This is a genomic window from Klebsiella sp. 18074, from assembly GCF_902705905.1.
GTDB classification, from domain to species: domain Bacteria; phylum Pseudomonadota; class Gammaproteobacteria; order Enterobacterales; family Enterobacteriaceae; genus Klebsiella; species Klebsiella terrigena.
This window is the reverse complement of sequence record NZ_CACSIS010000019.1, coordinates 1-111,864: the sequence shown is the minus strand read 5'-3', so window position 1 is coordinate 111,864 and position 111,864 is coordinate 1. Positions and strand designations below refer to the sequence as shown.

Annotated in this window: 103 protein-coding genes and 1 other annotated feature; of the genes, 38 read left to right on the top strand and 65 right to left on the bottom strand. The window is 55.9% G+C overall.

Annotation, left to right across the window (positions count from 1 at the left end; translation table 11 throughout):
- On the top strand, nt 1–280 hold a 280-nt coding region (locus GVK32_RS18900; RefSeq protein WP_200842906.1), incomplete at its 5' end, for a carbohydrate porin.
- A gap of 64 nt (nt 281–344) precedes the next feature.
- On the opposite strand, the gene phnV is transcribed toward GVK32_RS18900, so the two are convergent.
- The 5 genes from phnV to phnR all read right to left on the bottom strand — a co-directional run bounded on the left by phnV (nt 345) and on the right by phnR (nt 5,085).
- Nucleotides 345–1,142 carry a 2-aminoethylphosphonate ABC transport system, membrane component PhnV gene (gene phnV, locus GVK32_RS18895; RefSeq protein ID WP_159871699.1) on the bottom strand — a complete coding sequence of 266 codons (798 nt, stop codon included), beginning with the start codon at nt 1,140–1,142 and terminating at the stop codon, nt 345–347.
- Between the two features lie 3 nt (nt 1,143–1,145).
- Nucleotides 1,146–2,006, bottom strand: a complete 861-nt coding sequence (gene phnU, locus GVK32_RS18890) for a 2-aminoethylphosphonate ABC transporter permease subunit (protein ID WP_159871696.1) — start codon at nt 2,004–2,006, stop codon at nt 1,146–1,148.
- A gap of 2 nt (nt 2,007–2,008) precedes the next feature.
- Complete coding sequence (phnT, locus tag GVK32_RS18885; RefSeq protein WP_159871693.1) at nt 2,009–3,115, bottom strand: 2-aminoethylphosphonate ABC transport system ATP-binding subunit PhnT; 1,107 nt, start codon at nt 3,113–3,115, stop codon at nt 2,009–2,011.
- A 5-nt stretch (nt 3,116–3,120) separates the two neighbouring features.
- A complete protein-coding gene (phnS, locus tag GVK32_RS18880) occupies nt 3,121–4,134 on the bottom strand; it encodes a 2-aminoethylphosphonate ABC transporter substrate-binding protein (RefSeq protein ID WP_159871690.1) in 1,014 nt (337 codons plus the stop codon).
- 231 nt (nt 4,135–4,365) lie between these two features.
- Nucleotides 4,366–5,085 (bottom strand): phosphonate utilization transcriptional regulator PhnR, encoded by a 720-nt coding sequence (gene phnR / locus GVK32_RS18875; RefSeq protein ID WP_132512492.1) that lies wholly within the window; start codon nt 5,083–5,085, stop codon nt 4,366–4,368.
- 139 nt (nt 5,086–5,224) lie between these two features.
- Between phnR and phnW the strand changes: the two genes are divergently transcribed.
- From phnW to GVK32_RS18850, 5 genes are all read left to right on the top strand, one after another.
- A complete protein-coding gene (phnW, locus tag GVK32_RS18870) occupies nt 5,225–6,328 on the top strand; it encodes a 2-aminoethylphosphonate--pyruvate transaminase (RefSeq protein ID WP_159871687.1) in 1,104 nt (367 codons plus the stop codon).
- A gap of 9 nt (nt 6,329–6,337) precedes the next feature.
- Entirely contained in the window at nt 6,338–7,147 is an 810-nt protein-coding gene (phnX, locus tag GVK32_RS18865; protein WP_159871684.1) for a phosphonoacetaldehyde hydrolase, read from the top strand.
- Nucleotides 7,148–7,391: 244 nt separating this feature from the next.
- Nucleotides 7,392–9,431 (top strand): beta-galactosidase, encoded by a 2,040-nt coding sequence (locus tag GVK32_RS18860; RefSeq protein ID WP_159871681.1) that lies wholly within the window; start codon nt 7,392–7,394, stop codon nt 9,429–9,431.
- Between the two features lie 17 nt (nt 9,432–9,448).
- A complete protein-coding gene (araC, locus tag GVK32_RS18855; RefSeq protein WP_159871678.1) occupies nt 9,449–10,306 on the top strand; it encodes an arabinose operon transcriptional regulator AraC in 858 nt (285 codons plus the stop codon).
- 42 nt (nt 10,307–10,348) lie between these two features.
- On the top strand, nt 10,349–11,665 hold the full coding sequence (locus GVK32_RS18850; protein ID WP_159871675.1) for an MFS transporter: 1,317 nt from the start codon (nt 10,349–10,351) through the stop codon (nt 11,663–11,665).
- A 40-nt stretch (nt 11,666–11,705) separates the two neighbouring features.
- On the opposite strand, the gene nepI is transcribed toward GVK32_RS18850, so the two are convergent.
- Entirely contained in the window at nt 11,706–12,899 is a 1,194-nt protein-coding gene (gene nepI / locus GVK32_RS18845) for a purine ribonucleoside efflux pump NepI (protein ID WP_159871672.1), read from the bottom strand.
- 176 nt (nt 12,900–13,075) lie between these two features.
- Nucleotides 13,076–13,528, bottom strand: a complete 453-nt coding sequence (locus GVK32_RS18840; RefSeq protein ID WP_159871669.1) for a DUF1198 family protein — start codon at nt 13,526–13,528, stop codon at nt 13,076–13,078.
- Nucleotides 13,529–14,163: 635 nt separating this feature from the next.
- On the opposite strand from GVK32_RS18840, the gene GVK32_RS18835 reads away from it, so the two are divergent.
- The 3 genes from GVK32_RS18835 (at nt 14,164) to tssD (ending at nt 15,545) form a co-directional block, all read left to right on the top strand.
- Nucleotides 14,164–14,724 carry a type IV secretion protein Rhs gene (locus GVK32_RS18835; protein WP_159871666.1) on the top strand — a complete coding sequence of 187 codons (561 nt, stop codon included), beginning with the start codon at nt 14,164–14,166 and terminating at the stop codon, nt 14,722–14,724.
- The gene (locus GVK32_RS18830; RefSeq protein ID WP_159871663.1) at nt 14,721–15,050 is read left to right on the top strand and encodes a putative T6SS immunity periplasmic lipoprotein; all 330 of its coding nucleotides are present in this window, start codon (nt 14,721–14,723) and stop codon (nt 15,048–15,050) included. Before GVK32_RS18835 ends, GVK32_RS18830 begins: the two co-directional genes overlap by 4 nt.
- Nucleotides 15,051–15,200: 150 nt before the next feature.
- Nucleotides 15,201–15,545, top strand: a complete 345-nt coding sequence (tssD, locus tag GVK32_RS18825) for a type VI secretion system tube protein TssD (protein ID WP_227697875.1) — start codon at nt 15,201–15,203, stop codon at nt 15,543–15,545.
- Nucleotides 15,546–15,634: 89 nt separating this feature from the next.
- Here the strand turns inward: tssD and uhpT are convergent, their stop codons facing one another.
- The 7 genes from uhpT to rbsK (GVK32_RS18790) all read right to left on the bottom strand — a co-directional run bounded on the left by uhpT (nt 15,635) and on the right by rbsK (GVK32_RS18790) (nt 24,044).
- Nucleotides 15,635–17,026: a hexose-6-phosphate:phosphate antiporter gene (uhpT, locus tag GVK32_RS18820; RefSeq protein ID WP_123709507.1), complete on the bottom strand. Its 1,392-nt coding sequence runs from the start codon at nt 17,024–17,026 to the stop codon at nt 15,635–15,637.
- A 213-nt stretch (nt 17,027–17,239) separates the two neighbouring features.
- Nucleotides 17,240–18,568, bottom strand: a complete 1,329-nt coding sequence (locus GVK32_RS18815; RefSeq protein ID WP_159871660.1) for an MFS transporter — start codon at nt 18,566–18,568, stop codon at nt 17,240–17,242.
- A gap of 9 nt (nt 18,569–18,577) precedes the next feature.
- Nucleotides 18,578–20,059, bottom strand: a complete 1,482-nt coding sequence (uhpB, locus tag GVK32_RS18810) for a signal transduction histidine-protein kinase/phosphatase UhpB (RefSeq protein ID WP_200842909.1) — start codon at nt 20,057–20,059, stop codon at nt 18,578–18,580.
- Between the two features lie 17 nt (nt 20,060–20,076).
- Nucleotides 20,077–20,670 (bottom strand): transcriptional regulator UhpA, encoded by a 594-nt coding sequence (uhpA, locus tag GVK32_RS18805; RefSeq protein WP_123709504.1) that lies wholly within the window; start codon nt 20,668–20,670, stop codon nt 20,077–20,079.
- Nucleotides 20,671–20,752: 82 nt separating this feature from the next.
- Nucleotides 20,753–21,769 carry an aldose 1-epimerase family protein gene (locus tag GVK32_RS18800; protein WP_159871654.1) on the bottom strand — a complete coding sequence of 339 codons (1,017 nt, stop codon included), beginning with the start codon at nt 21,767–21,769 and terminating at the stop codon, nt 20,753–20,755.
- Between the two features lie 11 nt (nt 21,770–21,780).
- On the bottom strand, nt 21,781–23,097 hold the full coding sequence (gene fucP / locus GVK32_RS18795; protein WP_159871651.1) for an L-fucose:H+ symporter permease: 1,317 nt from the start codon (nt 23,095–23,097) through the stop codon (nt 21,781–21,783).
- 26 nt (nt 23,098–23,123) lie between these two features.
- Nucleotides 23,124–24,044 carry a ribokinase gene (gene rbsK / locus GVK32_RS18790; protein ID WP_041143306.1) on the bottom strand — a complete coding sequence of 307 codons (921 nt, stop codon included), beginning with the start codon at nt 24,042–24,044 and terminating at the stop codon, nt 23,124–23,126.
- Nucleotides 24,045–24,379: 335 nt separating this feature from the next.
- On the opposite strand from rbsK (GVK32_RS18790), the gene GVK32_RS18785 reads away from it, so the two are divergent.
- A complete protein-coding gene (locus GVK32_RS18785; protein WP_159871648.1) occupies nt 24,380–25,171 on the top strand; it encodes a DeoR family transcriptional regulator in 792 nt (263 codons plus the stop codon).
- Nucleotide 25,172: 1 nt separating this feature from the next.
- On the opposite strand, the gene ilvN is transcribed toward GVK32_RS18785, so the two are convergent.
- The 3 genes from ilvN to ivbL all read right to left on the bottom strand — a co-directional run bounded on the left by ilvN (nt 25,173) and on the right by ivbL (nt 27,352).
- Nucleotides 25,173–25,463 (bottom strand): acetolactate synthase small subunit, encoded by a 291-nt coding sequence (gene ilvN, locus GVK32_RS18780; RefSeq protein WP_041143308.1) that lies wholly within the window; start codon nt 25,461–25,463, stop codon nt 25,173–25,175.
- A 3-nt stretch (nt 25,464–25,466) separates the two neighbouring features.
- The gene (gene ilvB, locus GVK32_RS18775) at nt 25,467–27,155 is read right to left on the bottom strand and encodes an acetolactate synthase large subunit (RefSeq protein ID WP_159871645.1); all 1,689 of its coding nucleotides are present in this window, start codon (nt 27,153–27,155) and stop codon (nt 25,467–25,469) included.
- A 101-nt stretch (nt 27,156–27,256) separates the two neighbouring features.
- On the bottom strand, nt 27,257–27,352 hold the full coding sequence (gene ivbL, locus GVK32_RS18770) for an ilvB operon leader peptide IvbL (protein WP_159871642.1): 96 nt from the start codon (nt 27,350–27,352) through the stop codon (nt 27,257–27,259).
- 576 nt (nt 27,353–27,928) lie between these two features.
- Here ivbL and tisB point away from each other — a divergent pair.
- From tisB to emrD, 4 genes are all read left to right on the top strand, one after another.
- Nucleotides 27,929–28,018, top strand: a complete 90-nt coding sequence (gene tisB / locus GVK32_RS18765) for a type I toxin-antitoxin system toxin TisB (RefSeq protein WP_071844867.1) — start codon at nt 27,929–27,931, stop codon at nt 28,016–28,018.
- Nucleotides 28,019–28,106: 88 nt separating this feature from the next.
- Nucleotides 28,107–28,553 (top strand): GNAT family N-acetyltransferase, encoded by a 447-nt coding sequence (locus GVK32_RS18760; RefSeq protein WP_159871639.1) that lies wholly within the window; start codon nt 28,107–28,109, stop codon nt 28,551–28,553.
- 70 nt (nt 28,554–28,623) lie between these two features.
- Nucleotides 28,624–29,457, top strand: coding sequence for a DMT family transporter (locus GVK32_RS18755; RefSeq protein ID WP_159871636.1), 834 nt, complete (start codon nt 28,624–28,626; stop codon nt 29,455–29,457).
- 175 nt (nt 29,458–29,632) lie between these two features.
- On the top strand, nt 29,633–30,817 hold the full coding sequence (emrD, locus tag GVK32_RS18750; RefSeq protein ID WP_159871633.1) for a multidrug efflux MFS transporter EmrD: 1,185 nt from the start codon (nt 29,633–29,635) through the stop codon (nt 30,815–30,817).
- Between the two features lie 69 nt (nt 30,818–30,886).
- On the opposite strand, the gene dsdC is transcribed toward emrD, so the two are convergent.
- Nucleotides 30,887–31,816: a DNA-binding transcriptional regulator DsdC gene (gene dsdC / locus GVK32_RS18745; protein ID WP_159871630.1), complete on the bottom strand. Its 930-nt coding sequence runs from the start codon at nt 31,814–31,816 to the stop codon at nt 30,887–30,889.
- A 236-nt stretch (nt 31,817–32,052) separates the two neighbouring features.
- On the opposite strand from dsdC, the gene dsdX reads away from it, so the two are divergent.
- Both dsdX and dsdA read left to right on the top strand, forming a co-directional pair.
- The gene (gene dsdX / locus GVK32_RS18740) at nt 32,053–33,390 is read left to right on the top strand and encodes a D-serine transporter DsdX (protein ID WP_159871627.1); all 1,338 of its coding nucleotides are present in this window, start codon (nt 32,053–32,055) and stop codon (nt 33,388–33,390) included.
- 17 nt (nt 33,391–33,407) lie between these two features.
- Nucleotides 33,408–34,736, top strand: coding sequence for a D-serine ammonia-lyase (gene dsdA, locus GVK32_RS18735; protein WP_159871624.1), 1,329 nt, complete (start codon nt 33,408–33,410; stop codon nt 34,734–34,736).
- An 11-nt stretch (nt 34,737–34,747) separates the two neighbouring features.
- On the opposite strand, the gene GVK32_RS18730 is transcribed toward dsdA, so the two are convergent.
- The 5 genes from GVK32_RS18730 to GVK32_RS18710 form a co-directional block, all read right to left on the bottom strand.
- The gene (locus GVK32_RS18730; RefSeq protein WP_159871621.1) at nt 34,748–35,863 is read right to left on the bottom strand and encodes an anaerobic sulfatase maturase; all 1,116 of its coding nucleotides are present in this window, start codon (nt 35,861–35,863) and stop codon (nt 34,748–34,750) included.
- Nucleotides 35,860–36,222 (bottom strand): DUF202 domain-containing protein, encoded by a 363-nt coding sequence (locus GVK32_RS18725; RefSeq protein ID WP_123709492.1) that lies wholly within the window; start codon nt 36,220–36,222, stop codon nt 35,860–35,862. The genes GVK32_RS18730 and GVK32_RS18725 overlap by 4 nt, the downstream gene beginning before the upstream one ends.
- On the bottom strand, nt 36,212–36,559 hold the full coding sequence (locus tag GVK32_RS18720) for a YidH family protein (RefSeq protein ID WP_159871619.1): 348 nt from the start codon (nt 36,557–36,559) through the stop codon (nt 36,212–36,214). The genes GVK32_RS18725 and GVK32_RS18720 overlap by 11 nt, the downstream gene beginning before the upstream one ends.
- Nucleotides 36,560–36,749: 190 nt before the next feature.
- Entirely contained in the window at nt 36,750–38,243 is a 1,494-nt protein-coding gene (locus tag GVK32_RS18715; RefSeq protein WP_159871617.1) for a sulfatase-like hydrolase/transferase, read from the bottom strand.
- A complete protein-coding gene (locus GVK32_RS18710) occupies nt 38,240–39,955 on the bottom strand; it encodes a solute:sodium symporter family transporter (protein ID WP_159871615.1) in 1,716 nt (571 codons plus the stop codon). Before GVK32_RS18710 ends, GVK32_RS18715 begins: the two co-directional genes overlap by 4 nt.
- A gap of 298 nt (nt 39,956–40,253) precedes the next feature.
- Between GVK32_RS18710 and GVK32_RS18705 the strand changes: the two genes are divergently transcribed.
- Nucleotides 40,254–41,138, top strand: a complete 885-nt coding sequence (locus tag GVK32_RS18705; RefSeq protein WP_159871613.1) for a helix-turn-helix transcriptional regulator — start codon at nt 40,254–40,256, stop codon at nt 41,136–41,138.
- Nucleotides 41,139–41,147: 9 nt separating this feature from the next.
- Here the strand turns inward: GVK32_RS18705 and GVK32_RS18700 are convergent, their stop codons facing one another.
- Together GVK32_RS18700 and GVK32_RS18695 are read right to left on the bottom strand one after the other, a co-directional pair.
- The gene (locus tag GVK32_RS18700; protein ID WP_123709488.1) at nt 41,148–42,470 is read right to left on the bottom strand and encodes a 6-phospho-alpha-glucosidase; all 1,323 of its coding nucleotides are present in this window, start codon (nt 42,468–42,470) and stop codon (nt 41,148–41,150) included.
- Nucleotides 42,467–44,089: an alpha-glucoside-specific PTS transporter subunit IIBC gene (locus tag GVK32_RS18695; protein ID WP_159871611.1), complete on the bottom strand. Its 1,623-nt coding sequence runs from the start codon at nt 44,087–44,089 to the stop codon at nt 42,467–42,469. The genes GVK32_RS18700 and GVK32_RS18695 overlap by 4 nt, the downstream gene beginning before the upstream one ends.
- A 298-nt stretch (nt 44,090–44,387) precedes the next feature.
- Here GVK32_RS18695 and GVK32_RS18690 point away from each other — a divergent pair, with 298 nt between their 5' ends.
- Nucleotides 44,388–45,155, top strand: coding sequence for a GntR family transcriptional regulator (locus GVK32_RS18690; protein WP_159871609.1), 768 nt, complete (start codon nt 44,388–44,390; stop codon nt 45,153–45,155).
- On the opposite strand, the gene GVK32_RS18685 is transcribed toward GVK32_RS18690, so the two are convergent.
- From GVK32_RS18685 to ibpA, 3 genes are all read right to left on the bottom strand, one after another.
- Nucleotides 45,102–46,763 carry a putative transporter gene (locus GVK32_RS18685; protein WP_159871607.1) on the bottom strand — a complete coding sequence of 554 codons (1,662 nt, stop codon included), beginning with the start codon at nt 46,761–46,763 and terminating at the stop codon, nt 45,102–45,104. The two genes, GVK32_RS18690 and GVK32_RS18685, sit on opposite strands and share 54 nt — an antisense overlap.
- A 190-nt stretch (nt 46,764–46,953) precedes the next feature.
- The gene (ibpB, locus tag GVK32_RS18680) at nt 46,954–47,382 is read right to left on the bottom strand and encodes a small heat shock chaperone IbpB (protein ID WP_095102428.1); all 429 of its coding nucleotides are present in this window, start codon (nt 47,380–47,382) and stop codon (nt 46,954–46,956) included.
- A gap of 112 nt (nt 47,383–47,494) precedes the next feature.
- Entirely contained in the window at nt 47,495–47,908 is a 414-nt protein-coding gene (gene ibpA / locus GVK32_RS18675; protein WP_041143322.1) for a small heat shock chaperone IbpA, read from the bottom strand.
- Nucleotides 47,902–47,976: a sequence feature (ROSE (Repression Of Heat Shock gene Expression) occurs in the 5'-region of heat shock genes and acts as an RNA thermometer to modulate expression.), on the bottom strand. (Overlaps the previous gene by 7 nt.)
- Nucleotides 47,977–48,215: 239 nt before the next feature.
- On the opposite strand from ibpA, the gene GVK32_RS18670 reads away from it, so the two are divergent.
- On the top strand, nt 48,216–48,548 hold the full coding sequence (locus tag GVK32_RS18670) for a YceK/YidQ family lipoprotein (protein WP_159871605.1): 333 nt from the start codon (nt 48,216–48,218) through the stop codon (nt 48,546–48,548).
- A 1-nt stretch (nt 48,549) separates the two neighbouring features.
- On the opposite strand, the gene GVK32_RS18665 is transcribed toward GVK32_RS18670, so the two are convergent.
- From GVK32_RS18665 to dnaA, 12 genes are all read right to left on the bottom strand, one after another.
- Entirely contained in the window at nt 48,550–49,776 is a 1,227-nt protein-coding gene (locus GVK32_RS18665; protein WP_159871603.1) for a DUF3748 domain-containing protein, read from the bottom strand.
- 51 nt (nt 49,777–49,827) lie between these two features.
- Entirely contained in the window at nt 49,828–51,165 is a 1,338-nt protein-coding gene (locus tag GVK32_RS18660; RefSeq protein WP_200842905.1) for an MFS transporter, read from the bottom strand.
- 178 nt (nt 51,166–51,343) lie between these two features.
- Nucleotides 51,344–52,492 (bottom strand): galactonate dehydratase, encoded by a 1,149-nt coding sequence (gene dgoD / locus GVK32_RS18655; protein WP_041143326.1) that lies wholly within the window; start codon nt 52,490–52,492, stop codon nt 51,344–51,346.
- On the bottom strand, nt 52,489–53,106 hold the full coding sequence (locus GVK32_RS18650; RefSeq protein ID WP_159871591.1) for a 2-dehydro-3-deoxy-6-phosphogalactonate aldolase: 618 nt from the start codon (nt 53,104–53,106) through the stop codon (nt 52,489–52,491). The genes dgoD and GVK32_RS18650 overlap by 4 nt, the downstream gene beginning before the upstream one ends.
- Entirely contained in the window at nt 53,090–53,965 is an 876-nt protein-coding gene (locus GVK32_RS18645; protein WP_159871588.1) for a 2-dehydro-3-deoxygalactonokinase, read from the bottom strand. The genes GVK32_RS18650 and GVK32_RS18645 overlap by 17 nt, the downstream gene beginning before the upstream one ends.
- Nucleotides 53,962–54,651 carry a D-galactonate utilization transcriptional regulator DgoR gene (gene dgoR, locus GVK32_RS18640; protein ID WP_041143329.1) on the bottom strand — a complete coding sequence of 230 codons (690 nt, stop codon included), beginning with the start codon at nt 54,649–54,651 and terminating at the stop codon, nt 53,962–53,964. Before dgoR ends, GVK32_RS18645 begins: the two co-directional genes overlap by 4 nt.
- A gap of 240 nt (nt 54,652–54,891) precedes the next feature.
- The gene (locus GVK32_RS18635) at nt 54,892–56,031 is read right to left on the bottom strand and encodes a BamA/TamA family outer membrane protein (RefSeq protein WP_227697874.1); all 1,140 of its coding nucleotides are present in this window, start codon (nt 56,029–56,031) and stop codon (nt 54,892–54,894) included.
- A 228-nt stretch (nt 56,032–56,259) separates the two neighbouring features.
- Nucleotides 56,260–57,072 carry a sugar-phosphatase gene (gene yidA, locus GVK32_RS18630; protein ID WP_159871582.1) on the bottom strand — a complete coding sequence of 271 codons (813 nt, stop codon included), beginning with the start codon at nt 57,070–57,072 and terminating at the stop codon, nt 56,260–56,262.
- 211 nt (nt 57,073–57,283) lie between these two features.
- Nucleotides 57,284–59,698, bottom strand: a complete 2,415-nt coding sequence (gyrB, locus tag GVK32_RS18625) for a DNA topoisomerase (ATP-hydrolyzing) subunit B (RefSeq protein ID WP_159871579.1) — start codon at nt 59,696–59,698, stop codon at nt 57,284–57,286.
- 28 nt (nt 59,699–59,726) lie between these two features.
- Nucleotides 59,727–60,800: a DNA replication/repair protein RecF gene (gene recF, locus GVK32_RS18620; RefSeq protein ID WP_159871576.1), complete on the bottom strand. Its 1,074-nt coding sequence runs from the start codon at nt 60,798–60,800 to the stop codon at nt 59,727–59,729.
- Between the two features lie 139 nt (nt 60,801–60,939).
- Complete coding sequence (gene dnaN / locus GVK32_RS18615; protein WP_159871573.1) at nt 60,940–62,040, bottom strand: DNA polymerase III subunit beta; 1,101 nt, start codon at nt 62,038–62,040, stop codon at nt 60,940–60,942.
- A gap of 4 nt (nt 62,041–62,044) precedes the next feature.
- Nucleotides 62,045–63,448 carry a chromosomal replication initiator protein DnaA gene (gene dnaA / locus GVK32_RS18610; RefSeq protein ID WP_123709478.1) on the bottom strand — a complete coding sequence of 468 codons (1,404 nt, stop codon included), beginning with the start codon at nt 63,446–63,448 and terminating at the stop codon, nt 62,045–62,047.
- A 621-nt stretch (nt 63,449–64,069) separates the two neighbouring features.
- Between dnaA and rpmH the strand changes: the two genes are divergently transcribed.
- The 9 genes from rpmH to GVK32_RS18565 all read left to right on the top strand — a co-directional run bounded on the left by rpmH (nt 64,070) and on the right by GVK32_RS18565 (nt 71,806).
- A complete protein-coding gene (gene rpmH, locus GVK32_RS18605) occupies nt 64,070–64,210 on the top strand; it encodes a 50S ribosomal protein L34 (RefSeq protein ID WP_002220736.1) in 141 nt (46 codons plus the stop codon).
- A gap of 15 nt (nt 64,211–64,225) precedes the next feature.
- Nucleotides 64,226–64,585 carry a ribonuclease P protein component gene (rnpA, locus tag GVK32_RS18600; RefSeq protein WP_071844868.1) on the top strand — a complete coding sequence of 120 codons (360 nt, stop codon included), beginning with the start codon at nt 64,226–64,228 and terminating at the stop codon, nt 64,583–64,585.
- Entirely contained in the window at nt 64,549–64,806 is a 258-nt protein-coding gene (gene yidD, locus GVK32_RS18595; RefSeq protein WP_071844869.1) for a membrane protein insertion efficiency factor YidD, read from the top strand. The genes rnpA and yidD overlap by 37 nt, the downstream gene beginning before the upstream one ends.
- Nucleotides 64,807–64,808: 2 nt before the next feature.
- Complete coding sequence (yidC, locus tag GVK32_RS18590) at nt 64,809–66,455, top strand: membrane protein insertase YidC (RefSeq protein ID WP_159871570.1); 1,647 nt, start codon at nt 64,809–64,811, stop codon at nt 66,453–66,455.
- Between the two features lie 194 nt (nt 66,456–66,649).
- On the top strand, nt 66,650–68,014 hold the full coding sequence (gene mnmE, locus GVK32_RS18585) for a tRNA uridine-5-carboxymethylaminomethyl(34) synthesis GTPase MnmE (RefSeq protein ID WP_041143338.1): 1,365 nt from the start codon (nt 66,650–66,652) through the stop codon (nt 68,012–68,014).
- A 179-nt stretch (nt 68,015–68,193) separates the two neighbouring features.
- The gene (locus GVK32_RS18580) at nt 68,194–69,378 is read left to right on the top strand and encodes an MFS transporter (RefSeq protein WP_159871567.1); all 1,185 of its coding nucleotides are present in this window, start codon (nt 68,194–68,196) and stop codon (nt 69,376–69,378) included.
- Nucleotides 69,347–70,306, top strand: a complete 960-nt coding sequence (gene yidZ, locus GVK32_RS18575; protein WP_159871564.1) for an HTH-type transcriptional regulator YidZ — start codon at nt 69,347–69,349, stop codon at nt 70,304–70,306. Before GVK32_RS18580 ends, yidZ begins: the two co-directional genes overlap by 32 nt.
- Nucleotides 70,307–70,464: 158 nt before the next feature.
- Nucleotides 70,465–71,202: a 4'-phosphopantetheinyl transferase superfamily protein gene (locus GVK32_RS18570; RefSeq protein ID WP_159871561.1), complete on the top strand. Its 738-nt coding sequence runs from the start codon at nt 70,465–70,467 to the stop codon at nt 71,200–71,202.
- 37 nt (nt 71,203–71,239) lie between these two features.
- On the top strand, nt 71,240–71,806 hold the full coding sequence (locus GVK32_RS18565) for an NADPH-dependent FMN reductase (protein ID WP_041143341.1): 567 nt from the start codon (nt 71,240–71,242) through the stop codon (nt 71,804–71,806).
- A 44-nt stretch (nt 71,807–71,850) separates the two neighbouring features.
- Here GVK32_RS18565 and adeP read toward each other — a convergent pair whose 3' ends face one another.
- Nucleotides 71,851–73,188: an adenine permease AdeP gene (gene adeP, locus GVK32_RS18560; RefSeq protein WP_159871558.1), complete on the bottom strand. Its 1,338-nt coding sequence runs from the start codon at nt 73,186–73,188 to the stop codon at nt 71,851–71,853.
- Between the two features lie 169 nt (nt 73,189–73,357).
- Between adeP and yieH the strand changes: the two genes are divergently transcribed.
- Nucleotides 73,358–74,023 (top strand): 6-phosphogluconate phosphatase, encoded by a 666-nt coding sequence (gene yieH / locus GVK32_RS18555; protein ID WP_123709474.1) that lies wholly within the window; start codon nt 73,358–73,360, stop codon nt 74,021–74,023.
- Between the two features lie 86 nt (nt 74,024–74,109).
- On the opposite strand, the gene phoU is transcribed toward yieH, so the two are convergent.
- The 7 genes from phoU to glmU form a co-directional block, all read right to left on the bottom strand.
- A complete protein-coding gene (gene phoU / locus GVK32_RS18550) occupies nt 74,110–74,835 on the bottom strand; it encodes a phosphate signaling complex protein PhoU (protein WP_004107251.1) in 726 nt (241 codons plus the stop codon).
- A 137-nt stretch (nt 74,836–74,972) separates the two neighbouring features.
- Entirely contained in the window at nt 74,973–75,746 is a 774-nt protein-coding gene (gene pstB, locus GVK32_RS18545) for a phosphate ABC transporter ATP-binding protein PstB (RefSeq protein WP_041143344.1), read from the bottom strand.
- A 46-nt stretch (nt 75,747–75,792) separates the two neighbouring features.
- Nucleotides 75,793–76,683, bottom strand: a complete 891-nt coding sequence (gene pstA / locus GVK32_RS18540; RefSeq protein WP_045853737.1) for a phosphate ABC transporter permease PstA — start codon at nt 76,681–76,683, stop codon at nt 75,793–75,795.
- Entirely contained in the window at nt 76,683–77,642 is a 960-nt protein-coding gene (gene pstC / locus GVK32_RS18535; RefSeq protein WP_159871555.1) for a phosphate ABC transporter permease PstC, read from the bottom strand. Before pstC ends, pstA begins: the two co-directional genes overlap by 1 nt.
- A gap of 125 nt (nt 77,643–77,767) precedes the next feature.
- Nucleotides 77,768–78,808 (bottom strand): phosphate ABC transporter substrate-binding protein PstS, encoded by a 1,041-nt coding sequence (pstS, locus tag GVK32_RS18530; RefSeq protein ID WP_159871552.1) that lies wholly within the window; start codon nt 78,806–78,808, stop codon nt 77,768–77,770.
- A gap of 339 nt (nt 78,809–79,147) precedes the next feature.
- Nucleotides 79,148–80,977, bottom strand: coding sequence for a glutamine--fructose-6-phosphate transaminase (isomerizing) (gene glmS, locus GVK32_RS18525; RefSeq protein WP_159871549.1), 1,830 nt, complete (start codon nt 80,975–80,977; stop codon nt 79,148–79,150).
- A 205-nt stretch (nt 80,978–81,182) separates the two neighbouring features.
- On the bottom strand, nt 81,183–82,553 hold the full coding sequence (gene glmU / locus GVK32_RS18520) for a bifunctional UDP-N-acetylglucosamine diphosphorylase/glucosamine-1-phosphate N-acetyltransferase GlmU (RefSeq protein ID WP_133600267.1): 1,371 nt from the start codon (nt 82,551–82,553) through the stop codon (nt 81,183–81,185).
- A gap of 346 nt (nt 82,554–82,899) precedes the next feature.
- Here glmU and GVK32_RS18515 point away from each other — a divergent pair, with 346 nt between their 5' ends.
- On the top strand, nt 82,900–85,083 hold the full coding sequence (locus GVK32_RS18515) for a right-handed parallel beta-helix repeat-containing protein (RefSeq protein ID WP_159871546.1): 2,184 nt from the start codon (nt 82,900–82,902) through the stop codon (nt 85,081–85,083).
- Between the two features lie 409 nt (nt 85,084–85,492).
- Here GVK32_RS18515 and GVK32_RS18510 read toward each other — a convergent pair whose 3' ends face one another.
- From GVK32_RS18510 to asnC, 13 genes are all read right to left on the bottom strand, one after another.
- Nucleotides 85,493–85,912 carry a F0F1 ATP synthase subunit epsilon gene (locus GVK32_RS18510; RefSeq protein ID WP_159871542.1) on the bottom strand — a complete coding sequence of 140 codons (420 nt, stop codon included), beginning with the start codon at nt 85,910–85,912 and terminating at the stop codon, nt 85,493–85,495.
- 20 nt (nt 85,913–85,932) lie between these two features.
- Nucleotides 85,933–87,315, bottom strand: coding sequence for a F0F1 ATP synthase subunit beta (atpD, locus tag GVK32_RS18505; RefSeq protein WP_159871539.1), 1,383 nt, complete (start codon nt 87,313–87,315; stop codon nt 85,933–85,935).
- A gap of 26 nt (nt 87,316–87,341) precedes the next feature.
- Entirely contained in the window at nt 87,342–88,205 is an 864-nt protein-coding gene (atpG, locus tag GVK32_RS18500; RefSeq protein WP_159756809.1) for a F0F1 ATP synthase subunit gamma, read from the bottom strand.
- Between the two features lie 50 nt (nt 88,206–88,255).
- The gene (gene atpA, locus GVK32_RS18495; RefSeq protein WP_159871536.1) at nt 88,256–89,797 is read right to left on the bottom strand and encodes a F0F1 ATP synthase subunit alpha; all 1,542 of its coding nucleotides are present in this window, start codon (nt 89,795–89,797) and stop codon (nt 88,256–88,258) included.
- A gap of 12 nt (nt 89,798–89,809) precedes the next feature.
- Entirely contained in the window at nt 89,810–90,343 is a 534-nt protein-coding gene (gene atpH, locus GVK32_RS18490) for a F0F1 ATP synthase subunit delta (RefSeq protein WP_159871533.1), read from the bottom strand.
- Nucleotides 90,344–90,357: 14 nt separating this feature from the next.
- On the bottom strand, nt 90,358–90,828 hold the full coding sequence (gene atpF, locus GVK32_RS18485) for a F0F1 ATP synthase subunit B (protein ID WP_159871530.1): 471 nt from the start codon (nt 90,826–90,828) through the stop codon (nt 90,358–90,360).
- Nucleotides 90,829–90,882: 54 nt separating this feature from the next.
- Nucleotides 90,883–91,122, bottom strand: coding sequence for a F0F1 ATP synthase subunit C (gene atpE, locus GVK32_RS18480; protein ID WP_000429386.1), 240 nt, complete (start codon nt 91,120–91,122; stop codon nt 90,883–90,885).
- Between the two features lie 47 nt (nt 91,123–91,169).
- On the bottom strand, nt 91,170–91,985 hold the full coding sequence (atpB, locus tag GVK32_RS18475; protein WP_041143359.1) for a F0F1 ATP synthase subunit A: 816 nt from the start codon (nt 91,983–91,985) through the stop codon (nt 91,170–91,172).
- An 8-nt stretch (nt 91,986–91,993) separates the two neighbouring features.
- The gene (gene atpI, locus GVK32_RS18470) at nt 91,994–92,374 is read right to left on the bottom strand and encodes a F0F1 ATP synthase subunit I (RefSeq protein WP_041143360.1); all 381 of its coding nucleotides are present in this window, start codon (nt 92,372–92,374) and stop codon (nt 91,994–91,996) included.
- 616 nt (nt 92,375–92,990) lie between these two features.
- Nucleotides 92,991–93,614: a 16S rRNA (guanine(527)-N(7))-methyltransferase RsmG gene (rsmG, locus tag GVK32_RS18465; RefSeq protein WP_159871527.1), complete on the bottom strand. Its 624-nt coding sequence runs from the start codon at nt 93,612–93,614 to the stop codon at nt 92,991–92,993.
- Between the two features lie 109 nt (nt 93,615–93,723).
- Nucleotides 93,724–95,613 (bottom strand): tRNA uridine-5-carboxymethylaminomethyl(34) synthesis enzyme MnmG, encoded by a 1,890-nt coding sequence (mnmG, locus tag GVK32_RS18460; protein ID WP_159871524.1) that lies wholly within the window; start codon nt 95,611–95,613, stop codon nt 93,724–93,726.
- 381 nt (nt 95,614–95,994) lie between these two features.
- Nucleotides 95,995–96,435, bottom strand: coding sequence for an FMN-binding protein MioC (gene mioC / locus GVK32_RS18455; RefSeq protein WP_159871521.1), 441 nt, complete (start codon nt 96,433–96,435; stop codon nt 95,995–95,997).
- 91 nt (nt 96,436–96,526) lie between these two features.
- The gene (gene asnC / locus GVK32_RS18450; RefSeq protein ID WP_045853727.1) at nt 96,527–96,985 is read right to left on the bottom strand and encodes a transcriptional regulator AsnC; all 459 of its coding nucleotides are present in this window, start codon (nt 96,983–96,985) and stop codon (nt 96,527–96,529) included.
- A 151-nt stretch (nt 96,986–97,136) separates the two neighbouring features.
- Here asnC and asnA point away from each other — a divergent pair, with 151 nt between their 5' ends.
- Nucleotides 97,137–98,129: an aspartate--ammonia ligase gene (asnA, locus tag GVK32_RS18445; protein WP_159871519.1), complete on the top strand. Its 993-nt coding sequence runs from the start codon at nt 97,137–97,139 to the stop codon at nt 98,127–98,129.
- Between the two features lie 8 nt (nt 98,130–98,137).
- Here asnA and viaA read toward each other — a convergent pair whose 3' ends face one another.
- Nucleotides 98,138–99,586 (bottom strand): ATPase RavA stimulator ViaA, encoded by a 1,449-nt coding sequence (viaA, locus tag GVK32_RS18440; RefSeq protein WP_159871517.1) that lies wholly within the window; start codon nt 99,584–99,586, stop codon nt 98,138–98,140.
- A complete protein-coding gene (ravA, locus tag GVK32_RS18435; protein WP_159871515.1) occupies nt 99,583–101,082 on the bottom strand; it encodes an ATPase RavA in 1,500 nt (499 codons plus the stop codon). Before ravA ends, viaA begins: the two co-directional genes overlap by 4 nt.
- Before the next feature lie 338 nt (nt 101,083–101,420).
- On the opposite strand from ravA, the gene kup reads away from it, so the two are divergent.
- From kup to rbsR, 7 genes are all read left to right on the top strand, one after another.
- Nucleotides 101,421–103,289, top strand: a complete 1,869-nt coding sequence (kup, locus tag GVK32_RS18430; protein ID WP_159871513.1) for a low affinity potassium transporter Kup — start codon at nt 101,421–101,423, stop codon at nt 103,287–103,289.
- A gap of 185 nt (nt 103,290–103,474) precedes the next feature.
- A complete protein-coding gene (rbsD, locus tag GVK32_RS18425; RefSeq protein ID WP_159871511.1) occupies nt 103,475–103,894 on the top strand; it encodes a D-ribose pyranase in 420 nt (139 codons plus the stop codon).
- A gap of 10 nt (nt 103,895–103,904) precedes the next feature.
- Nucleotides 103,905–105,410: a ribose ABC transporter ATP-binding protein RbsA gene (rbsA, locus tag GVK32_RS18420; protein WP_159871509.1), complete on the top strand. Its 1,506-nt coding sequence runs from the start codon at nt 103,905–103,907 to the stop codon at nt 105,408–105,410.
- Between the two features lie 5 nt (nt 105,411–105,415).
- Nucleotides 105,416–106,381 (top strand): ribose ABC transporter permease, encoded by a 966-nt coding sequence (gene rbsC / locus GVK32_RS18415; protein WP_159871507.1) that lies wholly within the window; start codon nt 105,416–105,418, stop codon nt 106,379–106,381.
- Nucleotides 106,382–106,408: 27 nt separating this feature from the next.
- Complete coding sequence (rbsB, locus tag GVK32_RS18410) at nt 106,409–107,299, top strand: ribose ABC transporter substrate-binding protein RbsB (RefSeq protein ID WP_159871505.1); 891 nt, start codon at nt 106,409–106,411, stop codon at nt 107,297–107,299.
- 99 nt (nt 107,300–107,398) lie between these two features.
- Nucleotides 107,399–108,331, top strand: a complete 933-nt coding sequence (gene rbsK / locus GVK32_RS18405) for a ribokinase (protein WP_200842904.1) — start codon at nt 107,399–107,401, stop codon at nt 108,329–108,331.
- A 12-nt stretch (nt 108,332–108,343) separates the two neighbouring features.
- Nucleotides 108,344–109,327: a ribose operon transcriptional repressor RbsR gene (gene rbsR / locus GVK32_RS18400; RefSeq protein WP_200842907.1), complete on the top strand. Its 984-nt coding sequence runs from the start codon at nt 108,344–108,346 to the stop codon at nt 109,325–109,327.
- Here the strand turns inward: rbsR and mdtD are convergent.
- A complete protein-coding gene (mdtD, locus tag GVK32_RS18395) occupies nt 109,324–110,721 on the bottom strand; it encodes a multidrug transporter subunit MdtD (RefSeq protein WP_159871499.1) in 1,398 nt (465 codons plus the stop codon). The genes rbsR and mdtD overlap by 4 nt on opposite strands.
- A 10-nt stretch (nt 110,722–110,731) precedes the next feature.
- Entirely contained in the window at nt 110,732–111,433 is a 702-nt protein-coding gene (locus GVK32_RS18390; protein ID WP_132512435.1) for a FadR/GntR family transcriptional regulator, read from the bottom strand.
- Nucleotides 111,434–111,864: the final 431 nt, after the last annotated feature.

The window sequence follows — 111,864 nt, the reverse complement described above, 5'->3', positions numbered from 1 at the left end:
GATTATCCGTCCGATGTATTTCTGGAACGACGTGCATTCAACCTGGCTGGAAGCCGGCTATCAGCGCGTTGACTACGATCAGGGTGGCGACAACAAGGGCTGGAAGCTGACGCTGTCGCAGAACATCTCTATCGGGATGGGGCCTGAGTTCCGGCCGATGCTGCGCTTCTACGTCACCGGCGGCCAGGTGGATAATAAACATACCGCTAAGGTCAACGGCACCAGCAGCGACCAGCTGGATTCGCTGAACGTCGGCGGCATGTTCGAGGCCTGGTTCTAAGTCAGAAAGCAGTCCCGGGCCGCGGCGTGAATGCCGCCCCGGGACGCTTTAAGGCCCGAATATATTACCGCTGGCTCATCCGGCGGGCGATTCGCTCAAGCTTGATCATCAGCAGTAGCGTCACACCAACCAGCACAATGGTCAGCGCCGAGCCGTCGGCAATATTACCGCGATCGGTCAGGCTAAAAATGGCGACCGGCAGGGTCGTCCAACCCGGGGGGTAGATCATGACCGTCGCCCCAAGCTCACCCATCGATAAAGACAGGCTCAGCGCCAGCGCGGAGATCATCCACGGCGCCATGAGCGGCAGGGTCACGTAGCGCAGGCGATACCACGGCGACGCGCCCAGGCTGGAGGCCACGTTTTCTATATCCGCAGAAATACGTGCCAGGCCGGTGGCGACATTGCTGAAAGTGAAGGCTGAAATCAGTACGAAGTGCGCCGCCAGCACAATCCAGAAGGTACCGTTCATCTGCAGGGGCCCCTGACTGAAAGCAACCAGAATCCCCAGCCCGACAGAAACCGAGGGGATCGCACTCGGCAAATAAAACGCCAGGCCGAGATATTTTTGCAGCGTTACCCCGTACTGACGCAGGGCCAGCGCCGCCCACATCCCGCAAAGTAGCGCCAGCAGGCTGGCGCAAAAGCCGACCGTCAGGCTGGAGAACAACGCATCCCACGCCGCCCCTCGGAACGCATTGACGAAGTGTTCCAGGGTAAAGCCGGACGGCAGCAGGCCGTTCCACTGCTTGCTGAGGCTGGACATCAGGATCACCGCCAGCGGCAGAAAGAAAAACCCGGCGAACAGCACGACCGCCAGCGCTCCCGCCGCGGTACGGCCTTTACGCGACCAAATTAACATTCGTTATCTCCTTACCCCGGTACGCGCCGCGGCCAGTCGATAAAGCATAAACAGCCCCAGCGACAGCAGAATATTGATCAGCGCAATCATGCAGGCCACGCCGTAATCAGACTCCAGAATGGCTTTGCTGTAGACCATCATCGGCAGGGTATTTACCCCTTTCGCGCCAATAAACAGCACGATGCCGAACTCGTTGGTGGTGAGCAGCAGACACAGGCTACCCCCGGCCATCAGCGCCGGCAGCGCCGCCGGGAAAATCACCTGCGTAATCACCCGCAGCGGATGGGCGCCGAGAATGCTCGCCGCCTCCAGCTGGCTTCGATCGATCTGGCGCAGCCCCGCCATCAGCGGACGCATCACCAACGGGGTGAAAACGGTAATTTCCGCCAGAATGACCCCCTGAATCGAGTAGAGGAAATCGACCGGCGGAAGGGTAAAGGCGAACAGCGACATCAGAGTGCCGTTCAGCAGCCCCGCTGAGCCATAGATAAAGGTAAATGCCAGCGTAATCAGAAAGGTTGGCAAAGCAATAAAGGTATCGATAACCCGCCCTATTAGCTGACTCCCTGGAAACGGAATGAACACGAGGATCAGCGCCAACACGCTGCCAAGCACCAGGCAGCCAAAGGTAGCCAGCAGCGCAATTTGCAGCGTATTGAACAACGCACTGATAAACCGGCGAGAATTCATCACCTGCCGGAAGGTCTCCAGGCTCAGGTGGCCGCTGGCATCGCGCAGGGCCTGTTCGGCAATCAGCATCAGCGGATAGAAAAACAGGGTGACCAGCAGCAGCAGCGGCAGTAACAGCCACAGCAAAGGCCGAAGGCGATGTGCCGGGCGCGGGAGAGTTAATATCTGCGGCATCTTTACACCTCAATCAGCACAGCATCGCTCGGTTCAAAGTACAGCACCAGCTTGTCACCAGCACGGAGGAGTGGGTTCACGTGCGTCATCACGATCCGTACCGCTTCGCCCGCTACATCACACAGCAGATGAGTCAAATCACCCTGCCAGTGAACCGATGTCAGCGTCGCATTGAGCCGGTTGCTGGCCTCTGAACGCGGCGTCAGGCTCATGTGCTGCGGACGAATGCACAGCAGCTTGTTACTACCATGCTGTCCACCCTGGCTGAAGGCGCTGATCAGGCCGCCGCCGCAGCTGGCGTTGACCAGCCCCGGGCTGGCGCTATCTTTCAGCGCCGTCGCCTGCAGGATGTTGGCGCGACCGAGGAATTCAGCGCTAAAACGGTTGGGCGGATAGTGATAGAGCTGACGGGTTTCGCCATGAGCGATCAGCGATCCGTCCTTCATGATGCCAATCCTGTCGGCCAGGGTCAGCGCCTCCGTCTGATCGTGGGTAACGTAGAGAATAGTCAGCTCCGGCAGCTCGCGGTGCAGGCGGGCAATCTCTTCCACCATGTTGTGGCGAATTTGCGCATCCAACGCCGAGAGCGGCTCATCAAGCAGCAGCACCCGCGGGCGTACCGCAATGGCGCGAGCAATTGCGACGCGCTGCTGCTGGCCACCGGAGAGCTGGTGCGGGTAGCGGGTTGCATACTCCGCCATCCCAACAATTTTCAGCGCCTCTCTCACCCTGTCGGCAATCAGCGGTTTCGGCTGCCTCTGCGCCCGCAGGCCGAAGGCCACGTTATCCTCCACCTTCATATGTGGGAATAAAGCGTAGTTCTGCACCACCATCCCCAGGCCGCGCTTATAGGGCGGTACATGGGTCACATCGGTCTCACCAATGAGAATCCGCCCGCCCGCCGGCTGCACAAACCCGGCAATGGCTCGCAGAACCGTAGTTTTTCCGGAGCCGGAGGGGCCAATCAGCGCCAGGACTTCGCCCGGCTCAATGGTCAGTGACAGCGGCTTGAGCACCACGTTGCCGTGATACGACACGCGCAGAGAATCGAGCGTTATCCCGGAAGTCCCCGTCGCCGACGGGGAGGAGGCCGTTGATTTCATCAGCATCAGGCTTACTCGCTGTCGGTCACTTTATGCCAGCGGGCAATATCCGCCGAGAGCGATACCGCGACATCATCCCAGTTGGGTTCCCAGCTTTTCACGCCATCCAGCGCCGACTTCGCTACCTGATAGTTGCCGTCGGTCGGCGTGACGTCACTGCGCACCGGCAAACCCCAGGAGAGGGCGCTGACGCTCACTTGCGCCGGCTTATCGAGCAGGAAGTTAATCAGCTTTTTACCGTTCTCTGACTGCGGGCCGTTCTGGACCAGACCCACGGTATACGGCAGGGCCAGCGCGCTACGCTCCCCTTTATCATCCGCCGGCCAGAAGATTTTGACGTTCGGGTTCCGCGCCATCTGCGAGAGGTTCATCTGCAGGTCGCCGTTCGCCACAAACAGCTCCCCTTTATTCACCAGCGCGGTCAGTTTGCCGGTGGAGGCCGAAGGGCCGACGTTATTGGCCTGTAGCTTACCGAGATATGCAAAACCCGCGTCTTTACTGCCCAGACTGTGGAATGCCTGCAGCATCACCGCGGTTCCGTCACCGGCCTGGCCCGGCGTCGAATACTGCAATTTATTCTTAAAGCGCCCGTCCAGCAGTTCCTGCCAGCTTGCCGGTGCGGCCTGCAGAAGCTGGCGGTTATAGATAAAGGTCAGGTAGTTGTTCACCAGCGGCGAGTAATGACTGCTGGCGCCAGGAATCGACTCGCTACCCTGCGGCATAAATTCAGCTAACAGATGCTCTTTAGCCGCGCGTTGGATAAACGGCGGGACCGTCACCAGCACGTCAGCCTGCGGATTGGTTCGCTCTTTCGCCAGGCGTTCAACAATCGCCCCGGAACCGCCTTCAACATACTGTACTTTGATGCCCGTCGCTTTAGTGAAGGCGTCGAACTGGTTCTGATACCAGCTGTTATCGCCATCATGCAGGCCGTCAGCGGAATAGACAGTGACCACCCCATCGGCCCAAACCGGGGAGCTGGTCAGGACAAATACGGACAGCAGAGCAAGTCGGGAAAGTTTCATCGTGTAAGCCTCATCGAGTTAGTCATTAATCTGGTCTACACCAGATTTGTTTTAACGCTACCGAGGGTTTATGACAAAACGATGAATGAAGTGTGTCGAAAGGATTAAAACGGGGCGCGCGGTTGGTTTTCCCCGGAGGCGGCGCAGACGCGCCTTCTCCGGGCTACCTGCCCGCAGATGGCCGATCGGCGCAGCGCCAGCGGGGAGATAGCACACGCAGGGAGAGCGGAATCAGTGGGTATCAACCTCGATGCGCAGGCTATCGTGGCGCCAGTACTCAATATCATAATCGAGGATCCTCCCGTGCTGATCGTAGTTGAGTCGGCGCAGCAGCAGGGCCGGACGCCCTTCCATTACGCCTAGTGCCTGCGCAGCCTGCACTGGCATCGAGGTTGGGTAGAACGACAAATGCATGCTGGTATAGATCAGATCGTAATGGGCTTGATAGATTTCGGTCAGACTGCCGTTGAGATCGTAGCGCAGTAGCTCCGGCACGCGGGCGGGGAGGCAGTGGTTTTCGCTGTAGCAAATCGCCCGGCCGTCGGCATAGCGCAAGCGCGTCAGGAGATACACCTGATCGAATGCCTGTAGCGCCAGGGGCGTCATCACATCCAGCGGTACCGTCGTTAAGCGGCCGTCCAGCAGCACGGTTTTCGGCTCCCGCCCCTGCTCCAGACACAGCTTATGAAAATTGGTATTTTGCGTGGGATCCAGCCAGAGGCGCTCCGGCGTCACGAACCAGCCGCGGCGGTCGGCGCGATAGATAATGCCGCTAGCTTCCAGCTGCGCCAGGCTCTCACGTACCGTAATTCGCGTGGTATTAAAAATAGCGCACAGCTCGCGCTCCGACGGCAGCTTATCGCCGCTTTTCAACGCGCCATTTTGGATACGAGCCTGTAGCTGCGCCTTAATCAGCAGATACTGCGCCGTCTCGCCAGAAGGTGATTTCATGTTTACTCACAAGCAGATGTGTTATCGCCATTATACCTGGCCAGATGAATTTTTTGTTGCAACGTGACTTTTTCTTTGACCTTTTGCCGTAACCATCGCCATCATAAACGCAAATCTGGTATAGACCAATGGTGAAAAAATGACTTCGCGTAATTACCTGCTGCTGACCCCCGGCCCGCTTACAACTTCCCGTACGGTGAAAGAGGCCATGTTGTTCGATAGCTGTACCTGGGATGATGATTATAATCTCGGCGTGGTACAGACCATCCGCCAGCAGCTGGTTCAGCTGGCGACGCCGGCCGAGGGCTATACGTCGGTCCTGCTGCAGGGCAGCGGAAGCTACGCCGTCGAAGCGGTGCTCGGGAGCGCAATTGGCCCCGATGATAAGGTGCTGATCGTCAGCAACGGCGCCTACGGCGCGCGCATGATTGAGATGGCAGAACTGATGAGGATTGCCAGCCGCGCCTACGACTGCGGCGAGGTTACCCGCCCGGATAGCGCAGCGATCGAACAGATCCTCCAGGACGACCCGGCGATCACGCATATTGCGATGGTGCACAGCGAAACCACCACCGGCATGCTCAACCCGATCGAAGAGGTTGCGGCGCTGGCGCAGCGCTACGCGAAACGCTATATCGTCGATGCGATGAGCAGCTTTGGCGGCATCCCGCTGGACGCGTCGGCGCTCAATATCGATTACCTGATCAGCTCGGCGAACAAATGTATTCAGGGCGTCCCGGGCTTTGCCTTCGTCATTGCCCGCCGCACGGAACTGGAAAAGTGCAAAGGCCGCTCGCGCTCGCTATCGCTGGACCTGTACGCCCAGTGGCGCTGCATGGAGGATAACCACGGGAAATGGCGCTTCACATCCCCAACCCATACCGTACTGGCCTTCGCCCAGGCGCTGAAAGAGCTGGCGCAGGAAGGCGGTATTGCCGCACGCCATCGGCGCTATTGCGCCAGCCAGCGCCGCCTGGTTGCCGGTATGCGCGAGCTGGGCTTCCAGCCTCTGCTGGACGACGCGCTGCACTCACCGATTATCACCGCCTTTTACTCTCCGGACGCGCCGCAGTATCGGTTTGCTGATTTCTATCAGCAGCTGAAAGCGCAGGGTTTTGTCATTTATCCGGGCAAAGTCTCGCAGAGCGACTGCTTCCGTATCGGCAACATCGGCGAAGTGTACGATGCCGACATTACCGCCCTGCTGACGGCTATCGACAGCGCGATGTACTGGAAAAACTAAGGAACTGCCATGAACCGTATTACCGCACTGATTCTTGACTGGGCCGGCACCACCGTAGACTTTGGTTCCTTTGCGCCGACGCAGATTTTCGTTGAAGCCTTCCGCCAGGCGTTCGCTCTCGACATCACCCTCGAAGAAGCCCGCGTGCCGATGGGGCTCGGCAAGTGGCAGCATATTGAAGCGCTGGGGAAACTCCCCTCTGTCGACGCCCGCTGGCAGGCAAAGTTCGGCCGCGCAATGTCTGTCGCCGACATCGATGCTATCTATGCCGCCTTTATGCCGCTGCAAATTGCCAAAGTGGTTGATTTTGCTGCCCCGATCCACGGCGTTGTCGATACCATTGCCGCGCTTCGCGCCGACGGGCTGAAGATAGGCTCCTGTTCCGGCTATCCGCGTCCGGTGATGGAAAAGCTGGTACCCGCCGCCGCCGCCCAAGGCTACGCGCCGGACCACTGGGTCGCCACCGACGATCTCGCTGCCGGAGGGCGTCCGGGCCCGTGGATGGCATTACAGAACGTGATTGCTTTAGGGATCGATGCGGTTGCCCACTGCGTGAAGGTGGATGATGCCGTGCCGGGGATAAGCGAAGGGCTAAATGCCGGAATGTGGAGCGTCGGACTGGCGGTTTCCGGTAACGAGTTTGGCGCAACCTGGGAAGAGTATCAGGCAATGACGGCGCAAGAGATTGCCGGCCGCCGCGAACGCGCCGCGGCAAAACTTTACGCCGCCGGCGCACACTATGTGGTCGATACACTGGCCGATCTGCCGGCCGTGATTAGCGCGATTAACGCCCGCCTGGCAAAGGGCGAACGCCCGTAGAGTTTCACGGGCGGCGTAAACACGCCGCCCGGCTGTACTTATTCCCCGCTGCTCTCATCCCCAAATCTGGCTCTTTCTAGCAAATATGACCATCCTGTAATGCCGATCACACTTTACTGCTGGCAACGGATTTGTTCAGGAAAGACAGCCGGATCATTAAGCTTTTTTCTCCACGCCCGGAATATATTAACTCTATTCCAGTAACCAGGATTGGCGAATAACGAAACCACGGAGAAAGATAAATATGGCAGGTCTTTATTATGGTGTGGCCTATTACGATGAGTACATTCGTGAGGAGCGTCTGGAAAAAGATATCGAGATGATGGTTGCCGCTGGCATTAACGTTGTCAGAATTGCGGAATCCACCTGGAGCACGCTGGAGCCTGAAGAGAATACGTTTAATTTCTACCATATCGATCGCGTGCTCGACGCCATGCACCGCGCGGGCATCTCCGTTATTATCGGCACGCCAACCTACGCCATCCCAGGCTGGCTGGTGCGTAAGCACCCGGATGCGCTGGTCACCACGCCAGGCGGTCATGAAAAATATGGCCGTCGGCAGATTATGGATATCGTTAACCCGCATTTTCTTCAGCATGCCGAAAAAGTTATTCGCGCTCTACTTAATCATGTTCGCCATCATCCAGCTATTATTGGCTATCAGGTTGATAATGAAACAAAGCATTATGACAATACCGGTGAATATATTCAGGCTGCGTTTAAAGCATCGTTGAAAAAAAAGTTTCCGAATATCCGTCAGATGAACGATGCCTTTGGGCTTGAGTACTGGAGCAATCGCATTGATTGCTGGGAAGATTTTCCCCCTGTCGCCAGCACCATCAACGCCAGCCTCGGCTGCACTTTTGCCCGCTTTCGCCGGGAGAAGGTCGCGGAGTATCTGGCCTGGCAGGCCGATATCGTGCGGGAATACGCGCGTCCAGAGCAATTTGTTACGCAAAACTTCGATTTTGAATGGCGCGGCTATTCTTTTGGGCTTCAACCGCAGGTCGATCATTTCTCTGCCGCGCAGGCTATGAGCGTTGTCAGCGTTGACGTTTATCATCCCGGTCAGGACCATCTTAGCGGGCGGGAAATAGCCTTCAGCGGCGATGTGGCGAGAAACCTGAAAAATGGGCGCAACTATTATGTTATGGAGACGCAGGCCCAGGGCTTTGCCAAATGGACTCCGTGGCCCGGCCAATTACGCTTACAGGCATTCAGCCATATCGCCAGCGGTGCCAGCATGGTTTCTTACTGGCACTGGCATTCCATCCACAACTCCTATGAAACCTACTGGAAAGGGCTTATCAGCCATGATTTCGCCCCAGGCCCTACTTACCAGGAGGCAATGACTATTGGTCAGGAGATGGCTCAGTTGTCCGGCGTTCTTAACGAACTGCGCGTGGAAAACGATGTAGCGATTCTGATCAGCAATGATTCGATGGAAGCCATGAACTGGTTTAAACCCGATACTCCGCAGCCTGGGCTGAACAACCACGGTCATTACGTTTACAACGATATCCTGCGACGGTTCTGGGATGCGCTTTATAACAATAATGTCGCGGTGGATATCATCAACTCCCTTGACCCGCAGAACAGTCAATATAAGGTCGTGGTTATCCCGGCGCTCTACTGTGCAACTGATGAACAGCTTGAGCGTATCAATCAGTTTGTTGAAAACGGCGGTAAAGTGCTGATTGGCTTTAAGTCCGGATTTTGTGATGAGAATGTCAAGGTGCGCGCTGAAACCCAGCCTGCGATAGTGAATAAATGCTGCGGCGTCAGCTACAGCCAGTTCGTCATTCCAGAAAACGTGGGGCTGCGATCTGAAACTAAGGCGCTGGTTTGCGCCCCTGATGAACACCCGGAAATGTGGATGGAGTTGCTGACGCCGATTGCTGAAAAGACCGCCGTTCTGCTGCGTTATGACCACCCGGTCTGGGGAAAATATGCCGCCGCCACGCTGTCGAATTACGGTAAAGGGCAAGCGCTCTATGTTGGCTTCCTGCCCTCCAGCAAGGTGATATTTGACCTGTTTAGCGCGCTCTCATCAGATACGGTGCTGGTCTCCTCTACGCCAGAGTATCAGTGGCCGCGGGTTGTTCGCCGCGCCGTAAACAGCCGGGGCGAGGCGGTGCAATTTATTTTCAATTATTGCGCCACGCCTGCAACAATCAGTACTGAGGCTGAAGTGACGGAACCACTGAGCGGGAAGCGATATCATCAGGGAGAACGCGTTGAGATTGATGCCTGGGGCATGCGGTTGTTTGTGAAATCACGGTAATTTTCGCGAGGTGGTGTATGTGTTTTACCTTTGATGCGTATCTGGTGGCTGGATTCACACCGGTTATCCGTAGCGGTCCCCTCGATACCCCGATAGACCGTCCGGACGGAATGGAAGGGTATATTATTAATATTACCGTGAGGGGAAAAGCATGGGTAAAAACTAAAGAAGGCACATACATTACCTGCGAAAAAAATGACTTACTCATTTTTCCACCCGGCGTGCCGCATCATTATGGCCGAGATGAAAACAGTGATTGCTGGGATCACTTTTGGATTTACTTTATTCCCCGTCCTTATTGGCATAATTGGCTCACCTGGCAAGGTAGCGAAGGTGAACCTGGCAAGCTTACGTTAAAAAGTGAGCACGATGGTGAATTAATGAAGGCGCTGTTCAGCGAGGCGATTACCTTCTTTTCTGACGGCGACACGCTGTCGGAGGCGATATCGATGAACGTCCTTGAACGTATCATCCTGAATTGTTATCGACTACAGGAAGATACACAGAAGAAAACGCGCGATGCCAGAGTGGAGGAGGTATGTCTCTATCTGAACCGGCATATCACCGAGGATTTGAGCATCGCCGACCTTGCCGCGCAGGTCTGTTTGTCGCCGTCTCGTCTGTCTCATCTGTTCCGCGAAGAGACTGGGCAGACCATTAATGAATGGAAAGAAGAACAGCGGATATATCGCGCCAAAAATATGCTGCAAAATACCGCACTTTCTATCTCTGATATTGCACAATTAAGCGGATATAACGATGCATTTTATTTCTCAAGGATTTTTCGTCGCCACTGCGGAGTCTCCCCTCGGCGATACAGAAATAATTATATCAAGCTTATTCCGGATAAAAGAAGCAACTCCAGTGGCACTTGAATTTTAATAAACACTACCTTTAAAAATAAAAGGTTTACTCTAATGAATACGAATAGCACCGACAAAACCATTAATTTTGGCGGGTGGTCTGCGTCAGTCAGTAATGAAAAACAGCCGAAACCCCCAGTACTTTTAGGTCTTGCCGTCGGAATCGGCGCGCTGCTGTGGCTGGCCCCATTTATGGGACTCAATTCCGTTCTGAATCCGGCTAAGCTCAGTCGAATTATCGGCGGGGGTTCAGAGGTTAATAATTTTCTTGCTCTGCTTGGCACCCTCGGCGCGGTCACCTCAACGATTACCACCATTATTATCGGTGCGCTGTCTGACCTCACGCGCTCCCGCTGGGGCCGCCGGACGCCGTGGATTTTATCCGGTTCGGTACTGACCGCCCTGGTGATGGTGGGGCTGGGAATGATTGAAACCAAAGAGCTGCTGTGGATTTTTATCATTCTCTGGTGCTTATTACAGACCTTTATAAACTTTGTCGTTGCACCGCTGATCGCCGTCATTGCTGACCGCATCGCGCCAAAACACCGGGGGTTAATTTCCTCCATTTATGCGGCGGGTTTTATCATCGGTCAGTACGGTGGCCCGGTGGTTGGCGGGTTCTTTCTTAGCGATAGCAATCCAGAGCTGGTCAATACCGGTTATTACGTTCTGGCGGTGGCGATGCTGCTCTCCGGCCCGGTCGCGGCGATCATTATCAAAGAGCCATCCAGCCTCGGCATGCCGCGGCAAAAAATCGACCGCAGCAACTTTGCCCAGTACTTTATTTTTCCGGTACGCAATGCGCGCGACTTTTACCTGGCGCTGTTTGGCAAGATGCTGATTGCCATCACGATTACCGCTTTTAGCGTTTACCAGCTCTTTTTCCTGACCAGCGGAATGGGGCTCAATAGCGCCGATGCCGGGAAGTATATTTCTCTGGCGGGGGTCGCCACGATGATAACCGCGCTGATCTTTGCCCCTATTTCCGGGCCGATTTCCGACAAACTGCGCACCCGCAAAAAACCGGTGTTTCTCGCCGCCGTGTTGATTGCCGTCGGGACGGTGATTCCGTTTATTTACGCACAGCCCGCTGCAATGATCTGGTACGGAGTCGTCGCTGGTATTGGCTCAGGGATTTTCTTTTCGATCGATCAAGCATTGAATCTGGAGGTGCTGCCTAATCCCGAGAACTCAGCAAAAGACCTCGGCATTCTGAATTTTGCCAATACTGGTGCGCAAATTCTGGGGCCCGTATTAGGCGCGATTCTGTTTAGCGTGGTGGGTAACCAGTATCTGCCCATCTTGCCTATTCTGGCCGTTATCGCGCTGGCAGGTGGTGGACTGATTATGATGATAAAACAGGTAGATTGAACGCTATCCCCCGGCGAGCACTGCGCCGCCGGGGTTATTTTTATGATGAAATCCGCACCTTCGTTGCCACCAGCAGCCCGGTCAGCAGCATCAGGGCGCCCGAGATAATCAGCGGCGACAGCAGGCCCAGGTGGTCGAGCGCCACGCCGCCAACCGCGGCCCCGCAGGTATTCGCCAGCTGAATCACCGCAACCTGGATCGAACCGGCCTTTTCCGCCTGGTCCGACAGCGAACGGGTGATCCACGTTGACCAGCCCACCGGGATCAGGGCGAAAGCAAAGCCCCAGATAATCGCCACCGCGGAGGCCACGATCTGGCTTTCTCCCCACAGCACCAGCACCGCCGCACTGGCCGCCAGCACCAGAGGCGCCGTCGCTAAGGCGGTTTTCACCGAGCGCTTCAGGAGCATCGACGACAGCGAGGTCCCGACAAAGCTGGCAATTCCAAAGCTCAGCAGCACCAGCGTCAGGCCATCAACGTCAAAGCCCGCGAGGGTCATATAGACCGGGCGAATGTAGGTAAAGAAGGAAAATTGGCCGGCGAAGGCCATGAAAATAGCGCACATCCCGGCCATTACGCCGGGACGCTTCAGCAGGCTCAGCATGTTTTGCTGCTGATGCGGCGCTTCGCCAGGCAGCGAAGGCAGTACCTTCAGTACCCAAATCGTGCACAGCACGCCCATTACCGCCGCCGCGTTAAAGACGTTGCGCCAGCCAATAATGCCGCCGAGGAAACTGCCCAGCGGCGCGGCAATTACCAGCGCAATCGACACCGCCCCGAAGATAACCGACAGCGCTTTTGGCACCACCCGCATCGGAACCAGACGCATGGTCAGCGACGCCGACATCGCCCAAAATCCCCCTAGCGCCAGCCCCAGGCAGGCGCGCCCCACCAGCAACAGCCAAAAGCTGTTGGCAAACGAGACCAGCAGGCAGGAGAACGTCAGCAGCACGGAAAACAGGATCACCACATAGCGGCGATCGGTGGTGCGGATAAGGGTCGTAATAAACAGGCTGGCAAACATCGCCACAAACGCGGTCGTGGTGACCGACTGTCCGGCCATCCCCTCGGAAATGCCTAAATCCTGCGCCATCGGCGTCAGCAGGCTCACCGGTAGGAACTCAACGGTAATCAGGCAGGCGACGCAAAAGGCCACCGCAAAAACCGCCGACCAGTTTGGCCGTGAAACTTCATTGCTCTGCGATTTGCTCGTGGTGCGGATATGTTCTGTCATGGCGTAACCTGAAGCTAAAAACGTACGGAAAAGCAGCGCAGTCTATCATCAAAATTGTGACGAATTTAACATTTTGACAGCTTTTCTTTCATTATCACGCTCAGTCAGATAGCCACAGCGTAATTCATGGATAAATTCAACGACGAGACAAATGGGAAGCGCAATGACTCGTGATATTAATGCAGATAAAACACCCCCTCTTCCGGCAGGAAGAGCTGGTTATAGCGCAGCTGGAAAGCGTTGAGTTCCTGCGGATCGGGCTCTATTTCGCGCATAAAGCCAAGCGTCAGGCGGATTTGTGCATCGGTGATTGGCGCGGCAAGCCGGGCTTTACGCAGCAGACGGTACCAGCTTTTCAGATTCTCTTCGCTGCCATCAACAATACAGACCTGCCAGATTAGCAGCACCTGCGCGGCATTCTGCAGATGGGCCTCATCGGGGCGCTCAAGGTAGCGAATAAACTCGGTTCCAGCCGTTTTACCAAACTGGTCGATCATCGACTCAATCGCAACCGGCGTAATCCCCAGTCGTTCGTTTAAGCGTTTGATCGCCCGGCGGGAATCAGAGGTCAACACCCGAAATCCGACCACAAACACCACGCCAAGCGTTGCCAGTATTATCCAGACCATACGTTCTCCTTAAATCAGCCGCTCATCATAGCGGGAAACACCCGGTCTCGACAGCAGGCAGCGCCAGATTAGTGAACTGAAAAAAGGGAAAAAACGACATGCAGGCAGGCCTGCGGACGCCAGCTCTTAACCGGCTAAATTCAGGGATGACTAAGGGGGGTGGCTGCAAGAGACCCGTCAACGGCAGTTGGCAAAAACGGGAGAAACGGGAGAAACGGGAGAAACGGGAGAAACGGGAGAAACTCATTGTTAGTTTCATGACGAGTTTTATTTCTCGCTATACCATTTCAATTTATACTCTAAATAATTCAAGTTGCAGGACGGCGGCAAGGGAGTGAATCCCGATGAGCTTACACCAGTAAGTGATTCGGGTGAGCGAACGTAGCCAACACACATGCAACTTGAAGTATGACGAGTGTATAATACTATTCAACAACCCATACATATCTTTTATACAATACGCCAACTTATTATTGATTCTGCCTGGAATACATTTTTTACGTGACATCTGTAATAACGCTAGCACTCCCCTTCACCTTGACTTTAAGATTATTCGCGCAAACTCACCATCCTTTACCATTAATTTAAGGAGTAGCATCGATATAAATATCAATAAGGGCTCAGGAGGATATTAAATGCCAGTAGATGAAAGGATAAGACCCACATCAGGAACGGCGATAAACCCAGGTGGCGTAAGACAACTAACAATTGGTGAGATCGCTCTGGCGAAAACGCTTTTTGGCGAAAGCCTCAACTATAGTCGGATTTGGGTACACCGTGAAAGCTACTTACCCTTTAACCTTCAACCCGTTGATGTGGCTATGACCCCTAACGGTGAACTATGGTTCAGAGAAGAAACATATTCACCAGATTTCTCATTAGAGCGAGAACTCGCAAAGAAACATATATTCATGCATGAAATGGTTCATGCATGGCAAACCCAAAAAGGCATGTTTGTCAGGACAAGAGGGTTATTCTCTCGCTTCGCTGATTATAGCTACAGCCTGGATAAAGCAGACTTTCTCCATTATGGGTTAGAGCAACAAGCATCAATCGCCAGTGATTATTGGCTATTGATTAATTATGGTTTCGAAGGTAACCGCGAATTATATGAATATCGTGATTATACGTCAAATAAGTCTCTTTATAATTTAATTCATAAATATAAATCCGTTATGAAAGGATTCCCCGGATGAAAAGACTCTTCATTGCTCCTTTAATCTTCCTTCTTTCGGGTTGTCCAGGAGGTCAGCCAGCCCCTTCTCAGCGTAGCGTCTTTGTTCATGGGAACACCCTTTGCTTTAGTGTAAATAAAAATGACACTTTAGAGTATTACAATATCTATTATTACCCAAAAGGTCATTATACGGTTATTAAAAGCAATGACCAAATAAATGTATCCTACCCCAACACATGTTTTAAATTTAAACTAAAAAATGGTTATCAATACAATATCTATTATGGTCTGAACGGTAAGCAGCACACAGATTCATTCTTTATTGATAACGATGGGAGATTATGAAAATGTCATTACCAGCGTATTTATTTTTATATGACGAGAGTGGAGTTCAGGTAAAAGGCGACTGCCTGATGCCAGGTAGAGAAGGCGCCATTGAAATCATGAACAGTAGCTACGGCGTAAGGCAAGGTGTAGATAGTATTATCTGGAAGCATGACAGGGACACGACAGCACGATCCTGTTACCGGCCATAAACAGTTAGATAAAACGAGCCCCTTTTTTGCTATTGCTGTTTGTGAATCCAAACGCTTACAGAAAGCCGTAATAAAATATTATGCGATTATAGAGGCAGGTGTTGAAGTAGAACTATATAAAATCACATTAGATAGCGTAGTTATTTCTTCGGTTGATTTTACACATGTCTACTATCCTGGCAGCTCTTCTCCGAATATGCATGAAGTTATAGGATTAAGATTTAGAGGGATTGAATGGAACTATCTTAGAGGGAATATAAAGTACGATGATGCATGGATGAAACCAGCAAAAAACCATCGGTAGATCAGGAGTGGCCAAAATGCCCCCTCCTTACAGCAGATATAAAAAAAGCCCGGCGGGAAGGCCGGGCAAGGTTACCAATACCTGATGCCTCAGGCGGTCTGCAATCTTTGTTTCTTCTTCTCACGGCGAATTTTACGTTCTTCGAATACCGCCACGATAGCCATCAGGCAGATACAACCGATGGCCGCTGCGTCCAGCGCTGCGAAGGTGCCCGCCCAGCCGGTGAGGCCGAAGACCGGCGTGCCGTCGGCAATCATCCCGAGGCCCAGCTTGGCGAAGCTGTCGCCAATCAGGTAGGCGAAGGTGCCTTTGATACCGTCCGCTGCGCCAATCGCTTTTTTCGGCACAAAACCGACGGCGGCGACGCCGATCAGCAGCTGCGGGCCAAAGACTAAAAAGCCGAGGGCAAACAGCGACATCAGATAGACATACTGATTGCTGGCATGCTGGTAAACGCCGAGCGTCGCAATGATCAGCGCCAGCGCGACGCAGGCAACCAGCGCCCGGCGGCCGTTGGCCAGATCCGACAGCCAGCCCCACAGCAGGGTACCAACCAGCGCGCCGACTTCAAACAGGGTAAAGCCCTGAATCGCCACCTCTTTTGACAGCTTCAGCTCCTGGAACGCGTAAACGGTTGACCACTGGTCGATGCCGATACGCACCACGTAGAGGAAAATATTGGAGAAGCACAGCAGCCAGATAACTTTGTTTTTCAGCACGTACTCGACGAAGATCTGCCACTTGGTCATCGCGCTATCTTCGGTCTCTTTATCCTCTTCGCTGATCTCCTCCCCGAACAGCTCTTCGGCATTGCCGAGGCCGTAGGATTCAGGGGAGTCGCTACCAAAACGCAGGCCGATAAAGCCCACGACCAGCGCGATAATCGACGGGAAGATAAACATCCCGATGACGTGACCGTCGAACAGGTAGTTGGCGCCAAACAGCGCGACCCCTGCCGCGCCCGCGCCGCCGAGGTTGTGGGAGATATTCCACATCCCGAGGTACGATCCGCGCTTGCGTCGCGGCGTCCACTTGGTAATCGTCGAGTAACTGCACGAGCCGCCGGTGCTCTGGAAGAAGCCGCTCAGCGCGTAGAAGGCGATCATCAGAAACAGGCTGGTCGACCCGGCGCCCATGCTGGCGCTGAAGCCGAGCATACAGATGGCGGAGAGGATCAGCATAAACGGCAGGAACTGCTTGGTATTCTTGCCGTCTGCGTAGTAGGAGACCAGCGTTTTACCCACTCCGTAGGTGATGGAGAAGCCCAGACCAATCATCCCCAGCTGCGTCATGCTCAACCCGTAGGTCGAAATCATATCGTTTTGAGCGATGTTAAAGTTCTTGCGGATCAGATACATGGTCAGGTAGCCAATAAAGACCACCAGATAGGACTGCATGAACGGTTTAAACCACATCTTGCGCCGCACGTCGAGCGGCAGATCCAGGGTCGGTTTACGTACCTGGTTTAGAAAGGCCAGCATAGGACACTCCAGGTTTTCCCTTGATGCCTCAGGCCTCAGGTACGTTGGCGACGCTCGCCTGCCGCCTTCCTGCAACATGAATTATTTTGGGAAAATGCTATTGAATGACCGCTATTGTAAAAACTGGCCGTGCGGCTTACCTGAGACAGCGTCCAGGTGAAACCGGGAAAATTTCTTAGTTTTGCCGCACTCAGGGCAAAAAGGAGAGCCAGGTCACGCTTCGCTGGCGGTTCTCGGCGCCTGGGCGTTTAAAAATGGCAGCAGCAGCAGCGCCGAAATGCCGGCGGCAATGGTAATCACCACAAAAAAGCCGCTCCAGTGCCAGACGTCCATCACCTGCGCCAGCGGCCAGCCGGAGAGCGAGGCCCCCAGATAGGCAAATAGCCCGACAAACCCGGTTGCCGCGCCCGCCGCGTCCCGATGTGAGCACTCCGCCGCCGCCATGCCGATCAGCATCTGCGGGCCGAAGACAAAGAAGCCGGTGGTAAAGAAGCAGGCGGCCTGCATCACATAGCTGGCAAACGGCATCAGCCACAGGCCGCCTACCGACAGCATTATCCCGGCGGCAAAAATCAGGTTCATCGGTCCGCGGTTGCCGTTGAACAACTTATCCGAGCCCCAGCCGGCCACCAGCGCGCCGATAAACCCGCCCAGCTCAAACATGGTCACCGCCGAGTTGGCGGTCACCAGATTGACCCCCAGGGTCTCCGACATGTAGAGATTGCCCCAGTCGTTAATCGCCGCCCGCACCACGTAAACCAGCACGTAGCAGAGCGACAGCAGCCAGATATAGGGGTTTGTTAGTACGTACTTGTAGAGGATCTCCCTGCGCGTCAGGCCCTGCCCCTCCTGCTGCTGGGCGATCTCCAGCTCATCGTGACGCCAGTCGCCTACCGCGGGCAGCCCCACCACCTGCGGCCGGTCGCGCAGCCGCCAGCAGAGAAACAGCCCGGCGAGGATTGCCAGCATCCCGGCAATCATCATCCCGGCGCGCCAGCCGTAGTGCAGCGCCGCGGCGCCGATGACCATCGGGATCAGCGCGCCGCCGACGTTGTGGGCGGTGTTCCACAGCGCCCACCAGCCGCCGCGCTCGGTACGGGAGTACCAGGACGTCAGCAGGCGGGCGCACACCGGCGAACCCCACCCCTGGAAAAAGGCGTTCAGCGCCCACAGCAGCGCAAAGGCCCACAGCGAGGTGGAAAAGCCGAACAGGATATTGACCACGCCGGTCGCAATCAGGCCGAGGCCCATAAAGTAGCGGGCGTTGGAGCGGTCGCTAACGATGCCGGATAAAAATTTAGACAGCCCGTAGGTGATGTAAAACAGCGTCGCCAGCAGGCCGATGTCGCTGCGGGTCAGCACGTTGCTGGCGAGAATTTCCGGCACCGCGGCGTTGAAGCTTTTGCGCGTGAAGTAGAACAGCGCGTAGCCCAGCCAAATGGTCAGCAGAATATGGCGCCGCCAGTAGCGATAGCGTTCGTCGAGGGCCTGCTTATCGACTATCGGCGCGGCGTCGGGCGGGGATTTCATAAAGGTAAACATCTTCGTTCCTCAGGCGTAGCGCAGCGGCAGGCTGACGCAGACGCGCGTGCCGTGGGTGCAGGAAATGGTTAAGGTCCCGCCCAGCGCCGTCACGCGCTCGCGCATGCCGATCAGGCCAAAGCCGTGCTGTCCGGTGCCCGGCGGCAGCCCGCTGCCGTCATCCTCAAGCACCAGCATCAGCCGCCCATCCTGCTGCCAGCCCTGCAGCGTAACCGCGCTGGCGCTGGCGTGCTTAACGATATTATTCAGCCCCTCCTGGCAGACGCGGAATAGGGTAACGCGCAGGCTCTCACTCAACTCGGGTTCATCGATGCGCCAGTCGAGGTGGCTGACTATCCCGCGATCTTCGAGCTCCATTTCGCGCATCAGCGAACGTACCGCCTGCTCAAGGGTCAGATCGTCCAGCTGCCGCGGGCGCAGGCGCCCCAGCAGGCGGCGCACCGAGTCATAGACGCCCAGGGAGAGCTGCTCGATGAGCTGGCTGCTCTGCCTGACGCCGCCGTTCTCCGGCGCCAGGCGCTGGACGATCCCGGCCTGGGTGCGAATGGCGGTGATGGTCTGGCCGATATCGTCGTGCAGCTCGCGCGCCACGTCGCGGCGCACGCTCTCTTCGGTTTCCAGCAGCCGCTCCGCCAGCCGGCGGTTGCGCGCCAGCTCGCTTTGCAGCGACTGGTTCAGCTCACGCAGGCGCTGAATGCCGGCCCCCAGCAGCAGGCCGGTCAGGCTTTGCGCCAGCAGAGAGAGCAGTAAATCCACCGGATGGTCGTGCCAGGTCTGGCTGGCGATGAGGGCAATCGCGTTCATCAGGGCGGCAATCAGCGCCCCCTGCCAGCCATAGTGCCAGGCCAGGGCGATAATCGGCAGCGCCAGGCAAAACGGCGTAAAGCGCGAGAGCTCGGCGGGCAGCCCCAGCTGCAGCCAGAGACTGACCATAAACAGCAGCAGATACCAGATCAGGTGCCGCCCGCGCCAGTTCACCGGCTGCGAAACCAGCGCGGGCCCCAACGGACGCCAGACGGTGCTGGTGAGGTAATGCCAGATGACCAGGCAGGTCGGCGCCAGCGTCAGGCCGCCGGTCAACGTCAGCAGCAGGGCGTTGAGGCCGTCGCTGCCTTCGCCGAGCCACGGCAGCGATTGCAGCAGCGCGGCGGCGATCAGCGCGCCGCCCTGGCGCAGCAGGGTCAGCCAGTCGCGCTGCTGGCGATAGCGCGAAATCAGCGCCACCGGCAGCAGGGTCAGCAGACTGCCGATCATCAATATTATCGGATGGGCCAGGGCCACTTCCTGCGCCAGCCAGAAGATCAGCAGCCATTCCGCCCCCAGCAGCACCGGCCAGTAGCCGCGCGGGCACTGCAGCATCAGGCCAAGGCGCAGACCGAAGGGAAAGAGCAGCACCGCGAGGTCCGGGCGCGCCACCACGTGCAGGCTGATGCTCCACAGGCAGAACCACGCGGCGGAGAAGATAAAGAAGCAGCCGACGACCGAGAACAGTCGCGAGAATAGCGCCTTCACTGCCAGCTATCGAACATGCGTCGCGCCAGCTCAACGTCGTTGCTGACGCCGAGTTTTTCCAGCAGGTTAGCGCGATGAACGTGGACGGTCTTTGGCGATAGCCCAAGCTCGGCGGCAATCTCCTTCACCGCCATCCCCTGGGCCAGCTTTTCCGCCACCTGCCGCTCGCGCCTGGTGAGCGGGTCCTGGCGGCCGGCCGCCAGCTTCATGGCGATATCCGGCGTCAGGTAGCAGCCGCCGGTCGCCACCGTGCGGACGGCGGCAATCAGCTCATCCGGACTGCAGCGTTTGGAGAGAAAGCCGCGAGCGCCGGCGTTCAGCGCCTGCTCCACCAGCGCCGGGCTGTCGTGGACCGAGAGCATAATGGTCGCTATGCCTTTGGGCAGCTGGCTCAGCAGCTCGAGGCCCGAGATATCCGGCATCGAAATATCGCAAATGCAGACCTGCACGCCGCGGCCCGGCAGACCCGCCAGCGCCTCGCGGCCGGAGCCGAACTCCGCCACCACCTGGAAATCACTTTCCAGCGCCAGCAGCTGCGCAAAACCGGAGCGGACGATGAGATGATCGTCAATAAGGGCAATGGAGGTCATGGCGTTTCCTGGCGGATAAAAAAACGCGCTTACCTTAACGATAAGCGCGTTGCTGTTCAAGCCTTGAGCACTATTATCCGCCTCAGCCACCGATGCCGGTGGTCACGCTGAAGGCGCGGGTCTGCTGCGGCGCCAGCGAGATCAGGCTGCCGTTACGCTGCGCCGCCAGAAATCCTTCGGGACGACAGGTGGCCGGCAGCGCAAAAGCCGCCACCTGCTGATCGCCGTTATAGAGGATCCAGCGGGTCACATAGTTCAGCTCCGCGCTGGAGAAGCGGGTGATGAACGTGGTGCCATCCGGGGCCGTCATGCGAAATTCAGGCCTGTCGGTGTAGCGATCGAGCCTGTCGGCGAAAAAGACGATTTCCGGATCGTAATAGTGCGGCTCGTTCAGCGCGGCCAGCGACGCCTCCCCCTGCAGAATACGCCGGTTGAACGCCAGCCACCGCTCGGTCGGCCGCACGTGGGCCGGTACCGACTCACGCAGCGCGAGCGCGTCGTCGGGGATATTCTGGCTGAAGCGGGCCCCAGCGACATAGGCATAGTTCATATGGCACATATACTGCAGCGGCATCGCAATGGAAGCGAGGTTGGTGACCGCCATGTGAATATCAAAGAGCGCGCTCTCTTTATGCACGACCACCGCAGGCTGCGCCCGATAGTGATGGCCGAAGCCCATGACGTATTCATAGCGCCCTGTCACCCGCAGGCTCTCCTCCTCCAGCTCCAGCCAGGCTTCATCCATCGCGGCGCAGGCCATCTCGCCGTGCAGCGGATGCGTATCCTCCGGCGAAGGGCAGCCATTCGCCAGCAGCCCGGAGTGGAAGGCGAAGCAGCCGTAGGTGGTTACCACTTCCGTCGCCGGCTTCGGCTCGCTGAACATATTGCGCATCGTCAGGTCGCGACCGTCGAATTCGGCATCCCAGATCATTTGCCCCAGCCAGGGCAGGATAACCAGGTGGCCGCGCGAGTTCTCCACCCGCAGGCCCTCTACGCCGCTGGCGTAACGGAACGCGGTCACCGTAAAGGCATCGTTTGCCAGCAGTACCCGAGGATGCTCGGTAAACAGCTGACGCCATAGGGTTAAACGTGTCGTCATGATGATTCTCCTCAGGAGGCCGTCGCTTCGGTCAGCGCGCGGCGCGCTTTGCACTCACGCCAGAAATAGATGCCCACGTAGATGAAGCACAGCATCGGCACCAGGAACGAAACCTGCAGGGAGTGGAACATGTCCGCAACGAAGCCCTGAATCGCCGGCACCACCGCCGCGCCGATAATCGCCATCACAATCACCGCCCCGGCCATTTCGGTATGTTCGTTATCAACCGTGTCGAGGGTTCCGGCATAGATGGTTGCCCAGCAGGGTCCAAACAGGACGCTCACCAGCACCGCCACGTACACCGCGCTGAAGCTCGGCGCCAGCGCCACGTAGGCGAGGAAGAGCGCGCCGATCGCCGAGTAGATAATCAGCACCTTTTCCGGCGTGAAGCGCGTCATCAGGATGTTGGCAATAAATTTACCGATGAAGAAGCAGGCGAAGCTGTAGACCATAAAGGTTGAGGCATCGCGCTCGTTGATATCCCCCAGCTCCAGCGCCAGGCGAATCGTGAACGACCAGACGGTGACCTGCATCCCGACGTAGAGGAACTGGGCGATAATCCCGCGACGGAAGCGGGCGTTGCTCGCCAGGTAGCGCAGGGTGTCCAGCGCCGACGGACGCTTATGGTTCGCCGTCTGCGCCACTTTGCAGGTCGGGAAGCGGGTCAGCAGGAACAGCACCATCACCACCACCAGTACCATGATCATGTACTTATAGGGCTCAAGGGTGTTTTCCAGCATCAGGATTTTAAAGTTATGGATCTGCTCGGCGTTCATGCCCGCCATCTGTTTTTCGAGGCTTTCACCATCGGAAAAGACCAGATATTTGCCCAGCAGGATGCCGGCCGCGGCGCCAATCGGATAGAAGGTCTGGCTGATATTCAGGCGTAACGTCGCCTGCGCTTTTGGCCCAATCATTGAGCTGTAGGTATTCGCCGCCGTTTCAAGGAAGCTCAGGCCGATAGCAATGGCGAAAATCGCGGCCAGGAACATGGTGTAGGTTGCCATGTGCGAGGCCGGGAAAAAGAGCGTACAGCCGACGATATAAAGCGTCAGGCCGGTTAAAATCGCCACCTTATAGCTGGTTTTTTTAATCACTAACGAGGCCGGAATGGCAATTAAAAAATAACCGCCATAAAACGCGCTTTGTACCAGCGCCGAAGCAAAATTACTCAGCGCAAATACGCTTTTAAACTGAGTGATTAAAATATCATTTAATGCCGCAGCGCATCCCCATAGCGGGAATAAACAGGATAACAAAATAAACTGGAACAGAGGGGTTTTATTCAGATAGCCGTCGGCCATCTGAACGATATTTTTATCGTTCATAGTGCTACCTTTTACAGTGCAGAGGGTTATTCGTTTAACGCCAGATATTCATTGAATTGCTCAATGCTGGGATAAGACGATTGGGTACCTTTGCCGGTGACGCTGAAGGCGGCAAAGAGCGAGGCTTTTTTCATCGCGGCTTCAACATCGCCGCTCTGGACGTAGTAATGTGCAAAACAGCCGATAAAGGCGTCGCCGGCGCCGCTGGTATCAACCGCGCTGACCTTAAACGCCGGAACGTGAACGTCCCGATCGCGCGTCATCCATAGCGCACCTTTCTCACCCATGGTGACAATAATATTGTTGAGCCCTTTTTCGACGAGGCTGCGGGCAGCGGCGCGAATATTATCGTAAGTATCCACGGGTAGTCCGGTTAATATTTCAAGCTCGGTTTCATTAGGGACGAAAAAGTCACATTTGCAGGCATAGGACATATCTAATTCACGCAGCGCCGGCGCCGGATTTAATAAGACTTCGATGCCGTGTTTTTTACCAAACTCAATAGCGTGATAAACCGTTTCCAGCTGAACCTCAAGCTGTAAAACAATCAGCTGACACTTTTTTAAATCTTCGGCAGCGCGGTCAATATCCTCCGGGGAGAGAAACTTATTGGCGCCTTTAATAATCAGAATACTGTTGCTGGAGTTGGCGTTAACAAAAATCGGCGCCACGCCGCTGCTGGTACAGGGGACTTTTTCAACGTAGGTCGTATTAATGCCCCAGGACTCCAGATTGCGAATCGTGTTATCGGCAAAGATGTCGTCCCCAACCTTGGTCAGCATCAGGACTTTGGAGTTAAGCTTGGCTGCCGCGACGGCCTGGTTGGCGCCTTTACCGCCGCAGCCAATTTTAAAAGAGGGCGCCTCGAGGGTTTCCCCCTCTTTAGGCATCTGATTGGTGTAGGTGATCAGATCCACCATATTTGAGCCGATAACCGCGATATCCATTTTACAACCCCTTAGAAACAATCACATAACAATGATATTATAGTAACATTATCATGTTACTTTCGTATCATTTGTGACCAGGATCGCGATTGCAGAATCACAGGCTGTTTGTTTAACAACCACCCCACTTCGGCCGCTCGGTATACCCGTAACGCGAAAAATGCAAGATCCAACAATAAGACACTGAAAATAAAATAGTTATAATTAAAAGGACGCGTTCTTCCCCGCTTTTAATTCTTGATAGCCCACAGTATAGTAGTGTGAATGCAGAATGTTTCGACGAACGAAAAATGTTACTAAAGGAACATTTTCGCCCAAACTCGCGGAGAAGGTGAATGGAAACAAAGCAAAAAGAACGTATCCGGCGTCTGATGGAGCTGCTCAAGAAAACGGACCGCATCCATCTCAAAGAAGCCGCGCGGATGCTGGAAGTTTCGGTGATGACCATTCGTCGGGACCTCAGCCTCGAGAATGACGAACCGCTGCCGCTGACGCTGCTGGGTGGCTACGTGGTGATGGTGAACAAGCCCTCATCGCCCTCGGTCGGCGCACCACCGGCGGGCAAAAGCCCCCACCACCGTGATGATTTGTCCGTCGCCATCCTCGCCGCCGGGCTGGTCAGCGAAAACGACCTGGTCTTTTTCGATAACGGCAGCGAGATGCCGCTGGTGATTGGCATGATCCCGGATGACATTACCTTTACCGGGATCTGCTATTCGCACCGGGTGTTTGTGGCGCTGAATGAAAAGCCTAACGCCACCGCGATCCTCTGCGGCGGCACCTACCGGGCCAAGAGCGATGCGTTTTATGATGCCAACAACCCCTCGGCGCTCGATTCACTGAATCCGCGGAAGGTGTTTATCTCCGCCAGCGGCGTGCACGACCATTTTGGCGTGAGCTGGTTTAACCCCGACGATCTCACCACTAAACGTAAGGCGCTGGATCGCGGGTTACGCAAAATCCTGCTCGCGCGCTACGCGCTGTTCGATGAGGTCGCGCCCGCCAGCATCGCCCCGCTATCGGCCTTTGATGTCCTGATCAGCGATCGTCCCCTGCCGGCAGACTACGCCCTGCACTGCCGGAACGGGTCGGTAAAAGTCATCACGCCGGATTCGACGAGCGACTAGTTCACTCGAAAAAGACGGCGATTTTATTGAACATGGAAGGATCGGACTGATTGCGCGTTACCTTCTCTACGTCTTCCAGCTTGTCGATTTGGCTGATCATCTGCTCGAGACGCTGGTCGTTATTGACCAGCAGCCAGATGTGGCTCTGATTGCTGTTTTGAATCGGCAGGCAGAGGATACCTTCCACGTTGAAGGCGCGACGGGCGAACAGGCCGCAAACGTGGGTCATGACCCCAGGATGGTTGCGTACGGTGAGTTCCAGAATAACGTTGTCATGAGTCTGCTGTTGCATGGTTTATTCCCCCACCATTTCTGTATTTGCCGCACCCGGCGGTACCATCGGATAGACTTTTTCTTCGGCATCGATTCGCACATGAATCAGCGCCGGGCCAGGACGGTCAATTATCGCCTGCAGCGCCGCCTGCGGATCGGCTTCATGATTTAAGTCGCAGGTTTGCAGGCCGAAGCCGGCAGCAATCTGCATAAAGTTAATCATCCCCGGATAGGTGGCGGCAAACACGCCCTGCGGATAGAACAGGCTCTGCTGCTGATACACCAGGCCCAGCGCTTCGTTGTTCATCAGGATGATTTTAACGTCGAGCTGATTTTCAGCGGCGGTGGCCATCTCCTGAATATTCATCATCAGGCTGCCGTCGCCGGAGAAGCAGATAACCTTCCGCTGCGGGTTCGCCAGGGCTGCGCCAACCGCCGCCGGCAGGCCAAAGCCCATGGTACCCAGGCCGCCTGAGGTCAGCCACTGGCGGGGGCGATTCAGCGGATAGGCCTGCGCGGTCCACATCTGGTGCTGGCCCACGTCGGTGGTAATAATCGCTTCATCATCGACGCAGGCGGCGACGGCATTGATCAAACCGTAATGAGAGAGCGGGTCCTGCTGCTGCGGGATGGTGCACGGGAACTCGCGCTGCAGATCGGCAACCAGCTGGCGCCATTCGCTGCGCGGCTGCGCTTCAACCTGTGGGATCAGCTGCACCAGAACCTCGGCGACATCGCCCTGGATTGCGACGTGCGGCTGCTTGATTTTGCCCAGCTCGGAGCGGTCGATATCGACGTGAATAATCTGCGCATTCGGGCAGAACTGCTCGGTTTTACCAATCGCCCGGTCATCAAAACGTGCGCCTAAAACAATCAGTAAATCAGCTTCTTGCAGCGTAAAGTTGGTGCTACGTGCGCCGTGCATACCGAGCATGCCCAGCGACAGCGGGTGCGCCTTTGGCAGCATGCCCAGCGCCATCAGGGTCATGGTGGTCGGCAGGTTGGCTTTTTCCGCCAGCTGGCGAACCTGCTCCGGAGCATTAATCACCCCGCCGCCCAGATAGAGCACCGGGCGCTTAGCGGCATTAATCATCGCCGCCGCTTCGCGTACGCTGGCGCCGTCAAACTCAGGCGCCGCCGCGCGAACGCCGGGCTCGGGTAATGCATCCAGTTCGATGGTCGCGGTCTGCACGTCCTTAGGAATATCTACCCACACCGGCCCCGGGCGTCCGGACTGCGCAATGCGAAAAGCGTCGCTTATCACCTGCGGCAGCTCGGCAATGTCGCGAACCAGATAGTTGTGCTTAGTGATGGGGATAGAGATGCCGTAGGTATCGACTTCCTGGAACGCATCGGTGCCGATCATCGAGGCGGGCACCTGGCCGGTAATGCAGACCAGCGGGATTGAATCCAGACGCGCGTCGGCGATGGCGGTGATCAGGTTCGTCGCCCCCGGGCCGCTGCAGGCCATACAAACCGCCGGCTTGCCCTCGGTTCGCGCCATGCCCTGGGCGATAAATCCGGCCCCCTGCTCGTGACGCGCCAGAATATGGCGAATCTGCTTGCTTTGGCTTAACGCGTCGTAGACCGGAAGAATGGAGCCGCCCGGAATACCCGTTACCGTGGTGATCCCCTGACGCTCCAGTAAATGAACAACTAACTGCGCGCCGGTGAAGCGCATTTTGTGTGATGCTGTGCCCGAACTTGCCATGCTCCAGTCCTTTTATTCTGAGCCGACTTACCGGGCGAGGGTCGAAAAAAAACCCCGCTCGGTTTGCGCCGGCGGGGTTTGGAATCGTGTTGTTCCGGACCCTACGGCGCATTGCCGACGACGACCACCACACGCACGACGACCACCGCGGCAGACGCGGTTTTTAGTAGGGTCGAAGTCAGCATGGAAGCGTTCATTAGGGGCCTTTGTGTCGAAAAATTAACTGAATTTATACAAACACAGCTGCGGCCATTAAACAATGGATTTATTTTCAACCACGGAAATTTGCGCAGAGGATCACAATTTTTTAACCCGGCGCCAGAAAGCAAAAAACCCCGCCGCAGCGAGGTTTTTCTTTCAGCATTTTGCGGCTGGTAACCGCAAGCACACTGTATTACGTCAACGGAAAAAGTATACGCGTTCGCGGAAGTTCACGCAATTTTAGCCAGGGTTTTTCATAAAATAGAGTATGGATCGACGGTGGATTTTTGTCGAGAAAAATACTGTTTATTTATACAGTTAATACTTATACTGAAAGCGTTCACTCTGTGCCATTCGGGGGCCGCATGTTTACCGGCGCAATCAAGTCCTGGCTGAAACGGGTGGTGCCGTCAGCGCCTTAACCCTGAAAGAGCACACTGTGTTACGTCAACAAATACGCTAATGTCTTCCGGGCACGGCAACGTGTTCAGGCAGGCGGCGTAGACCCTGGCTGGCAACAGGCGGCGGAAAGGTACGCCAGCCGGCTGTGCTCCTTTACCGAGGAGACGCGTATGGGCACGATGGATATTATCGTTCTTATCCTGAAACTCATGGTTGCCGTGTTGCAACTGCTTGATGCTGTCCTGAAACAGTTCCGCTGATTCAGGTTCAGGTCGCACCTGAGAGGGGCGGGAAACCGCCCCTCTACAGGCGGTCTCCTTTCACCTGCGCCAACTGATGGAGAAACTTATGCCACCGCTGCTGATTGCTGCCACCACGCCGGATGACGCCGGTTTTCTCGCCCTGCGTAGCGAAAGCCTCGCCCAGCACTTTAATATGCTGCGTCGCCTGGCGGAGAACTGGCAGAGCGGAGAAAACCGCTTTAACGCGCCGGGAGAAAAGCTGCTTGGGGCCTTCCGTGGTGGAGAGCTGGTGGGCGTTTGCGGGCTGAACGCTGACGCCTACAGCCAGCAGCCTCGGGCCGGGCGCATTCGTCATCTGTACATCGGCGAACGCTACCGGCGCCAGGGCGTCGGACAGCAGCTGCTGGTGGCGGTTATCACCCATTCCGGCACCTGGTTCGATTTCCTCAACGCCCACGCGCCGTCGTCGGCGTGGCCGTTCTATGAAAGCCTGGGGTTTCGTCCGGTTTACGATGAGCCGCGGGTAACGCATCGCCTGTTCTGCTCGCTGTAGCCGCCTCTGGCTGGGCGGAAAGGTGCATGTTACAGTTTCAACCCTCACGCTCCCACGGTACCCTGCCCTGATGACGATAAACGTTTTCTGCATTCTGCTGTTCGCCGCCCTGCTGCACGCCAGCTGGAATGCGATCGTCAAGGCGAGCGGCGATAAGATGTACGCGGCAATCAGCGTGAGCGGTTCGGCGGCGGTTATCGCCCTGCTGCTGCTGCCTTTCGCACCGCAGCCGACCCTCGCCAGCGTGCCGTATCTGGTGCTTTCCAGCGCCCTGCAGGTGGTTTACACCGTGCTGGTAGCAAAAACCTACCAGGTGTCGGACATGAGCCAGACCTATCCGCTGATGCGCGGCACGGCGCCGCTGCTGGTGGCGGTAGTCAGCGTCGTATTCCTCGGCGACCGCCTCTCCCCTCTGGCATGGTCAGGCATCGGGGTCATCTGTCTGGCGATCCTGGCGATGGCCTACAACGGGCGCGCCAGCTCACGCCGCGGCGTGGTGCTGGCGCTGATTAACGCCTGCTTTATTGCCGGCTATACCCTGGTTGATGGTACCGGCGTCAGGCTCTCCGGCTCTGCGCTGGGCTACACGCTGTGGTCCTTTTTGATGAACGGAAGCTGCCTGCTGGGCTGGGCGATGGTCTCTCGTCGGCATGAAGTCAGCCGCTATCTGCGTCAGCACTGGCACAAGGGGCTGCTCGGAGGCGTCAGCACCATGGGCTCCTACGGCCTGGCGCTGTGGGCCATGACCCAGGCGCCGCTGGCGGTGGTTGCCGCGCTGCGTGAAACCTCGATTCTGTTCGGCGCGCTCATCGCCTTTGTGCTGCTTAAAGAGCGGGTCATACCGCTGCGCATTGCAGCCGCCTGCGGCATCGCGGCCGGCGCGATCCTGCTGCGCCTCTCTTAGCGGATCATGGCAACATTAGTTGCCGATTATTGTTTACAAAACCTGCCTTTAATTCCCCGACAATCACCGCAGGGTGGTTGTTCTGTCATTTTTATGTGGTAGATTCCTCCATCGTTTACCGGATGTGCCAGTCACATATTCTTAATTTATCTCTACTCACAAAGTATTCATCGACATGAAACGGCATAAGAACTTCAATTTGTTGTTGATGCTGGTCGTGCTGGTGGCCGTTGGCCAGATGGCGCAGACCATATATATTCCGGCCATTGCCGACATGGCCGTCTCGCTCAACGCCCGCGAGGGCGCCGTGCAGAGCGTGATGGCGGCCTATTTGCTGACCTACGGCGTATCGCAGCTCTTTTACGGGCCGCTGTCCGACCGCGTGGGGAGACGCCCGGTGATTCTGGTCGGCATGTCTATCTTTATGCTGGCGACGCTGGTTGCCATTACCACCCATAGCCTGACGGTGCTGATTGTCGCCAGCGCGATTCAGGGCATGGGCACCGGCGTCGGCGGCGTTATGGCGCGTACCCTGCCGCGCGATCTGTACGAAGGCGCGCAGCTAAGGCACGCCAACAGCCTGCTGAATATGGGTATTCTGGTCAGCCCGCTGCTGGCGCCGCTGCTTGGCGGGATCCTCAATACCCTATGGAGCTGGCGCGCCTGCTACGCTTTCCTGCTGGTACTGTGCGCCGTGGTGACCTTCAGCATGGCGCGCTGGATGCCGGAAACCCGCCCGGCCGGCGCGCCGCGAACCCGCCTCTCCACCAGCTACAGAACGCTTTTCGGCAACGGCGCGTTCAACTGTTATCTGCTGATGCTGGTTGGCGGCCTCGCGGGAATTGCCGTTTTTGAGGCCTGCTCCGGCGTGCTGATGGGCGCCGTGCTGGGCTTGAGCAGCATGGCGGTCAGTATCCTGTTTATTTTGCCGATCCCGGCGGCCTTCTTCGGCGCCTGGTTCGCCGGGCGTCCGAATAAGCGTTTCCCGACGCTGATGTGGCAATCGGTGATTTGCTGCCTGCTGGCGGGAATTATGATGTGGATCCCGGGGCTGATAGGCGTCATGACCGTCTGGACGCTGCTGGTGCCCGCCGCGCTGTTCTTCTTCGGTGCCGGCATGCTGTTTCCGCTGGCAACCAGCGGCGCAATGGAGCCGTTCCCGTTCCTCGCCGGTACCGCCGGCGCGCTGGTTGGCGGCCTGCAGAATATCGGCTCCGGCGTCCTGGCCTGGCTATCGGCCATGATGCCGCAGACCGGCCAGGGCAGCCTCGGATTGCTGATGATGCTAATGGGGCTGCTGATTATGCTGTGCTGGCTGCCGCTGGCGTCGCGCTTTAGCCGCCATCAGCAGCCGGTTTAGGGCTTCGGTGATTCTCCCCGGGTCGGGCGCGAAGCGTCCTGCCCGGGCGCACTCTTCGGCTCCACGCCACTACGCCTGCACCCGGGTGTGCAGCCAGTTGATAAAGGCATCGATTTTTGGCCACTGGCGCCCCGGAAGCGTGGTCACATAGTAGTGCTGGTGGCATTTCAGCGTCATTTCGCCAAACGGCGCGATCAGCTCCCCGCTTTCCAGCCGCTTTTGCACCAGCCTTTTGCGCCCCATCGCCACGCCGACGTGGTTCATCGCCGCTATCACCGCTAAATCGGAACGATCGAAGCCAATCCCCGACGATTGCGGCATAGTCATCCCAAACTGCTGCGCCCAGCTAAACCACTCGTCGGTGCCGGAGTCGTTGCTCCAGGCCTGACGGTCGTGCAGCAGCGTGCAGTGCTGGAGGTTATCGGGATTCTGCTGCAGCTGATGCTGGCGGGCATAGTTCGGACTGCATACCGGCACAATCGCCTCGTCCATCAGAAAATGGTGGCTGAGCTGCGATGACGGCAAATCGTCAAAGTAGATAGCCAGGTCGATGCCGGCGCGCTGCATATTGACGTTATCGTTGCCGGTCAGCACGGTCAGCGAGATCGACGGGTAGCGGCGGGTAAAGTCGCCCAGCGCCGGGACCAGCCAGCACTGGGCAATCGACGGCCGCGAGTAGACCGTCAGGGTGCCGGACAGCTCCTGGTTTTTGATATCCAGGATCTCCTGATTGAGGCTATCGAGGGATGACTTCAGCGCCCAGAACACCCGCCTGCCTTCATGGGTCAGTTCCACCTTGCGGTGCGAGCGCACGAACAGCTGAATACCCAGCTCCTCTTCAAGCTGGTTCATGCGGTGGCTCACCGCGCTGGGCGTTAACGACAGCTCTTCCGCCGCCAGGGCAAAAGATTCGTGTCGCGCGGCCACCTCAAAGGTATAGAGCTTTGACAGCTGCCAGCCGTTGAGCAGCCGGTTACCCCTCTCTTGTTGCGCATCCATCTTGCGTTTCCCCCGATTTTATTAGCGCTGATTGTAAAGAAAACGACCGCCGATCGTCGTCTTAAAGATGAATAAAAGTGACCAATAACGCAAAATAACGCAAAATAACGCCATTTTTAGACGTTAATCACTCATTTGATTCAATCTAATTCACCTAAAGAGCCAATTATATCGTTTGTCAGCCGGTGGCGTTTTTCTGTTCAATAAGCGCAGATTATTCACAGGCGAGGTGGGGTATGGAGTCGCAGATTTGGGTTGTGAGCACGCTGCTGATAAGCATCGTGCTGATCGTGTTAACTATCGTCAAACTGAAGTTTCACCCCTTCCTGGCGCTGCTGTTGGCCAGCTTTTTTGTCGGCGCAATGATGGGGATGAGCCCGCTGGATATGGTGAACGCCATTGAGAGCGGAATAGGCGGAACCCTGGGCTTCCTCGCCGCGGTCATCGGCCTCGGTACCATCCTGGGTAAAATGATGGAGGTCTCCGGCGCCGCAGAGCGTATCGGCCTGACGCTCCAGCGCTGCCGCTGGCTATCGGTTGACGTCATTATGGTGCTGGTGGGCCTGATTTGCGGGATTACGCTGTTTGTGGAAGTTGGCGTCGTGCTGCTGATCCCGCTGGCTTTCTCCATCGCCAAAAAGACCCACACCTCGCTGCTGAAGCTGGCGATTCCGCTGTGTACCGCGCTGATGGCCGTCCACTGCGTGGTTCCGCCGCATCCGGCCGCGCTGTTCGTTGCCAATAAGCTCGGCGCCGATATCGGGACGGTTATCATCTACGGCCTGCTGGTCGGGCTGATGGCCTCGCTGGTTGGCGGTCCTCTGTTCCTCAAACTTCTCGGCAACCGCCTGCCGTTTAAGCCGGTTCCCGCCGAGTTTTCCAGGCTGGAAGTCCGTCAGGAAGAGACGCTGCCGTCGCTCGGCGCTACGCTCTTTACCATCCTGCTGCCTATCGCGCTGATGCTGGTAAAAACCGTTGCCGAGCTGAATATGACCAGGGGCGGCACGCTGTACATGCTGTTGGAGTTTATCGGTAACCCGATCACCGCCATGTTTATTGCCGTCTTCGTGGCTTACTACATTCTCGGCATCCGTCAGCATCTCGGGATGAGCGTCCTGCTAACCCATACCGAGAACGGCTTTGCTTCAATTGCCAATATCCTGCTGATTATCGGCGCTGGCGGCGCGTTCAACGCGATACTGAAAACCAGCGGGCTGGCGGACTCTCTGGCGGTGATCCTGTCGAACATGCATATGCACCCCATCCTGCTGGCCTGGCTGGTGGCGCTGATCCTGCACGCGGCGGTCGGCTCGGCCACCGTCGCGATGATGGGCGCAACCGCCATCGTTGCCCCGATGCTGCCGCTTTATCCCGGCGTGAGTCCGGAGATCATCGCCATTGCCATCGGTTCAGGCGCAATTGGCTGCACGATCGTCACCGATTCCCTGTTCTGGCTGGTCAAACAATACTGCGGAGCGAGCCTGAGTGAGACGTTCAAATACTATACAACGGCCACATTTATCGCATCCTTACTTGCGCTGGCCTGCACGTTCCTGCTTTCTTTCATCATCTGAGCGCCAAGAGACGTAATATGAAAAACGCTGACATGACTACTTTAATCACCCGGTTCCCGCTGCTGAAGGATCTGATTGCCCTGAAAGAAACCGCCTGGTTTAACCCGGCAACCACCGCTCTGGCCGAGGGTTTACCCTACGTCGGCCTGACCGGCGAAGACGTCCAGGACGCCCGCGCCCGCCTCGATCGCTTTGCGCCGTATCTGGCGCAGGCCTTCCCGGAAACCGCGGCTACCGGCGGGATTATTGAATCCGATCTGGTGGCAATCCCGGCCATGAAGGCGCGCCTGGAGCAGGAATTTGCGCAGCCGGTGGCGGGCGAGCTGCTGCTGAAAAAGGACAGCCATCTGCCCATCTCCGGCTCAATTAAAGCGCGGGGTGGTATTTATGAGGTGCTGACCCATGCGGAAAAGCTGGCGCTGGAAGCCGGTCTGCTCACCACTGCGGACGACTACAGCAGGCTGCTAACGCCTGAGTTTAAACAGTTCTTCAGCCAGTACAGCATCGCCGTCGGCTCCACCGGGAACCTCGGAATGTCGATTGGCATCATGAGCGCGCGCATCGGTTTTAAGGTCACCGTACATATGTCCGCCGACGCCCGGGCGTGGAAAAAAGCGAAGCTGCGCAGCCACGGCGTGACGGTGGTGGAGTACGATCAGGATTACGGCGTAGCGGTTGAGCAGGGGCGTAAAGCCGCCGAATCAGACCCTAACTGCTTCTTTATCGACGACGAAAACTCGCGCACGCTGTTCCTCGGCTACGCCGTCGCCGGCGAGCGCCTGAAGACCCAGTTTGTTCAGCAGGGCCGGCAGATCGATGCCGACCATCCGCTGTTCGTCTATCTGCCGTGCGGCGTGGGCGGAGGCCCTGGCGGGGTGGCGTTTGGCCTCAAGCTGGCCTTCGGCGACCACGTGCGCTGCTTCTTCGCCGAACCGACCCACTCTCCCTGCATGCTGCTCGGGGTCTATACCGGACTGCACGACGCGATTTCGGTCCAGGATTTAGGTATCGATAACCTCACCGCCGCCGACGGGCTCGCCGTTGGCCGCGCGTCGGGATTCGTCGGCCGGGCAATGGAGCGCCTGCTGGATGGCCTCTATACTCTCGACGACCAGACGATGTACGACATGCTGGGCTGGCTGGCGCAGGCGGAGAATATCCGCCTCGAGCCTTCGGCGCTGGCGGGCATGGCCGGGCCGCAGCACGTGTGCGCCAGCGCGGCGTACCAGCAAATGCACGGCTTGAGCCCGGAGCAGATGCGCAACGCCACGCACCTGGTGTGGGCCACCGGCGGCGGCATGGTGCCGGAAGAAGAAATGGCGCAGTACCTGGCGAAGGGCCGCTAGCGGGTTTGTCTTTACTGGCGCAGCATGGCCATCAGCTCGACCGGCGACCGATGCAGCTTCAGCAGGTCGCGCATGATTTTCATGTAGGGCGCGGAATGGCTGAAAAAGGCGTGGTACCCCTCGCATAAGGCGCTTTTATCGTCGCGGAGGCGATGTTTCGGGCAATCCCCGTGGCAGAACTTCAGCGCCTGGCAGCGCCGGCACTCTTCGGGCAGCAGCGTTTTTTTCTGCTGCCCGAACGCGATAACCTCGGGCAACAGGTTGATCTCGCTTAGCGTATTTCGGTGCAGATTGCCTATCCGCCAGGCGGGAGCGACATAGTGGTCGCACTGGTAGAGATCGCCGCCCGCTTCGAGGGCAAAAGCGTGGCCGCAGGTTTCGCTCAGCGCGCACATCTGCGACGGAAAACCACTCCAGATGCCCAGCGTCGAATCAAAAAGCTGCACATAGACGCGGCCAATATCTTCCCGCACCCATATATCGAAAACCGAATTTAAGAAACTCCCCCAGACGGACGCTGGCACCGAGGCGTCATCGGGCTGCAGAGAGGCGTCCAGCTCCAGCAGCGGGATAAACTGGATATGCGCCGTTCCCAGCTCGCGCAGATAGCGATAGACGCGCTGCGGGAACGCGCCGTTAAGCGCGCTCACGACCGTCAGGATATTAAACTCAACGCCCCAGCGACGCAGCTTTTCAATAGCCGCCAGCACCTTACGATGGGTTGGCCTGCCGCTGCGGGTAACCCGCCAGGCATCGTGCAAATCCACCGGTCCGTCCAGCGATATCCCCACCAGCCAGCCGTGCTGGCGAAAGAACCGACACCATTCATCATTTAACAAAATGCCGTTGGTCTGGAAGGCGTTATGGATGCGCTTCCCCGCCGCGTAGCGCTGCTGGAGCTTTACCACCCGCTGAAAAAACGGCAGGCCGCACAGCGTCGGCTCGCCGCCCTGCCAGGCAAACTGCACCTCTTTCCCCGGCTGCGCGGCGATCTGCTGGCGAATAAACAGCTCAAGGGTGAGATCATCCATCTGCTGATGCTGAGGCTTATCGATATAGAAGCAGTACTTACAGCGGAGATTACAGCGCGAGCTGGCCGGTTTAGCCATGACCTGACATCCTGTCATCCAATTTCCCTTAAAAAAGTAATAATTTTATTCAGATGGGTGAAAGCAAACAGCAATGCGAGGGAAAGTACCGCGAGGGAGATCAAAAATTTATCACGTACGCTGCGGGGCTGTGCGAAATCTCCGCTATCCACGTCCATCAGGTTGCGGCTGCGCGTATAGCGCCAGAGAATAGCCGCGACAATCGCCAGCACAGCAAGCGAAATCCAGAACGGCAGCCCGCTACGGTGCCAGCTATGCCTGATCGCCAGCGCTATCAGGGCGCCATAGCCGAGCAGAGTGCGAAACCAGGCCAGAGAGGTCCGCTCCGGCTGCAGGCCCGGATCGCTCTCCCGGCGGGCTTTACGCCTATCCGGCATACAGCACCAGCAGCATCACCACGGCCGCTACCGCCATTAAAATCACGCTGATAATAAGCAGACTGCGGGTGTAGGGGAGATCTTCCTTCAGGCGCATCGCCTTTTCGTTGCGCAGCCAACGCAAATAGCCGTAGATCGCCAGGGCGCCGGCAAACAGGCACAGCAGCAGCGCCAGCAGTTCGCGTATCAGCGGCGTGGCAAAATCCGGCGCCAGCTGGTCAAGCCCAACGCCTGCCGCCAGAAACCCCAGCGCGGTACGGATCCACGCGAGGAAGGTGCGCTCGTTTGCCAGCGAGAAGCGGTAATCCGGCGCTTCACCGAGGCGGGAAATTTTCATCGTAGCTCCTTGACCGGCTCCCGATCGTACAAAATACCGACAATGCAGGCCGGGCAATAAGAGGGACGGCATCAGCCATCGCCCCATACGGAAAAAGTTCGGCGGCTCGCGTCGCCCAATAAACGGGGACTCCTCGGCCCAGCTAAGCGTAGCGTATCCAGGGAGAACCAGGATAGCGGAATCAACGCCATCAGAACGTCTGTTTTTTCTTCTCGACCTTAACCCCCTGCGTCGGCAGCCCGGTGTCATAATCGCGTACCACCGGCGAGTAGCCATCCTGCGGACGCGGACGAAATGCCCCCATCCAGCGCGGATGAGCGTCCGGGCGCCACGGGCGCAGGCTCCATTGATAGGTGCGGAACGGATCGCGGATTTTATCCATGTAGTCCAGCAGCGCGTCGTGCATCCGGTAGCGAACGTCGGCGAATTTAGGGGCATCGATCAGATTATGCAGCTCATCGGGGTCGTTTTTCCGGTCGTAAAGCTCGTCGGTGGTAAACAGGTTCAGCACCAGCTTATACGCATCCGTCACCCAACAGCGCACGGGAATGAAGCCACCGAAGCTGTCGTGCTCAATCTCGTAGCGGTTAAACTCCACCATAACGCCGCGCGGCGATTCAGCGGCCAGGATATTCTCCCCCGGCAGGATATCGGGCTTGTCGATTCCCGCCAGCGCCATCATCGTCGGCAGCAGGTCGATATGGCTGACCGGTGTATCCACCTGTTTCGGCACACCGCGTGGCGGGCGCATAATCAGCGGAATACGGGTGATGTCGTCATACATCGCCGCCCCTTTGCTAATGAGCCTGTGCGCCCCCATCATCTCGCCGTGATCGGAGGTGTAAATGACCCAGGTGTTCTCCCGCTGCTCCTGAGACAGGGCGTTAATCACCCGGCCAATCTGATCGTCCACAAAGTCATTGCAGGCGAAATAGAGCGGATGGCGGTAGCACCCGTCCTCACCCACCGGCGACGGCATCGCCTGCGCCCACAGGCGATGATGTTCGGGCTTTTCGGCCAGCGAATCTCCACTCCTGGCGCCTAAGTCGTAGGCGAAGTCCTGATATTTCTCAAGATATTCAACCGGACAGGTAAACGGGTGATGCGGTTCATCATAGGAAACCACCATCAAAAACGGCTCATCAGAGGCCTTCTCACGCTGTAAAAAATCGACCGCCCGGTTGCTGATGCGATAGGCCCAGGTAAAGGTCTCATCAATATCGTTGGTCAGCAGATCTTCCACGCTATTCAGGCCATTGCGCCACAGGGAGATCTGCTCTTCCGTCAGTTCCGCCAGATAATTTGCGCCATCAAACCAGAACTCTTCATTCCATTCCGGCGGACAGACGCCGGTACCAAAATAATCATGACCATCAAGATGCCATTTGCCGATATAGCAGGTCCGGTAGCCCGAATCTTTAAAATAGCGCCCCATGGTGGAGATATTTTTCCCCGGCGCGACGTTATTGGTCCAGGGCCCGGACTGGTTGGCGTAAATGCCGGTAAACAGCCCAGCACGCGCCGGCGTGCATACCGGGGAGCAGGTGTAGGCGGAGTTAAAACGAATCCCCTCCGCGGCCAGGGCGTCGATATGGTTCGTATTTAAGGGTTTACCGCTGTAGCAGCCCACCATATTGGTGGCCTGGGTATCGGTCATAATGAACAGGAAATTGGGGCGACTCATGATTTTTCCTTAACGTCGGGAGCATAGTTAGCCGGAGCGGAGCGGCGTTCCCGCCAGCCGCTGTAGATCAGATAAATAACCACCGCCGCAGTGATGGAGTAGCAGAGCATTGCCAGCCAGCGGGTCCCGTAGCCGCCAAACTCGGCCAGGCCTGCGTAAACGCCAATCATGGCGAACAGAATGCCCACCGAGGCAACCTTCACGTGCCGCCACGGCTGCATATCTACGGCAAAAGCATCGTGAAATTTAAATGGCGTCGCCCGCGGCTTAATGAAGCCGATAACCAGCATTACCACCACGTTGATGCAGAAGGTGCAGGCCAGCACGTAGAGGAAGTGGAAATCGAACTTCACCAGGTAGTTAATAGTGATGTAGCTAACAATCCCTAGCCCCATCGCCACTTTTGCGGCGATCGCCGGAATGCGCGGGAAGAAGAAGCCCATAATGATGATCGTCACCAGCGGTACGTTATAAATACCGTTGAGTTGTTTCATCCAGCTATACAGGCCCTGCGGCGCATTGGCGATCCACGGCGCAACAACCACGGATATCACCGCAATAAAGAGGCCAAATTTACGCCCAACGCGCACCAGCTGTTGCGGCTGGGCATTTTCATTGATGATGCGCCGATAAATCCCCATGCTAAACAGGGTGCTGGCGCTATTCAAAAAACCGTTAAAGGTGCTAATAACCGCGCCAAACAGGACTGCGCCAAAGAAGCCGACCAGCGGGAGCGGCATCACCTTATTGACCAGCGTCGGGTAGGCCATATCCGCGCTGGGCAGGTCCTTATAGAGGTGAAAAGCAATTAAACCTGGGAGCACCAAAATCAGTGGGTCGAGCATTTTCAGGACCGCCGTCAGCAGCGCCCCTTTCTGGCCTTCCGCGAGGCTTTTTGACGCCAGCGTGCGCTGAACAATCCCCTGGTTAGTGCACCAGTAGAAAGTATTCACCAGAATGAGGCCCGTAAACGCCGCGCCAATCGGTAAGGGGTCGGTGCTGCTGCCGATCGAGTTTAGCTTTTCAGCATGTACCGTCGTCAGCTGCTCGATACCCTGTAAAAAACTCCCCTTACCCATCGCCATAAGCCCAAACACCGGAACCATCAGGCCGCCAACCACCAGGCCAATACCGTTAATCGAGTCGGCAATCGCCATCGCGCGCATGCCGCCGATAACAGCGTATAAAATCCCGGCCAGCCCCAGCAAAATGACCAGCAGCCAGATTGCAGCTCCCTGAGTTAAACCCAGCGAGTCGCCGATATGAAACAGGCTATTAAGCGCCAGCGCGCCAGAATAGAGAACAATAGGCAGGAAGCAGACGCCGGTAGCAATCAAAAAGCAAAAGTCGATGATGATGCGCGTGGTTTTATCGTACCGCTCTTCAAGAAAGTCCGGAATAGTAGCGATGCCGCGCTGTAAATAACGTGGAAGAAAGATCAGCGCCAGGAAGATCAGCGTTACCGCTGAAGTCACCTCCCAACCCATTACCGACATACCGCTTTTGTAAGCCTGGCCCGATAATCCCACCAGCTGTTCGGTCGATAAGTTAGTTAACATCAGCGAGGCGGCAATCACCGGCGCTTTTAGCGAGCGCCCGGCGAGGAAATACCCCTGCTGCGATCCGGTATCCGCTTTTCTTACCTTGAACCAGGTAATGATAGCCACCAGCAATGTAAAACCGACAAAGCTCAAAATTTGTATAGCATTCATCTTGTAGCCCTTATTTGTCATTATATCCCGGCGCTATCAGGTACAAAGGAATAGCGTTTTACCCAGGTAAGGCGATGATTTATACCCGTTCTGCTTCAAGTTTCTTACCCGTTGGCTTCGTTCGCTCGACCAGTCACTGACGCCAGTAATCTCCTGGAGAGCCTCTCATCAGCCGCCTTTTTGCAACTTAAATTATTTTGGGTATATATAAAATGAGATGTAATGTATCCCTGAGCGGTTATTTTTTGCTAAATTCCTCTATCAGGTTGCAGGTATCATTCGCTGATGAGAAATTAAAATGAATGGAAAAATACAAATTTCGCATGTAAAAAACGAAACTACGTATAATATTCCGTTAGTTCTGGAAGAGAATGTGATCTCAAGCGGGATTTCACTGCTCTCGCTATGGCATACCCTTGCCGATGAAAGCTACCGGGTCAGCTGGCCTCGCGATAAAAAGAAGCCGCTTATTGCCAACTCCTGGGTGGCAATATACACCCTTCAGGGGTGTGGGAAAATATACCTGAAAGACAATTCTGAAATCACCCTGAATGGGAACTGCGTCATATTTTTAAAGCCTATTGAGATCAAATCCTATCACTGCGCTGGATTAATCTGGGAACAGTACTGGATGGAATTCATTCCTACCACGCTGATGCCACTTCAAATATTACAGATCGGCACGATTTATCATGGTGAGATTTTTAATAAAGAACTCAACGAAGTGGCATCATTGATTTCCGATCGCGATCCGCTAAAAAATAACCTGGCCGTCGCCTATCTGACAAAAATAATCTATCAGTGGATTTGCCTGATTGCCGAAAATGGAAACAAAGACCGTCAGCTACAAAAGCTGGAAAACCTTATTGCCACTCTTCACGCCAACCCGCAGAAGCGCTGGAGCGTCGCCGATATGGCTGATGCCATGCAGTGCAGCGAACCATGGCTACGGCGCCTGTTTCTCCGTTATACCGGAAAAACGCCAAAAGAGTATTACCTCAATGCCCAGCTGGAGCTGGCGCAATCGTTATTAAAGCAGGAAGGAAATACCGTGGGTAAGGTGGCGGGGATGCTTAACTTCTTTGACTCGTTTCATTTCAGCAAAGCATTTAAGCAAAAATTCGGCTACGCGCCGTCGGCGGTGCTGAAATACGCGGACCGGCACCCAACGGATGCCGGCTGAAGGGAAGGATTAGTGCAGCTCTGGCCAGTACTCTTTATTGGCTGCAATCAGGTCATCAAGAATAGCCTTCGCAACGGAGGCGCTCGGCACGGTTTTCGACAGCGTAATGGCCTGCCACAGCTTGTGGTAGGAGCGATGTTCCCAGGCATCGACCACCAGTTTTTCGACCGCCACCTGCTGGCCCATCATCCCTTTCTGGAAGTTCGGGATATCGCCCACCGTTAGCGGCTCCGGCCCGTTATGGCCAACCAGGCACGGAATTTCGACCATCGCGTCGGCGTCAAAGTTATGGATAGCGCCATTATTCGGCACAATCAGCAGCATGCGCTCCTGGGTGTTGAAGGCAATCGCCGCCGCGAGGTCAACGATGTACGAGGCGTGCTCGTCGATCTCCAAATCGCCGGCAGAGGATTTACCGGCGGCAATAATGGCCCGGCAGGCGCTGAAGACGTTTTTCTCGCGATGATCCATGACCTCGTTTGCGCGGGTGCGCTCAGGGTTGGAGTGCGCCACCACATAGTCCGGGAACAGATAGTACTTCAGGTAGGTGTTCGGCATGGTGTCCGGATCCAGCGCCTGCACATCTTTTGCCTTGGCAAAGGTATCGTTCCAGCTCGCTTCGGTATGCGGATCGTTTGACGGCGGAACGTAGCCATATTTAGCGACATGTTCACGCAGTTTTGGCATCAGGTCGTTACCCTGCAGATCCTCAATCGACGTCCACCAGCCGAAGTGGTTAAGGCCGTAGTAGCGCACGCGCATCTGCTTGCGGTCTTTCAGGCCGACGATTTGCGCCATTCGCCCTTCGATACCGATCGGCATATCGCAAATGTTGAGGATTTTCGCATTCGGGCGCAGGCGGCGGGTCGCTTCTGCCACGATGGCCGCCGGGTTGGAGTAGTTAAGCATCCACGCGTTCGGCGAATATTTTTGCATGTAGTCCACCAGCTCCAGCACGCCGCCGATAGAGCGCATACCGTAGGCGATGCCGCCAGGCCCGCAGGTTTCCTGACCCAGCACGCCGTGGCGCAGCGGGATTTTTTCATCTTTTTCACGCATCGGATATTTACCGACGCGAATGTGCGCCATCACGAAATCCACGTCGGTAAAGGCCGCCTGCGGGTCGGTGGTGTAGCTGAACTCAATATCCGGCGCCTGCTCTTTAAGAATAACTTTACAGGCTTCGGCGATGGTCTCCTGCCGCGCGCCGTCGTTGTCATAAAATTTCAGCGCCCGCAGCGGGAAACGGTCCTGGTTCGCTAACAGCATTAATACGATGCCCGGGGTAAAGGTACTGCCGCCGCCTGCGATAACAACTGAGAATTTTTTCATGATACTGCCTCCGTCATGGTGTTTTGTTCGGTCTGTAGAGAATCTTTGATGAGGGTTTCAAGCTGGTCGCGAACCTGAGGGACGTGCAGGCCAACGATGACCTGAATCCCGTTGCCGCGCCGCACCACTCCGTGGGCGCCCAGCGCTTTAAAGACGTCGTCACTTTGCGTTTTCGCCATATCGACCAGCGTGATACGCAGCCGGGTGGCGCAGTTATTGATGCTCTCGATATTGCTCGCCCCGCCCAGCGCCTGCAGGAAGCCTGCGGCCTGGCCGAGTTTGGTCTCCGTCGTGCCTGCGGCGCTGGTTTTGCCGCGCGCCGCCTGGTAGTCGGCCTTGCTGTAGAGCTTGATTTCACTCTCTTCACGTCCCGGCGTTTTCAGGTTGAGGCGCAGGATCAGGGCACGGAAGATAACGAAGTAGATGCCGGTGAAGCATGCCCCGACGCCGATCTGGATAAACATCATCGAGGCGTGGTTGTGGAACATCGGGATCCAGTTTTGCGGCAGGAACTGATCCAGCAAACCGCCGCCAAAATTGCCTACCACGCCGCACATATACATCACCGTCGCCATCGTCGCCGCCAGCACGGCGTGCACGGCGAACAGCAGCGGAGAGATAAACAGGAAGGTGAACTCCAGCGGTTCGGTAATACCGACCAGCATGGCGGTCAGGGTGGCCGGTATCAGCAGGCCGGCAACCTTGACGCGGTTTTCCGGGGCGGCGGTAAAGTAGAGCGCCAGCGCAATACCCACCGAGCCAAAGACCTTCGAGTTGCCGTGCAGGGCAAAGCCGCCTTCCGGGAACAGAGCCTTCAGCGGCTCGGTGCTCTGACTGAACTCCTGCAGATGCTGTGCCCAGTACATCTGAATGCCGCCTTCCACGACCGCCGGGCCGAAGATAAACGGACCGTAGACAAAATGGTGCAGGCCGGTTGGGATCAGGATCCGCTCAAGGAAAATATAAACCCAGACCCCAAGCGCCCCGGCCGAGCGTAAAAACGCCTGCAGAGATTCAATCCCCATCTGCACCTTCGGCCAACCTAGCAGCGTCAGCCAGGCGCAGGGGATCATCGCCAGGAATGCCACGATGACGACAAACGAAGAGCCCTGGAAAATACCGAGGAAAACCGGGAGTGGTTTATCAAAATAGCGGTTATGAATCGCGGTCACGAAGCCGGAAATAACAATCGCGCCGATGATGCTGGTATCCAGCGTTTTAATTCCGGCGATCATTGCCAGGCCGCTGCCGGCGGTGGGTTCGGCGGAAAAGTCGACGCCGAAGAAGTGGCCCCAGGTCATCCCCATCGCGTTAATGAAGTAGTTCCAGGTGAGGAAGCTGACCAGCACCGCGAGGCAGGCCCGGCCCTGCGCCTGTTTAGCGAGGCCAATCGGCAGGCCGACGGCGAAAATCAGCGGCATATTACGAAATACCGTCCAGCCGCCCTCTTCAATAATGTGAACGATTTGCGCAAATAAATTATCGGGGGCCGTGAGCGCTTCGCCGACAAACATCGGGTTGCGCAACATAATGGCAATCCCGACCACGATCCCGGCAAACGGAAACAGCAAAACCGGGGTAAACATGGCGCCGCCAAAACGTTGTATTTGACTGAGCATTTTAAAATCCTCATTTAACAACCAGTAGGGTTAGAGGCCTTATTTGTCTTGAGTATCGGCCTAAAGCGAGAATAGGAATTTACCCGTCATCCAACATGCAATGTCGGTGCGATTCGTGATCGCTTTCATGGTTTTAATTACGGCGATGTTGTCTACTTTTGGAATAAAACATAGACAACAACAATGCCACCCATCTCCAGCCTGCAAAAATGTCAGCGTATTCATATGTAATTTAATGATTTTTAATACGAAACAGAGGTTTGATAATCACCTCTGATACTGGAATAGAGGTCTACTGGTGATCTATAAATCTATTGCTGAAAGATTGCGTCTGCGGCTCAATTCATCGGATTTCAACATCGGCAGCCCGCTGCCGGGAGAGAAAAAGCTGGCGCAGGAGTTTGGCGCCGCTCGGATGACCATTCGCAAAGCCATCGACCTGCTGGTGAACTGGGGGCTGGTGGTACGTCGCCACGGTAGCGGCACCTACGTTGCGCGCAAAGACGTGCACCACGAAACCACCAACCTTACCGGCCTGGCCGAGGTGCTGCGCCAGCAGGGGAAAGAGGTGGTCAGCCAGGTGCTGATTTTCGAGGTGATGCCCGCACCGCCCGCGATTGCCAGCCAGCTGCGGATTCAGATTAACGAGCGGATCTATTTCTCACGACGCGTGCGCTACGTGGACGGAAAGTCCCTGATGCTGGAAGACAGCTATATGCCGGTCAAACTGTTTCGTAACCTGTCGCTGGTGCATCTCGAGGGGTCAAAATTTGACTACATCGAGAAGGAGTGCGGGCTAACGATTAGCGGTAACTATGAGAGCCTCTCTCCGGTGCTGGCGGACAAGCAGCTGGCAAAATCGATGAATGTCCCTGAGCAGACGCCGCTGCTGCGCATAACCTCGCTCTCCTACAGCGACAGCGGCGAATTTCTCAATTATTCCGTTATGTTTCGCAACGCCAGCGAGTATCAGGTGGACTACCACTTACGCCGCGTCCACCTCGATAGCCCGTTAGCTCATGCCCCAGAACAGCACGGCGAGGAGCTGCGGGGTGATGATGCGTAAAAACATCACCAGCGGGTAGACCGTGGCATAAGACAGCGCCGCCGCGCCGCTGGTGGCGTGCAGGTTGTTGGCGAAGGCCAGCGCCGGGGGATCGGTCATTGAACCAGCCAGCATGCCGCAGAGGGTCAGATAGTTCATCTTCAGCAGCATTCGCGCCAGAACCCCGACCGTCAGCAGCGGAATGGCGGTAATGAAAATACCGTAGGCTATCCAGCTCAGGCCGTCGCCGTGGGTCAGCGTCAGGATAAAATCACCGCCCGACTTCAGGCCAACCACCGCCAAAAACAGCACGATCCCGAGCTCGCGCAGCGCAAGGTTGGCACTGGGCGGCATAAACCAGTACAGCTTGCCGATGCTGCCGATTCGCCCGAGGATCAACGCCATAATCAGCGGCCCGCCGGCCAGGCCCAGCTTAAGCGCGACGGGAAAGCCGGGAATAAACAGCGGGATAGAACCCAGCAGCACCCCTAAACCAATGCCGATAAAGACCGGCAGCATCTGTACCTGCTGCAGTTTTTGCTGCGCGTTACCTAGCTCAGCCGCAACCGCGTCAATCGCCTCCGGGCGCCCCACCAGGTTAAGGATATCGCCAAACTGCAGGCTGGCATGGCTGCTGGCCACCAGCTCCACGCCGGCGCGATTAAGCCGCGAGATAACCACGTCATAGCGCTGCTTGTAGTTGAGATCGCGGATTTTTTTACCGAGGATCTTCTCGCTGGTCACCACCACTCGTTCGACTTTCAGGTCGGTACCGCGGGTGGAGAGCGAGGTGGAGACCTCCTTGCCGATAACCAGCTGCGCATTGTGTAAATCCTCCGGGCGCCCCACCAGATGCAGAAGGTCGCCGGTCTGGATCAGCGTGCCCGGAGCCGGGACCATCAGCATCTCATCGCGCTTCAGGCGCGAACAGATCAGCCTGTCGCTGTTGAGCATCGGCACATCCTGAATCGCCATATTATTCAGGTTAGGGTTTTCAACGCGGACGTTAATCGTTTGCAGCAGCGCATGGCCGTTACCGCTGCTCTCGTCAAACTGCAGGGCCTCTTTGTCGACGTTGACGCGAAAGAACAGGCGCACCAGCCACATGGTGAGCAAAATGCCGCAAATGCCAAACGGATAGGCCATGGCATAGCTCATCCCCATCTGGTCTACCACGTCGAGCGGCACGCCAAGGTCGCGCAGGATCTGCTGCCCGGCCCCCAGCGCTGGGGTATTGGTGACCGCCCCGGAGAAAATACCGAGGACTATCGGCAGCGGAATATTAAAAAGCTTATGCAGCACCGCGGTCACCAGGCCGCCGAGAATAACGATGAGGATGGCAAAGAGGTTGAGCCGTAGCCCTGAGACGCGCAGAGAGGCAAAGAACCCCGGCCCGACCTGGATACCGATGGTGTAAACGAAGAGGATCAGGCCAAATTCCTGAATAAAGTGCAGCATGGGACCGCTGAGGGTCACGCCGGCCTGGTCGACAAAGTGGCCGACGATAATACCGCCAAACAGCACGCCGCCAATGCCAAAACCCACGCCGCGAATTTTGACATTGCCGATCCACAATCCGACAACCGCAACCAGCGCCAAAACGCTGACGGTCAATGCTATATCACTCATCGTGTTTTCCCTGTGAATAACATTAGTAATAACAGGGATTATGGCCCAACCCTCAGGGCCAGTATGCAGCCTGGCGCACAATAATCAGCGGGTCATCAAAAGCGCGTAGAGGCTATTTCTGCCGGGTCATTTCAACGCTGCAGGGCAAAAAAAAGCCCCGACAGATCGGGGCTTTGATGAGGGTGTCAGATTAGCTGTCGAGCGCTGGACGCTCGCTAATGGCGATCCGCTGCGGGATGACCGCTTCCGGCTCATTGCGGGTGAGATCGATATGCAACAAACCGTTATTGAAGGTGGCTCCGGAGACTTCCATATTTTCGGCCAGCGTAAAGCTGAGGCTAAAGGCCTGGCTTACCAGCCCCTGATGCAGCCACTTCGTCTCTTTTTCCGCCTGCTGCGGCGTGCCCTTCACGCTCAGGCGCGTCCCTTCCAGCTGAATATCCAGATCTTCCTGACGGAAACCGGCCAGCGCAAGGGTAATGCGATAGTGGTTATCGTCACTTTTTTCGATGTTATAAGGTGGGAAGCTCTGGCTTTCACCGGCGGTTTGCAGAGCGTTGGCCAGTTTGTCAAAACCGATCCATTGACGCAGCAGCGGGGATAAATCGTAGTTACGCATAATGTGTTTCTCCTTCTAAGAAGCGAGTGAATACCGCGGGTTGGTTAACCCGCATCTGCCCCCTGACGGCGAGCAAGTTTTAATATCGGGCCGCGTGGGCGACCCGACGGGATTAGTTGATTTCGATACGACGCGGTTTATCCGCTTCTGGGATCACGCGTTCCAGTTCGATATACAGCAGACCGTTCACCAGGTTTGCGCCGCGAACGTGGATGTTTTCCGCGATCTGGAATTTACGCTCAAAGTTGCGCTCGGCGATGCCCTGATAGAGGTAGGTACGCTCTTTCGGCTCACCGGCATGGGCACCTTTGACGATCAGCAGATTGTCCTGGGCGGTGATCTCCAGTTCGCTTTCGGCAAAGCCGGCAACGGCGATCGCAATGCGGTAATGGTTTTCGTCTACCAGCTCGACGTTGTACGGAGGGTAGCCGCCATTGCTCTGGCTCTGATTGTTTTCTAACAGATTAAAAAGGCGGTCAAAACCAATAGCAGAACGATACAGCGGAGAGAGATCGAAATTACGCATAATAAATAGCTCCTGAAATCAGCGAGAATTTTATGACCTTCCATCATGGACAGGTCGTTATTACCCGGAATACCCCGCAGGCGTATTCTCATCGGGCCACGTTTCTAAAATGGGTTTCCCGGCGCGTTTTTCAAGACGAATACCGCAATTTTTTTTGCAGTTTGCCGACGATTGCTTAGACTGGGGGGAGCACAAAAGGCAAAATGCGATGCCTGCCACAGTGCGGCGCAATAACGCTATGCATTCAGAGGATGGCTCGATATAACCGATAAATGGTTATCTCAATGCCCGAAACAATAATGGAAGAATGATGAAAAGCGGTCTGTTAAAGCTGGTCCTGTTCGGCGGAATGGTAGGCTTGAGCGGTTGCTCCAGCGTGATGTCTCATACCGGCGGCAAGGAAGGAACCTACCCGGGAACGCGAGCCAGCGCGCAGATGCTGGGCAACAGCGATGCCAACTGGGGCACCAAATCCCTGGTGGCAATAGATATGCCCCTCACCGCGGTGATGGATACGCTGCTGCTGCCGTGGGATATGTTCCGTACCGATAGCTCGATAAAATCGCGCGTAGAAAAAAGCGAAAGAGAGACGCTGGCGACTAATTCGGTTATCCCGCCAGTATCAATGACAACCCCTTGATCTAACGCGTAACTTCGGTGGTCCACAGCTGACGATAGCCGTCCACCTCCGCCATCCATGCCAGATATTTACCATCCGGCGAAAAGACGATCGCATCCGCTGAAGGCGAGCTTTCTCCCTCGGCCGTCAAAAAGGTCACCGCCCCTGAGCGCGCGTGGCAAAGCGCAATCCGATTCTCCAGCACAAATCCCAGCCATTCGCCCGACGGATGCCAGTTAAACGCCGACTGAATATCCGCACGATTAGCGGTTAGCTGCCGCAGACCGCTACCCTGCGGCGAAATCAGCCACAGCTGAACCACGCCGGCATCATCGCGCATCAGAAACGCAATCTCCGTCGCCTGCGGGTTAGCCCGCACCCAGTGGCGCGGCGCAGTGGCTAATCCGGGATAGCGGCGGTCGTGAGTAAAGGTCAGGCGCCGCTGCATCACCCCGGCTGGCGGCACGGGCAGCGTCATCTCGGTACCCGCCAGCGGCGCATCACCCTGCTGCTTCCAGCCTTGTTCGCTATCCGGCAGGGTGACGATAAACAGCTCGGGGACCTTTTCACCGTCTGCCGATCGCGTATCGCCGATAAAGGCCAGGGCGTGATTACCGACCCAGCCCTCTTCATAAGCGCGGTTGATTTCATCGCTGCCCGGCGTCGGCTCAGGCGTTGTCCGGCTGACCAGCACGCACCAGTGGCTGCCGCCGTATTCACGCGGATGCTGCCCGCGCGGTACCACCGGGCCATAGGGCGCCGCCACCCCAACGTTGCGCAGATCCAGCGCCGGCGAGCGTTCGTGCATTACGTGATCGTTATAGGTAAAGCTGACCAACTGACCATCAGGACTATAAACATGGACGTGGCTACCGCCGCGCAGCGCGCCTGCGGTATAGGGAGCGGTGATATCCATCGCATCGAGGTTACGGCACTCCCCCTGAAACGACACCACGCCGCGGCGGTGGTGGAAATCATACCGCCAGCTCTCATCCGGATGTTCGGGTCCGTGAATAAAAACGTAGGCATCTTTCGTTGGATGAACGGTCACCACGCCAACGTGGGCGCCCTGCTGCGCGCGATAGATTGTCTCTACCGCGCCGGTGTGGACGTTGACCCGCTCAATCGTCTCCCCGGTGAAGGAGGCCCCGGACGGACGGACGTCAAAAACCAGCCACTGGCTGTCCGCAGTCCAGACGCGCGTATTGGTCAACTGATGATGACAAGAGGCAAAAGTGATTTGTTTCATAAGGCTACCCTGATGCACGGCGTTCGCATCAGGGTATAGTATCGGCAAGAATTAGCCTACACGTTTAATATCGCCCACCAGCACGATGTAGGAAAGCGCGCCAATCAAGGCCACGACGGCAATATAAACCAGGGCAGGCGCAAAGCCATATCCCTGCGCCAGGTAACCGATGACCAGTGGAACGGTGATCCCACCCAGACCGCCGACAAAGTTAAACACGCCCCCGGTCAGCCCAATCAGGCGCATCGGCGCCAGCGATGACACCAGTGACCAGGTGATAGACGCAAAGCCGTTGCCGAAGAAGGCGATAGCCATCAGGGTCATAATCCACACCGGATCGTTGGTGTAGTTCGCGCCGATAATACAGGTCGATACCAGCAGCCCACAGATAATGGGCGTTTTACGCGCGGTGCCCAGCGAGACACCTTTTCGCACCAGCCGGTCCGCCAGCCAGCCCGAGAGCAGCACGCCAACGAACGCGGCAAGGAACGGAACCGTGGTCATAAAGCCCGCTTTTAGCGCGGTGATCCCCTTTTCCTGAGTCAGGTAATTCGGGAACCAGGTCAGGAAAAACCACAACGTGGAGGTGACGGCAAACTGCCCGAGGTACACGCCGACCAGCTTGCGATGGAATACCAGCTTCCAGTCGGCTTTGGTCATCGGCTGCCGCGCCTCTTTTTTGGCCGGCGCATCGCCGTCCACCAGGCCACCGCCGTCGCGAATATAGTCCAGCTCGGCCTTGCTGATGCTTTTAGTCAGGCGCGGAGGCTGGTAGACCTTGAACCAAATTAACGACCAGACAATACCGATAGCGCCGGTGATGATGAACACCCAGTGCCAGCTCAGCAGCTCCTGGATCCAGATCAGCAGCGGCGTCAGGAACGCCAGCCCTACAAACTGGCCGGAGGTGTAGAACCCAACCGCCGAGGCGCGTTCGTGCTCCGGGAACCAGCTGGTCACCATTCGGTTGTTGGTCGGGAAAGCCGGGGCCTCAAAAATACCCGTAATCGCTCGCAGACCAATCAGCGACATCAGCCCCGTGGCAAAGCCCTGAAATAGCGTCGCTACCGACCAGCCAAAAATGGCAATAAAGTAGGTCATCCTTGAACCTACGCGGTCGAGGAACCAGCCGCCGGGAATTTGGCACAGCGTATATAGCCAGGCAAAAGCAGAAAAAATATAGCCCATTTCCGTTTTGCTAATACCAAACTCTTCCTGAATATGCGCTGATGCGACGGCAAGATTAGCCCGATCAACGTAGCAAATAACAACGGTAATAAAGATCATAACCAGCGTCAAATAACGACGACGACCGGGTTTTGCAGCAGTCACTGAAATATCCATAGCAATCTGTCTCCAGATTTTGGGCATAGTGAAACCGCTCACCATGCCCTGTAATTTACAGAGGGTTTATTTGGATTTTTTATTAATATCTTAACCGTAATGCGCTAAATAATTTGTGCCGGGGAACGGCGGCAACTTTTCGCACTCCCAGGAGCATACATTAGTATGTGACTGGGGTAAGAAAATGCAGCCAACGCGTGACCAGTGCAAAGTATGACGCACATTACCATTCGGCGACGGAACCATCCTCATGACGCCATAATGGATTACGCCAGTCCGGCGCATTTTTACTGAGCTCAATCACTCTGGCTTCATCAATTTCCACACCCAGCCCCGGCTTCGTTAACGGTTTAAAGAAGCCGCCTTCCATATTGAAGTCTTCTTTATTCTTCACAAAGTCGAGCAGCTCCGCGCCCTTGTTGTAGTGAATGCCCATGCTTTGTTCCTGGAGGACCGCATTGCGGGCGACGAAATCGACGTGCAGGCAGGCGGCCAGGGCGATCGGGCCCAGCGGACAGTGCGGCGCCAGCGCCACGTCATAGGCCTCAGCCATGCCGGCAATTTTATAGCATTCGGTGATCCCCCCGGCGTGCGACAGGTCCGGCTGCAAAATGGCCAGGCCGCCGGCTTCCAGCACCCGTTTGAATTCGAAGCGTGAGAACATACGTTCGCCCGCCGCGAGCGGAATATGCGTTTGCGCCGCCAGTTTTGGATAATATTCCGCCTGCTCCGCCAGTACCGGTTCCTCAATAAATAGCGGACGATACGGTTCCAGCTCTTTAATCAGGACTTTGGCCATCGGCGCGCTGACGCGGCCGTGGAAATCAAGACCAAACTCAATTTCATTGCCGAAGGCTTCGCGGATTTGCGCCACGGTATTCACCGCTGCGTCTACCGCCCGGGAATTATCAATAACTCCCATCTCTTCGCAGCCATTTAATTTGAAGGTATCAAAACCAATCCCGCGCAGCTTTTTAATACCCTCGATAACTTCCGCCGGGCGATCGCCGCCAACCCAGCTGTAGGCTTTAATTTTGTCCCGCACCAGGCCGCCCATCAGCTGCCACACCGGCGCATTCAGCACTTTGCCTTTGATATCCCACAGCGCCTGATCGATACCGGCAATGGCGCTCATCAAAATAGGGCCGCCGCGATAGAAACCGGCGCGGTACATCACCTGCCACAGGTCGTTAATACGCGCCGGGTCCTGGCCAATCAGGTATTCCCCCAGCTCATGTACCGCCGCTTCGACGGTGCGCGCTCGCCCTTCAATTACCGGCTCGCCCCAGCCAACGACGCCTTCATCGGTTTCAATTTTCAGAAACATCCACCGCGGCGGTAAACGGTAAGTAGTCAGTTTGGTTATTTTCATTGCACAGCCTCTCGATACGCTTTAACAAATTCGGCAGCCTGGCGGGCGGTGCGTTCAACGGACTGTCCGGCACGATAAAGATCGCTCCCCAGTCCGGCACCGATACAGCCGGCATCAATCCATTGCGCCAGGTTCTCCGGCGTTACGCCACCGACGGCGAAAACGGGGACCTCTGACGGTAAAACGGCCTTCAGCGCCTTGATGTAATCCGGGCCAAAAGCGGAAGACGGGAACACCTTCAGGGCTCTGGCACCCGCATCGAGCGCGGTGAAGGCCTCGGTGGCGGTCGCGCATCCGGGACAGACGGTCATGCCGTAGCTCACCGCGCGGCGAATCACTTCGCTTTGAACGTTTGGCGTAACGATCAGCCGACAGCCCATCTTCGCCAGCTCGTCAACCTGCTCCGGCTGCAGCACGGTGCCTGCGCCAATCAGCGCCCGATCGCCAAACGCCTCGACGATGGCCGCAATGCTTTGCTGCCACCGGGGCGAATTCAGCGGAATTTCGACGGCATCGAATCCCGCGTCGATAACGGCGCCCACGTGCGCCAGCGCCTCTTCCGGCGTGATTCCGCGCAGAATTGCGATCAGCGGAAGCTTAGTTTGCCACTGCATATATGATGCTCCTTATACCTGCCTGAAATGCGGTATCGCCGGAAACGACCGTCGCCTGACGACCGAATGCGGCCAGCGCCTGCTGGTAGCGGTTCGCCAACGCCTCTCCGGCAACGATAGTAATCTGTTGATCAATCACGCTTTCGCTCATGGTGGCAACCTCAGCGCCAATCAGCAGGCCGGATAAAAACTCGCTGACGTGCTCGCGCGGCAGCGTGCCGAGAACGTGCGAAGCGCGAACCTGAAAGAGCTGCGCTAAAACGGCGGGCGAGTTCAGCCCGCGCTCGAGGCCGGCAGAAAATGCCGCCGCGGAGGTTTCCTGCTGCGGGAGACCGGCGCCCACCAGCGAGTGTTGCAGCAGTAAATGGTGCAGTTCACCGGTCATCACGGTGCGAAAATCAAGAATTTGCTCGCGATCGGCCTGCACCCATTTGCAGTGGGTGCCGGGCATCACATAGACCGATGAGGGGGCGATCGCACGCGCGCCGAGCAGCTGCGTCTCTTCGCCGCGCATCACGTTGCGGTTATCGTCCCGGGAGACGCTAAGGCCGGGAACGATCCAGATATTGTCGCCAATGGCCGTTAACTGTTGGCAAATCGCCGAAAAGTGGGCAGGAACCGGTAAGTAAGGAGCGATTTTCCAGCCCACGTTGCTGCCGACCATTCCCGCCATAACCGCTGGCGTGGCGTCATCGCGCCAGTTCTCGGTTATCTCACTAAACACCGCCGCCGGGGATCTGCCGTTGAGGCGGGTTACGCCAGCTTCCGACTGCCTGCTCTCCAGGCATCTGTCGCCCTGAAAAAGCCAGGCGCGCAGGTTGGTCGATCCCCAGTCAATTGCGATGTAGCGAGATGTCATGTGATTTCCTTCAGCCTTCGTGTTGAGCTGGCGATCATGGTGAGCGCCGCCTGCTCTGCCGCTTCGCTATCCTGATGCCGGATGGCATCAAACAGCGCCTTATGTTCCTGGAGGGTCTTCGGCATATTGCCTTCATCCCCCATCCAGGTTCGTTCAAATACCGCTCGCTGCAGCGAGCTGATTGCCACGCTCAGCTGCTGTAACACCGGGTTATGCACCGACTGCAGCACCGCTTCGTGATAGCGAATGTCGGCTTCGTTAAACGCATCCCGGTCCTGGTTATTGGCAATCATCTCGTTCAGCGCGTCTTCAATTTGCGCCAGATCGCTGGAGGTGGCGCGTTCAGCCGCCCAGCGGGCGATGGCCGGTTCCACCAGGTTTCGCACTTCGCTCATCGCGCCAATCAGGCGCGGGTCATAATCGTTCTCCAGCACCCACTGCAGCACCTCGGTATCAAGGTAGTTCCAGTGGTTACGCGGCGAAACGAAGGCTCCGCGATAGCGCTTCATCTCAATCAGCCGCTTCGCCATCAGCGAGCGAAACACTTCCCGGATAATATTGCGCGACGTTTCAAACTCTTCGCACAGGTCCGCTTCTGCCGGCAGCGCCGAGCCGGGAACGTATTTACCGCCGACAATCTGGCGGCCCAGCGTCATGATGATGCGATCGGTTTTGGTCAGGTTCATGGCACGTCCTCTAAGAAACACTCTGCCTTACTTTACCCTGACTGCCGGTTTTCGCCTCATCTTTGCAGTACAAACGTGATGCTCTTCGTTGTCTCACGTGGTGAATAGTAGTACTAAGTCGCAATGTTGTACTACAATTTAGATCACAAAAAGAACAATTGATAAAATAAAAAAAACGCGAACCCGCGGGTCGCTGCTTAAGGGGAGTGGTGGAACGGAGAGTTCGGCGGGAAAAGAGGCTTAGAAGGCTTCACCAACCTGGAAGTAGAAACCGCTGCTGCCTTTACCGATGCCGTAGTCGAGGCGAATATTCACCCGAGGTTTGAATTCAAAGCGATAGCCAACGCCGGCCGTCGGTAGCCAGCGGCCGTTGTTTAGCTCATCCACGGAGGGGCCCATGGTGCCCGCGCCAACCCAGGCCACAATACCGTGACGCCAGGTCAGCTGACGGCGATATTCAAGCTGGGTGCTTACCACGTTTTTATCGCGATAGCGTCCCTGGTAATAGCCGCGCATCCGTTCGTCGCTGCCAAGCAGCGGCAGCATGCTCCACGGCACGTCTCCCTGAGTCAATACGCCATCGGCCTCCCAGGCCAGCACGCTTTTTTCGCTGAGCGCCTGGTAGCGACTGTAATGCAGGTGAAACTCATCGAACCGCGTATCGCTCCCGAGCCCCGGGGCGTAGTGGGTATAGCGCAGGTTGGCATACTGGCCTTTACGCGGGTTCGGGACAAAATCACGATCGTCCCAGCTCAGATCGATACTGACGCCGGAGCTGAATACCGACGGCCCCTGCGGGGTACTTTCAATTTTTGGCAAATCGTTTTGGTCCAGCCGATCGGCGTTCTGCGCCGCCAGCGACCAGCCGACGCCAAGATAAACGTTGTCCACCAGCTGTCGGTACAGGGTTGGCCGCAGCGTCAGGACCTGAGCGATATACTTTTCCTTGTTGCCGTCATCATTGGCGGCGGAAAAGCCCTGACCCCAGTAGTAGGTTGGCGTGTTGGCCAGCGAGCCTTCGAGAAAGACGCGCCACCGATCTTCAGCAAAAAAAGCGTAGTTTTTCACGCTGACGCCGAAGGCGCCGGTTGAGCTGGCGTAGCCGCTGAGGGTTAAGGTTGAGTTCTGGCTGACCGTATCGCTGGGATCGGGGCGGTACATACCCACCACCGCGGTGCCTATTCCCAAACCCAGCTCCGGAGTGTAAAACGGCCCGGGCATCACGCCCCAGTCGATACCTTTAGCGGCATCAAATTTATCGCTGGCTCCCAGCGTCTTCAGCCAACCGTCTATATTGTCACGGCTGAACGCCTGCGCCTGTGCCTGCCCGATAAAAGAGCATGTGATACAAAATAGAATGCCGCCGCGTAGCGTACTCAACAGCGATGCTCTCCAGTGAAAAAAGTCATGGCCGACAAAGTGAAACCGCATCGTGTCTGAGTATAGTTGCCATCAAGCTTTACTCTTTGAAGCCGATACAGATTTGCGTAAGCAAGGGCAGGAGAATATAGAGTTTTCGATTCGAAATAAGAGAGTTACGTGCGAGTTTACACTAAAAAATGAAAATACTGACGGCTCAGGCCCGGGTTTGCCGGGCCTGAAGATAAATCAGGATAAAACGTACTTCTCAATGGCCCAGGCCACGCCGTCTTCAAGGTTCGATTTGGTAATAAAGTTTGCCGCTTCTTTCACGGTCGGTATCGCGTTATCCATCGCCACGCCGACGCCGGCGAACTCAATCATCGCGATGTCGTTTTCCTGATCGCCAATCGCCATGATCTCTTCCTGCTTGATATTCAGCGCATCGGCCAGCGACTTCACGCCGGTGCCTTTATTGACCCGCTTATCGAGGATCTCGAGGAAGTATGGCGCGCTTTTCAGCACGGTATACTTCTCTTTCACTTCAGCCGGAATGCGGGCGATGGCCTGGTCCAGAATCACCGGCTCATCAATCATCATCACCTTCAGCAGCTGGATGTTGGGATCCATATTTTCTGCTTCACAGAAGACCAGCGGGATGGTTGCGACGTAGGATTCATGCACCGTGTAGTAGCTCACATCGCGGTTAGCGGTATAGAGCGTATTGCGGTCAAGCGCGTGGAAGTGGGAGCCGACGTCGCGGGAAAGCCGTTCCAGATAGCGGTAGTCATCATAGCTCAGCGCAGTTTGCGCGACGGTGCTGCCGTCGCTTGCCTTCTGCACTAACGCACCGTTGTAGGTGATGCAGTAGTCTCCCGGCTGCTCCATGTGCAGTTCTTTCAGGTAGCTGTGCACGCCGGCATACGGCCGACCGGTGGTCAGCACCACGTTGACGCCGCGCGCGCGGGCCGCAGCAATCGCGGTTTTAACGGCAGGAGAGATGGTATGGTCTGGCAGCAGAAGCGTGCCGTCCATATCAATTGCAATCAGTTTAATAGCCATGAGATCCCCAGGTAAGATGAGTCCTGACTCATGCTAACGCGATTCCGCTCAAAAAACAGCAACTGAAGTTTGGGAAAACGGGGATGGGTTCGGCAGGGGGATTCCCCTTTTCCGGCCGAAAAAAAACCGGATGACGCCGTTGAGCGTGCATTCCGGGTTTATCAAACGCTTACCCCGGTCAGCGAAGTGCTATACCGGGGAAATTGCGGGCTTAGATATCGATATTCGCCGCTTTCAGGGCGTTTTCTTCGATAAATGCGCGGCGCGGTTCAACGGCGTCGCCCATCAGGGTGGTGAACAGCTGGTCTGCGGCAATCGCATCCTTAACGGTTACGCGCAGCATGCGGCGGCTATCCGGGTCCATTGTGGTTTCCCACAGCTGGTCCGGGTTCATTTCACCCAGGCCTTTATAGCGCTGGATAGAGAGCCCGCGACGGGACTCTTTCACCAGCCACTCCAGCGCCTGCTCAAAGCTGGCAACCGGCTGACGGCGTTCGCCGCGTTCGATAAACGCGTCGTCTTCAATCAGACCACGCAGCTTCTCGCCGAGGGCGCAGATACGACGATACTCGCCGCCGGTCACAAACTCATGATCCAGCGGATAGTCGGTATCGACGCCGTGGGTACGGACGCGAACAATCGGCTCGAACAGCTGCTGCTCCGTGTTTTCATGAATATCAAACTTCCACTGGCTGCCGTGCTGCTCGTTTTCGTTCAGATCGGTCACCAGCTTATTCACCCAGCGGGTTACGGCCTGTTCGTCCGATAGCTCAGCTTCGCTCAGCGTTGGCTGGTAGATAAGCTCTTTCAGCATCGTTTTCGGGAAGCGACGCTCCATGCGGCCAATCATTTTCTGCGTGGCGTTGAACTCGGCAACCAGCTTCTCTAACGCTTCGCCAGCCAGAGCCGGGGCGCTGGCGTTGGTGTGCAGGGTGGCGCCATCCAGGGCGATGGAGATCTGGTACTGATCCATCGCTTCATCGTCTTTGATGTACTGTTCCTGCTTGCCTTTCTTCACTTTGTACAGCGGCGGCTGCGCAATGTAGACGTGACCACGCTCAACGATTTCCGGCATCTGACGGTAGAAGAAGGTCAGCAGCAGGGTACGAATGTGTGAACCATCGACGTCCGCATCGGTCATGATGATGATGCTGTGGTAGCGCAGCTTATCCGGGTTGTACTCGTCGCGGCCGATACCACAGCCCAGGGCGGTGATAAGCGTAGCGACTTCCTGGGAAGAGAGCATCTTGTCAAAACGGGCCTTCTCGACGTTGAGGATTTTACCCTTCAGCGGCAGGATAGCCTGGTTTTTACGGTTACGGCCCTGCTTGGCAGAACCGCCCGCGGAGTCCCCTTCCACAAGGTACAGTTCGGAGAGCGCCGGGTCGCGTTCCTGACAGTCAGCCAGCTTGCCCGGCAGGCCGGCCAGGTCCAGGGCACCTTTACGACGGGTCATTTCACGGGCACGACGTGCCGCTTCGCGCGCGCGCGCGGCATCGATAATTTTGCCTACCACGATCTTGGCGTCTGACGGGTTTTCCAGCAGATATTCGTTCAGCAGCTCGTTCATCTGCTGCTCTACCGCGGTTTTCACCTCGGAGGAGACCAGCTTATCTTTAGTCTGCGAGGAGAACTTAGGATCCGGTACTTTCACGGAGACTACGGCAATCAGGCCTTCGCGGGCATCGTCGCCGGTGGCGCTGACTTTCGCCTTTTTGCTGTAGCCTTCTTTATCCATGTAGGCGTTCAGGGTACGGGTCATCGCCGCCCGGAAGCCCGCAAGGTGCGTCCCGCCGTCGCGCTGCGGAATGTTGTTGGTAAAGCAGTAGATATTTTCCTGGAAGCCGTCGTTCCACTGCAGCGCAACTTCAACGCCGATACCGTCTTTTTCGGTGGAGAAATAGAAGATATTTGGGTGAATTGGCGTTTTGTTCTTGTTGAGATACTCAACGAACGCCTTGATGCCGCCTTCGTAGTGGAAGTGGTCTTCTTTGCCGTCACGCTTATCGCGCAGGCGGATGGAGACGCCGGAGTTCAGGAACGACAGCTCGCGCAGGCGTTTGGCCAGAATCTCATATTCGAATTCGATCACGTTGGTGAAGGTTTCATAGCTCGGCCAGAAACGTACCATGGTGCCGGTTTTTTCGGTATCGCCGGTCGCGGCCAGCGGCGCCTGCGGCACGCCGTGGGCGTACAGCTGACGGTGAACTTTATTATCGCGCTGAATCACCAGCTCCAGCTTCTGCGACAGGGCGTTAACCACGGAAACGCCTACGCCGTGCAGGCCGCCGGAAACTTTATAGGAGTTATCATCAAACTTGCCGCCTGCGTGCAGTACGGTCATGATGACTTCTGCCGCCGATACGCCCTCTTCCGGGTGAATACCGGTCGGGATGCCGCGGCCATCATCCTGTACGGAGACGGAGTTATCGCTATGGATGGTGACAACGATGTCTTTACAGTACCCTGCGAGCGCTTCGTCGATAGCGTTATCCACAACCTCGAATACCATGTGGTGCAGACCGGTGCCGTCATCCGTGTCGCCGATATACATACCCGGGCGCTTACGCACCGCATCCAGCCCTTTCAGGACTTTGATACTGGAGGAGTCATAAGAATTCGACATCAACGTTTCTCGCTCATTTAATCTTGGGTTAATCCGTTATTTTACCCTTTTCCACGGTGAACATCTTCGAATTTTTGTCCGACATGTCCATTACGTGCTCAGCGCTTATTGCGCTGACGAAAACCTGCGACTGCGTGGCTTTTAAGCGGCTGGCAAGCAGCCCGCGCCGCGCGTCATCAAGTTCCGAGGCAAAATCATCTATCAGATACAGACAGCGTCTCCCGCTTTCGCGGGTTAAAAACTCGCCCTGTGCCAGCCGTAGCGCGCACATCAGGAGCTTGAGCTGTCCGCGTGATAAGGTATCTTCGACCGGCGCACCATCGGCACGTATGCGGAAATCCGCTTTGTGCGGGCCGTGGGCGGTATAGGTCAGCATGCGATCACGCTCGAAGTTTCTCTCCAGTACCTCAGCGTAATCCGTTTCTTTTTCCCAGCCGCGCTGGAAGGAAAAGGTCAGAGAGAATTCAGGTAAAAACTGCTTACAGGTATCCGCCATGTCTTCGACGATAGCGGCGCTGTAGTCGGCACGCCAGCGGCTAATCTGCTCCGCCAGCGGGATCAGCTCCAGATCCCAGGGCCGAATTTGCGCGTAGCGGCTAACCTGACGCAGCGCGGCGTTGCGCTGCTTCAGCAGGCGCTTCAGGTTGCTCCAGGCGGTAAAAAACCCGGTTTCATTGTGAAAGCATCCCCAGTCAAGGAAGGCTCTTCTGTACTTGGGGCCGCCGTTGAGCAAAGTAAACCCTTCCGGCGTAATCAGCTGCATCGGCATTAAATGCGCCAGTTCGGCCACTTTGTGACCATCGGTGCCGTCAATCCGCACCTTGCTGTCGCCGAGCTTGTCTTTAGTCAGGCCAATGGCGACTTCACGCTCGCCATCCTGTAAGCGCCCGTGCAGGATAAATGACTCCCGCTCATGACGGATGACGCGACCAATTTGCAAACTGCGAAACGCCCGACCGTGACCAAGCGTATAAATGGCTTCCAGCACGCTGGTTTTGCCGCTGCCGTTGGCGCCAACCAGAAAGTTAAAGCCGGGAGATAAGGCAAGATCCGCATTTTCGATATTGCGGAAGTCTTTGATGAGTAATCGGGATAGCGACATATCAACTCATAGCCAGGGCGTTATCGTCGCAGCCAGTTTCAACGCGGACTGCGCACAGACCCTGGAGCGTACACGAAGTACGTGACAGGGGCGAGCACAGCCCAGGTTGAAAATGGCAAGTAAGATAGCCCGATATTCTTTACAAGCGCATAGGCATGACAACGTAGGCTGCCGATTGCGACGCCGCATCCTCAATCTGCACGCTCGACACCGAATCGGTCAGTAAAATACGCACGTTTTCGCACTTCAGCGCATTCAGCACGTCCAGTACGTAGCTGACGTTAAAGCCAATTTCCATCTCGCTGCCGGAATACGAAACGTCGAGGATCTCTTCCGCTTCTTCCTGTTCCGGATTATTGGCGGTGATTTTCAGCTGATTTTCGCTCACGTAGAGGCGTACGCCGCGGAACTTCTCGTTCGAGAGAATTGCCGCCCGGGCAAACGCCTGCTTGAGGATATCGCAGCCGGCATCCAGATGCTTATCCGGATTCTTCGGCAGCACGCGGCGGTAATCAGGGAAACGACCGTCAACCAGCTTCGACGTAAAGATGAAGTCACCGACGTGGGCGCGGATGTTGTTGCTGCCAATCTGCACGCGCAGCGGCGTATCGCCACCGTCGAGCATGCGCATCAGCTCAATCACCCCTTTACGCGGCACGATCACCGAATGGTTAGGCAGCGTTTCACCCAGCGGCATAGAGCAGACCGCCAGGCGATGCCCGTCGGTTGCGACGGTGCGCAGCTCGTCGCCTTCGGTCTCAAACAGCATACCGTTTAAGTAATAGCGGACGTCCTGATGCGCCATTGAAAACTGGGTGGCTTCAATCAGGCGCTTCATCGTCGCCTGCGGCAGCGTGAATTCAACTTCGCTCTGCCAGTCGTCGAGATTAGGGAAATCAGCGGCAGGAAGCGTCGACAGCGAGAAGCGGCTGCGCCCGGAGCGCACCAGCATCCGATCGCCTTCCAGCTGAACTGCGATCTCCGCCCCTTCAGGGAGGCCACGGCAGATATCAAAGAATTTACGTGCCGGAACCGTCGTTGCGCCCGTTTCATGCGGTTGCATCAGCGCAACGCGCGCCACCATTTCCATTTCAAGGTCCGTACCGGTGAGCGACAGCGCGCCTTCCGAGACCTGAAGCAGCAGGTTACCGAGAATGGGTAGCGTCGGACGACCACCTAACGGGCCGCTTACCTGTTGCAGAGGTTTTAATAAATGTTCACGTTCTACGGTAAATTTCATAGCGTCACGAGGATAATGTTCTGATTAAATTGGAAAAATCTTCTTTGATATCGTGGCTTTCTTCACGCAACTGCTCAATCTTACGGCAGGCGTGCAGCACGGTGGTATGGTCACGGCCGCCAAACGCGTCGCCAATTTCCGGCAAACTGTGGTTCGTCAGCTCTTTAGCCAGCGCCATCGCCATCTGACGAGGACGCGCCACCGAGCGGGAGCGGCGTTTGGAGAGCAGATCCGCCACCTTAATTTTATAGTACTCCGCCACCGTCTTCTGAATATTGTCGATGGTGACCAACTTTTCCTGCAGCGCCAGCAGATCGCGCAGCGCTTCGCGCACGAAATCGATGGTGATCGCCCGGCCGGTAAAGTTGGCGTTAGCGATAACGCGGTTCAGCGCCCCTTCCAGCTCACGTACGTTGGAACGTAAACGCTTGGCAATAAAGAAGGCCACTTCACCCGGCAGACGAATGTCGTTTTCATCCGCTTTTTTCATCAGGATCGCCACGCGGGTTTCCAGCTCAGGCGGCTCGATCGCCACCGTCAGCCCCCAGCCGAAGCGTGATTTTAGACGATCCTCAACGCCGTTGATCTCTTTCGGATAGCGATCCGAGGTGAGAATGATCTGCTGATTACCTTCCAGCAGGGCGTTGAAGGTGTGGAAAAACTCTTCCTGCGAGCGCTCTTTATTAGCAAAGAACTGAATATCATCGATCAGCAGGGCGTCTACGGAGCGGTAGTAGCGCTTAAATTCTTCGATCGCATTGTTCTGCAAGGCTTTAACCATGTCCTGAACAAAACGCTCGGAGTGCATATAGACCACTTTGGCGTTCGGTTTGCGCGCAACGATGCCGTTACCGACCGCGTGCAAAAGGTGGGTTTTACCCAAACCGGTGCCGCCATAAAGGAATAACGGGTTGTAGGCACCGCCCGGGTTATCCGCAACCTGACGCGCCGCCGCGCGGGCCAGCTGGTTAGACTTACCTTCGACAAAGTTATCAAAGGTATGCTTGACGTTGACGTTAGAGCGGTAGGTCGGCTCCGCCGGCGCCGGGACGTTATCCCAGCCTGGGCGGACTATCGTCGGCGCAACGCGCGCCATCTGAACCTGCGCGGCCGGTACGGTTGCCGCGACGTTATTTACCGCGCCGCGCTGCGGCTGTACCGCCGGTTTAGTGCCGACTTCAAACCGCAGCTGTGGGGCATCAGCACCGCAAAAATCATTGAGGAGTCCATTGATATTATTGAGGTATTTATCCCTTACCCAATCGAGCACAAAACGGTTTGGCGCATACAGTGCCAGCGTGTTATCGCTCAGTTCCGCCTGCAACGGGCGTATCCACATACTAAATTCTGTGGCTGGTAACTCATCCTGCAATCGGGCAAGACACTGCTGCCAAAGCGAAAGTGACACGGCGGACTCCACTCGAACATAAAATCGATATAAAGAAAAAAAGAAACAATCGTGATTGTTGGCACACGTCGACCAGACCCTGCATAAGCCGAAAAGCCCCTGCACAAAAGGGGTGACGTGCGAACCGCTATCTGCGGTTTTTGTCCGATGCGGATCCGGGGATCGCGATCGGGACCGGGGATCATAGCCTAAACTGAAAAAGATATCTTGTGTTTCTCAACAGATTCTTCCCGTTTTATCCACAGGAAGGATCGAAGCCGGGTAAGTGTAATCGATCCAGGGGAGGGTGGGGCACGATTTCGCCCGCATATTGGAAAAATTAATGAGCTATGCCGGTTTTGGGCCTAAACGATCTAACAAAGATCCCCTGCGATCCTTGCGCTTTACCCGTCAGGCCGTATAATCCTCCACCCGGTGCGTAATGCCCGTTTTCCGCAGCCTGTCTCAGCTCATTTTTTGTGCGGCAAGGTGTGAGAAATAAGGAAAGAGAATTGACTCCGGAGTGTACAATTATTACAATCCGGCCTCTTTAATCACCATCGCTGAGGCGTTAGTCGTTCGAAGTTCGTTCGGGTATACGCAAAAGTCAGTGAAATAATTCAAGTTTAGGTAGAAACCGCCATGAAACGCACTTTTCAACCGTCTGTACTGAAGCGCAACCGTTCTCACGGCTTCCGTGCACGTATGGCTACTAAAAATGGTCGTCAGGTTCTGGCACGTCGTCGTGCTAAAAGCCGTTCCCGTCTGACCGTTTCCAAGTAATAAAGCTAACCCTGCGTGGTTAAGCTAGCATTTCCCAGGGAGTTACGTTTGTTAACTCCCAGTCATTTCACTTTCGTCTTCCAGCAGCCACAACGGGCTGGCACGCCGCAAATCACCATCCTCGGCCGCCTGAATTCGCTGGGGCATCCCCGCATCGGTCTTACTGTCGCCAAGAAAAACGTCAAACGCGCGCATGAACGCAATCGGATTAAACGTCTGACGCGTGAAAGCTTCCGTTTACGTCAGCATGAACTCCCGCCAATGGATTTCGTGGTGGTGGCAAAGAAAGGGGTTGCCGAACTCGATAACCGTGCTCTCTCGGAAGCGTTGGAAAAATTATGGCGCCGCCATTGTCGCCTGGCTCCCGGGTCCTGATAGGCCTTATACGGGTCTATCAGCGCCTGATTAGTCCGCTACTCGGGCCGCATTGTCGTTTCACTCCAACCTGCTCAAGCTACGGAATTGAGGCATTGCGCAGGTTTGGGGTGGTAAAAGGCAGTTGGTTGACAGTGAAACGCGTATTAAAATGCCACCCTTTACACCCTGGTGGTGACGATCCCGTCCCGCCTGGACCATTTGATACCAGAGAACACTAACGATGGATTCGCAACGCAATCTTCTTATCATCGCTTTGTTGTTCGTGTCTTTCATGATCTGGCAAGCCTGGGAGCAGGATAACAATCCGCAAGCCCAGCAGCAGACCACGCAGACAACGACCACAGCAGCGGGTAGCGCCGCCGACCAGGGCGTACCGGCCAGTGGCCAAGGGAAACTGATTACGGTTAAAACAGACGTGCTTGATCTGACCATCAACACCCGCGGTGGTGATGTTGAGCAGGCGCTGCTTCCGGCTTACCCGAAAGCACTTAAGTCTACCGAACCGTTCCAGCTACTGGAGACCACTCCGCAGTTTATCTATCAGGCTCAGAGCGGTTTAACCGGTCGTGATGGCCCGGATAACCCGGCGAATGGCTCTCGTCCGCTGTATAACGTCGATAAAGATGCGTTTGTGCTGGCTGATGGCCAGAACGAAATCGTCATTCCGCTGACGTACACCGACAAAGCCGGTAACGTATTCACCAAAACGTTCACCCTGAAACGTGGTGAGTATGCAGTGAACGTAGGCTACAACGTACAGAACGTCGGCGAAAAACCGTTGGAGATCTCCACCTTCGGTCAGCTGAAACAGTCTGCTAACCTGCCAACCGCACGCGATACGCAAACCGGTGGCCTGTCTACGATGCACACCTTCCGCGGTGCCGCGTATTCAACCGCAGATACGAAGTACGAAAAATACAAATTCGATACCATCGTCGATAACGAAAACCTGAACATCAGCACCAAAGACGGTTGGGTCGCCATGCTGCAGCAGTACTTTACTACCGCATGGGTTCCGCAGAATAGCGGCACCAACAGCTTCTACACCGCCAACCTCGGTAACGGTATCGTCGCTATTGGCTACAAATCTCAGCCGGTTCTGGTACAGCCAGGTCAGGTTGATAAGCTGGAAAGCGTGCTATGGGTCGGCCCGGCAATTCAGGACAAAATGGCTGCCGTTGCGCCGCACCTGGATCTGACCGTTGACTACGGCTGGCTGTGGTTTATTTCTCAGCCGCTGTTCAAGCTGCTGAAATGGATCCATAGCTTCCTCGGCAACTGGGGCTTCTCGATCATCGTTATTACCTTTATCGTTCGTGGCATCATGTACCCGCTGACTAAAGCGCAGTACACCTCCATGGCGAAGATGCGTATGCTGCAGCCGAAGATTCAGGCAATGCGTGAGCGTCTGGGCGATGACAAACAGCGTCAAAGCCAGGAAATGATGGCCCTGTATAAAGCGGAGAAGGTTAACCCGCTGGGCGGCTGCTTCCCGCTGATTATCCAGATGCCAATCTTCCTTGCGCTGTACTACATGCTGAGCGCCTCGGTTGAACTGCGTCATGCGCCGTTTATCCTGTGGATCCACGACCTGTCTGCACAAGACCCGTACTACATCCTGCCGATCATCATGGGCGCAACGATGTTCTTCATTCAGAAGATGTCGCCGACAACCGTGACCGACCCGATGCAGCAGAAGATCATGACCTTTATGCCGGTCATCTTCACGGTGTTCTTCCTGTGGTTCCCGTCTGGCCTGGTGGTTTACTACATCGTCAGCAACCTGGTGACCATTATCCAGCAGCAGCTGATTTACCGTGGTCTGGAGAAACGTGGCCTGCATAGCCGCGAGAAGAAAAAATCCTGATTCTCTTCATTCTTCAAGCCGCAGATGCGTTGGCTTCGTTAGTTCGCCCCAGTCACTTACTTCAGTAAGCTCCTGGGGCCTCTCTAACTTGCCGCCTTCCTGCAACTTGAACTATTTCGAGAATATACGGTAAAGTTAATGCCAGAGAAGGCGGTCAATAGACCGCCTTTTTTACATTTACATAGAGAGTCATCATGAGCCATAACGACACTATCGTCGCCCAGGCAACCCCACCGGGACGCGGTGGTGTGGGCATTCTGCGCATCTCTGGCCTGAAGGCGCGCGAGGTTGCAGAAGCGGTCCTCGGCAAGCTGCCAAAACCGCGCTATGCCGACTACCTGCCGTTCAAGGACGTCAACGGTACGGCGCTGGATCAGGGTATCGCCCTGTGGTTCCCGGGGCCAAACTCCTTTACCGGCGAAGACGTCCTCGAGCTGCAGGGGCACGGCGGCCCGGTCATTCTCGATCTGCTGCTCAAACGCATCCTGACCCTTCCGGGCCTGCGCATTGCTAACCCGGGAGAGTTCTCCGAACGCGCGTTTCTCAACGATAAGCTCGACCTGGCACAGGCCGAGGCGATTGCCGATCTGATTGACGCCAGCTCCGAGCAGGCGGCGCGTTCGGCGCTGAACTCGCTGCAGGGCGCCTTCTCCGCGCGCGTAAACCACCTGGTGGAAGCGCTGACGCACCTGCGTATCTACGTCGAAGCGGCTATCGACTTCCCGGATGAGGAAATTGATTTTCTCTCCGACGGCAAAATAGAAGCCCAGCTTAATGACGTGATGGCCGATCTCGACGCGGTTCGCGCCGAGGCCCGTCAGGGCAGCCTGCTGCGTGAAGGAATGAAGGTGGTGATTGCCGGGCGCCCTAACGCCGGGAAATCGAGCCTGCTGAACGCGCTGGCCGGGCGTGAAGCCGCTATTGTGACGGATATCGCCGGTACCACCCGCGACGTGCTCCGCGAGCATATCCACATCGACGGCATGCCGCTGCACATCATCGATACCGCCGGTCTGCGCGACGCCAACGATGAGGTTGAACGCATCGGTATCGAGCGCGCGTGGCAGGAAATCGCCCAGGCCGACCGGGTGCTGTTTATGGTGGATGGCACCACTACCGATGCCGTCGACCCCGCGGAGATCTGGCCGGACTTTATCGAACGTCTGCCGGCAAAGCTGCCGATTACCGTGGTGCGCAATAAAGCCGACGTCACCGGCGAAACGCTGGGTCTGAGTGAAGTAAATGGTCACTCGCTTATTCGCCTGTCGGCGCGTACCGGCGAGGGCGTTGAGGCGCTGCGCAATCATCTTAAGCAGAGCATGGGCTTCGAGACCAATATGGAGGGCGGCTTCCTCGCCCGTCGTCGCCACCTGCAGGCGCTGGAAGCAGCGGCTAACCATCTGCAACAGGGTAAGGCCCAGCTGCTTGGCGCATGGGCCGGCGAGCTGCTGGCTGAAGAGCTGCGGCTCTCACAGCAGGCCTTAAGCGAAATTACCGGCGAATTTACCTCTGACGATCTGCTGGGGCGCATTTTCTCCAGCTTCTGTATTGGTAAGTAACCGCCCCCTCGCGTAGTCCGTAAACGTTCACTAACCCGCATTAACCGGCTGTTGATGCGGGTTTTTACTTTTTAGGCCCTCCATTTTTCCTCCCAGGAAATCATTGTTGTCCAAATGGCAACTCGTACTGGCAGGCATTCACCATTACTCTGTACGGCACTATTATCGCGAGGGGTTCTATGGCACGCTTTCTGATCTGTGGTTTTGCGCTGGTTTTACTCTATCCATCCGGCATTGATATGTATTTGGTTGGTCTGCCGAAAATTGCGCAGGATCTGGGGGCCAGCGAGGCGCAGCTGCATATAGCCTTCTCGGTCTACCTGGCGGGTATGGCCACCGCGATGCTGTTTGCCGGACGCATTGCCGACAGGTCCGGACGCAAGCCGGTCGCAATATTTGGCGCCTTTATCTTTATTCTGGCCTCCCTGCTCTGCTCGCTGGCGCATACCAGCACCCTTTTCCTGATCGGACGCTTTATTCAGGGCATCGGCGCCGGCAGCTGCTACGTGGTGGCTTTTGCGGTGCTGCGCGATACCCTTGATGACCGGCGGCGTGCCAAGGTGCTGTCGCTCCTCAACGGCATTACCTGCATTATCCCGGTGCTGGCACCGGTGCTGGGCCATCTGATTATGCTTAAGTATCCGTGGCAAAGCCTGTTTTACACCATGACCGGCATGGGCGTGATGGTCGGCCTGCTGTCGATCTTCGTGCTGCGGGAAACGCGTCCGACCGCGCTGCCAAACGAGGCCGCTCAGCAACCCGCCGGCTCCGAGTCGCTGCTGAACCGCTTTTTCCTCAGCCGGGTGATCATCACCACCCTTAGCGTCACCGCCATCCTCACCTACGTGAACGTTTCGCCGGTGCTGATGATGGAGGAGATGGGCTTCGACCGCGGAAAATACTCGATGGCGATGGCGCTGATGGCGCTGATCAGCATGGCCGTCTCGTTCTCCACGCCGTTTGCGCTCACCCTGTTTAAGCCGCGCACCCTGATGCTGACCTCGCAGGTGATGTTCTTTATTGCCGGGGTGCTGCTCAGCCTCGCCACCAGCCAAACGGTGACCATGCTGGGGCTGGCGCTGATTTGCGCGGCCTTCTCCGTCGGCTTCGGCGTGGCAATGAGCCAGGCGCTGGGGCCGTTTACCCTGCGCGCCGGCGTCGCCAGCTCCGCGCTGGGTATCGCTCAGGTCTGCGGCTCTTCGCTGTGGATTTGGCTGGCCGCCGTCGTAGGCTTAAGCGCAATGAATATGCTGATCGGGATCCTCATTGGCTGTAGCATAGTCAGCATTGTGCTGATTGTGGCCGCTGCCCCCGCACGGGCCGCGCAAAATTATGAAGAAACCCCTGTCGAGTCTCGATCTTAATTTATTACTCTGCCTGCAGCTCTTAACCCAGGAGCTCAGCGTCACCCGCACGGCGAAACGGATGAACGTTTCGCCGTCGGCGGTGAGCAAGTCGCTGGCCAAACTCCGCGCCTGGTTCGACGATCCGCTATTCGTTAAGACGCCTCTCGGCCTGACGCCAACTCCGCTAATGACCAGCATGGAGCAGGATCTGGCAGACTGGATGCAGATGGGCAACCAGATCCTCGATAAGCCGCATCACGCCACGCCCAGCGGCCTGAAGTTCGAGCTGGCGGCGGAAATGCCGCTTATGATGATCCTCTTTGATAGCCTTGCCCGGCAGATCTACCAGCGCTATCCCCAGGCGCTGATCCGCCTGCGCGGCTGGGACTATGATTCGCTGGACGCCATTATTCGCGGCGAGGTTGATATTGGATTTTGCGGGCGGGAAACGCACCCGCGCTCACGGGAACAGCTGAGCCAGCTGCCGTGGTATATCGATTTCGAGGTGCTGTTTACCGACCTGCCGCAGGTGTGGCTGCGCGCGGATCATCCGGCCCTCAGCGAGGAGTGGAATCTGGAGACATTTTTACGCTACCCGCATATCAATATCAGCTGGGAGCAAATCGATACCTGGGCGCTGGACGACGTTTTGCAGGATTTAGGGCACAAGCGTACCGTTGCCCTGACCCTGCCGGGTTTTGAGCAATCGTTGTTTATGGCCGCCCAGCCGGATCACCACATGCTGGCGACGGCGCCGCGCTACTGCCACCACTATAACCGCCAGCACCAGCTGCCGCTGGTGTCGCGCCCCCTCCCTCTGGAGCCCCAGCAGCTGGAAAAAGTCCGGGTGCCGTTTGTCCTGCTGTGGCATAAGCGCAACAGCTACAACCCCAAAATCGTCTGGCTCAGGGAAGCCCTGAAACGACTCTATACGGACCCGCTATAGCGACGTTATCCGTATCACCCTCTCTTTGTTACGCAAGAATTTGTAAAATTCACATAATCCCCCTTTTCAAGGGATGATTTCCGCATTAAAACCTATCAATTCCAGGCGATAATGTAATTCTCAATTTTTATCTCTGACCATTAATCACGGAGCGACGAATGGCAACGCATTTTGCAAGAGGGATACTGAGCGCAAGGGAGCCGCTATCAACGCGCCTGTCGGCGGCCTGTCATCAAACCGCACGACGTTTGCCGGAGTACCGACAAACCCGCTACTGCGCATCGCGGTCGCTGCTCGCAGAGCTGCTGTTTATGCTGTACGGCATTAGCGAGCTTCCCGAAATCATCAGAGAAGCCGACGGCAGGCCGGTCTTTCGCGACAGCCACCTTCCCCGCTTTTCCATTTCATATGCCGGAAATATCGTTGGCGTCACGCTGACAACGGAAGGCGACTGCGGCCTGGACATGGAGCTGCAGCACGCTTCTCGCGGCGTGCATCCGCTACACGACGCCAATCGGTATGTTTTCAACAGCAACGAAAATCTCTGGATTAACAACCAGCACGATCCTGATGAAGCTCGCGCCCAGCTGGTCGCGCTGCGCCGCAGCGTCCTCAAGCTCACCGGCGAAACGCCCGTGCGCCTGCAGCTGCTGCCAGGCGCAGGTCGGCTGCGTACCGCCAACATGCAGCCCATAGAGGCACTCTGCGACGCCGAGTCTGTGCTGGTCTGGTCCATTGCCGCTACGCCGGGTATCGGCCAGCTTAAAGTCTGGGAATACGCGGGTAGCGACGGCTGGCGTACCCTGCCAGACGCCCAGGCGCGTGCGAAAGAGCCTGCAGCCCGCCTGATGCGCTTCACCAACCTGCCGGTGGAAAAAGCACTCTCCCTCAACTGACCGGTTCGTCCGGCCATCATGATGCAAAGGAGCAATCATGTCTGATACGTTGAAAGTTGTTACGTTACTCGGAAGTCTGCGCAAAGAGTCGTTTAATGGCATGGTTGCACGTACCCTGCCGGGCATCGCTCCTGCGGGGATGGCGATCTCCGCGCTGCCGTCGATTGGCGACATTCCGCTATACGATGCGGATGTTCAGCAGGAAGAGGGATTCCCGCAAAGCGTGCAGGAGATTGCGCGCCAGATTCGCGAAGCGGATGGGGTGGTCATCGTGACGCCAGAGTATAACTACTCGGTTCCCGGCGGCCTGAAAAATGCGATTGACTGGCTATCTCGCCTGCCTGAACAGCCGCTCTCAGGGAAGCCGGTACTGATCCAAACCAGCTCGATGGGCGCTATCGGCGGCGCGCGCTGCCAGTATCACCTGCGGCAGATTCTGGTGTTCCTCGACGCGATGGTGATGAACAAACCTGAGTTTATGGGTGGGGTTATTCAGAACAAGGTCGATCCGCAGTCGGGAGAAGTGGTCGATCAGAGCACGCTCGATCATCTCAGCGGGCAGCTGAGCGCCTTTGGCGACTATATTCAGCGCGTTAAAGCCTAGGTGATAACCCTCTCCCTGTAGGGAGAGGGTTAAGTGCGGGCCAATCAGTGGGCGTCAATAAACATAATTTTCAGCACGAACAGCAGTGATACGATAATCACGCACGGGCTGAGGTCGCGCAGGCGGCCGGTGCCAATCTTCATCACGCAGTAGGAGATAAAGCCCAGGGCGATACCTTCGGTGATGGAGAAGCTAAACGGCATCATCACCGCGGTAATGAACGCCGGTACCGCTTCCGTCAGATCGTCCCACTTCACGCGTGACAGGCTGGAGGTCATCAGCACGCCAACGTAGATTAACGCACCGGCGGCAGCGTAGGCTGGCACCATTCCCGCCAGCGGCGACAGGAAAATCACCAACAGGAACAGAATACCGACAACTACCGCCGTCAGGCCGGTACGTCCGCCGACGGAGACGCCGGAGGAGGATTCGATATAGGCCGTGACCGACGAGGTGCCGATAAAGGAGCCCGCTACGGAAGAGACGCTATCCACGAACAGCGCCTGCTTCATGCGCGGGAATTTACCTTTCTCATCGGCAAGACCGGCTTTATCCGTCACCCCAATCAGGGTCCCGGAGGAGTCAAACAGGTTGACCAGCATAAAGGAGAAGATAACGCCGGCCAGGCCAAGATTAAACGAACCGGCTAAATCGACATGACCGACAACCGTCATCACGCTCGGCGGCGCAGAAACAATGCCGGTGTAGTGAACATCGCCCAGCATCCAGCCCAGCAGCGTTGTCACCACGATAGAAACCAGGACCGCCGCGTGGATGTTACGCGACGCCAGAATGGCGATGATAAAGAAGCCGAGGATCCCCAGCAGCACGCTGTGGGAGGTCAGGTTACCGATGCTGACCAGCGTGTCCTGGTTGGCCACAATCACTCCCGCATTTTTCAGCCCCATCATACCGATGAACAGGCCGATACCGCTGGTGATGCCCACCCGCAGACTCATCGGAATATTAGCGATCATCCAGTAGCGTACGCGGAAAATCGTCAGCAGCAGCAGGCCGACGGCGCCCCAGAAAATAGCCCCCATCCCCACCTGCCACGGCAGGCCCATTGCCTGAACCACCACAAAGGCGAAGAAGGCGTTAAGGCCCATTGCCGGCGCCAGGGCGACGGGCAGGTTAGCAAACAGCCCCATCATAATACTGCCGAATGCCGCGATCAGGCAGGTCGTCACAAACACAGCGCTGGTATCCATACCCGCCACGCCGAGAATCTGTGGGTTAACGAAAACAATGTAGACCATCGTCAGGAAGGTGGTGAAACCTGCGATCGCTTCGGTGCGTGCCGTCGTGCCATGTTCACGCAGCTTGAACACGCGCTCCAGCAGACCCTGGCCAGAAGACTGGCTGGTTTGTTGTTGACTCATTATCGGTTTCCGAACAAAGGAGGGAAAATTCGAGGCTATCCTATACCAAAATGCGACACCTGGTGCAGTTGTGTGTTAATTTTTTTTCATTGCTTTTGCTTATACGGCAACGATTGCGTCCCGCAAATCTGCATTACGAAAACGTTAAACTTGTTAAAATGGAAACAGCATGTCCCCAATAGAAGCCCTGTTTTTCGACTGTGACGGCACGCTGGTCGACAGCGAAGTAATCTGTTCCCGCGCCTATGTTCACATGTTCAAAGAGTTCGGCATTACGCTGGATTTAGAAGAGATCTTTAAACGCTTCAAAGGCGTAAAGCTCTACGAAATCATCGATACCATAAACGAGGAGTACGGCGTTAGCCTGCAAAAGGCGACGCTTGAGCCGGTCTATCGTGACGAGGTGGCGCGCCTGTTTGATTCGGAGCTGGAGGCTATCGCCGGCGCTGAAGCGCTGCTGGACGCGGTAACCGTTCCCCAGTGCGTGGTCTCGAACGGCCCGGTCAGCAAAATGCTGCACTCGCTCGGCAGAACCGGCATGCTGCACCATTTCCCCGACAGGCTGTACAGCGGCTACGATATTCAACGCTGGAAGCCCGATCCGGCGCTGATGTTCCACGCGGCGAAGGCGATGAACGTTAACGTCGAAAACTGCATTCTGGTGGATGACTCCAGCGCCGGGGCCCGGTCGGGAATTGATGCCGGAATGGAGGTGTTCTACTTCTGCGCCGATCCGCACAATCAGCCGATCGTGCATCCGAAAGTGACGATGTTTACCGATTTAGCGCAGCTTCCGGCGCTGTGGAAAGCACGGGGCTGGGAAGTTACCCGTTAAGCTCCCGGCGTCGCTGCGCTCGGCCGGGCCAGGGTTTCGCGAGATCCTGTTACCCCGGCCAGCGTCGCGCGGCCGGGGAGCGGTGGTTACTCTTTCGGATCTTTACCCGCCAGCAGCTTATCCAGCTCATCGCCGCCAACGTGGCGGAAGTCCTGGCCTTTGACGAAGTAGAAGATATATTCGCAGATGTTCTGGCAGCGGTCGCCGATACGCTCAATCGAGCGGGCGCAGAACAGGGCGGTCAGCACGCTCGGAATCGTACGTGAATCTTCCATCATATAGGTCATCAGCTGACGCACGATGCCCTCATACTCCTGATCCACTTTCTTATCTTCACGATAGATACGCACGGCTTCGTCCAGATCCATTCGCGCAAAGGCGTCGAGCACATCGTGCAGCATCTGCACGGTGTGGCGGCCAAGCGACTCCAGGCTCACCAGCAGCGGCTGATGCTGCTGGGAGAACTTCTCCAGCGCCGTGCGGCAAATTTTATCCGCGACATCGCCGATACGTTCCAGCTCGGCGATGGTTTTGATAATCGCCATGACTAAGCGCAGGTCGCTGGCGGTAGGCTGACGTTTGGCGATGATGCGCACGCAGGCTTCATCAATGGCCACTTCCATCATATTGACCTGCTTATCACCATCGATAACGCGCTTGGCCAGCTCGCTGTCCTGGTTATGCATCGCGGTGATCGCATCAGAAAGCTGCTGCTCCACCAGCCCACCCATCGTCATGACCTGGGTGCGGATATACTCCAGTTCAGCGTTGAACTGGCCGGAAATATGTTTATTAAGATTTAGGTTATCCATCGTTCCTCCAGATGCCCAAAAGATTTCTGGCCATAGCGAGGCGGCAAGAGCGCAAATCCCCGGTCGCGTAGAGCGCTACGTAACCGGGGTGAGCAAAGGCAGCCAGCGCGGGTACAGCCTGAAAGCTGAGGAGCATATCAACCGTAGCGGCCGGTAATGTAATCTTCAGTTTGCTTCTTAGCGGGCTTAGTAAACAGATCGTCCGTGTTGCTGAATTCAATCAGCTCGCCAAGATACATAAATGCCGTATGGTCAGAACAACGCGCAGCCTGCTGCATGTTGTGAGTAACGATAACGACGGTGTAATCCTGCTTCAGCTCGGTGATCAGCTCTTCAATGCGCCCGGTGGAAATCGGATCCAGCGCGGAGCACGGTTCATCGAGCAACAGCACTTCCGGGCGAATAGCGATACCGCGCGCAATGCACAAACGCTGCTGCTGACCGCCGGAGAGAGAGTAGCCGCTCTGATGCAGCTTATCTTTGGTTTCGTTCCACAATGCGGCCTTGGTCAGCGCCCACTGCACGCGCTCGTCCATATCGGTGCGCGACAGCTTTTCAAACAGGCGAACGCCAAAGGCGATATTGTCATAAATCGACATCGGGAACGGCGTCGGCTTCTGGAAGACCATCCCGACCTTGGCGCGCAGCAGGGCGATGTCCTGAGTGTTGGTCAGAATATTATCGCCATCCAGCAAAATTTCGCCTTCCGCGCGCTGCTCCGGATAGAGCTCAAACATTTTGTTAAACGTCCGCAGCAGGGTCGACTTACCGCAGCCTGACGGGCCGATAAACGCCGTAACCTGGTTTTTGGAAATATCCAGGTTGATGTTTTTCAGGGCATGGAATTTTCCGTAGTAGAAGTTCAGGTTACGAACTGAAAGCTTACCCGGGATAGTATTCACCATACTCATCAATCTCTTCCTCATTCAGCGCCGCGTTTCGCCGCGCTGCAAAAAATTAACCGTGTTTATTCTTCGCGAAAACCACGCGCGCCAGAACGTTCAGCAGCAGTACGCACAGGGTGATAATCAATACCCCGGCCCATGCCAGTTGCTGCCACTCCGCAAACGGACTCATGGCAAATTTGAAAATCGTTACCGGCAGGTTGGCGATCGGCTGCATCATGTCGGTACTCCAGAACTGGTTGGAGAGCGCGGTAAACAGCAGCGGCGCCGTTTCCCCGGCGATACGCGCGATAGCCAGCAGGATGCCCGTCATAATGCCGGAAACCGAGGCTTTCAGAGTGATAGCGGAAATCATACGCCATTTCGGCGTACCCAGAGCGTAGGCCGCTTCACGCAGGCTGTCCGGCACCAGCTTCAGCATATTCTCGGTGGTACGAATCACGATAGGCACCTGCAGCAGCGCCAGCGCAATAACGCCCGCCCAGCCGGAGAAGTGCTGCATCTGTGCGACCACGATGGTGTAAACGAACAGGCCCACCACGATAGACGGTGCGGAGAGCAGGATATCGTTAATAAAACGAATCACTTCCGCCAGCGCGGATTTACGGCCATATTCCGCCAGATAAATCCCCGCCATGATGCCCAGCGGCGTGCCGAAGATCGTTGACCACAGGATCAGCAGGCCGCTGCCCGCGAGGGCGTTAGCCAGGCCACCGCCAGCGGTGTTCGGCGGCGGGGTCATTTCGGTGAACAGCGCCAGGCTCATACCATCAATACCGCGGGTCACCGTGGCCATGAGGATCCAGATAAGCCAGAACAGACCAAATACCATCGTCCCCATTGAGAGACCCAGCGCGATCCGGTTTTTCAGGCGCCGCTTAGCCTGCATTTTACGGCGGGACTCCGCCAGCTCGGCGGTGGTTTGTAGCTCAATCGTCGCCATTAGCGTGTTCCCTCATTCTTCGCCAGACGCATCACCATGAACTTAGATGCGGCCAGAACAATAAAGGTAATAACGAACAGAATCAGACCCAGCTCCATCAGCGCGGCAACGTGCAGGCCGGACTCGGCTTCGGCAAACTCATTCGCCAGCGCGGAGGTGATACTGTTGCCCGGCATATACAAAGAGGCGCTATCCAGCTGGTAGGTGTTGCCGATAATAAAGGTGACCGCCATGGTTTCCCCCAGCGCACGCCCCAGACCGAGCATCACCCCGCCGATCACCCCGTTGCGGGTAAAGGGCAGCACAATGCGCCAGATAACCTCCCAGGTGGTGCAGCCGATGCCGTAGGCCGACTCTTTCATCATCACCGGCGTCTGCTCGAACACATCACGCATAACCGCGGCGATATAAGGAATAATCATGATGGCAAGAATGACGCCAGCCGCCAGAATACCGATACCAAACGCCGGTCCCGCAAACAGGGCGCCGACGAAAGGAATCGTCGACATGATGTTGCCAACCGGTTCCTGGAAGTAGGTGGCGAACAGCGGAGCAAAGATAAACAGACCCCACATGCCGTAAACGATACTCGGAATAGCCGCCAGCAGTTCGATCGCAATACCGAGAGGGCGCTTAAGCCAGGCGGGAGAGAGTTCGGTCAGGAACAGCGCAATGCCGAAGCTCACCGGAACGGCAATCAGCAGCGCGATAAATGAGGTAACCAGCGTACCGTAGATCGGAACCAGCGCCCCGAAGACTTCGTTCGGCGCATCCCACTCTTTAGTCCACAAAAAGGAAAAACCAAACTTTTGAATGCTTGGCCACGAAGAGATAATCAGGGAAACGATGATGCCGCCCAGCATCAATAGCACAATCAGCGCCGCCAGTTTGACCAGCACGCCGAAAATTATGTCACCCTTTTTCCCCGGAGGGTTGAATGCCGGCTTGGTTGCAGCCATAGGTTACTCTTTAAGTTCGGGTCCGAAAGGCCGCTATATTACTGACCTGTTAGACAAAGGTAATGCTATACCCAAAATAATTCGCGCCGCAGCAACGTAGCCTGCAGCGCGAAGTATAACGAGTATTAGTACAGCGCTTTACCGCTGCTGTCCTTCACGTTGGTTTTCCATGCAGCGCGAACCTGCTCAACCACGCTTTCCGGCAGCGTTGCGTAATCCAGTGCGTTAGCTTCTTTACCGCCGTTTTTATACGCCCAGTCGAAGAACTTCAGCACTTCAGCCGTCTGCTCAGGCTTGTTGGAAGCCTTGTGTACCAGGATAAAGGTGGTTGAGGTGATCGGCCATGCATTTTCACCTTTCTGGTTAGTCAGGTCCTGAGCAAAAGACTTGCTCCAGTCGATACCTTTCGCGGCGTTCGCGAAGTTATCTTCCGTTGGGCTAACCGGCTTGCCGTCGGCAGACAGCAGCTTGGTGTAGGCGAGGTTGTTTTGTTTCGCATAGGCGTACTCAACGTAGCCAATGGAACCCGGCAGACGCTGAACGAAAGCGGCGATACCGTCGTTACCTTTACCGCCCAGACCGGTCGGCCAGTTAACGGTAGAGCCTGCGCCGATTTTGGATTTCCACTCTTCGTTCACTTTCGCCAGGTAGCTGGTGAAGACGAAGGAGGTACCGGAGCCATCAGCACGACGAACCACGGCAATATTCTGTGCCGGCAGCTTCTTGCCTGGGTTGAGTTTGGCAATCGCTTCGTCATCCCACTTCTTAATTTTGCCCAGGTAGATGTCACCCAGCGTTTTACCGTCCAGCACCAGCTCGCCGGACTTCACGCCTGGCAGGTTAACGGCCAGCACCACGCCGCCGATAACGGTTGGGAACTGGAACAAACCTTCCTGAGCCAGCTTGTCGTCAGCCAGAGGAGCATCAGAAGCACCGAAATCAACGGTGTTGGCAATAATTTGTTTTACACCACCGGAAGAGCCGATGCCCTGGTAGTTCACTTTATTGCTGGTTTCTTTCTGATAAGTATCAGCCCATTTGGCATACACCGGCGCAGGGAAAGTTGCGCCTGCGCCTGTCAGACTTGCTGCTGCAAATGCAGAAAAAGCGCTCATAGATAAGGTCGCGGCGACAACTGTTGCGACGGTGGTACGCATAACGTTCATAATGTCTCCTGCTGGATTCGTAAATCGTTGTTTCGAGGCTATGGTGAGCAAAATAGGACAAAGAGGTGACAGTAAAATGTACGAATTATTACAGTTTTATGACAGGCGAAAAGATGAAGAACAGAAGAAAATAAAAACATTATAAATCATAATGTTAATTAGTTAAGTGACCGTAGTTTTGCAGAAAAATTTTCTTTTTATGACAGCTGAAATCATCGTCAAAGATGACAGTTTGTCATAAACCAGCGCAGCCGAATTTTTTGACTATCACAATAGAAAACACTCTGCAGGTAATAAAAAGGGCCGCCAGTTGGCAGCCCTTGTGTGATGCGTTGTGCTTTATTCTACGGTCACCGATTTTGCGAGGTTACGCGGCTGGTCAACGTCGGTGCCTTTAATCAGCGCCACGTGATAGGCCAGCAGCTGCAGCGGCACGGTGTAGAAGATTGGCGCGATCGCCTCTTCAACATGCGGCATCTGAATGATATGCATATTGTCGCTACTGCTAAAGCCAGCATCACCGTCGGCAAAGACGTACAGCTGGCCGCCGCGGGCGCGAACTTCTTCAATGTTGGATTTGAGTTTCTCCAGCAGTTCGTTGTTCGGTGCGACCACAATAACCGGCATCTCGGCGTCAATCAGGGCCAGAGGACCGTGCTTCAGCTCGCCGGCAGCGTAGGCTTCCGCGTGGATATAAGAGATCTCTTTCAGCTTCAGCGCCCCTTCAAGGGCAATAGGGTACTGATCGCCACGGCCGAGGAACAGCGCGTGGTGCTTATCAGAGAAGCTTTCCGCCAGCGCTTCAATACGCTTGTCCTGCGACAGCATCTGTTCGATTCGGCTCGGTAACGCCTGCAGACCGTGCACGATATCGTGCTCAATCGCCGCATCCTGGCCCTTCAGACGCGCCAGCTTCGCCACCAGCATCAGCAGCACGGTTAGCTGAGTGGTGAAGGCTTTGGTGGAAGCCACGCCGATTTCGGTGCCCGCTTTGGTCATCAGCGACAGATCGGACTCGCGAACCAGCGACGAGCCAGGGACGTTGCAAATAGCCAGAGAGCCAAGATATCCCAGCTCTTTCGACAGGCGCAGGGCGGCCAGCGTATCCGCCGTCTCGCCGGACTGGGAGAGCGTGATCATCAGGCTGTTGCGGCGTACTGCCGATTTGCGATAGCGGAATTCAGAGGCGATTTCGACATCGCACGGCACGCCGGACAGCGCTTCAAACCAGTAGCGAGAAACCATCCCGGAGTTATACGAAGTACCGCAGGCGACAATCTGGATATGCTCAACCTGAGACAGCATCTCGTTGGCGTTCACGCCCAGTTCGCTCAGATCGACTTCTCCGTGGCTAATGCGCCCGGAGAGGGTGTTCTTGATTGCGTTCGGCTGCTCGTAGATCTCTTTTTGCATGTAGTGGCGGTAGATACCCTTATCGCCCGCGTCGTACTGCAGGTTGGATTCGATATCCGGGCGTTTAACCTCCGCGCCTGACTTATCAAACACCACCACCGAGCGGCGGGAAACTTCCGCGATATCACCCTCTTCGAGGAAGATAAAGCGGCGGGTCACCGGCAGCAGCGCCAGCTGATCGGAGGCGATGAAGTTCTCCCCCATCCCCAGACCGATAACCAGCGGGCTGCCTGAACGAGCGGCCAGCAGGGTGCTCGGGTCGCGGGTATCCACGATCACGGTACCGTAAGCGCCGCGCAGCTGTGGGATGGCGCGCAGAACGGCTTCCCGCAGGGTACCACCTTGCTCCAGCTCCCAGTGCACCAGGTGAGCAATCACTTCCGTATCAGTCTCTGATACGAAAATATAGCCGCGCGACTGCAGCAGCTCGCGCAGCGGTTCATGGTTTTCGATGATCCCGTTGTGGACCACCACAATATGTTCAGAAACATGCGGATGCGCATTGCTCTCGGACGGCTCGCCGTGGGTCGCCCAGCGGGTATGGGCAATCCCCGTACCGCCGTGCAACGGCTGCTCTTCTACCGCCTGAGCCAGCATCTGTACCTTACCAAGCCGACGAACGCGGGACATATGTCCTTCGTTATCAACCACTGCCAGACCGGCAGAGTCATAGCCACGGTATTCCAGACGACGTAAACCTTCGATAAGGATTTCAGCAATATCACGCTGCGCGACTGCGCCAACAATTCCACACATAGTTAAATTTCCTGATAATGGCGTTATGCCATGCGTTGTCGCTGACCTGTGTTTTACCCAACGCATTTGCCGTTGGGTAATGCCCTTTTCGGGCGCCCCGAGCCTTGTAGAGAGTGGGGCTATTTTTATGGTTACTGCCGTGGGGGGAGGATTATTTTATCCTCTCACCCCGGCCCTCATCCCAAAAGGACGAGGGATAAATGACCTACTTTTTCTTCACCGGACGCTGCCAGCCCTGCTTATGGACCTGCGGCACGCGGCTTAATACTAATTCATTATCAGCGATATCGCGGGTTACCGTCGTACCGGCGGCAATCGTCACGCCGTTGCCTACGGTTACGGGCGCCACCAGCTGGCTGTCCGAGCCGACAAACACGTCGTTGCCGATGATGGTTTTAAATTTATTGGCGCCGTCATAGTTACAGGTGATGGTACCTGCACCGATATTGACGTTATCGCCGATTTCCGCATCGCCAAGGTAGGAGAGGTGTCCCGCCTTCGAACCTTTACCCAGACGCGCTTTCTTCATTTCGACAAAGTTGCCGACGTGCGCGCCTTCCAGCAGCTCCGCCCCCGGACGCAAACGCGCAAAAGGTCCGATAGTGCAGGCAGCCTGCAGGTGGGCATCTTCCACCACCGAGTACGGGCTGATTTCGCAGTCATCGCCGATGGTGCTGTTTTTAATCACGCAGCCGGTGCCAATTTTCACCCGTTCGCCCAGCACCACGTTGCCCTCAAGGATAACGTTAGTATCAATCTCAACGTCGCGCCCGTGCGTCAGGGTGCCGCGGAGATCAAAACGTGCCGGATCGCGCAGCATCACGCCCGCCAACAGCAGTTTTTCCGCCTGTTCAGACTGATAAACGCGCTCGAGGCGGGAGAGCTGCAGGCGGTTGTTGACGCCTTCAACTTCGCTTAAACGCTGCGGATGGACGGCAACGATTTCCCGGCCTTCCTGATATGCCATGGCGATGATATCGGTAATGTAGTATTCGCCCTGGACGTTGTTATTCGTCAGCTTAGCCAGCCAGCGTTTTAAATCCGCGCCGCCAGCGATCAGGATCCCGGTGTTGATTTCCTGAATTTGACGCTGCGCTTCGCTGGCATCTTTATGCTCAACGATGCCGCTTACCCTGCCGTTTTCACGGGTGATGCGTCCATAGCCGCTCGGATCGTCCAGCTTTACCGTCAGCAGGCCAATCCCGCCCTGCGGTTTGGCGGCGCGCAGGCGCTGCAGGGTATCGACGGAGATCAGCGGGACGTCGCCGTACAGCATCATGATGTCTTCATCATCGGCAAAGAAAGGTGCCGCCTGCTGCATCGCATGGCCGGTTCCCAGCTGTTCCGCCTGCAGAACCCAGTTAAGGTTGTCTTCATGCAGCGTTTGACGCAGCAGATCGCCGCCGTGGCCATACACAAGGTGTACGGAAGAGGCGCCTAAATCTTTAGTAGCATCAATGACATGCTGAACCATTGGCTTCCCAGCCAGGGCGTGCAGCACCTTGGGAAGATCGGAATACATGCGGGTCCCTTTGCCTGCGGCAAGGACAACCACGCTCATCGCACTGTTTGACATACGCATCCTGACAGCTGTTAGAACGAAAAGTAAAAGCCTTTCACGTTGAAATTACTACATATTTTTCATCATAAAACGAGACGAGGATAAAACGCTCAGGCTCAACGCTATACACCATTTTATGGCGCTATTTTTAGTCACTGCAAATCAGTTTACCTCCGAAAAAACCCGATAAGAGAGATGAATATTTGCTATCCCTCTGCTTTTGCTGTTTTTTCGACGCCTGAATAAAGCGAAAACACAAAATTAAAACATAGTTTTATTATTCATTTATTGTGACACAGCAAATAGAAACACCGTTTCATTATAATGATAATGCTGCTCATTATTTACTCTGGAGAAAAAAATGAATAAAAAAATCCCTTTGGCATTAGCCCTTTGTAGCTCAATTATCGCATTGCCGCTGCACGCTGGCGAGGCTCATGTCTGGCGAGGTATCACTTTTGGTCAATCAACCGACGTTAACTTCTCCTCCAACGTCCTGCCGGAAAAAATTGGGGTGAATGACGTTACGATAGCAGGTAAAAAGCTGACGCCCCAGGATACTGTCGATCTCAGCGCTCCCGTCACCATCGAGAGTCGGGGAGGCAAGATCGCGAATTCGCATGACGGCCTGACCTTCTTTTATACCATGCTGCCGGTTAGCCAAAACTTTATCCTGCAGGCGACGGTCACGGTGGATCAGTTCGGTCCGGAGAACGGCGCCCGTCCGGCAGCGCAGGAAGGCGCCGGGCTGCTGGTGCGTGATGTTATCGGTCTGCCGCGCCAGCAGCCTTTAAAGGTGGGCTATGAAGAGTTTCCGGCAGCATCGAATATGCTCATGAACGCGATCGTGACCCAGGATAAGAAAGATCATTCGCATATAAAACTGCAGGCGATCGGCCGAGAAGGGATTTCCCAGCCCTGGGGCAATGCCGGTTCTTCTATTACCAGGCAGAGCTACAAAGAGAATATCGATCTCCAGCAAACCCCAGCCTTTCAGCTCAAGCTGGAACGCACTAACGACGGTTTCATCACCTCATGGGCGCCGACGGGCAGCAGCGAATGGGTAAGCAAGAAGGTTCCCCGCAGCGACACGATCGCCCAGCAGGATAAAGACCATTACTATGTCGGCTTTTTCGCCTCGCGTAATGCCAAAATCACCATCAGCAACGCCTCGCTGACGACTTCAGCAGCCAGGACGCAGGCTTCTCCGCCCTATATCGCGAAAGCCTGGCCGGTTGTGATGCAGATTGCCTCTGGCGCCCAAAGCCAGAGCGCGGAGTATATTCTGCAGGCGCGGGCTAACTATGACGGGCGCTTCACCGTCCGTCAGGACGAAGTCATCATCGGCAAGGACATCGCCGTCAAAGCCGGGGAGATGTTTACGCAACCCGCCACGCTCAAAGACAAGAACACCTTCGAGGTGCTGTTTACGCCGGCCACCAGCGGCAAGCCGGTGGCGCAAACGCTGACGGTTGAACGCAGCGCCGGCGTCGAAGGCCGTACCCTCTACGTTTCTGCGCAAGGGCAGGAGAACGCTCGCGGAACGGCTGACGATCCGCTCACTCTCTCCCGCGGCGTGGATCTACTGCCCGCCGGCGGCACGCTTATCTTAGCCACCGGGGACTATCCGCAAACGCAGATCCCGCTCAGCACCAGCGGGCTCAAAGGGCAACCTAAGACGCTGCGGGCCGACGGAAAGGCGGTTATTCACGGCCTGCAGCTCGACGCCAGCTACTGGCATATCAAGGGGATCTCCGTCACCGATAAAAGCCTGCGGGTGCAGGGCAGCCATAATCTGATTGAGAACGTCACCGCTTATCGCAACGACGATACCGGAATTCAAATTTCCTCTCCGCCGGAGGTGGGGCGCCCGCTGTGGGCCAGCTACAATCGGGTGGTCAACTCCGAATCGTTCAGCAATGAAGATCCGGGCAAGATCAACGCCGATGGGTTTGCGGTCAAAATGCGGGTCGGTGAGGGAAACCGGCTCGAAGGGTGCTACTCCTACGATAATATCGACGACGGATTTGACCTGTTCAACAAGATTGAAGATGGGGCCAACGGCGTTGTGACGATCGAGAACTCAATTGCCCGTAATAACACCAGCAATGGTTTTAAGCTGGGTGGGGAAGGGCAGCCGGTGGCGCATGAGGTGCGCAACAGCATTGCGATAGGTAATCACCTGGACGGTTTTACGGATAACTTCAACCCCGGCAGGCTGATGGTGGTCAACAATGTGGCGGTGGATAATCAGCGCTTTAACTACATCTTCCGCCCTAGCCCGTACGGTAAACCCGAGACTCAGGGCGCGTTTAGCGGCAATATCTCCCTGCGCAGCCAGCCGGGAAAATACGATGATGCCGTGGTCGGCAATATCGACGACAGCAACTATTTTATCCACGACGGTAAGAGCATCAACGCCCAGGGAAAAAGCATTAAGAGCGACGACTATCAAACGCTGGCGCTGCCGGACCCGCTGCTGCGCCATGCGGATGGCCGTTTCAATACCGGTGATTTCCTCAGCCGCAGCCAGCCTCGCTCCTGATACTGGCCCTAAAATACAAAGGTCGCCCGCGGGCGACCTTTTACTTTCTTTCCTGCTTCACACCGCATGTGTTGTCGTTTTAGTTAGCGGTACAGCGCAAATGCAGGCCGGAGAGTGGGCTTCTTAGTTATTGAAGGTACCGAAGGTCACGTTCATAGTGCTGAAGAAGGCGATGATTTTATTGAGCAGTTTCATGATGACTTCCTGAATAGAGATTCGTTTTGATAGATTTTTTTTGTGATACGCATCACAAAAACAAGTCTACGCCTCATTTTTTGAGCAATCAACAAAAATGAGACTATCATCACAAAATTTTTAAAATATCTTTTTAGTTTTGAAAATACTGAAACGAAACCATAAAAAAAGCCAGCCTGGAAACCAGACTGGCCTTTTAACTTTCAAGCCGGTGTTACATCGCTTTTTTGGTCAATTCGATAACGCGCAGTTTGGCGATCGCTTTGGCCAGTTCCGCAGACGCCTGAGCGTAATCTACGTCGCCGTGAGAGCTGTTAATGTGCTCTTCCGCTTTACGTTTCGCTTCCAGGGCTCGTGCTTCGTCGAGATCCTGGCCACGAATTGCCGTATCAGCCAGTACGGTCACGCTGCCAGGCTGCACTTCAAGAATGCCGCCGGACAGATAGATAAACTCTTCATGACCGTGCTGTTTAACGATGCGAATCATACCAGGCTTAATGGCGGTGAGCAGCGGGGCGTGACCCGGGAAAATACCCAGCTCACCTTCACTACCCGTTACCTGGATTTTCTCGACCAGACCAGAGAACATTTGCTTCTCTGCGCTGACGACGTCCAGGTGGTAAGTCATTGCCATATCACCCTCCGATTAAGGCGTTAAAGTTTTTTGGCTTTTTCCACAGCTTCGTCGATAGTGCCAACCATGTAGAACGCCTGCTCTGGCAGATGGTCATACTCGCCGTCCATGATGCCTTTAAAGCCACGGATGGTATCTTTCAGCGAGACGAACTTGCCCGGAGAACCGGTGAAGACTTCTGCTACGAAGAATGGCTGAGACAGGAAGCGCTGGATCTTACGCGCACGTGCTACAACCAGTTTATCTTCTTCGGAAAGCTCATCCATACCCAGGATTGCGATGATATCTTTCAATTCCTGGTAACGCTGCAGCAGAGACTGTACGCCACGCGCGGTGTCGTAGTGTTCCTGACCAACAACCAGCGGATCCAGCTGACGGCTGGTGGAGTCCAGCGGGTCAACGGCCGGGTAGATACCCAGAGACGCGATCTGACGGCTCAGTACCACGGTTGCATCCAGGTGAGCAAAGGTGGTGGCTGGAGATGGGTCAGTCAAGTCATCCGCAGGTACATATACCGCCTGAACGGAGGTGATAGAACCGGTTTTGGTTGAAGTGATACGTTCCTGAAGAACGCCCATCTCTTCGGCCAGAGTCGGCTGATAACCTACCGCAGAAGGCATACGACCCAGCAGTGCAGATACTTCTGTACCGGCCAGGGTATAACGGTAGATGTTATCGACGAACAGCAGTACGTCACGACCTTCGTCACGGAATTTCTCAGCCATGGTCAGACCGGTCAGAGCAACGCGCAGACGGTTTCCCGGTGGCTCGTTCATCTGGCCGTAAACCAGGGATACTTTATCCAGTACGTTGGAATCGGTCATTTCGTGGTAGAAGTCGTTACCCTCACGAGTACGTTCACCCACGCCCGCAAATACGGAGTAACCGGAGTGTTCGATAGCGATGTTACGGATAAGCTCCATCATGTTTACGGTTTTGCCTACACCGGCACCACCGAACAGACCAACTTTACCACCCTTCGCAAACGGACAAATCAGGTCCATTACTTTGATGCCGGTTTCCAACAGTTCCTGGGAGCTTGACAGCTCTTCATAGGAAGGTGCTGCACGGTGAATCGCCCAACGGTCTTCTTCACCGATATCGCCTTTCATGTCGATAGGCTGGCCCAGTACGTTCATGATACGACCGAGCGTTGCTTTACCTACTGGGACTTCGATTGGGTGCTCGAGGTCTTTAACATCCAGACCACGACGCAGACCGTCGGAAGAACCCATGGCGATGGTACGGACGATACCACCCCCGAGCTGCTGCTGAACTTCCAGCACCAGGCTCTCGTTACCATTCATAACCTCAAGGGCATCGTACACACGCGGTACGGCATCCTGAGGGAATTCGACGTCAACCACGGCGCCGATTACCTGGACAATTTTTCCAGTAGCCATCTTGAATCCTCTACGAATTAACCTGGTTATACCGCGGATGCACCACCGACGATTTCGGTGAGTTCCTGAGTAATGCTGGCCTGACGAGCTTTGTTGTATACCAACTGCAGCTCTTTAATCAGGCTGCCGCCATTGTCGGTCGCGGCTTTCATCGCCACCATACGTGCGGCCTGCTCGCTGGCCAGGTTTTCTACCACGCCCTGATAAACCTGAGACTCGACGTAACGACGCAGCAGGGTGTCCAGCAGCGCTTTCGGATCAGGTTCGTACAGGTAATCCCAGGATTTACGCTTCAGATCCTCGTCTTCTGATGCCGGCAGCGGCAGCAGTTGAGTAATGGTCGGAGCCTGAGACATGGTGTTAATAAATTTGTTGCTGACAACATACAGCTTGTCCAGACGGCCTTCATCGTAGGCCTGCAACATCACTTTTACCGGGCCGATCAGTTCGGACAGGGAAGGGTTATCGCCCATTCCTGTCACCTGAGCAACCACGTTACCGCTAACGGAATTAAAGAAAGACACGCCCTTGGAGCCGATCATCGCGAGTTCGCTCTGAACGCCTTTATCGGACCATGCTTTCATATCTGCCAGCACTTTTTTGAACAGGTTAATGTTCAAACCGCCGCACAGACCACGGTCAGTGGACACCACCAGGTAGCCCACGCGTTTGACTTCGCGTTCTTCCAGGTAAGGGTGCTTATATTCCAGATTACCGGTGGCAAGGTGACCAATCACTTTGCGCATGGTATCAGCATAAGGGCGGCTGGCTGCCATGCGTTCCTGCGATTTACGCATTTTGGACGCGGCGACCATTTCCATCGCTTTAGTGATCTTCTGCGTGTTCTGGACGCTTGCGATCTTACTACGTATCTCTTTTGCGCCGGCCATGAGCTTCTCCTCAATGCCTAACGGCCTGCCCTAGGACAGACCGTCAGACGTTACCAGGACTGGGTTGCTTTGAAGGAATCGAGGATGCCTTTCAGCTTGCCTTCGATTTCGTCGTTATAGCCACCGGTCTGGTTGATTTCTTGCATCAGTGGAGCGTGGTCACGGTCAACGTAAGCCAGCAGAGCGGCTTCGAAGCTACCGATTTTCGCCAGTTCCACATCTTCGAGGTAACCGCGTTCCGCAGCAAACAGAACCAGGCCCTGCTGTGCTACAGACATCGGAGCATACTGTTTCTGTTTCAGCAGCTCGGTTACTTTCTGACCATGGCTCAGCTGTTTACGGGTTGCTTCATCCAGATCGGATGCGAACTGAGAGAACGCAGCCAGTTCACGATACTGTGCCAGAGCGGTACGAATACCACCGGACAGTTTCTTGATGATCTTGGTCTGAGCAGCACCACCAACACGGGATACGGAGATACCCGGGTTGACCGCCGGACGAATACCGGAGTTAAACAGGTTGGTTTCCAGGAAGATCTGACCATCGGTAATGGAAATTACGTTAGTCGGAACGAATGCGGAAACGTCACCAGCCTGAGTTTCGATAATCGGCAGCGCGGTCAGGGAACCTGTTTTACCTTTCACTTCACCTTTGGTGAAGTTCTCAACGTATTCAGCGTTAACGCGGGATGCGCGCTCCAGCAGACGGGAGTGGAGGTAGAACACGTCGCCTGGGAATGCTTCACGTCCTGGCGGACGACGGAGCAGCAGGGACACCTGACGGTAAGCAACGGCCTGTTTAGACAGGTCATCGTATACGATCAGCGCATCTTCGCCGCGGTCGCGGAAGTATTCGCCCATTGCGCAACCGGCATACGGAGCCAGGTACTGCAGCGCTGCGGATTCAGAAGCGGTCGCCACAACAACAATGGTGTTGGACAGCGCGCCATGTTCTTCCAGTTTACGTACCACGTTAGAGATGGTGGACGCTTTCTGGCCGATAGCCACGTAGACGCACTTAATGCCGGAATCACGCTGGTTGATGATCGCATCGATTGCCATCGCGGTTTTACCGGTCTGACGGTCACCGATGATCAGCTCACGCTGGCCACGGCCGATTGGGATCATTGCATCGACGGATTTATAACCGGTTTGTACCGGCTGGTCGACGGACTGACGTTCGATTACGCCCGGTGCGATAACTTCGATTGGCGAGAAGCCATCGTGTTCAACCGGACCTTTACCGTCAATTGGTGCACCCAGGGTGTTCACCACGCGGCCTAACATGCCACGGCCAACCGGTACTTCAAGAATACGGCCAGTACACTTAACCTTCATGCCTTCGGCGAGGTCAGCATACGGACCCATCACAACAGCACCTACGGAGTCGCGCTCCAGGTTCAGTGCGATAGCGTAACGGTTACCCGGCAGGGAAATCATCTCACCCTGCATACAATCGGCCAGGCCGTGGATGCGGATAACACCGTCGCTTACAGAAACAATAGTACCTTCGTTATGAGCCTCGCTCACAACATTGAACTGAGCAATGCGCTGCTTGATCAGTTCGCTGATTTCGGTGGAATTCAGTTGCATGCTCCAGTCCCCTTAAGACTGCAATACGTCTGCAAGGCGTTCAAGACGGCCGCGTACGCTACCATCAATGACCGTATCACCCGTGCGGATGATAACGCCTGCCATTACAGACTTATCGATTTTGCAATTCAGCTTAACTTTGCGTGACAGACGTTTTTCCATCGCGGCAGAGATTTTCGCGAGCTGTTCGTCACTCAGTGCCGTTGCGGAAGTCACTTCGACTTCTGCTGTCGCTTCACTCAGTGCGCGTAAATGCGCGAACTGCTCGAGAACATCCGGGAGCGCCTTAAGACGACCGTTTTCAGCCATTACCCGAATCAGGTTCTGGCCGCTGGCGTCCAGCTGCTCACCGCAGATTGCGATAAACGCATCTGCGAGCGTTTCCGGCGCAAGAGCGCCAGAAAGTAACTCTGCCATTTGATCGTTTTTCGTGACCTCGGCGGCAAACGACAGCATATCCTGCCAGTTATCTACGCGTTGGTTTTCGACCGCAAAGTCAAAAGCTGCTTTGGCGTAGGGGCGAGCTACCGTTACAAATTCAGACATCAGCCCCTCCCTCCTTACAGTTCAGCGACAAGTTTATCCACGATGTCGCTGTTAGCAGCTTCATCCACGGAACGTTCGATGATCTTCTCGGCACCAGCAACAGCCAGAATCGCGACCTGCTTGCGAAGTTCTTCGCGAGCACGTTTACGCTCGGCATCGATTTCAGCCTGAGCCTGGGCAACGATTTTGCTTCGTTCCTGTTCTGCTTCAACCTTCGCTTCGTCCATGATCTGAGAACGGCGTTTGTTGGCCTGTTCAATGATCACCTGGGCTTCCGCTTTGGCTTTTTTCAGCTGGTCGGTCGCGTTGGCCTGTGCAAGGCCCAAATCTTTCTGAGCACGTTCTGCGGAAGCCAAACCGTCAGAAATTTCTTTCTGCCGCTTCTCGATGGCTGCCATTAATGGCGGCCATACATACTTCATGCAGAACCATACGAAAAGAACAAACGCGATGGCCTGGCCGAGGATTGTTGCGTTCATGTTCACAGCACAATACCTCTTAAATTAACTCTGTGGCTTAGGTTTCTTACGTACAACTTACTACGCGACAGCAAACATCACGTACAGACCCAGACCTACAGCGATCATCGGGATAGCATCCACCAGACCCATAACGATAAAGAACTGAGTACGCAGCAGAGGAATCAGATCCGGTTGACGCGCTGCGCCTTCCAGGAATTTGCCCCCGAGGATGCCGATACCGATCGCAGCACCGATCGCCGCCAGACCCATCATCACAGCGGCAGCCATGTACAGCAGATCCATATTCAGGTTTTCCATGACAGTCTCCAGTTTATTTCAATAAAAACGTAGTATGTTGGTAAAAATCAATGCTCTTCGGATGCCATCGACAGATAGACGATCGTCAGAACCATGAAGATGAAGGCTTGCAGCGTAATAATCAGGATGTGGAAAATGGCCCATGGCACATTCAGAATCCACTGTGACCACCACGGCAACAGACCAGCAATCAGAATGAAAATCAGCTCACCGGCATACATGTTGCCGAACAGTCGCAGACCAAGTGATACCGGTTTGGACAGCAGGCTTACCCCTTCAAGGATTAAGTTGACAGGAATGAACGCCCAGTGATTGAACGGCTGCAGCGTCAGTTCTTTAACGAACCCACCCACGCCTTTCATTTTGATGCTGTAGAAAAGAATCAGGATAAACACGCCAAGCGCCATCGACAGGGTGATGTTAACGTCCGCAGACGGAACCACGCGCAGTGCAGGCAGGCCGAAAATGTGTTCACCGATGTAAGGAATCAGGTCGATTGGCAGCAGGTCCATCAGGTTCATCAGGAATACCCAGACGAACACGGTGAGGGCCAGCGGAGCAATCAGCTTGCTCTTGCCATGATACATATCTTTAACGCTGCCATGGACGAAGCCAATGGTCATCTCGATAGCCGTCTGGAGTTTACCCGGTACTCCGCTGGTCGCTTTCTTCGCAACGCTACGGAAAATGGTAAGGAACAACAGACCGAGCACCACTGAGAAGAACATGGAGTCAATGTTGAGCGTCCAGAAGGTGGCCGGGGGGTTGTGCGGATCCACCAGCGAGAAAGTACGCAGGTCCAGCTGAAGGTTATTCAGATGGTGTCCTATGTATTCCTGCGGCGTCATATTTTCTGCAGCCATGATGCCTTTTACCCTTTGTTGTTAATTACAGCTGGTGCCAGAATTTGTACCACCAGCACCAAAACCCACGTCACGATCAGCGGTAAAAATACCACTTTGAAAACGGCCAGCGCCATCACGAGGAGCGCGAAGGTCAGCAACACCTTGGAAGCTTCACCGATAGCGAAGGTCCAGGCCATTCGGCCTTTAGCTGGTGTATGCGCCTGATGACGCCAGGCAAAAATCATAAACATTATGTTTGGCACAACGACCGCCAAACCTCCGCATATTGCAGAGATGCCCCAGAAGGGGTCTTTGAGGCTGAACAGCAGTCCACTTGCTATTACTGCCAGTAACTGAATAAACAGAAGCTTACGAGCAACGTTTCGACTCAAGAGCGACACAGACATCACGTTTTTACTCCTGCTTCCTTCGAGGTATGTCGCGTGTCGTATAAAACGTCCTTTGAGGCGAAGAGTCAAGCATCAAAAAGCGGACAAATTATACGGTGACAACCCGTGAATTCAAACAATAAGTAGCAAAATAGTGAATAAATGTTTAATTATTTTCTGACAGGCAACTTTTCCTGCATTTTGCCAATCTGTGAGCGATCATGCAAAACTGCAAATACCGAGAAAACACGGCCTATAAAGCGTGCATTAGATCACATTATAAACATTTAGAGTTTTGCTGAATTAATTTTGTTCATAAACAATGAATTTTCATCCTTTTGATATTCAACATAAAAATCAGGGACTTTTTCCAAAACAACCCTACATACATTAAAAACGTTTTATTGACATTTATAATAAATATTTAACAAGTATATGCCTGTTCAGCGCCTTGATTTGTAGCGGGCTGATATTTTCAAAGTTGACTATTGTTCTGGTAAATGAACCAGCAAAAGTTAACAGCCAGAAAAGCCATAGTAAAAATATGGTTAAATGCCTCCCGATAATACCCCGGCGTTACCTTCATTTTTGTAACATCCGCAGGTGACATTTTTTCCACATTTTTTGGTAAAAATTAAATTATTTTTGATTTAATAACCACCAGGTGACGCTCCCCTTCCAGCTGAGGGACACGCAGTTTAATCACCTCGCTCACCGCGTATCCGGCTGGCAAATCGGTGAGCTCCTCTTCCTGAGCCACGCCCTTAAGTGCGTAAAAACGCCCCTCTTCTGCCGGCAAATGGTGGCACCAGCTCACCATATCATTCAGCGAGGCGAACGCGCGGCTGATCACGCCATCAAACGGCGGCTCGGCCGGGAACGCCTCTACCCTACTCTGCACCGGCGTCACGTTCTCAAGCTTTAGCTCATGCTGAACCTGACGGAGAAAGCGCACGCGCTTGCCAAGGCTGTCCAGCAGGGTGAAATGGGATTCAGGGCGTACGATGGCCAGCGGAATACCAGGCAGCCCTGGACCGGTGCCGACATCGATAAAACGGCTTCCTTGAAGATAGGGTGCAACGACAATGCTGTCGAGAATATGCCGCACCAGCATCTCATTCGGGTCGCGAACGGAGGTCAGATTGTAGGCTTTGTTCCACTTATCCAGCAGTCCAACATACGCTACCAGCTGATTTTTCTGATGATCGGTGAGCGTAATAGCCGCTTCATCCAGTAGACGAGAAAGTTTGTTGAGCACGGTCGGTACCTATCTAAAAATAATGAGCCCGGAGGCGAAAACGCTTACCGGGCTGATGAACAACGAGGCGGAAAACGGGATGCTATCCGCCAAAAAACCTGTCTGAGGATCAGGCGCTGCGGCGCAGCATCCCCTGCTTTTTCAGCCAGACCAGCAGAATGGAGATCGCCGCAGGCGTCACGCCAGAAATGCGCGATGCCTGACCGATTGAAGACGGCTTATGATCGTTCAGCTTGGCAATCACCTCATTGGAAAGCCCAATGACCTGGCGATAATCAAGCGTAGCAGGCAGCAAGGTGTTTTCATTGCGCTGGTGTCTTTCGATCTCATCCTGCTGACGAGCGATATAGCCTTCATACTTAACCTGGATCTCAACCTGCTCAGCCGCTTGTGAGTCCTGCAGACCCGGAGCGAAAGGCGACAGCTGCACCAGCTGTTGATAGGTCATCTCCGGACGACGGAGCAGATCCTCACCGCTGGCTTCGCGTGAGAGCGGCGCGGTGAGGTGAGCATTCACTTCTTCGACGCTTGCGGCCTGCGGGTTGACCCAGCTCGTTTTCAGCCGCTGACGCTCAAGTTCGATGCTTTCCAGCTTCTGATTGAAGCGCGCCCAGCGCTCATCATCTACCAGACCCAGCTCTCGACCCTGTTCGGTCAGGCGCAGATCGGCGTTATCTTCGCGCAGCATCAGGCGATACTCCGCGCGGGAGGTAAACATGCGGTACGGTTCTTTGGTGCCGAGGGTGCACAGATCGTCCACCAGCACGCCAAGGTAGGCCTGAGAGCGACCCGGCGCCCAGCCCTCTTTTTCTGCAGAGAAGCGACCGGCGTTCAGACCGGCAAGCAGGCCCTGGGCCGCGGCTTCTTCGTAGCCGGTGGTGCCGTTAATCTGGCCGGCGAAGAACAGACCCTGGATATATTTACTTTCCAGCGTCGGCTTCAGGTCGCGCGGATCGAAGAAATCATACTCAATGGCGTAGCCCGGGCGGACGATTTTGGCGTTCTCCATACCCTGCATTGAGCGAACAATCTGCATCTGGACGTCGAACGGCAGGCTGGTGGAGATACCGTTCGGATAAATTTCGTTGGAGGTCAGTCCTTCTGGCTCGAGGAAGATCTGATGCTGGTTGCGATCGGCAAAGCGCATCACTTTATCTTCGATCGACGGGCAGTAACGCGGGCCGATCCCTTCAATCACCCCGGCGTACATCGGGCTGCGATCGAGGTTATTGCGGATGACGTCGTGCGTTTTCTCGTTAGTGTGCGTGATGTAGCACGGAACCTGACGCGGATGCTGATCCGCGGATCCCATGAACGAGAATACCGGCATCGGGTCATCGCCATGCTGCTGTGCCAGGACGCTGAAATCAATGGTGCGCGCGTCAATACGCGGCGGAGTTCCGGTTTTCAAACGGCTGACGCGCAGCGGCAGTTCGCGTAAGCGGCGGGAGAGCGAGATCGCTGGCGGATCGCCTGCACGACCACCGCTGTAGTTATCCAGTCCGATGTGGATCTTGCCGTCGAGGAAGGTTCCGACGGTCAGGACAACCGCTTTGGCGCGGAACTTCAGCCCCATCTGGGTCACAGCGCCGACAACGCGATCGTTTTCGACAATCAGATCCTCAACTGCCTGCTGGAAGATCATCAGGTTGGGCTGGTTTTCCAGCGCCGTACGTACCGCCTGTCGGTAGAGCACGCGGTCTGCCTGAGCGCGAGTGGCGCGTACCGCCGGGCCTTTGCTGGCGTTTAGTATCCTAAACTGAATGCCTGCATGGTCGATCGCTTTCGCCATCAGGCCGCCAAGAGCATCCACTTCTTTTACCAGGTGTCCTTTCCCAATGCCGCCAATCGCCGGGTTGCAGCTCATCTGCCCCAGAGTGTCGATATTGTGTGTCAAAAGCAGGGTCTGCTGACCCATACGCGCTGCGGCCATTGCGGCCTCAGTGCCTGCATGACCCCCGCCAATGATGATGACGTCAAAAGGATCCTGATAAAACATGGTGGTATGCCTCGCATAAAGCGGTTTGAAAATGGATTGAAGCCCGGGCCGTGGATTCTACTCAACTTTCGACTTCCGAGAAAGCTCCGGGATCTTGAGTATTTAAAAGAAGATCTTTTATTTAGAGATCTGTTTTATTATGATCTCTTATTAGGATCGGCCCTTTCTGTGGATAAGCCGGATCCGCGGTTTAAGATCAATCGGTTAAGGAGGATCACTTTCTGTGAATGATCGGTGATCCTGTTCCGTATAAGCTGGGATCAAAATGAAGGGTTATGCACAGCTCAAAAAGCAGTCAACGCTTATGCTTTGGATAACTACCGGTTGATCAGTGGTTTTAAGCATAGTTATCCACAGATGATCGGGCGATCTTTACAAAAATCAGATCAAATTTTTCCAGGATCCCAGCCAAATCTCGGCCGGATCTTCCGGAATCTCATGATCGAGGACGTTAATCTTCAGCGTTTCGCCGATCTGTTTCGCTCCGCATGCCTTTAAGGCATCGTCAATCTTGTCGATTGCACCGCAGAAGGTGTCATATTCACGGCTACCGATCCCGACTGAGCCAAAGCGTACGTCTGAAAGGTCCGCCTTCTGCTCCTGCAGCGCTTCATAGAAAGGCAGCAAGTTGTCAGGAATATCGCCGGCACCGTGCGTTGAGGAGATAACCAGCCAGATCCCGTCCGTCGGCAGATCTTCAATCAGTGGGCCGTGCTGGATTTCGCTGCTGTAGCCCGCTTCTTCCAGCTTTTCCGCCAGATGCTCTGCTACATATTCCGCACTGCCTAAGGTGCTGCCGCTGATAAGAGTAATGTCTGCCATGATCGTCCGCTCATTTATTCAGTGTGGCACATTGTACGCTGTGTGTGAGCTGGGATCTACCTGTGGAAAATGTGGGATTAAAAAAGCCCGATCACGGGCGGATGGTGCGCATAATCGGGTTTTGCAGGGAGATCAGCGTCTCGGTGGACTGAATTTCATCTATTGTTTGGATCTTGTTGATAAGTACCTGCTGAAGGGCGTCGATCGAGCGGCACATCACCTTAATAAAGATGCTGTAGTGGCCGGTGGTGTAGTAGGCCTCGGTCACCTCATCCAGGCTCTCGAGCCGGGCCAGCGCCGAAGGGTAGTCTTTAGCGCTTTTCAGGATAATGCCGATAAAGCAGCACACGTCGTAGCCGAGCTGCTTCGGATTCACGTCGATCCGTGCGCCGGTAATAATGCCCGCCTGCTTCATCTTCTCCACGCGCACGTGAATAGTCCCCGGGCTGACGCCAAACTGTTTGGCCAGTTCGGCGTAGGCGGTGCGCGCATTGGCCATTAACGCTTCAAGGATGCCGCGGTCCAGATTGTCGATCTGATAATTTTCCATTGGTTTTTCTTATGATGTTTGATGATTCTTTCTATATTAGCCATATATTTTAATGAATCAAAAGTGTATTGGCCTTTTTGTTGCTTGATTATTGAATTGATGCCCTGGTTTGTTGCTTAATCAATAGCAACAGGACGCAGGAGTCATAAAAATGAAAACCGCATATATCGCAAAACAACGCCAGATCAGCTTCGTTAAGTCTCACTTTTCCCGCCAGCTGGAAGACAAACTGGGCCTGATCGAAGTCCAGGCTCCCATTTTAAGCCGCGTAGGGGACGGGACTCAGGACAACCTGTCTGGCTGCGAGAAGGCGGTTCAGGTAAAAGTGAAAACGCTGCCGGATGCCCAGTTTGAAGTCGTTCACTCACTGGCTAAATGGAAGCGTCAAACGCTGGGACAACACGACTTCAGCGCGGGCGAAGGGCTGTACACGCACATGAAGGCCCTTCGCCCCGATGAAGACCGTCTGACCGCTATCCACTCCGTTTACGTTGACCAGTGGGACTGGGAGCGCGTGATGGGCGATGATGAACGCCACGACGGGACGCTGAAATCCACCGTAGAAGCCATCTATGCCGGAATCAAAGCGACCGAAGCGGCCGTCAGCAAAGAGTTTAGCCTGACGCCGTTCCTGCCGGAACGGATCCAGTTTGTTCATAGCCAGGATCTGCTGAGCCGCTACCCGGATCTCGACGCTAAAGGGCGCGAGCGGGCGATCGCCAAAGAGCTGGGCGCCGTATTTCTTATCGGGATTGGCGGCAAGCTGACCGATGGCCAGCGCCACGACGTGCGTGCGCCGGATTATGATGACTGGAGCACCGAGGTTGCCGAAGGCTTTGCCGGCCTGAACGGCGATATTCTGGTGTGGAACCCGGTTCTGGAAGATGCCTTCGAGCTTTCTTCTATGGGGATCCGCGTCGATGCCGAGGCCCTGAAGCGTCAGCTGGCGATCACCGGTGATGAAGATCGCCTGAAGCTGGAGTGGCACCAGGCGCTGCTGCGCGGCGAAATGCCGCAGACCATCGGCGGCGGTATCGGTCAGTCGCGCTTGACGATGCTGCTGCTGCAGCTCGACCACATCGGACAGGTTCAGTGCGGCGTATGGCCTGCACAGGTCCGTGAAAGCGTCGCTGCCCTGCTTTAGTCCGCACCTTAACGCCGCCAGCGCCTCAGCAGGCGGCTACGCAGCCCGGTATCAAAGCGCCAGATATGATCGAAGATGCGCATGATCCCGGGTTTGCCATGCACCGACATCGCCACCGCGTGAAAGCGATGCTGGTGCCTGCGCTGAAGTTCCCCCACCTTATTGATCACCTCATCCGGCAGGCGCTGGGCGATAAAATCAGAAATCACCACCGCATCGGCATCCACCCACTGCGGGTTTTGCATGCGCTCAATAATGGCCCGAAAACAGCTGGCCAGATCGGTACCGCCGCGAAAACGCTGGCTGAGGAAACGAATCGCCTGCTCCAGCCCCTGCGGGCCGGTGAGCTCGTAATGCACCACTTCGCTGGAAAACAGCATGATAAAGCAGCGCCGGTTGTCCGCCAGCGCGACCCGCATCAATGCCAGGCAAAACGCCTTGGCGCACTGTTCGTTAAAACCGCCCATTGAGCCTGAGGTATCGACGCAGACGATAAATGGCCCGCGCGGCTGTTCGTCAAAATCCTGCCGGGTAACCGGTCGTTCGGTGATTTTTTCCCGCCACGCGTCGCCGTGCAGCCGGTAGGTCAGCAGCTGCTTTTCCACCAGCTTGCGGTAGAACTCAAACTCCAGCTCGGTGATCCCAAGGGTAGCCAGCTCCGGCGGAAGCAGGCGCAGAATATCGTCGCTTTGCTGCAGGCCATCAACCTGTTCCGGTACCGTTGCCGGTTCGCGCACGAGGCTGCGAAAGGCCTCCATCGGCGCATCCTTTTTGGGGACCGATTTTGCTTCCCGCGAGCGCCCGAGCTGTTCAGCCAGCTGCATCAGCTCCGGCTGCTGCGTCAGAAAATCGCCGTAGCGAACGATCAGCTGATAATCGCCGCGCTTCAGCTCGCCTGCGCTCATATCCCACAGGCGCCCTGCGGAGTTATCGTTTTCCACCAGCACCGGCTCGAGCTGGCCGCTGAGGGTCATCCGCTCCTGCATCGTGTTGAGCAGCCGATCGCGCTCTTCATCCAGCAGCTGCTGATTAAGGGTGGTGGCCTGCACCACCAGGCTCAGGCGCCAGCGCTGCAGGAACAGGGTGTGCAACGCGGGCGTAAAGTGCGGGTTATCATCCGCCAGCTGCTGGGCCTGGGCGGCAAAAGGGGATTCGAGCCTGTGCAGCTGCGTAAGAATTTGCGGCAGTTGAACGATGAACTGAGAGGTCGAAAGAAGCTGCGATCGCTGATAGTTCTGCACTTCGGCATCGAGCTCTGGCGGGATATGCGTCTCTTTTAGCCTGGCTCTGACGGCTTCACGCCAGCGCGGGATATCGGCGGCGATAATGTTTTTCAGCCGCGGGAATTTCTCAAAGAAAATGGCAAGCTGCGGGGAGGCCAGCAGCGCCAGCAGCATCTCTTCGATCATCCCCTCTTCGCTGACTGCCAGCATGACATTCAGCATATCCAGCGTCATGGCTGACGGGCCTGTTTGATCTGCGCCCCGACGTCCTGCAGGCTGGCTTCGATACGTCCCAGCCAGTCACCGGGAATAAACAGACATTTTTGCTGTTCGCTAAAGCGGTTGTGCTGCTGATGCCATTCGTCATCGAGATCTTCCAGCTGCTGGCGAATTTCCGCAGGCATATTTTCCTGCGATTCGCTGCCGGGAAGAGCCAGCCGCGAGCCCTGCAGGCTGACGTCGCGCACCACCAGATGTTGGCTGGTATCGACGTCCATATCTAGCGGCTGGGCAAAACCAATGCCGTTGAGTTTCCCGCGGATCTCGCCGCCCTTCTCCAGCCAGTGGGAGAGCGCCTCACGGGTAAACGTAATATGGATGACCTGCATATCGTGTAGCTTAAGCGGCTGCTGAAGCAGCAGAAGGAGCGTTGTCCCTTCTACGTCGGCGGGAAGCTCATAGTGCGCTTTCCGGCTGAACATGCCGCCGAGACGCGTAACCTTCAGCGCGGTTTTGTCGCTGTGCTGCTGTTGGATCTGAATACGCCTTTGGGTGATCGCCCCGAGGCGCGTCAGCATCGCCTGCTGCTGCCAGGCGTGGTTGGTCATCAGGGTTTCCAGCAGCTGTGACATCAGGTTCATGCTTTCGATATCGTGCCACAGGCAGTCTTTCAGCAGAATCAGGTCGATGGGCGCGATGGTATCGCGGCCGCTGAAGAAGGCGCTGGCCTGCAGCAGGCGAATGGCCTTTTTCCAGCGGCGGTCCGAAACGTAGGGCGCCTTGGGCTGCGTCTCCAGCTGCTGGCGCAGCTGATAGACAAGCTCGAATACGCTATCCGTCAGCTTCACGCCGCTGATATCCTGCTGCCACTGCGCAAACTCTTCGCTACTGACCTGCAGGGCAACCGGCACCGGATTACTGTTTTCATCCTGCTGGCTGAGCAGCATGGAGCGGAAGTTGGTTTTATCCTGTACCTTATCGAGCCACAGGCGGATCAGCATTCGGTCATACAGCGCTTCCAGGCTGCTATCCGCTTCCGGGAGTTCATTGGACGCCGCCACCAGCAGGCGCATCGGGATTTTCTCTTCGGTGGCGCCGTTGCGGAAGTGGCGTTCGTTAATGGCGGTCAGCAGGGTGTTAAGGATAGCCGGACCGGCTTTCCAGATCTCATCGAGGAAAACGATCTCCGCTTCCGGCAGGTAGCCTGCGGTTAAGCGCTCGTAACGGCCTTCATCTTTCAGGGCCTGGATTGATAGCGGACCAAAAACCTCTTCCGGGGTAGAGAAGCGGGTCATCAGGTATTCAAAGGCGCGAGCCTGCTGGAAGGCGAATTTGAGACGGCGGGCGATCAGGCTCTTGGCGATGCCCGGCGGACCGAGCAAAAACACGCTCTCGCCGCTGAGCGCGGCAAGCAGACAGAGCCGTATCGCATGACTGCGTTCAAACAAACCTTTTTCCAGCGCTGCGCTGAGCCGGGAAATTCTTTCTGCCAGTAAATGTGATTGAGCCATAATTGAGTTGCGTGCTTTTTCATGTGTCGTTATTGAGTCGAGTATAGATGTTTGATTAGGTGTGGTAATAGCCTGAAGATTCGATTTATTTTCTTTGAGCCAGGTTAATATGGTGTCTGTTAGGGGTACGATTCAGCAAAGAATCGTGCATACTGTGCGCTTTTTGTGAGCCTGAGGACCGGGAACACATTTGTTTTATATACACAAAAACATTCAGGGTGCGGCAAGGCAGCAAGGGATTAAATCCCCTGGCGCACGGCTATGTGACCGGGATTTCTGGACGCCACCTGCGCAGAAGCAGCTTGAAAAATGATATGTATAAACGAAAAGACTAGTCTATGAGCTCTGATAATAAGCAATCGCTTCCGGCAGTAACGCTGGCGGCAATCGGCGTGGTGTACGGCGATATTGGCACCAGCCCGCTGTATACACTGCGTGAATGTCTGTCAGGTCAGTTTGGGTTTGGCGTTGAACGTGATGCCGTTTTTGGCTTTCTGTCGCTAATTTTCTGGTTGTTAATTTTTACCGTATCACTCAAATATATCACCTTCGTAATGCGGGCGGACAACGCCGGAGAGGGGGGGGTCCTGACGCTAATGTCTCTGGCGGGACGCAATACGTCCGCGCGAATGACGTCGGTGCTGGTTATCCTTGGGCTGATCGGCGGCAGCTTCTTCTATGGCGAGGTGGTGATCACCCCGGCGATTTCGGTGATGTCGGCGATTGAGGGGCTGGAAATTATTGCGCCCAATCTGGATACCTGGGTTGTCCCGATATCCATCATTGTGCTGACGCTGCTGTTTGCCATCCAGAAGCACGGCACCAGTATGGTAGGCAAGCTGTTTGCGCCGATTATGCTGATTTGGTTCCTGCTGCTGGCGGTGCTTGGTGCGCGCAGCATCATTGCGAATCCGGAAGTATTGCAGGCGCTCAATCCCTATTGGGCGGTGCACTTCTTCCTCGAATATAAGACCGTCTCTTTTGTTGCCCTCGGGGCGGTAGTGCTCTCCATTACCGGCGTTGAGGCGCTGTATGCCGATATGGGCCACTTCGGCAAATTGCCTATCCGCTTAGCGTGGTTCTCCGTGGTGCTGCCTTCTCTGGTGCTGAACTACTTCGGCCAGGGGGCGCTGCTGCTCAAGCATCCTGAGGCGATCAAAAACCCGTTCTTCCTGCTGGCGCCTGAATGGGCGCTGATCCCGATGCTGATTATCGCCGCTCTGGCGACGGTAATTGCCTCCCAGGCGGTTATTTCCGGGGTCTTCTCGTTGACCCGCCAGGCGGTGCGCCTGGGATATCTGTCGCCAATGCGCATCATCCATACCTCCGAGATGGAATCCGGGCAGATTTATATCCCGTTCATCAACTGGCTGCTGTACGTTTCGGTGGTCATTGTGATTATCAGCTTCGAGCACTCCTCCAACCTGGCGGCGGCGTACGGTATCGCAGTAACGGGCACCATGGTGTTGACCACGATCCTGTTCACCACCGTGGCGCGTCAAAACTGGCGCTGGAATAAATTCTTCGTGGCGCTGCTGTTTATCGCCTTTATGTGCATCGACCTGCCGCTGTTCTCGGCCAACCTGGATAAGATCGTCTCCGGCGGCTGGCTGCCGCTGACCCTTGGCCTGGTGATGTTCACCGTGATGACCACCTGGAAGAGCGAGCGTTTCCGCCTGCTGCGCCGGATGCACGAACACGGCAACTCGCTGGAAGCAATGATCTCTTCGCTGGAGAAATCGCCGCCGGTCCGCGTGCCGGGCACGGCGGTCTATATGTCCCGCGCCCTGAACGTTATCCCGTTTGCCCTGCTGCACAACCTCAAGCACAACAAGGTGCTGCATGAGCGGGTGATCCTGCTGACGCTGCGGACCGAAGATGCGCCTTACGTGCACAACGTTCGCCGGGTGCAGATCGAGCAAATCTCACCGTCGTTCTGGCGCGTGGTGGCGAGCTACGGCTGGCGCGAAACGCCGAATGTGGAAGAAGTTTTCCACCGCTGCGGTCTGGAAGGGCTGAGCTGTCGGATGATGGAAACCTCGTTCTTCATGTCGCATGAATCGCTGATTATCGGCAAACGGCCGTGGTATCTGCGGCTGCGCGGCAAGCTCTATCTCTTACTGCAGCGCAACGCCCTGCGGGCGCCGGATCAGTTTGAGATCCCGCCTAACCGGGTGATTGAACTGGGTACTCAGGTCGAAATTTGATGTTCCGAAGCCCTTCCTTGCGAAGGGCTTTTTATTGTTTTTTGCCTGCGCTCGCTTTTCTCTCCCCACGCTTGCGAAACGTTTCGATGGCGATCACATTTCTCTCTTTTGGCGATGGTTTTCTGCGCGTATTTTGACAATACTTCCTTCAGCGAAACGTTTCGCTACTGGAGCAGAAGAGAAAAATGAAAAAGGGCACCGTACTTAACGCTGATATTTCCTCGGTTATCTCCCGCCTGGGTCATACCGATACGCTGGTGGTCTGCGATGCCGGGTTGCCGGTACCCCGCAGCAGCGCGCGTATTGATATGGCGTTAACCCAGGGCGTCCCCTCCTTTATGCAGGTTCTGGAGGTGGTAACGATGGAAATGCAGGTTGAAGCGGCGATCCTTGCGGAAGAGATTAAAACTCATAATCCGCAGCTCCATGCGACGTTGCTCACTCACCTTGAGCTGCTGCAGCAATACCAGGGAAACACCATTGAAATTCGTTACACCAGTCATGAGCAGTTTAAAAAACAAACCGCGGATAGTCAGGCGGTGATTCGCAGCGGGGAGTGTTCCCCGTTTGCGAACGTCATTCTCTGTGCCGGCGTGACGTTCTGAGGTCGCCGATATGGAAGCCTTATTGCAATTAAAAGGGATCGATAAAGCGTTCCCAGGCGTCAAAGCGCTCTCCGGCGCCGCGCTCAACGTTTATGCCGGCCGGGTGATGGCGCTGGTTGGCGAAAACGGTGCCGGTAAGTCCACCATGATGAAGGTGCTGACCGGGATCTACGCCCGTGACGCCGGCTCCTTAACGTGGTTAGGAAAAGAGACCACCTTCAACGGACCGAAATCCTCTCAGGAAGCCGGGATCGGAATTATTCACCAGGAACTTAACCTCATCCCCCAACTGACGATCGCGGAAAATATTTTCCTCGGCCGTGAGTTCGTGAACCGGTTTGGCAAAATCGACTGGAAAACGATGTATGCCGAAGCGGACAAGCTGCTGGCGAAGCTGAATTTACGTTTTAACAGCCAAAAGCTGGTGGGCGATCTGTCGATCGGCGACCAGCAGATGGTTGAAATTGCCAAGGTGCTGAGCTTTGAGTCGAAGGTCATCATTATGGATGAGCCTACGGATGCCCTGACCGACACCGAAACGGCCTCCCTGTTCCGCGTTATCCGCGAGCTGAAATCTCAGGGGCGTGGGATCGTCTATATCTCCCACCGCATGAAAGAGATCTTCGAGATTTGCGACGATGTTACCGTCTTTCGCGACGGGCAGTTTATCGCCGAGCGCGAGGTGGCGAGCCTGGATGAAGACCTGCTGATTGAGATGATGGTCGGCCGCAAGCTGGAAGACCAGTATCCGCGTTTGGATAAAGCGCCGTGCGCCGTGCGTCTCAAGGTAGATAACCTGTGCGGGCCGGGCGTGGAAAATGTCTCCTTTACTCTGCGTCAGGGGGAGATTCTGGGCGTCGCCGGGCTGATGGGGGCCGGTCGGACGGAGCTGATGAAGGTTCTGTACGGCGCGCTGCCGCGCAGCAGCGGTTCCGTCACCCTCGATGGGCGCGAAGTGGTCGCCCGCTCCCCGCAGGATGGCCTGGCAAACGGCATCGTTTATATCTCCGAAGACCGCAAGCGCGATGGCTTAGTCCTCGGCATGTCGGTGAAGGAAAATATGTCGCTGACCGCGCTGCGCTACTTCAGCTACGCCGGCGGCCGGCTGAAGCATAAAGATGAACAGCAGGCGGTAAGCGATTTTATCCGCCTGTTCAATGTCAAAACGCCATCGATGGAGCAGGCGATCGGCCTGCTCTCCGGCGGTAACCAGCAGAAGGTGGCCATTGCCCGCGGGCTGATGACCCGCCCGAAGGTCCTGATCCTTGATGAGCCTACCCGCGGCGTTGACGTTGGGGCGAAGAAAGAGATCTACCAGCTGATTAACCAGTTTAAGGCCGATGGTCTGAGCATCATTCTGGTCTCTTCGGAGATGCCGGAAGTGTTAGGCATGAGCGATCGCATCATTGTGATGCATGAAGGGCATCTCGGCGGTGAATTTACACGCGAGCAGGCCACCCAGGAAGTATTGATGGCTGCCGCTGTGGGCAAGCTTAACCGTGTGAATCAGGAGTAAAAAAGATGACAACCCAGGCTGCTGCTGGTCGCCGCTATTTCACTAAAGCATGGCTGATGGAGCAAAAATCGCTGATTGCTCTGCTGGTGCTGATAGCGATTGTCTCGACCATGAGCCCCAACTTTTTTACCGTCAATAACCTGTTCAATATCCTGCAGCAGACTTCGGTTAACGCCATTATGGCGGTCGGCATGACGCTGGTTATTCTCACTTCGGGGATCGACCTGTCGGTGGGCTCCCTGCTGGCGCTGACCGGCGCGGTTGCGGCATCGATTGTCGGCCTGGAGGTTAATGCGCTGGTGGCGATTGCCGGAGCGCTGGCGCTGGGTGCGGCCATCGGTGCTGTGACCGGGGTGATTGTAGCGAAAGGGCGCGTGCAGGCCTTTATTGCCACGCTGGTGATGATGCTGCTGCTGCGCGGCATGACGATGGTCTACACCAACGGCAGTCCGGTGAATACCGGGTTTACGGATAATGCCGATCTGTTTGGCTGGTTTGGTATCGGCCGTCCGCTGGGGATCCCGACGCCGGTGTGGATTATGGCGATCGTCTTCCTTGCCGCCTGGTACATGCTGCACCACACCCGCCTGGGCCGCTATATCTACGCGCTGGGTGGCAACGAAGCGGCCACGCGCCTGTCCGGTATCAGCGTGAATAAAGTTAAAATCATCGTCTATTCTCTGTGCGGCCTGCTGGCTTCGCTGGCGGGCATTATCGAAGTGGCGCGCCTCTCCTCCGCGCAGCCGACGGCGGGGACCGGCTATGAGCTGGATGCTATTGCGGCGGTGGTGCTGGGCGGTACCAGCCTGGCCGGCGGCAAGGGGCGCATCGTCGGTACCCTGATTGGGGCACTGATCCTCGGCTTCCTGAATAACGGATTGAACCTATTAGGCGTTTCTTCCTATTACCAGATGATCGTTAAAGCGGTGGTCATTTTGCTGGCGGTGCTGGTAGATAACAAAAAGCAGTAACTAAGAACTCTACAGGACATCTTAACTATGAATATGAAAAAACTGGCGACCCTGGTATCTGTTGTTGCTTTAAGCGCGACCGTGAGCGCCAACGCGATGGCGAAAGATACCATTGCCCTGGTTATCTCGACCCTTAACAACCCGTTCTTTGTCTCCCTGAAAGAGGGGGCGCAGAAAGAAGCTGACAAGCTGGGCTACAACCTGGTGGTGCTGGATTCGCAAAATAACCCGGCGAAAGAGCTGGCCAACGTGCAGGATTTGACGGTACGCGGCGCGAAGCTCCTGCTGATCAATCCCACCGACTCTGATGCGGTAGGTAACGCCGTGAAGATGGCTAATCAGGCGAAGATCCCGGTTATTACCCTTGACCGTCAGGCGGCGAAAGGCGACGTGGTTAGCCATATTGCTTCTGATAACGTGCTCGGCGGCAAAATGGCCGGCGACTATATTGCGAAGAAAGCGGGTGAGAACGCTAAGGTTATTGAGCTGCAGGGTATCGCAGGGACATCCGCGGCGCGCGAGCGTGGCGAAGGCTTCAAGCAGGCCGTTGCGGCTCACAAATTTAACGTGCTGGCGAGCCAGCCGGCAGATTTCGACCGTACCAAGGGCCTGAACGTCATGCAGAACCTGCTGACGGCGCATCCGGACGTGCAGGCGGTATTTGCTCAGAACGACGAAATGGCGCTGGGCGCGCTGCGCGCTTTACAAACGGCGGGTAAATCCGATGTGATGGTGGTTGGATTTGACGGCACTCCGGATGGCGAAAAAGCGGTAAATAGTGGCAAACTGGCTGCGACTATCGCCCAGCTGCCTGAGCAGATCGGCGTGAAAGGCGTCGAGACTGCTGATAAAGTGCTGAAGGGCGAAAAAGTGGATGCCAGCTATCCGGTTGAGCTGAAACTGGTCATTAAGCAGTAATATGCGATTCGGGCCGGCAACGGTCCGAGGGACAACATAAAAAAGAAAAGCAGGGCATGCGCCACCGGAGTCCGGTGGCGCGCTTTCCCGGGAACTCAAATGATGAAAACCTCAGGCAAACTTGTCGTCCTTGGCAGCATCAATGCCGATCACATTCTTAACCTTAAATCTTTCCCGACGCCGGGCGAAACCGTCACCGGTAACCACTATCAGGTGGCTTTCGGCGGTAAAGGGGCCAACCAGGCCGTTGCCGCCGGGCGCAGCGGGGCAAATATTGCGTTTATCGCCTGTACCGGCGATGACGACACCGGCGAGCGCGTTCGCCGACAGCTGGCGAGCGATAACATCGACATCGCGCCGGTTCGCGCGGTAAAAGATGAATCAACCGGCGTGGCGCTGATCTTTGTTAACGGTGAAGGTGAGAATGTCATCGGCATTCATGCCGGCGCCAATGCCGCTCTTTCTGTCGCTCAGGTTGAGGCAGAGAAGGCGCGGATTGCCGACGCCGATGCGCTGCTGATGCAGCTGGAGTCGCCGCTGGAGAGCGTGCTGGCGGCGGCCAAAATCGCCCATCAGCATCAAACAAGCGTGGTGCTGAATCCGGCCCCGGCGCGCGAGCTGTCGGATGAGCTGCTGGCGCTGGTGGATATCATCACCCCTAACGAAACGGAAGCGGAGAAGCTGACCGGTATTCGCGTCGAAAACGATGACGATGCCGCCAAAGCGGCTAGCGTGCTTCATCATAAAGGTATCGGTACCGTTATTATTACGCTGGGTAGCCGCGGCGTCTGGGTGAGCCACGATGGCGAAGGTCGCCGGGTCCCGGGCTTTAAGGTTCAGGCCATCGATACCATTGCCGCGGGTGATACCTTTAACGGCGCCCTGGTCACCGCATTACTGGAAGGGACTGCGCTGGCAGAGGCCATCCGCTTTGCCCATGCCGCCGCCGCCATTGCCGTTACCCGCAAAGGCGCGCAGCCTTCAGTGCCATGGCGAAAAGAAATCGACGAATTTTTACGTCAACAGGGGTAACGCTTGGCTACCATGAAGGATGTGGCCCGCGTGGCGGGCGTTTCCACCTCGACGGTTTCCCACGTCATTAATAAAGATCGTTTCGTCAGCGAGGCGATTACCGCCAAAGTGGACGCGGCGATCAAAAATCTTAACTACGCGCCGTCCGCGCTGGCGCGTAGCCTCAAGCTCAATCAAACCCGCACCATCGGTATGCTGATCACCGCCAGTACCAACCCGTTTTATTCTGAGCTGGTGCGCGGCGTAGAGCGTAGCTGTTTTGAACGCGGCTATAGCCTGGTGCTATGCAATACGGAAGGCGACGAGCAGCGCATGAACAGTAATCTCGAAACGCTGATGCAAAAGCGCGTCGATGGTTTACTGCTGCTCTGTACCGAAACGCATCAGCCTTCGCCAGAAATAATGCAGCGCTATCCTTCGGTGCCCACGGTGATGATGGACTGGGCGCCGTTTGATGGCCACAGCGATCTGATTCAGGATAACTCGCTGCTGGGGGGCGATATGGCGACCCAGTACCTGATAGACCAGGGTCATACCCGGATTGCCTGTATTGCCGGTCCGCTGGATAAAACGCCGTCGCGGCTGCGCCTGGAGGGCTATCACGCCGCGATGTCCCGCGCCGGGCTGGAAGTGGCTGAGGGATATGTGATTACCAGCGACTTTGAATTTGGCGGTGGATTCAGCGCGATGCAGGAGCTGCTGACCTTATCGGAACGCCCGCAGGCGGTATTTGTCGGCAACGACGCCATGGCATTTGGGGCATATCAGTCGCTTTATCAGGCCGGGCTACGTATTCCGCAGGATATGGCGCTGGTGGGCTATGACGATATTGAGCTGGCCCGCTATATGACGCCGCCGCTGACGACTATCCATCAGCCAAAGGATGAGTTGGGTGAGCTGGCGATTGATGTGCTGATTCACCGGATGGCCGATCCCGGACAGCAGCAGCAGCGCGTGCAGCTCACGCCTGAGCTTATCGTTCGCGGTTCAGCCTAGCGTTTGTGCCGTTCCTTTATCAGGTTACGGCCATCCTTCGCCTTCAACAGCATAAACACCAGCGCGGACACGACGGTGATCGCGCCCATCGTAATAAAGGTATTGTGGAACTGCTCCACGGTACTGGAGTTGTCAAAGCCTTCATAAAAGCGCAGTACCGCCGCGCTAATCGCCACCCCGAGACTGATTGATAGCTGCTGCGTGACCGCCAGCAGGCTGTTGCCGCCGCTGGCGTTATCATCGGTGAGGTCGGCAAGCGTAATGGTGTTCATTGAGGTGAACTGAGTGGACATCGCCATCCCCAGAACGAAGAGCGGCAGCAGTAGCATCCAGACGGGCATCGCGGGCGACTGGAACGAGAACTGGGCGATCATCAGGCCGATAAATATCGTTACCCCTACCAGCGTTTTCCGGTAGCCGAGCCAGCGCAGGATCTGCGTAACGGTAGATTTCGCGATAATAGAGCCGACGGCGGTCGGCGCAATCATGCAGCCGGCGATGATTGCCGAATAGCCAAAACCGACCTGCAGCATCAGCGGCATCAGGAACGGCACGCAGCCCGTACCAAGACGCGTTGCCAGATTACCGGCGATCCCGACGGAAAAGGTTCGGGTCTTGAATAAAGAAAGCGAGATCAGTGGGGTTGGATGGCGGCGGGCATGGCGAATATAGGCCAGCAGTAAAAGAACGCTAAGGGCGATAACCGTCAGCGCGATCCAGCTGGCGACGATTTTCTCGCCAAACAGCTCGATACCGCTGGAGAACAGCACCAGGCTCAGCCCAAAGAGCAAAAATCCGCGGGCATCGAAACGTCGGCGTGGCGTAGTGAAGTCCGGCATGCATTTACGCGCATAAAGGATGCCAATAATGCCAATGGGAATATTGATCAGGAAAATCCAGTGCCAGCTGGCCCAGGTCACCAGCACGCCGCCGAGAACGGGTCCAAGAATCGGACCGACAAGCCCCGGCATCGTCACGAAGTTCAGCACCGGCAGCAGCTCGCTGCGCGGATAGGCCCGCAATAATGCCAGCCGCGCGACCGGCATCATCATCGCGCCGCCAACCCCCTGAATGACGCGAAAGATGACCAGCTCCATCAGGGAGCCGGAAAGCGCACAGGCGAGGGAGCCGAGCGTAAACAGGCCAACGGCAATAATAAACACTTTCCGCGTACCGAAGCGGTCGGCCAGCCACCCGCTGACCGGAATAAGCATCGCTACCGTTAGCGTATAGCTGATGATCGCGGACTGCATTGCCAGCGGCGAACGGTTGAGGCTATGGGCTATTGCCGGAAGGGCGGTATTCAGAATGGTGGCGTCCAGAGCCTGCATAAAAAAGGCCATCGCCGCAATCCACGGCAGTCCTGCCATACTACGCCCTTTCTTCTCGGTCATGCGGAACCCTTTATTTACCTGAATGGTTTGGTGCGCTCAGCAGGGCCTGGCAGGCGCTGAGCGCTCGCGGACCGTCGCTGCTCAGAATCGCGTCAACAATTGCCTGATGGAGATCCAGCTTCACCACCTCATTCTGAGTAATAGAAGTGAAGTAAGTGTGATAGACCGAATGGAATAGCGAGGCGAAAGAGATAAGGAAGGGATTACCGCTCATTTCATAGATGTGCTCATGCCAGGCCATATCGACTTCAATCCAGCGCTCGCGCTGGAAGCGTCTTTTCAGCTCGCCCATCTCTTCCATTAAGCTATTGAGCTGCGCCTTCTGCTCCGCGCAGCCCAGGGTGGCAGCCAGAAAGCAGGCCTGCGGCTCGAGGCTGCTGCGCATGACGAGGAAGTGGGTCACCACCTCTTCGAAGTTATCTTCCGTTAACCACCAGGAGAGCAGCTCCTTGTCGAGAAAGTTCCAGCTACTGCGTGGCATAACGCGGGTACCGATGCGCGGGCGCGGCAAGAGCATACCTTTCGCTGTCAGCGTCTTGACCGCCTCTCGTACCGCAGTTCGGCTCACGCCGAACTGCTCGCCCAGCTCCATTTCGCCGGGGAGAATGCTTTCCGGCTGATATTCGCCGGTCAGAATTTTTTGGGCCAGTTTCTCCGCCAGTACCCAGGAGATGTTCTTCTGTGCCGCCAGTTGCTGTGCGCTTAAAGACATAAATGCCGTTCCTTTCTCTTTTCTACTCTATCAGTATGCCACCAGGCGGAGCGTTTCGTTGTTTAAAACGGCAAAACGCCGGTTTTTTGCCACTCTGCGGCGCATTTTGGTGAAAAAAGAGGCGGTTGAAAAGTTTTTTGCAAACAGGGCTTGTCAACGTCGGAGAACTCCCTATAATGCGCCTCCACTGACACGGAACAACGGCTTACAGGCCGCCGGGTTAGCGGGGTTCAGCGATGAACGCCGACAGAGAAAAAGCAAAATTAAACGCTTGACTCTGAATGAGGAAAACGTATTATACGGGACCTCGCAACGGTGAGCGAAAGCCGCGTTGCACTGCTCTTTAACAATTTATCAGACAATCTGTGTGGGCACTCAAAGTGACATGGATTCTTAACGTCCTCGGACGAAAAATGAATACCAAGTCTCTG

Excerpts from the sequence above, each read along its gene's own strand:
- GVK32_RS18815 (WP_159871660.1), bottom strand. The coding sequence starts at position 18,568 with ATGTTTACCTTTATGAAATCCCCGCCCGACGCCGCGCCGATAGTCGAT.
- dgoD (WP_041143326.1), bottom strand. The coding sequence starts at position 52,492 with ATGAAAATAACCAAACTGACTACTTACCGTTTACCGCCGCGGTGGATG.
- mnmE (WP_041143338.1), top strand. The coding sequence starts at position 66,650 with ATGAGCCATAACGACACTATCGTCGCCCAGGCAACCCCACCGGGACGC.
- GVK32_RS18725 (WP_123709492.1), bottom strand. The coding sequence starts at position 36,222 with ATGCCGGATAGGCGTAAAGCCCGCCGGGAGAGCGATCCGGGCCTGCAG.
- viaA (WP_159871517.1), bottom strand. The coding sequence starts at position 99,586 with ATGACGCTGGATATGCTGAATGTCATGCTGGCAGTCAGCGAAGAGGGG.
- GVK32_RS18755 (WP_159871636.1), top strand. The coding sequence starts at position 28,624 with ATGACGATAAACGTTTTCTGCATTCTGCTGTTCGCCGCCCTGCTGCAC.
- phnV (WP_159871699.1), bottom strand. The coding sequence starts at position 1,142 with ATGTTAATTTGGTCGCGTAAAGGCCGTACCGCGGCGGGAGCGCTGGCG.
- GVK32_RS18760 (WP_159871639.1), top strand. The coding sequence starts at position 28,107 with ATGCCACCGCTGCTGATTGCTGCCACCACGCCGGATGACGCCGGTTTT.
- ibpA (WP_041143322.1), bottom strand. The coding sequence starts at position 47,908 with ATGCGTAATTTCGATCTCTCTCCGCTGTATCGTTCTGCTATTGGTTTT.
- GVK32_RS18510 (WP_159871542.1), bottom strand. The coding sequence starts at position 85,912 with ATGGCAATGACTTACCACCTGGACGTCGTCAGCGCAGAGAAGCAAATG.
- yidZ (WP_159871564.1), top strand. The coding sequence starts at position 69,347 with ATGAAGAAACCCCTGTCGAGTCTCGATCTTAATTTATTACTCTGCCTG.
- GVK32_RS18850 (WP_159871675.1), top strand. The coding sequence starts at position 10,349 with ATGAATACGAATAGCACCGACAAAACCATTAATTTTGGCGGGTGGTCT.
- GVK32_RS18730 (WP_159871621.1), bottom strand. The coding sequence starts at position 35,863 with ATGACAGGATGTCAGGTCATGGCTAAACCGGCCAGCTCGCGCTGTAAT.
- rbsC (WP_159871507.1), top strand. The coding sequence starts at position 105,416 with ATGACAACCCAGGCTGCTGCTGGTCGCCGCTATTTCACTAAAGCATGG.
- atpG (WP_159756809.1), bottom strand. The coding sequence starts at position 88,205 with ATGGCCGGCGCAAAAGAGATACGTAGTAAGATCGCAAGCGTCCAGAAC.
- pstA (WP_045853737.1), bottom strand. The coding sequence starts at position 76,683 with ATGGCGACGATTGAGCTACAAACCACCGCCGAGCTGGCGGAGTCCCGC.
- phoU (WP_004107251.1), bottom strand. The coding sequence starts at position 74,835 with ATGGATAACCTAAATCTTAATAAACATATTTCCGGCCAGTTCAACGCT.
- glmU (WP_133600267.1), bottom strand. The coding sequence starts at position 82,553 with ATGTCAAACAGTGCGATGAGCGTGGTTGTCCTTGCCGCAGGCAAAGGG.
- atpD (WP_159871539.1), bottom strand. The coding sequence starts at position 87,315 with ATGGCTACTGGAAAAATTGTCCAGGTAATCGGCGCCGTGGTTGACGTC.
- GVK32_RS18710 (WP_159871615.1), bottom strand. The coding sequence starts at position 39,955 with ATGAATGCTATACAAATTTTGAGCTTTGTCGGTTTTACATTGCTGGTG.
- rbsK (WP_200842904.1), top strand. The coding sequence starts at position 107,399 with ATGATGAAAACCTCAGGCAAACTTGTCGTCCTTGGCAGCATCAATGCC.
- GVK32_RS18645 (WP_159871588.1), bottom strand. The coding sequence starts at position 53,965 with ATGACATCTCGCTACATCGCAATTGACTGGGGATCGACCAACCTGCGC.
- phnR (WP_132512492.1), bottom strand. The coding sequence starts at position 5,085 with ATGAAATCACCTTCTGGCGAGACGGCGCAGTATCTGCTGATTAAGGCG.
- GVK32_RS18800 (WP_159871654.1), bottom strand. The coding sequence starts at position 21,769 with ATGACGACACGTTTAACCCTATGGCGTCAGCTGTTTACCGAGCATCCT.
- phnX (WP_159871684.1), top strand. The coding sequence starts at position 6,338 with ATGAACCGTATTACCGCACTGATTCTTGACTGGGCCGGCACCACCGTA.
- dsdX (WP_159871627.1), top strand. The coding sequence starts at position 32,053 with ATGGAGTCGCAGATTTGGGTTGTGAGCACGCTGCTGATAAGCATCGTG.
- GVK32_RS18565 (WP_041143341.1), top strand. The coding sequence starts at position 71,240 with ATGTCTGATACGTTGAAAGTTGTTACGTTACTCGGAAGTCTGCGCAAA.
- ravA (WP_159871515.1), bottom strand. The coding sequence starts at position 101,082 with ATGGCTCAATCACATTTACTGGCAGAAAGAATTTCCCGGCTCAGCGCA.
- mnmG (WP_159871524.1), bottom strand. The coding sequence starts at position 95,613 with ATGTTTTATCAGGATCCTTTTGACGTCATCATCATTGGCGGGGGTCAT.
- kup (WP_159871513.1), top strand. The coding sequence starts at position 101,421 with ATGAGCTCTGATAATAAGCAATCGCTTCCGGCAGTAACGCTGGCGGCA.
- atpI (WP_041143360.1), bottom strand. The coding sequence starts at position 92,374 with ATGTCTGTGTCGCTCTTGAGTCGAAACGTTGCTCGTAAGCTTCTGTTT.
- phnU (WP_159871696.1), bottom strand. The coding sequence starts at position 2,006 with ATGCCGCAGATATTAACTCTCCCGCGCCCGGCACATCGCCTTCGGCCT.
- rpmH (WP_002220736.1), top strand. The coding sequence starts at position 64,070 with ATGAAACGCACTTTTCAACCGTCTGTACTGAAGCGCAACCGTTCTCAC.
- GVK32_RS18660 (WP_200842905.1), bottom strand. The coding sequence starts at position 51,165 with ATGGTGAGCGGTTTCACTATGCCCAAAATCTGGAGACAGATTGCTATG.
- GVK32_RS18515 (WP_159871546.1), top strand. The coding sequence starts at position 82,900 with ATGAATAAAAAAATCCCTTTGGCATTAGCCCTTTGTAGCTCAATTATC.
- GVK32_RS18665 (WP_159871603.1), bottom strand. The coding sequence starts at position 49,776 with ATGAAACAAATCACTTTTGCCTCTTGTCATCATCAGTTGACCAATACG.
- atpB (WP_041143359.1), bottom strand. The coding sequence starts at position 91,985 with ATGGCTGCAGAAAATATGACGCCGCAGGAATACATAGGACACCATCTG.
- fucP (WP_159871651.1), bottom strand. The coding sequence starts at position 23,097 with ATGAACGATAAAAATATCGTTCAGATGGCCGACGGCTATCTGAATAAA.
- nepI (WP_159871672.1), bottom strand. The coding sequence starts at position 12,899 with ATGACAGAACATATCCGCACCACGAGCAAATCGCAGAGCAATGAAGTT.
- rbsD (WP_159871511.1), top strand. The coding sequence starts at position 103,475 with ATGAAAAAGGGCACCGTACTTAACGCTGATATTTCCTCGGTTATCTCC.
- GVK32_RS18650 (WP_159871591.1), bottom strand. The coding sequence starts at position 53,106 with ATGCAGTGGCAAACTAAGCTTCCGCTGATCGCAATTCTGCGCGGAATC.
- GVK32_RS18580 (WP_159871567.1), top strand. The coding sequence starts at position 68,194 with ATGGCACGCTTTCTGATCTGTGGTTTTGCGCTGGTTTTACTCTATCCA.
- gyrB (WP_159871579.1), bottom strand. The coding sequence starts at position 59,698 with ATGTCGAATTCTTATGACTCCTCCAGTATCAAAGTCCTGAAAGGGCTG.
- yieH (WP_123709474.1), top strand. The coding sequence starts at position 73,358 with ATGTCCCCAATAGAAGCCCTGTTTTTCGACTGTGACGGCACGCTGGTC.
- GVK32_RS18830 (WP_159871663.1), top strand. The coding sequence starts at position 14,721 with ATGAAAAGACTCTTCATTGCTCCTTTAATCTTCCTTCTTTCGGGTTGT.
- GVK32_RS18715 (WP_159871617.1), bottom strand. The coding sequence starts at position 38,243 with ATGAGTCGCCCCAATTTCCTGTTCATTATGACCGATACCCAGGCCACC.
- dgoR (WP_041143329.1), bottom strand. The coding sequence starts at position 54,651 with ATGAACCTGACCAAAACCGATCGCATCATCATGACGCTGGGCCGCCAG.
- GVK32_RS18720 (WP_159871619.1), bottom strand. The coding sequence starts at position 36,559 with ATGAAAATTTCCCGCCTCGGTGAAGCGCCGGATTACCGCTTCTCGCTG.
- asnA (WP_159871519.1), top strand. The coding sequence starts at position 97,137 with ATGAAAACCGCATATATCGCAAAACAACGCCAGATCAGCTTCGTTAAG.
- rbsR (WP_200842907.1), top strand. The coding sequence starts at position 108,344 with ATGAAGGATGTGGCCCGCGTGGCGGGCGTTTCCACCTCGACGGTTTCC.
- rbsK (WP_041143306.1), bottom strand. The coding sequence starts at position 24,044 with ATGGATATCGCGGTTATCGGCTCAAATATGGTGGATCTGATCACCTAC.
- ilvB (WP_159871645.1), bottom strand. The coding sequence starts at position 27,155 with ATGGCAAGTTCGGGCACAGCATCACACAAAATGCGCTTCACCGGCGCG.
- adeP (WP_159871558.1), bottom strand. The coding sequence starts at position 73,188 with ATGAGTCAACAACAAACCAGCCAGTCTTCTGGCCAGGGTCTGCTGGAG.
- asnC (WP_045853727.1), bottom strand. The coding sequence starts at position 96,985 with ATGGAAAATTATCAGATCGACAATCTGGACCGCGGCATCCTTGAAGCG.
- rbsB (WP_159871505.1), top strand. The coding sequence starts at position 106,409 with ATGAATATGAAAAAACTGGCGACCCTGGTATCTGTTGTTGCTTTAAGC.
- GVK32_RS18840 (WP_159871669.1), bottom strand. The coding sequence starts at position 13,528 with ATGGTCTGGATAATACTGGCAACGCTTGGCGTGGTGTTTGTGGTCGGA.
- dsdC (WP_159871630.1), bottom strand. The coding sequence starts at position 31,816 with ATGGATGCGCAACAAGAGAGGGGTAACCGGCTGCTCAACGGCTGGCAG.
- rbsA (WP_159871509.1), top strand. The coding sequence starts at position 103,905 with ATGGAAGCCTTATTGCAATTAAAAGGGATCGATAAAGCGTTCCCAGGC.
- GVK32_RS18705 (WP_159871613.1), top strand. The coding sequence starts at position 40,254 with ATGAATGGAAAAATACAAATTTCGCATGTAAAAAACGAAACTACGTAT.
- dsdA (WP_159871624.1), top strand. The coding sequence starts at position 33,408 with ATGAAAAACGCTGACATGACTACTTTAATCACCCGGTTCCCGCTGCTG.
- GVK32_RS18835 (WP_159871666.1), top strand. The coding sequence starts at position 14,164 with ATGCCAGTAGATGAAAGGATAAGACCCACATCAGGAACGGCGATAAAC.
- pstB (WP_041143344.1), bottom strand. The coding sequence starts at position 75,746 with ATGAGTATGGTGAATACTATCCCGGGTAAGCTTTCAGTTCGTAACCTG.
- phnS (WP_159871690.1), bottom strand. The coding sequence starts at position 4,134 with ATGAAACTTTCCCGACTTGCTCTGCTGTCCGTATTTGTCCTGACCAGC.
- atpA (WP_159871536.1), bottom strand. The coding sequence starts at position 89,797 with ATGCAACTGAATTCCACCGAAATCAGCGAACTGATCAAGCAGCGCATT.
- ilvN (WP_041143308.1), bottom strand. The coding sequence starts at position 25,463 with ATGCAACAGCAGACTCATGACAACGTTATTCTGGAACTCACCGTACGC.
- GVK32_RS18685 (WP_159871607.1), bottom strand. The coding sequence starts at position 46,763 with ATGAGTGATATAGCATTGACCGTCAGCGTTTTGGCGCTGGTTGCGGTT.
- GVK32_RS18860 (WP_159871681.1), top strand. The coding sequence starts at position 7,392 with ATGGCAGGTCTTTATTATGGTGTGGCCTATTACGATGAGTACATTCGT.
- atpE (WP_000429386.1), bottom strand. The coding sequence starts at position 91,122 with ATGGAAAACCTGAATATGGATCTGCTGTACATGGCTGCCGCTGTGATG.
- pstS (WP_159871552.1), bottom strand. The coding sequence starts at position 78,808 with ATGAACGTTATGCGTACCACCGTCGCAACAGTTGTCGCCGCGACCTTA.
- GVK32_RS18785 (WP_159871648.1), top strand. The coding sequence starts at position 24,380 with ATGGAAACAAAGCAAAAAGAACGTATCCGGCGTCTGATGGAGCTGCTC.
- mdtD (WP_159871499.1), bottom strand. The coding sequence starts at position 110,721 with ATGACCGAGAAGAAAGGGCGTAGTATGGCAGGACTGCCGTGGATTGCG.
- GVK32_RS18390 (WP_132512435.1), bottom strand. The coding sequence starts at position 111,433 with ATGTCTTTAAGCGCACAGCAACTGGCGGCACAGAAGAACATCTCCTGG.
- phnT (WP_159871693.1), bottom strand. The coding sequence starts at position 3,115 with ATGCTGATGAAATCAACGGCCTCCTCCCCGTCGGCGACGGGGACTTCC.
- dnaN (WP_159871573.1), bottom strand. The coding sequence starts at position 62,040 with ATGAAATTTACCGTAGAACGTGAACATTTATTAAAACCTCTGCAACAG.
- GVK32_RS18700 (WP_123709488.1), bottom strand. The coding sequence starts at position 42,470 with ATGAAAAAATTCTCAGTTGTTATCGCAGGCGGCGGCAGTACCTTTACC.
- ibpB (WP_095102428.1), bottom strand. The coding sequence starts at position 47,382 with ATGCGTAACTACGATTTATCCCCGCTGCTGCGTCAATGGATCGGTTTT.
- glmS (WP_159871549.1), bottom strand. The coding sequence starts at position 80,977 with ATGTGTGGAATTGTTGGCGCAGTCGCGCAGCGTGATATTGCTGAAATC.
- emrD (WP_159871633.1), top strand. The coding sequence starts at position 29,633 with ATGAAACGGCATAAGAACTTCAATTTGTTGTTGATGCTGGTCGTGCTG.
- phnW (WP_159871687.1), top strand. The coding sequence starts at position 5,225 with ATGACTTCGCGTAATTACCTGCTGCTGACCCCCGGCCCGCTTACAACT.
- GVK32_RS18670 (WP_159871605.1), top strand. The coding sequence starts at position 48,216 with ATGATGAAAAGCGGTCTGTTAAAGCTGGTCCTGTTCGGCGGAATGGTA.
- tisB (WP_071844867.1), top strand. The coding sequence starts at position 27,929 with ATGGGCACGATGGATATTATCGTTCTTATCCTGAAACTCATGGTTGCC.
- uhpA (WP_123709504.1), bottom strand. The coding sequence starts at position 20,670 with ATGACCTCCATTGCCCTTATTGACGATCATCTCATCGTCCGCTCCGGT.
- recF (WP_159871576.1), bottom strand. The coding sequence starts at position 60,800 with ATGTCGCTATCCCGATTACTCATCAAAGACTTCCGCAATATCGAAAAT.
- GVK32_RS18570 (WP_159871561.1), top strand. The coding sequence starts at position 70,465 with ATGGCAACGCATTTTGCAAGAGGGATACTGAGCGCAAGGGAGCCGCTA.
- pstC (WP_159871555.1), bottom strand. The coding sequence starts at position 77,642 with ATGGCTGCAACCAAGCCGGCATTCAACCCTCCGGGGAAAAAGGGTGAC.
- ivbL (WP_159871642.1), bottom strand. The coding sequence starts at position 27,352 with ATGAACGCTTCCATGCTGACTTCGACCCTACTAAAAACCGCGTCTGCC.
- araC (WP_159871678.1), top strand. The coding sequence starts at position 9,449 with ATGTGTTTTACCTTTGATGCGTATCTGGTGGCTGGATTCACACCGGTT.
- atpH (WP_159871533.1), bottom strand. The coding sequence starts at position 90,343 with ATGTCTGAATTTGTAACGGTAGCTCGCCCCTACGCCAAAGCAGCTTTT.
- GVK32_RS18695 (WP_159871611.1), bottom strand. The coding sequence starts at position 44,089 with ATGCTCAGTCAAATACAACGTTTTGGCGGCGCCATGTTTACCCCGGTT.
- uhpT (WP_123709507.1), bottom strand. The coding sequence starts at position 17,026 with ATGCTGGCCTTTCTAAACCAGGTACGTAAACCGACCCTGGATCTGCCG.
- yidD (WP_071844869.1), top strand. The coding sequence starts at position 64,549 with ATGGCGCCGCCATTGTCGCCTGGCTCCCGGGTCCTGATAGGCCTTATA.
- tssD (WP_227697875.1), top strand. The coding sequence starts at position 15,201 with ATGACAGGGACACGACAGCACGATCCTGTTACCGGCCATAAACAGTTA.
- yidA (WP_159871582.1), bottom strand. The coding sequence starts at position 57,072 with ATGGCTATTAAACTGATTGCAATTGATATGGACGGCACGCTTCTGCTG.
- mioC (WP_159871521.1), bottom strand. The coding sequence starts at position 96,435 with ATGGCAGACATTACTCTTATCAGCGGCAGCACCTTAGGCAGTGCGGAA.
- yidC (WP_159871570.1), top strand. The coding sequence starts at position 64,809 with ATGGATTCGCAACGCAATCTTCTTATCATCGCTTTGTTGTTCGTGTCT.